The sequence below is a fragment of the Haloprofundus sp. MHR1 genome (assembly GCF_005155585.1).
GTDB lineage: Archaea > Halobacteriota > Halobacteria > Halobacteriales > Haloferacaceae > Haloprofundus > Haloprofundus halophilus.
Genome location: NZ_CP039833.1, coordinates 2,168,862 through 2,278,193, shown reverse-complemented (window position 1 = coordinate 2,278,193; position 109,332 = coordinate 2,168,862). Strand labels below are relative to the sequence as shown.

Below are 109,332 nucleotides of genomic sequence, written 5' to 3'. Positions count from 1 at the left end.
GACCGGACCGTCGGTCTCTCGCGATTAAATATCGCTCTATAGCTCTACCCACAAAAGTGGTTTATCCGTCGGCGGCTTGCTCTCGACGATGACGCTCTCTGAGTACACCGGCCGCCACCCGCGCGACGCGAGCGGCGGAGTTCGAATCGGTCGAGCGGTCCGACACCACCACTGGCAACCGAACGGAACCCGCTCGGAACCCTGCGCAAACTGCGAGTCGACGCTGTCGCTGCACGAACGTCACGTGCTCGTCACGCTCGTCGAAGACGACTTCGGCGACGCCGTTCGGCGGTATCTCTGCGACGAGCGTTGCCTTCGCGAGTGGGTCGAAGAGACGTAGCGGGGGGACGAACTCGTCGGCCGCCGCGCTACGACGTCTCTCTGGCGGCCTCGAGCGACCAGAAGAAGCCGTAGTAGGCGAGCACGCCGCAGACCATGGCGAGGTAGTACGCCCACTGCGGGGCCTGCAGGAAGTCGAACAGAAGCGTGACGACCGTCACCCACGCCATGGCGAAGACGAGGTCGACGAACATGCCGCGACGGTGCTGTTGGACGTGTTCGCCGATGGCTTCGAGCCGGCTCATCGACGCGGCACCTCCGGACCCGTCGGCGACGCGGCGGGGGAACGGTCGACCTCCACGGCTCACTCCGCACCCTGTCTGTCGACGACGAGCACGGGCACGTGCGTCGACCGGAGCACTCGTTCGGTGACGCTGCCGAGCAGCGCGCGGCTGACGCCAGCGCGTCCGTGGCTTCCCATCACGACGAGGTCGACGTCCTCCTTCTCGGCGTAGTTGGCGATGACCTTGTGCGGCCGACCGACGCGAATCTCTTCGACGACGTCGATGCCGCGGTCACCGGCGGCGGCCGCGACGACGCCGGTCGACTCCGTCGCTCTGGACTCGAGTTCCCCCATCTCGCTGAAGTGTCCTTGCCGAATGCGGTCGACCTGCTCGGTGCCGAGTCCGAGGTTCACCGCGTCGATGTCGACGACGTACAGCGCGTGGAGTTCGGCACCGTAGCGCTCGGCGAGGTCGACAGCGTGGCTCACCGCCAGTTCCGCGACGGCGCTTCCGTCCGTCGGGACGAGGATGCGTTCGTACACGCTCAGTCCTCCGAGACGGGTTCGCCGCCGTCGGTCGCAGCGACGTCCTCGGCGGACTGCATCCGCGACATCGGTTCGGGGCTGTGGCACTGCCGGACCATCCGCTTGGTCGCCAGGTCGGGTTCGTCCGTCGCCAGCGAGACGCCGATGGTGACGGCGAACACGATGGGGACGGCGACGAGCGCCGACCCGATGGCGGGCACCGTCGCCGCCAGCGTCGCCGAGTACGGCTCGCCGTTGCCGATGTACGTCGGCAGCACCTCGTTTATCATCGGAATCAGCCAGATGACGAGGCCGGTCGTCATCCCGGCGAGCGCGCCCTGTCGGTTCGTGTTCTCCCACCAGAGTCCGAGGAAGAACATCGGGAACAACACCGCACCCGCCAGCGAGAACGCGTACGAGACCAGCGCGGCGATGGGTGCCGCCGGGTCCAGCGCCGCGAGCGTCGTGATGACGCCGAGCGCGACGATGCTCAGTCGACCGACGAGCACCTGCTGGCGCTGACTCGCGTCCTCGTTGATGATGTTCGCGTAGATGTCGTGGGAGATGGCCGACGAGCCGGCGATGAACAGGCCGGCCGTAGTCGCGATTGCGGCGGCGATACCGCCCGCGGCGACGAAGCCGACGAACCACTGCGGGAACTCGGCCAACTGCGCCGCCAACACGACGATGACGTCGCCCGCGGCGCTCGTCATCCCGGGGTCGCCGTACACCGGGCCGATGTTGTTCGCGTAGATGTCGGTGCCGAACGCCGCGAACGCCGGAGCCGACAGGTACAGCAGGCAGATGAAGAACAGCCCCCACACCGTCGACCAGCGGGCGGTTCGCTCGTTTTCGACCGTGTAAAACCTGACGAGGACGTGCGGGAGTCCGCAGGTCCCGACGACGAGCGAAAAGGCCGTCGCGATCCACAGGTAGTAGCTCTCGTTGACGAACGGTTCGCTGAACTCCGAACTCAGTTCGCTTATCATCGTCCCGTACTCTATCTGCGGGAGCACCGTCGAGTAGCCCTGCGAGAAGCCGACGGCGTACAGCCCCGCGAGGAACGCGACGATGAGGATGACGTACTGGACGGCCATGTTCTTCGTCGCGCCGAGCATCCCCGAGAGCGTCAGATAGCCCACGGTTATCGCCATCATCAGGACGACCATCGACTGATAGCCGCTCAGTCCGGGGAGGCCGATGTCACCGAAGATGTACAGCCCGACCAGCCCCATCCCGCGGGCCTGTCCGATAGCGTAGACGAACCCGATGAGGAACGTCGTCACCGCCGCGATAGCGCGGGCGGTGTCGGAGTTGAAGCGGTCGCCGACGAAGTCGGGAGCGGTGTACTTCCCGAACCGGCGCATCTGCGCGGCCAGGAAGATGAGGAGGATGAAGTAGCCGGTCGACCAGCCGACGACGAACGCGAGGCCGTAGAACCCGGACAGCGCGATGAGCGCCGCCATCCCGAGGTACGACGCCGCGGACATCCAGTTCGCACCGATAGCCATCCCGTTTTCGACGTTCCCGATAGACCGGCCGGCGACCCACATCTCCTCGGTGTCGGCGACGCGGAACGCGTAGCCGATTCCCAGAAACAGCGCCAGCATCGCGGCGACGAGAACCGCCGGCGCGAATTTGAACGAGACGTTCAGCCCCTCCGGGAGCAGACCGCTCTGGAGTACGACCCCCGAAATCATTCGTCCGTCCCTCCGTCGGCGGCGACGGTCGCATCGCCGTCGTCGGTCTCCGCTACGGAGTGGTCGATGCCGTACTTCGCGTCGAGCGCGTCACGCTTTCGCGCGTACCAAAACGACAGCAGCAACGCACCCGTCGGCGCGCCGATCGCGACGAGGAAGTAGTGCAGCGGGAAGCCGAGCACCGGCATCTGCGTGGTCATGACGCCGGGTGCGACGTACGTCAGCGTCACCGGCCCGAAGACGATGAGCGCCCACAGGACGAAGCCGGTCCAGACGACGCGCAGGTGTTCGCGCATGAACGGCGTACTCGGCCTCAAGAGATTCACTTCTCTGTCGAGATAGTTCGTCTCTCGGTGGCTCCGCGCGGCCTGTCTGACCGCCCCACCGTCGGTCTCGACGGACGAATCTTGCGTGTTTCTCTCTACCATCGGATGCTCTGTCGTTATCATTCGTTATAGTTGCTTTGTCTCACGAAGTCGTTGCCACTACTATCTGATTCGAGAGAATTAACACATAACTAAAGTGGACGGATTGAACTGAAGTTCGGCGGTCGGATCGCCGACCGGTCCGCTCAGTCGTCGCTGACCTTGGCCTCGATGTCGCCGACGATTTCGGGGTTACGCAGCGTCGACGTGTCCCCGAGTTCGTCTCCGTTGGCGATGTTCTCCAGCAGGCGGCGCATTATCTTGCCCGAACGCGTCTTCGGCAGCTCCGGCGTGAAGACGACCTGCTCGGGTCGCGCGATGGGGCCGATGGCGTCCTCGACGCCCTCGATGATTCGGCTTCGGAGCTCGTCGTTCTCCTCGTAGCCGTCCTCGGTGATGACGTAGGCGTAGACGGCCTCGCCCTTCACGTCGTGGCTCCCGCCGACGACGGCGGACTCTGCGACGCCCTCGACGCCGACGATGGCCGACTCGATCTCCATCGTCCCGAGCCGGTGCCCCGAGACGTTGATGACGTCGTCGACGCGGCCGAGCACGGTGATGTAATCGTCCTCGTCTATCTTCGCGCCGTCTTCGGGGAAGTACACCCAGTGGTCCTCGTCGGGGTCGGAGTACGCCTCCCAGTACTCGCTGACGAACCGGTCGTCGTTGTTGTACAGCGTCCGGAGCATCCCCGGCCACGGCTTCTGGACCGTGAGGTAACCCGCGTTCCCGGCGTCGACTTGGTCGCCCTCGGCGTCGACGATGCGCACGTCGACGCCCGGCAGCGCCGGTCCCGCGGAACCGGGTTTCATCTTCTTGACGCCGGGCAGCGTCGTCACCATCATCCCGCCGGTCTCGGTCTGCCACCACGTGTCGACGACGGGGCACTCCTCGCCGCCGATGTGTTTGTAGTACCACTTCCACGCGCGCGGGTTGATGGGTTCGCCCACCGTCCCGAGGAGTCGCAGCGAGGAGAGGTCGTGCTCCTCGGGGTACTGGCTACCCCACTTCATGAACGCGCGAATCGCCGTCGGCGCGGTGTACAGTTGGTCGCACTCGTACTCCTCGATTATCTCCCAGAGGCGGTCGCGGTCGGGGTAGTCGGGCGTCCCCTCGTACATCACGGAGGTGGTCCCGAGCGTGAGCGGCCCGTAGACGATGTAGGAGTGGCCGGTAATCCAGCCGATGTCCGCAGAGCAGAAGTAGGTGTCCTCGGGCTTGATGTCGAGCACCGCCTGCGAGGTCCACGCCGACCACGCGAGGTAGCCGCCCGTGGTGTGTTTGACGCCCTTCGGCTGTCCCGTCGTGCCGGAGGTGTACATCAGGAACAGCATGTCCTCGGCGTCGCGCCGGACGGGGTCGACCTCTGCGCCCTCTTGCTCGCTCACGAGGTCGGCGTAGGCGTGCTGGTCCTCGTCGAGGTCGTGGCCGAAGCCGTCGCCGTCGCGGAGGCGTTCGACGACGACGGTCGTGGTGTCGTGGTCGACGCCCGAGAGACCCTCGTTGGCCTTGTCGAGGTGGTCGAGGGGGTCGCCGCGGCGGTAGTAGCCGTCGCAGGTGACGAGATACTCGGATTCGGCGGCGTTCATCCGCGTCGCCAGCGCGTCCGCGGAGAAGCCGGCGAAGACGACCGAGTGCGGCGCGCCGATGCGGGCACACGCCAGCATGGCGATGGGTGCCTCCGGAATCATCGGCATGTAGATAGTGACGACGTCGTCCTCACCGACGCCCTCCTCGCGCAGCGCCGCGGCGAACTCGTTAACCTCTTTCTGGAGTTCCGCGTAGGTGTAGGTCCGGTTCTCCTCGTCGGTGGGTTCGCCGATCCATTCGAGGGCGGCCTCGTCGCCGCGGCCGTCCTCGACGTGGCGGTCCACGCAGTTGTAGGAGGCGTTCAGTTTCCCGTCGGTGAACCACTTGTAGAACGGTTCGTTCGAGTCGTCGAGCACCTGGTCGTACTGTTCGTACCACTCGACGAGGTCGGCGGCGCCCTCCCAGCACTCCGGCCAGTTCTCCTCGAACTCCTCGTAGATTCCCGGGTCGGAGACGTTCGCCTGCTCGACGAACGACTCCGGCGGCTCGAACTCCTCCTGCTCGGCGAGACGCGCTTCGAGTTCTACATTGTCTTCTGTCATAGTCCACTGTCACCATCCCACAGCATCGGCATAAGAGTTACCACCGAACGCAGTCTGTGAGGTCACCGACTGCTGTCGGTTTCGCTCGTTTCGAGCGGGACGTGACAACGTAAAAAGAATCCGCGACGGCGCGAAGACGAGCGCGTTCGACCATCCCTCGGGAACCGGTTCCGCCGTCGGTTCGTAGTCGGGCGTCACGCCGTCGGTTCGTGGTCGAACGTCACGTCGTCTCCTGTCGGCTCGTCACGCCAGTCCGATTTTCTCCTGATAGCTGCCGTACTTCGACTCGAACAGCTGCATGATCTCGCCCATCGTCGCGTACGCCTTCACGGCGTCGACGAGGACGGGCATGACGTTCTCGCCGTCGTCGACGGCGCGTTCGAGTTCCGCCAGCGCCGCTTCGACGGCGTCGTCGTCGCGTTCGGCTTTCACTTCTTCGAGTCGACTGAGCTGTCGCTCCTGCACCTCGTCGGAGACGTGCAGCAGTTCGAGCGTCGTGTCCTCGTCCATCTCGTACTTGTTGACGCCGACGACGACCTCCTCCTCCTCCTCGACGCGCGACTGGTACTCGTAGGAGGCGTCCTGAATCTCGCGGTGGAAGTAGCCCTCGTCGATGCCGCGGAGCACGCCGTCGCGGACGGAGCCGTCGCCCATCTCGCGAATCTCCTCGATGTACGCCATCGCCTTCTCCTCGACTTCGTCGGTGAGCGACTCGACCATGAAACTCCCCGCGAGCGGGTCGATGCTGTCGGCCGCGCCCGACTCCTCGGCGATTATCTGCTGGGTGCGCAGCGCGACCCTGACCGCCTCCTCGGAAGGCAGCGCCAGCGCCTCGTCGAAGCTGTTGGTGTGGAGGCTCTGCGTCCCGCCCATCACGCCCGCGAGCGCCTGAATCGTCACGCGGACGATGTTGTTCAGCGGCTGTTGGGCGGTCAGCGACTGCCCGGCCGTCTGCGTGTGGAACTTCAGCTGTTTGGATTTCTCGTCTTCGGCGTCGTACCACTCCTCCATCACGCGGGCGTAGATGCGGCGCGCGGCGCGGAACTTCGCGACTTCCTCGAAGATGGAGTTGTGCGAGTTGAAGAAGAACGACAGTTGGGGGGCGAACTCGTCGACGTCGAGGCCGCGCTCGACCGCCGCTTCGACGTAGGCGAAGCCGTCGGCGAGCGTGAACGCGAGTTCCTGCACGGCTGTCGACCCGGCCTCACGGATGTGGTAGCCCGAGATGGAGATGGGTCGGATGCGGGGCGTCTCCTCGGCGGCGAACTCGACGGTGTCGGTGACGAGGTCCAGGGAGGGCTCCGGGGGGATGACCCACTCCTTCTGCGCGATGAACTCCTTGAGCATATCGTTCTGGAACGTCCCCCCGATCTGGTCGCGGGGGACGCCGCGTTCGTCCGCGAGCGCGACGTACATCGCGTAGACGACGGGCGCGGAGGGGTTGATGGTGAACGACGTGGTGACCTCGCCGATGTCGATACCGTCGAACAGCACCTCCATGTCGCGCAGCGTGTCGACGGCGACGCCCTCCTTTCCGACCTCGCCGTCCGACAGCGGGTCGTCGGAGTCCTTGCCCATCAACGAGGGCATGTCGAACGCCGTCGACAGGCCGGTCTGACCGTTCTCGATGAGGTAGTGGAAGCGCTCGTTCGTCTCCTCGGCGGTGCCGAAACCGGCGAACTGCCGCATCGTCCACGTCCGACCGCGGTACATCGTCGGGTAGACGCCGCGGGTGTAGGGCTTCTCGCCCGGGAACCCGAGGTCCTCGGTGTAGTCGAGGTCCGCGACGTCCTCGGGCGTGTAGATGTCGTCGATTTCGAGGTTCGAGACGGTCGCGAACCGGTCTTTGCGCTCGCCGAAGCGGTCGACCACGGGGTCGCGGGTCTCTTCGGCCCACTCCTCGTGCGCCTCCCGTATCTCGGCGAGGTCGTCGTCGTCGTACATGGCGTAAAATTTGCCGGACTGTTCATTAAGGATTCGGGTCTCGGAGGACCGAATCGAGAAGACCTATAACGGACAGCGGCCCCTCGCCGGACGACGATGCAACTCGCCACGTTGGACGTCTCACTCGGCCTCACGCTCCTCTGTCTGGGAGCGGTCGCCACCGTCGCACCGACTCGTATCGCCTCGCTCCGCGCGCTCCTGTTTCCCGCCCGGCACCGAAATCCCGACTCCCCGCCGCTCTCGTCGGACGCGGCGCTCGTGAAAGCGCTCGGCGTCACCGTTGCCAGCGTCGGCGGCGCGTTCGCGCTGCTGGCGCTCACCGTCGGACAGTAGTTTTCGGCCGCCTCCTCGTCACCGCAGACGGCTCTCACGGTTCGGGCGGTTCTCAGAATCGGCAGTCGTACGGCTTCGATTTTACTCGGCGAATCCGGCGGATACGAGCGCGTAGCTCGCCTCGTCCGTCCCGTAAGTCGGCGTGACCTCCTTGCGCGAGGGGTTGTACTCGAGGAACTCTCGGGCTGCGAGCTTCGGGAGGTGGAGGTGGTGCAGCGAGATGGCGATCTGGTCGGGGTGCGTCGTCTCTCCCGCCTCGGCTTCGCGTCGGTGAATCTCCTCGGCCAGTTCCCCGACCGCGACCGGACCCGGTTGCGCCGAGAGCGCGTGAATCAGGTGCCGGCGACGAGGACTCGTCAGCGCGTCGAGCAACGCTCCGGTCTCTTCGGTTTCGGGCGTTGCGGCGTCTGCTACGACGTCTTGTGAGCTCATGGCCTATACCGACGAGAGGGATATATAAAGTACGACTACCCAAATAATCAGGTAGTACTGCCAACCGTAATTTTGTCGAACAGTTTGGAGACGAGTTTCATCTCTCCCGCGCGGATGTGTTGGTGAAACGTCGCCGACGAGATTCCGAGCGAGGTCGCCACGTCCTTGCCCGAACTCTCCCGCGGTTGGTCGAAGTAGCCGGCGAGGTACGCCGCCTTCAGGACGTTGCGCTGTCGGTCCGTCAGATCCGATTCGACGGCGGTGACGAAGTCCTCGTCGGTCAGCGGTCGGCGCTCGACCTGCCGCCGCGAGCGGAGCTGCACGTCGTCGTAGCGTTCGCGGAGCCCGCGCATGCACGACCCCACGTCGCCGTCCCGCGGTAGCAGTGCGACGGCGGTCGCGCCGCGTTCGTCGACGACGAGCGTGTCGACGGTCGTCCCGAGGTCCGTCAGCGCCTCGGCGACGGACTCCGTCTCGAACGCCAACTGAACCAGCGTTCCGTCGTCGCCCTCTCGGACGATCCGCTGTCGGACGACCGCCGACGAGTCGGCCGCGCGTTCGACGACGTCGTCCCCGTCGCCGTCGAGGACCGTGAAGTACTCGACGGACGGGTCGCTCCCGGTGACCCCCTCCAGTCGCAGTTCGGCGTCGGCTGCCGCGGCCAGTCCGAGCAGTGCATCGTCGGCGTCGGCGATTCGGAGTTCGATCTCCGTCGCTCCGTTCGTCAGCAGTAGGCGTTTGCTCTCGACGGCGTTGATGGTGTGACCGATCGTCTGTCCGAGTTCGTCGAGCACCGACTGTTCTTCCTCGTCGAAGGCGTCGGTCTCGCGGGTGTACACCTCCAACACGCCGTACACCGTGTCGCGATACCTGATCGGCACGCAAGCGAAACCGCGGACGCTGCCGCTGTCGGCCCACTCTCGCCACGCCGCGGCGGTCTCGTCGTCGAACTCCGTGCCGTCTCCGGGATTCAGTCCGGTCGAGAGCGTCTTCCGGTCGGTGAACGAGCGCCACGCGGCGGTCGCCTGCGACCGGTCGCCGTTCGTCGTCGGCTGCGGGTCCGGCGGGTCGACGAGGTTGCCGACTTTCGTGCTGACGGTGAGCGCGTCGCGCGTCGCACGCGGCTCACAGATGCGGACGTAACAGTACGGCCCGGCGTTCGAGAGCCGCGTGCAGACGCGCTCTTCGACCTCGTCGCGACTCTTCGCGCCGACCAGCGCGGCGTTGGCCTCCCGGATGACGGAGTTGACGTGGTTGAGCCGGTCGAGACGCTCTCGCTGTTCCCCCAGCGAGGCGGACTGCCGTCGCACGCGTAGCAGCGACTGCAAGCGGCCGCGCAGTTCCGCTTTCGACACCGGCGTCCGAATCAGGTCGTCGACGCCGGGCGGAAACTGTGCGGTGATCTGTCGCCACACGTCGCCGCCGTTCAGATTCCGCTCGGGGACGACGAGCAGAAACGGCAGGTGCAGCGGTCCGGCCCGGTCTTTCAACGCGCCGAGCGCCTCGCCGTCTCTCGCCAGCGCCTGCGGGTCGAGGATACAGAGGTCGACCTCCTCGGGCGACACGTCCTCGGGCCGAGCGTCGACGATTTCGTGGTCCGAGTCGAGCGTCTTGGCGAGCAGTGACCGGTTCTCGTCGCGACTGACCGCGAGCAGAATCCGCGCCCCCTGCTGTCGGGTCGCACCGCTCGCGGACCGTCCGACGAGAAGTCGGTCGGTCATGACCTACTCCGCCCCGCGCGTCTCCGGTTTCGTTTCCGTCTCATGGTTCGGGACCGTCGTTCGGCGTCTCCGGACGGCCGCTGAGGATGCCGCTGAGGCCGGTCAGCGGTTCGCCGATTTTCACGCCGTACTCGGTGATGCGGAACTCCCGAAGCTGGCGTTCGAAGTCGCTCGTCCGCTTCTTCAGCACACCGACCGCCTTCCGCATCTCTCCGTTCAGTTCGAGATGCTGGAGGAACAAAATATTATCCGCCAGATAGCTTAAGCCACCCTCGTCGGTCACCTGGAAGTCGCCGGTGATATCCTGCACCTCGTTGATGAGGATGACCGAGATACCGCGGTTCTGGAGGTACTTACAGAGCGTGTGGAGGTTGTGCGTGAGCTCGTCGTTCTCCCCGAGGAGCGCGAACTTGTAGCCGACGATGCCGTCTATCATCACGATCTCCGCGCCCTTCTCTTCGACCTCCTCGCGCACTCGCTGGTTGAACTCGTCGACGCTCAGCGACAGCGACTCCGTCTCGTTTATCGAGAGCACGTCCCGGTCGAGCATCTGCTCGATGGGAATGTTGACCGCGTTGCTGCGCTCTCTGAGCGTCCGTTCGTTCTCCTCGAACAGGTAGACGACGGACCGCTCGCCGCGTCCGGCGGCCTCTTTCATGAACTGGATGCCCGTCGTCGTCTTCCCGACGCCGGTCGGCCCGGTGATTATCGTCACCGTCCCCCGCTCGATGCCGCCGTTGAGCAACTGGTCGAGTTCGGGCACGCCCGACGAGATGGTCTCGGACTCGAACTCGCACTCCGACGCCTGCGGGAGTCGGTTGGAGAACACCTCGATGCCGCCCCGGTCGATGGTGAGCGTGTGCGGACCGCTCTGGAAGTCCGACCCGCGGAACTTCGTCACCGTCACCGCGCGCCGTTCGTCGGTCCGTTCGAGGTTGAGCGTCCCGTCGCAGATGAACTGCAGGTCGTCGTCCGGGCGGGACTCGGTCGCCTGCGCGGTGAACAACACGGTCGACCCCTGAACGTTGAAAAACCGCATCAGCGAGAGGATCTGCTTGCGGAACTGGTAGTCGTCGGGCGCGAGATACCGGAGTTGCGTCAGCGGGTCGATGAACAGACGGTCGGGGTTCAGTTCTTCGACGCGCGAGGTTATCTCCTCTGTCACCGACCCGCCCTCGACTTCGTCGGGGCTGAAGATGTCGTAGGAGAGGTTCTGCGCGAAGTACTCCGAGTCGGGACTCAGGTCGAGGAAGTCGACACCGTCCAACTCCACTCCGAGCGACGCCGCGTTCTGCTTGACGTTCTTGGTCGATTCCTCGAGATTGATGTACAGGACGGACTCGCCCGCGTCGAGCCCCGCACGCAGAAAGTGCATACCGAGAATACTCTTGCCGGCGCCGGGTTCGCCCCGAACCATGTAGGTTCGGTTCGGAACGAAGCCGCCGCCCAGTACCTTGTCGAGCCCGTCGACGCCCGTCGAGACGCGACCTTCCGCGGACGCGTCCCGCGCGGCGGACTCGTGATTGGCCTCTTCCATCGTCCGCAATAGTACGCTGTGGTATTTTTTCGTTGCGGGACGTCGAACTGTCGTCGAATCTGTCCCGACAGTCGCGACGAAATCCGGCTATCCGAAGTTCTCGACCTTCGCGTCCGCGGGGTCGCCGCCGGCAGCCTCGACGGCGTCGCTGGCCTCCTGGACGAAGTCGGCGAAGCCGTAGACGAACACCTGCGCATCGCCGTCGTGGACGTCTGCGACGTGGTCGCCGAGCTCGCCGTCGGTGACGACGACCGTCGCGCCGCGCTCGCGGAGGTCCGCGAGTCGTTCCTCGTGCGCGGGCGCATCGTCCTTGTAGACGAGTGCGACCGACCCGCCGTCGCGGAGTGCGCGCTCGCCGAGGCCGACGGCCGCGCCGACGCCCGGTCCGCCGGCGAGGACGACGACGGCCGACTCGTCCTCGTAGTACTCGTTCCCGAACGGTCCGGAGATGTCGAGTTCGTCGCCCGACTCCAACTCCAGGAGGTGGCGGCTGAACGGTCCGGCCTCCTCGGGGTCGACGCCGACGGTTATCTCGAACGTGTCGTGGGCGTCGGGCGACGAGAGCGTGTAGAAGCGCGCGTACTCCTCGCCGTCGACGGTGGCCGAGAGTTTGACGAACTGCCCCGGGCGTGCGTCGAACCCGTCTGGCGATTCGAGAACGATAGCGACCGTGTTTGGGCCGACCGAGCTGACGTCGGTGACGGCGACGGTTGCGTCCATGTGCGGCCGTTTCGGAGGCCATCGCAAAGTCGCTTCCCACTCCCGTCAGCGCGTGCGAGGCCGAGGTGAGGCCGAGTGAGATAAGACGGTTTACAGTTCGAGCGGGGTCGATTGCAAACCCGTCACAGAGTCACATCGAAAGTAGGGCTTTTGGAGGGCTCAGGAGCGAAAAAACGCCCGAATGCGAGAGGGAGACACCCCGCTCCTTTCAGAAGGCTTTTGATTCGTCCGAGGGAACCACCGGTTAGCATGCCTGCGGACTTCAACTGGGCCATCGGCGGAGAGGCTGGCGATGGCATCGACTCCACGGGGAAGATTTTCGCCCAGGCGCTCTCACGGGCTGGCCGGCACGTGTTCACCTCGAAGGACTTCGCTTCGCGTATCCGCGGCGGATACACGGCGTACAAGGTCCGGACTTCGGTCGACCAAGTGCAGAGTGTCGTGGACCGACTCGACGTACTCATCGCGCTCACACCGCGAACCATCGAAGAGAACCTCGACGAACTGCACGAGGGGAGCGTCATCGTCTACGACGGCGAGCGCACCACGATGCAGGGCGTCGAGATTCCGGAGGGAATGGTCGGGCTGGACGTTCCCCTCCAGAGCATCGCCGAGGAGAAAGGTGGCGCTATCATGCGCAACGTCGTCGCGCTCGGCGCGGCGTGCGCCGTCGCCGACTTCCCCATCGAACACCTCGACAGTTCGCTGGAGAAGCGCTTCGGCGGCAAGGGACAGGCCATCGTCGACAACAACCGCGAGGCCGCCCGCGCCGGACGCGACTACGTCCACGAGAACTTCGACCACGAGTTCGACTACGACCTCGAGACCACCGACAACGACTACGTTCTCCTCAACGGCGACGAGGCCATCGGTATGGGTGCCATCGCCGCCGGTTGCCGCTTCTACGCCGGCTACCCCATCACGCCCGCGACCGACGTGATGGAGTATCTGACGGGTCGCATCGAGCAGTACGGCGGTCACGTCGTCCAAGCGGAGGACGAACTCGCCGCTATCAACCTCGCGCTCGGCGGCGCACGCGCCGGCGCCCGCGCGATGACCGCGACGTCCGGTCCGGGTATCGACCTGATGACCGAGACGTTCGGCCTCATCGCGACGAGCGAGACGCCGCTGGTCATCGTCGACGTGATGCGCTCGGGTCCCTCGACGGGGATGCCGACCAAACAGGAGCAGGGCGACCTGAACCAGATGGTGTACGGCGGTCACGGCGAGATTCCGCGCTTCACGCTCGCGCCGACCACCGTCGCCGAGTGTTTCCACAAGACCGTCGAGGCGTTCAACCTCGCCGAGAAGTACCAAACTCCGGTGTACCTCGCCGCCGACCTCGCGATGGCGGTCACCGAGCAGACGTTCGCGCCCGAGGAGTTCGACATGGACGCCGTCGAGATCGACCGCGGCAAGGTCGTCGACGACGACACCATCGGCGAGTGGCAGAACGAGAAGGGGCAGTTCAGACCCCACGCGCTCACCGAGGACGGCGTCAGTCCGCGCTCGTTCCCCGGGACGACCGGCGGCGCGCACATGTCGACGGGCCTCGAACACGACGAACTCGGTCGCCGGACCGAGGACACCGACATGCGCGTCGAGCAGGTCGACAAGCGCAACCGGAAGGTCGAGACGGCACAGGAACGCGAACCGTGGGAGTACCGCGAGTTCGGCGACGCCGATTCTGGAAACCTCGTCATCTCGTGGGGTTCCAACGAGGGCGCGATGGTCGAAGCCATCGAGTTCCTCGAAGAGGACGGCGTCGACGTCCACTTCATCTCGGTGCCGTACATCTTCCCGCGTCCGGACCTCTCGGAGGTCATAGCGGACGCCGACGACGTCATCGTCGTCGAGTGTAACAACACCGGGCAGTTCGCGGACATCCTCGAACACGACGCGCTTACCCGCGTCAAGCGCGTGAACAAGTACAACGGCGTCCGCTTCAAAGCCGACGAACTGGCCGAAGACATCAAAGAGACGCTCTCACAGGAGATTACCGCATGAGCTCAGACGTTCGATTCACCGACTTCAAGTCCGACAAACAGCCGACGTGGTGCCCCGGGTGCGGCGACTTCGGCACGATGAACGGCATGATGAAGGCGCTGGCGAACACGGGTAACGACCCCGACAACACGTTCGTCGTCGCCGGCATCGGCTGTTCCGGTAAGATAGGCACCTACATGCACAGCTACGCGATGCACGGCGTCCACGGCCGCGCGCTCCCGGTCGGCGCGGGCGTGAAGATGGCCAACCCCGACCTCGAAGTGATGGTCGCGGGCGGCGACGGCGACGGCTACTCCATCGGCGCGGGCCACTTCGTCCACGCCGTCCGCCGCAACGTCGACATGACGTACGTCGTCATGGACAACCGCATCTACGGCCTCACCAAAGGGCAGGCCTCGCCGACCTCGCGCGAGGACTTCGAGACGTCCACGACGCCGGAAGGCCCGAAACAGCCGCCGGTCAACCCGATGGCGCTGGCGCTGGCGGCGGGCGCGACGTTCATCGCGCAGTCCTTCTCCTCGGACGCGATGCGACACGCCGAAATCGTCCAGGAGGCCATCGAGCACGACGGCTTCGGCTTCGTCAACGTGTTCAGCCCGTGCGTGACGTTCAACGACGTCGACACGTACGACTACTTCCGCGACAACCTCGTGGACCTCGGCGACGAGGACGACCACGACCGCCACGACTACGACGCGGCCAAGGACAGGATTCTCGACGCCTCCAAGGAGTACCAGGGCGTCATCTACCAGAACGAGAACTCGGTGCCGTACGAGGAGCAGCACGGCCTCACCGAGAACATGGCCGACATCCCGGACGGCGCGCCCGACGACGCGATGGACCTGGTGCGAGAGTTCTACTAACCCACCTTTTTCCGCCTCGGGGTCGCGCTTTGCGCGACCACTTGGCGCAAAAATCTGTACCAAAAAGGCCGCGAGCGAGGCGGGTGCCTCGCTCGCGGTGCAACTGCTTGTCCGTCAACCGCACCGCGCAGCGACCGTTACTGCTTCAGTAGCCGCTACTACTTCAGCGACCGCGCCGCGACGAGGGTTTATCAGCGAAGGCGGGACCAGACCACCCGTGTATTGACGAGTCGTCGCGGGGTCGGTCGAGGCGGGTGTACGGCGCGCCGCTCCGCGAGTGAGAGAATCGCTGTGCCGTCTGTTCGCTACAAATCTTCGACACAGCCGTGCGTCCACGCGTCGAAGTCGCTACTTCGTTCGCCAAATCCGTCGTCCCGTCCGGAACAGCAGCAGAGCACCAGCTAACGACATGGCGGCCGCAGGGAGGTACACCCACTGAACACCACAGCCGAACCCACCGTAACCGAGCGGGTCGTCGAAGGCCCCTGTCAGAAGTAGCCCGAAGAGGAACGCTGCGAGCCCCAGTAGCGACGTGACAGCGGACAGTACGAGCGAAAGAGACGGTTGCCCAAGCCACGGACCGCCTCGGTTTGCGAGTCCCCAGACGAGAGCGAAACCGAGCAAGAGAACGCCGAACAGCGTCTGCGGGATGCCGCTGCCCGGCGTACAGAGTACAGTCTCGGAGATGAAAACGGAGACCATGAGTCCCGCACACTGCGGGAACGTGTAGTCCTTCCGTCGTGTCTTAGCCTTCGTGTTCGATGCGCTCGAACAGCGACAGCACCGTCTCCCGTTCGTCGAGGTCGGCGGGGTGCATCGCCAGCGCGACTACGACGTCGTCGCCGTGGCTGACGGTTGCGACGTGGAACCGAATCGACACCGACTCGTTTACCTGCGCAGTCGACTCCTCGACCGAAACGTTCTCGGCACTCACGTTACCCTCGTAGGTGACGACGGTCGCCCGTTCGCCGAGAACCGTTCGTTCGGTCTCGCCGACGCGGCGGAGGTCACCGACCGAGTCGCCGGTGACTTCGTTCGAGAGGCCGAGCAGTCGTTCGACGAGTTCGTCGTTCGGCTCTCCGGCGAGCGGGTTGACGGAGACGCCCGCGACGTCGGGGTTCGGCGTCGAGAGCAAGACGACGGATGCGCCACCGTCGGAGCGTGCGTACGACGAGAGCCAGCCGACGAGCGTGACGTTCGTTCCGCCCCCGGCGACGTCGACTCGGCGGTCGACGACGACAGACCGACTCTCGCCGGGTTCGTAACTCGCGTCCGCCAGCGTCGAGTTCGGTATCGACGCCGGGTTCGACTCCAGCGTCAGCGCGCTCCCGCCGACGCAACCCGAGAGCGCCACGAGGAGCGCGACCGCCGGCACGAGAAACGATGCGCGTTTCATACTCCCCGGAGAGCGTGTGCGACCAAATCTCTTACCCCGCTCGAACACCCTCGGTCGTCCCAGACCCGTTACCGTGCGTGAACGGATGCACGCGTTTTTTATGAACTGGCAGGGAACTACCTACTTATGCCAGCGGATACGTACGACATCGTCGTAGTGGGGGGAGGCACCGCCGGAGCCTTCGCCGCCGCGACGACGGCCTCTGCGGGACTCGACACAGTCATCATCGAGCGGAAATCACCGGAGGAGGCGGGTCACATCGCCTGCGGCGACGCCATCAAAGGGAAGAGCTCGTTTCCCGACGTCATCGACCTCGACTACCTGAAAGAGGAGTCGTTCACCAACCGGAACATCCGGCGCGCGGTGTTCGAGAGTCCGGCGGGCGAGACGCTCGATATCCCGCTATCGGAACCGGGCGCGGTGCTCGACCGCAAACGCTACGGCGAGATAATCCTCGAAGAGGCCGAGCGAACCGGCGCAGAGATCCATTACGACACGGTCGTCCAGGACGTGACGCAGGCCGACGACGGGACCGTCACCGGTGTTCGCGCCAAGCGAAGAGGCGAGGCTATCGACTACGAAGCCGAGGTGACCATCGACGCGGCGGGGGCGCTCTCGCTGCTGCAGGACAAAACCGACTTCTCGGGAACGACGTTCGACACGAACGTCAACTACTCGCAGTTCTGCTCGGCGTACCGCGAGGTCGTCGACGTGAGAGAGCCCGTCGAGTGGGACGACGCCATCGTCTTCAAACCGACCGAGGAACTGGGATATCTCTGGTACTTCCCGCGCACGTCGACCGAGATCAACGTCGGGCTCGGGTTCCAGATGAACAAAGAACCGATGAAACTCGTCGAGGCGCTCAAGGAGGACCTCCGCGGCCGCGCCGAGTTCGCGGGCGCGACGGTCAAAGACAAACTCGGCGCGGCGCTGCCGACCCGCCGACCGTACGATTCGGCGGTCGCCGACGGCTTCGTCGCCGTCGGCGACGCCGCGGGTCACGTCAACCCGACCACCGGCGGCGGTATCCCCGGCGCGGCAAAGTCCGCCCATCGCGCGGCCAACCGCGCCATCGCAGCTATCGGCGACGGCGACGTGAGCGAGGAGGCGCTGTGGATGTACAACCACGACGTGATGACCGATTTCGGCAAGCGCTTCGCGGCTATCGACCTCTACAACATCTGGGGCAGCGTCCACGACGTGGACGAACTCGTCGGCATCGTCACCTCCGTCCCCGGTCAGCAACTGGCCGACGCCGTCGGCCGCGGGGGCACCGACTCGATGCATCTCGGCCTGAAACTGAAGACGCTCGTGCGGACGTTCGGCCACTGGGACACGCTGTTCGAGTTGGCTCGCGTCCGTAGCAAAGCGAACGAGTTGAAGGCGCACTACGACCGGTATCCGGCGCGTCCCGGCGGTTTCGAGACCTGGCGCGAGGTGCGCGACGACATCATGGACGACGTGTACGCTATCACCGGCGCGGACCCGAAGTACTGAAACCGACCTTTTTACTGCGGGGAGTGCGCTTCGCGCACCCCACTTGCAAAAACGTCGATGGAAAAGAGCCGCTCGCTCGGCCTCTCGGCCTCGCTCGCGGTACGAGAACTCGATTCTCCGCACCGCACAGTATTCACTGCTCACTCTTTGTTCTCGGCCAGCCACCTGTACGCCGGGTCGTCCGCAGCGAGTCGCCGCCGAATCGCGTCCGTGTCGCCCGGTGTGATACCGTCGAAGAACTCGCGGTCCTCCTCGTGGAGGCGGCGAATCTCCGACTCGGTGAAATCGTCGTACTCCGGTTCGGGGTCGACGGCCCGACTGGTCTCTATCTCGTAGGCGTCGCCGAAACACCGCTCGAAGATGTACCTCGCTCGCCGGAGGTGCATCCGCGAACTGACGACGGACACCGTCTCCGTATCGGGCGCGTGCTCGTCGACCAACAGTCGAGCGAAGTAGCCGTTCCCGCGGGTGTCGTAAGCGTGGTCTTCGAGTAGAACGCGCTCGGGGGCGACCCCTCGAGAGACGGCGTAGTCGGCCATGACCTCACACTCCGCGCGCGGCACATCCGGGTTCGTCGCCGCGCCGGTGACGAGCAGATACCGCCCGCCGGTCGCTTCCAATGCGTCGATGCCCGCGTCGACCCGTTTCCGGAGGTGTGGATGAATAGCGTTCGATCGAAGCCGGTCGCCGAGGACGACGATGACCATGACACCCGTTTCTGCGCAGAAGACAAATACAACTGTGTCGGCTCCGTCGCCCGGCCCCGCTCCCCGGCCGGAAAGGGACCGCTCTCCAGCCGGAAAGGGACCGCTCTCTGACCGGTGACCCTGAACGCACCGCGAAACAGTCGGCAGCATGTACGACGGCCGCAACCGCTTTTGGCTTCTGGACCTTTCGTTTCGATACATGTCTAACGGACAGGAACTCACGAGCGAGGACGTGCCACTCGCGAACGGAATGCCGATGCTCGGTCTCGGCACCTGGGAGAACACAGACCCCGACGACTGTCGAAACGCCGTCCAGACGGCGCTGGAGATGGGCTATCGCCACATCGACACCGCTCAGGCGTACGGCAACGAGTCCGAGGTCGGCGACGGAATCGCCGCCGCCGACGTTCCGCGAGAGGATATCTTCCTCGCGACGAAGGTGTGGATAGACAACCTCGCCTACGACGACGTCGTCGAGACGACGAAACAGAGCCTCGACGACCTCGGCGTCGACTACGTCGACCTGCTGTACATCCACTGGCCCGCCCGCGAGTACGACCCCGAGGAGACGTTCGAGGCGTTCAACGAACTGTACGACGAAGGCCTCGTAAAGCGTATCGGCGTGAGCAACTTCGAACCGGAGCACGTCGACGAGGCCATCGAGCACTCCGACGCGCCCATCTTCGCCAACCAGGTCGAACTCCACCCGCTGCTCCCGCAGGAGGAGCTCCGCGAGCACTGCGCCGAACGCGATATCGAACTCGTCGCGTACTCGCCGCTGGCGCGCGGGGCGATCGCCGACGACGAAACTATCTCCGCCATCGCCGACAAACACGACGCGAGTCCGTTCCAGGTGAGCCTCGCCTGGATTCGAGAGAAGGGCGTCACCGCCATCCCGAAGGCGACGAGCGAGGAACACATCCGCGACAACTGGGAGTCGTTGGCGGTCGACCTCGACGACGAGGATATCGACGATATCGACGCCATCGACCGCACCGACCGGCGCGTCGACCCGAGCTTCGCCCCCTGGTAGCGAGCCGAAATCGGTATCCGACGGCGAGGCGTTCTTTTTCGACGACCGTGCTCCGCGAGCGACGTCACCGGCGGGGCGTCGTCGGCGCGATGTCACCGGCGGGTCGTCGTCGGCGCGACGTCACCGGCGGGGCGGTCGTTTCACCGCGAGTGTCGACCCACAAAATTCACATCACCCGGTACGACACTCTCTTGCGATGAAGGCAACCTCGCAACCGGGATTGGTCGGCGCGATACGCATCGACCTCGCCCGGTTACACGAGACGTGGATGGAGCTCGTCTTTCCGCGGCAGTTGAACGTCGGCAACTCGGTCATCGGCAAGTGGAAACCGCAGACCGGCCCCCAACGTGCGACGTACTCGGCGTGGGGTGCCCTCGGCGTCCCCCTCGTGGCACTGACGTATCCGTTGCTGTTGCTCGGCTTCGCGACGCGCTTCTACGCGAAGCGACTCGACAGCGCGGGAACGCGACTCGGTCTCGTCGGCGTCGTGCTTCTCTCGGTGGTCGGCTGGGGTGCGCTGTCGGCGTTCGCTCGCTATCAGTTCTCGGCGGACGGTTTCTTCGCCGTCGTCGCCGCGAGTCTCGTCGCGACGGTTTCGGCGGCCCTGGCCGTCGTCTTCTCGCGCGTCGGCGGGCGCGGAACGAGCGTTCTCCTCGCGTACCCCGCCGGGATGACGGCGTTGTTTCTGCCGCCGGTCGTCGCCGCCCTGTACTCGCCGACGCTCTCGGCGGTCGTCTTCCCGAACAGCCAGTCGGTCGCCGTCTGGCTTCTGGACAACGTGCTCGCGGTCGGCGGTCTCGACGAGTTCCTCCGCGAGCAGTTCACGCTCGAAGGGTTCGCGTACGTGCTGATGTGGTTCGGCGTCGCGGTGCCGCTCGGGTGGTTGCTCGGCATCGTCGTCGTCCTCGCGGATATCGTTCGACCCCGCCGACGCTGACCGCTCGGCGTCGGACGCTCTCCCGGAGAAACCCTTAATCGCGCCCCGTCCAACGTTCTCCCATGCAGTTCGACCTCACAACGACAGTCGCGTTGTTCGTCGTCCCGCTGCTCGTGATTATCGGCGGAACCGTGACGAGCCCGATGCCGGCGACCATCAGCGTCGGCGTCAGCGTCGGAATCGCACTGTTCGGCGTGCTGGCGCTCGTCGTCGGCATCAAGCACGGCGAGTACCGCTCGACGCGTTGAGCCCGTTTTCTCTCCGCGCTACCGCACGTCGAGCGTCTCGTCGGTCACGTTCGAGGCGACGGCGACCCCGACGATGCTGACGACCAGTCCCGCGACGATGAACGCCGCGAGCCGGTACGTCGCCGGCAGTTCACCGGTCAGTCCCGGAACGGAGGCGTGCGGAAGGATCCCCTCGCGTTCGAGATACCACCCGGTGAACCCTCGAACGACGAGACCGAGCGCGACGACCCCGAACGGGAGGTTCCAGTACGGCGAGTGCACATCGTCGGTCCGGATGAGTTCGTCGACGAGTCGGCCGGTGCTCGCGGTCAGCGCCGCCAACGCCAGCCACGGGACGCTGCTGTAGATGAACTGAATCGCCGGCACGACGACGGCGTCGCCCGTCGAGAGCGCCGAGGCCTCTAACCCGCCGAGGAAGACGCCGACGAGCGTCAGACCCGCGGCGACGACGTAGGTGACGACCGACACCTGCCCCGAGTAGAACGTGTCGCGCACTCGCTCGGGGACGTTAGCGAGGCGCTCGTCGATAGCCAGCCCCTTGTACAGAAGCACCGCGCCGAGAAGCGACGCGATGAACGCCCCCGCGAGCGCCGGGGAGCCGAACCGCAGCAACAGAAGCGGCAGGAGGAGCAGTCCGATACCCATCGGGACGAGCACGGTCTGTCTGAGTTCCTCGTCGGCGAGAAACTGCTTGAGGAGGTAGTAGGTCGACTCGATGTCGCGGGCCTGCCGGACGACGATTCGGTCGACGGCGTCGACGCGGAGGCGACTCTCGACGACGGGGACCAGACGTTCGTCCTCGGCGCTGTCGACGACGACGACGACGCTCTCGGGGTCGTACCGTTCGACGAGTTCGTCGAGCTGCGCGGCCACCGACCGGTCGGCTCCGACGAGCGAGTCGCTCGCCCCGGAGACGACGGCGACGACGGCCTCCTCGCGCTCGTCGCGGAGGTCGCGGGCGACGCGGAGCGCTTCGAGCAGACAGTTGACACTCGTGTCCTCGGGGTCGGCGAGTCCGACGTCGACGACGAGCGACTGCACCGCCTCCCACCCGGAGACGGGCGTCCGCAAGCCGGTCTTGCGTCCGATGTCGTTCGTCCGGTCGACACAGAGGACCAGCGTAGTCACACGTCAGCGAAATACCCGATAGGGTAAAAACCCTCCCGGTCGCCGGGACGCTGTCGTCCGCGTCGGCTCAGAACTTGAACTCGACGCCTTCACCGTCGAAGTGACGCGACAGTCCCGCTCCGAGGGCGTAGGCGACACTCTCGGCCCCTCGACGGAGCCGGACGGCGAGTCCCTGCTGTGGTTCGAACTCCCGGATCACTGCGTCCGTATCGAGCAGTTCCGAGAGCCTGTCCTCCACGTCGTCGCGGGTGCCGAGTTCGTCGACGAGTCCCAGTTCGTGGGCGTCGGTGCCGATGTAGACGCGGGCCTCCGTCTCTCGAATCGTCTCGGGGTCCATCTCCCGCCCTTCGGCGACGCGCTCGACGAAGTGGTCGTAGAGTCTGTCGACGATGCCCTGGAGGTAGGCTCGCTCGTCGTCCGAGAGCTCCTTCAGCGCTACGCCCGCGTCCTTGTACTTCCCGGCGGCGAAGCGCTCGTAGGAGACGCCCAACTGCTCGGCGAGTTCGTGGACGTTCACCGACGAGCCGATGACGCCGATGCTGCCGACGATGCTCGCCTCGCGCGCCCAGAGTTCGTCGCAGCCGCTGGCGATCCAGTAACCGCCGCTGGCGCAGGTGTCGGTGGCGTAGGCGACGGTGGGGCCGTCGAAGTCGACGGCGGCGTTTCGGATGTCGTCGCTCGGAACGACTTCGCCGCCCGGCGTGTTCAGCCGCAAGAGAAGCGCGTCGGCGTCTCCCTCGCCGGCGCGTTCTATCTGGTCGACGACGTCGTCGGCGGGAGTCCCGGCGTTCCCGGTCGGGAGCGGACCGCGGCCGCCCCGCGAGATGGGCCCTTCGACGGCGACTTCGGCGACGTTGTACGCCGAGACGCGCGAGGCGGCGATTCGGGCGGCGAACCGCGCGCCGACGGCGGCGGTCGCGAGCACGAGAACGACGCCGAGGAGGTCTTCGAGCGAGTCGGGAACGTCGTAGAACAGCCACCAACCGACGAGCGCGGCGGCGATCGCACCGACGGCGACGACGAGGAGGCGTTCGACGGTCGCTATCCGTGTGTTCACGGCTGGACACCTGTCATAGCCGTAGCTGTGGGCGCTATCGGCTTAAAACTGCGAAGAGAAAGTGACGCGCTTAGAGAAGACCGGCGCGCTGCAGTTTCATCAGGTCCTCGGTATCGAGGGTCTCGCCGTCCTGGAACGCCTGGTAGATTTCCTCGGCTTCCTGTTTGGCAGCCTCGCGTTCCTCGGCACGGGAGTCCTTGCGCTGACGCTCCTCCTTCTTGTCGAGTTCGCGCAGGCGCTTCTGGACGCGGACGAAGTCCTCGTGGTGGCGGTCAGCCGCTTCCTGGGCCTCGACGAACAGCTCGTGCATCTCGTCTGCACGGTCGCGGATGTCGTCGGCCTCGCGGTAGGCCTCGATCATCTGGTTGTGGTGTTCCTGGGCCTCGTCGGCGAGCTCGGTCACCTTCTGGTGGTGCTTCGACGCCTCGGAGCGAACCTCCTCGGCCTCCTCGATGAGCTCTTCGAGTTCGCCGCTGTCCTCGACCTTCTCCTTGCGGTTCTGGTACTCCTCGCGCTTCTTCTCGATCTTCTCGATGAGTTCGCGCTCGTCCTCGGTGGAGAGTACCTCGGTCTGCTGACGGAACTCGAGCTGTTTGATCTCCTCTTCGAGCTCCTCGAGGTCCTTGCCGTCGTCGAGTTCGAGGTCGCTCTTCATCTCCTCGACTTTGTCGAAGAGCTCGTTCGCCTCGGCGTTCAGCTCGTTGCGCGACTTCTTGTGCTCCTGAACCTGCTCGTTGAGCGAGTCGCGCTGCTCGCGGTGTTCCTGGGCCTCGTCGACCTTCTCACGCGTCTTCGCGTTGAGGTCGTCGCGCTTGGAAGCGCGCTCGGAGGCCATCTGGTTGAGGTCGTTTCGTCGGTCGCGGAGCTGGCCGGCGAGTTTGATGAGTTGGCCTTTCGAGCCACTCTCCAGTTTCTCGTCGGTCAGTTCTACGTTGTTCGATTCGTCCAATGCTTTGATTCCGTATTGTTCCGCTGCCATACTTGATCAATCCTCGATACCATCACCGCTCCGGACGGATGGCGGTCGCTCTAACGATGTGCGTCTGACCGTGGATAAGAGATTCCTGATCATTCCCCGTGCGATTCCGCCAGATGCCGGAGGCGTTCTGGTACCATCAAGTACTGGCGTCGGGCATATAAACACTTCGGTGAATTCGTGAGTGAAAACGGCTACCATACGTGGTACTGTGCCACGATTCGACCCCGAACGTACCAAGCGTCGTCATCGGTCGTCGTACTTAAACGACCGACACGTCGTTCGACGCGGACGGTTCACGGACCGAGTGACTCTCCGCGCGGTTCCGTTCGGCGAGTCGGTGCAGGGTGATTCCGTTCGGCGAGTCGGTGCAGGGTGATTCCGTTCGGCGAGTCGGTGCGGGGTGGTTCCGTGCTTCGTCCGAAGACGGTGCCTTCCGTGCTTCGTCCTCGCTTCGCTCGGACGAAACACCACAGATTTCTGTCCGCCGCCCCGCTCTCCGATATGATTGAAGAAGTCGTTCGCGCACGCGGGCACGAGAACGTCTCCGCGCGCCACGCGAGCACGTTCGAGGTGACGACCGACGACTGGCTCACTCCGGCGGGTGACTGTATCCTCGCCGTCGAAGCCGACCGGACGCCCGCCGATTTCGACCCGGCGTTCGTCGACGCCTGTCGAAACGAGGACGCACGCATCGTCGCCACGTTCGAGGCCGACGGTCACACCGAACGCGTCGAGGGTCACGGCCACCCCGACCTGACGTTCGAGGGCGACCGGAGCGTGGTCGGCCGGACGAGCGAGCACACCGACGACCGGACCGTCATGCTCGGTGCCGAGTTCGCCGCCGAGGGGTTCGACCGCGAGTTTGTCGACGCCCTCGCCGACGGCGCGGAACTGACGCTCACGCTCGGTGTCGACGCGGGCGACTGACCGCGGGTCGGCGAAGGGACACGCCTCGGTCCCATCGCTTTTGTCGAATCGTGCCCTCCTTCCGGTATGGCAGAGGAACCGACGGAGAACATCAGCGGCGGCGTCGCCGGCGGTGGCGTCGAGGCGACGTTCGACCCCAGCGAGGCGGAGACCCGCGCCGAAGCCGTCGTCGACGAGCTCGGCGAACTGTACTGGCGGAAAGCCTACGGCGGCCAGGACGCCTTCGAGTGTCTCGTCCGCACAGTTCTGAGCCAGAACACCAGCGACGTGGCGAGTCAACCGGCGCACGACAGCCTGATGGCCCGCTACGGGTCGGCGGACGACGACGGAGGAGACCTCGCCCGGAGGCTCGCCGACGCCGAGCAGTCGGAACTCGCCGAGACCATCCAGTCGGCGGGGTTGTACAACCAGAAGTCGGAGGTGATGATAGAGGCCGCCGCCGAGATCGTCGACGAGTTCGGAAGCGAGAACGCCTTCGACGAGTACGTCCGCGAGGCGGACCCCGAGACGGTCAGAGGTCGGCTCATGGAGATTCGCGGCGTCGGTCCGAAAACCGCCGACTGCGTCCTCCTCTTCTCGGGCGGCCGCGGCGGCGTCTTCCCCGTCGACACCCACGTCCACCGAATCAGCCGCCGGATGGGACTCGCACCGCCGGACGCCGACCACGAGAAAGTCCGCGAACACCTCGAACGCGACGTCCCCGCCGAGAAATGTGGGTTCGGACACACGGCGATGCTGCAGTTCGGCCGCGAGTACTGCAAAGCGCGGAAACCGGCGTGTCTGGACGGCCCCGAGGCGTGTCCGCTGTACGACTACTGCGACAGAGTCGGCGTCGACGAGGTCGAGGAGTCCGTCGTCGACCCCGCGGAGGTCGTGGCCGACGACTAGTGTACGGAGAGTACTCCGCGCGGGTGTCGGAGCTACTCGTAGTCCTCGAATCCGTCGCCCTCCCGCTCCCGAACGAGTTCGTCCAACACGGCGTCGGCGCTGGCGAGGTTCGTCGCCAGCGGGATGTCGTGGACGTCGCAGATGCGCAGCAGCGCCGTGATATCGGGTTCGTGCGGCTGTGCGGTCAGCGGGTCGCGCAGGAAGATGACGCCGTCGCAGGTTTCGTCGGCGATTTCGGCGCCGATCTGCATGTCGCCGCCGAGCGGTCCAGACTGCTTTCGTTCGACGTCGAGGCCCGTCTCCTCGATGAGTCGCTGCCCCGTGGTCCCCGTGGCCATCAGTTCCATCCCCTCTAAGTCGTCGCTTCGACCGGTCGCGAACTCGATGAGGTCGGGTTTCTTCTCGTCGTGGGCGATGAGCGCGAGGCGCATACCTCAACTCGCGGCGTCGGCCTATTGAATCCTCCTGCGAACGCGCTCTCCCGATACGTCGTCTCGCTGACAGCGACCCCGAGACTCAATACCGTCGATGTGGCACGTCCCGTGTATGTCGATGGAGACCTACACGCTGCGAGTCGAAGAGACCGAGACGCGCGACGGCATCTCCGCCGACGTGTACGACGAGGACGACGTCATCGCGGCGTCGACGCGCGTCGCTTACGACGACTACGGCCTCGCGGCGACCGGGGACGACAGAAGTCCGGAGGCGGCGACCGAGACGGTCACCGCCGACACGCTCTCGCTCGACGTGCAGGTCGAACGAATCGACGGCCGGTTCGAGTTCCGCCTGCTCGGCGACGGCGAGGAACTGGCTCGCGAGTCGGTGACCGACGACGAGTGGGAGCTCGAAGCCGCGGAGTAGAGCGACGAGAGGACGAGACGACGGGGGAGCGAGAGGACGCGAGAATCCGAGAACGACCCGACGCCGTCGCTCGGTTCGCTACTTGAACCGGAACGTTTCGAGATTCTTCGGGGCGAACGTCCGCATGTTGAACTCGTGGTACAGCGCCGACGAGAGGTCCTGCACGGAGCGCTCGTCGCCGTGGACGCAGAGCACCTTCTCGGGGCGGGGGTTCATCGTGCGGACGAAGTTCATCAGACCGTTGCGGTCGGCGTGGCCGGAGAAGCCGTCGACCGTCTCGACGCCCATCTTCAGCGTGAGCGTGCTCGACCGCCCGGAGTTTCGGCTGTCGCGGTCGTTGACGGGTATCTCGTCCCAGCCGTTCTGGATGCGGCGACCCAGCGTTCCCTGCGCCTGGTAGCCGACGAAGACGAGGTTCGAGTCCGGGTCGGGGCCGAGGTGGCGGAGCCACGACATGATGGGACCGCCGGTGACCATCCCGGAGGTCGAGAGGATGATGCAGGGGCCGTCGTCGGCGACCTCCTGGCGCTCTTCCTCGCCGCCGTCGATGTGGTTGAACTGCGGCGAGAGGAACGGGTTCTCGTCCTCGTGGAAGATGCGGTCGCGGAGTTCGTCGCGGAGATACTCGGGGTAGGTGGTGTGGATGGCCGTCGCCTCCCAGATCATCCCGTCGAGGTGGACGGGCATCTCCGGAATCTTGCCCGAGCGCATCGCCTGTTCGAGGACGAGCATGATCTCCTGTGACCGACCGACGGCGAAGGCGGGGATGAGGACTTTACCGCCCTGGTCGGCCGTCTCGTTGATGACCTCGACGAGTTTCTCCTCCGAATCTTCCTGGTCGGTCTGGTAGTCGTTGCGCCCGCCGTAGGTCGACTCCAACACGAGCGTCTCCACGCGCGGGAAGTCGTTGACCGCGCCGTTGAACAGGCGGGTGTCCTTGTAGTGGATGTCGCCGGAGAACGCGACGTTGTAGAGGCCGTCGCCGATGTGGAAGTGCGTCACCGCCGACCCGAGGATGTGACCCGCGTTGTGGAACGTGAGTTTCACGTCGGGGGCGATATCGGTTACGTCGCCGTACTCGAGCGGGATGCAGTGTTTGATGGCTTCACGGACCATCTCGGACTCGTACGGCGGCGTCCGTCCCTCCTTGACCGCCACGTCGAGGTAGTCGAGCGTGAGCAGCCCCATCAGGTCGCGCGTCGGTTCGGTACAGTAAATCGGGCCGTCGTAGCCGTATTTGAACAGGAGGGGGAGCAACGCCGAGTGGTCGAGGTGGGCGTGCGTGAGCACGACGGCGTCGATGGAGTTCGCGCCCGAGCCGAGCGCCTCGGGCACCTGGAGGTACGGCACTTCGCCCTCCGCACCGGGTTTGTCGCCGCAGTCGATGAGAATTCGGGTGTCGGCCGTCGAGAGGATGAACGACGCGCGACCGACCTCGCGGCAGCAGCCGAGCGTCGAGATGCGAACCCACTGTTCGCGGCTGAGCTGCTCGCGGTGGATCTGGCGGCCGACCTTCTCCAAGATGTCGCGGCGCTCCTCGCGCTCCTGTTTCAGGAAGTTGCGAACGTTGGAGACGGTAGAGGATTCGATAGGCGGCGTGCGGACGACTTCGGGCGTCCACCCGACCTGTTGGGTTATCTCGCGCAGCGTCGAGCCGTGGCGGCCGATGACCATGCCGGGTTTGGCCGCCTCGATGACGACTTCGCCGGTGTCGGCGTGGAAGTCGAGGTCGGTGACGTCCGCCTCCTCCGGAATCACGTCGAGGACCTGCTCGCGCGCTTTCTCCGGGTCGGTGAGCACGTCGGGGTCCGGTCGAACGGTGATTCGCTTTCGGAGTTTGCTGGCGAGTTTGCGGATGAGGTCGCCGTTCTGCGCGAACTCCTTGGGGTTGCGCGTGTAGACGACGAGTTCCGGTCCCTCGTACTTCACGTCCGAGACCACGATGTCGCTCGGAAGTTCGCTGTCGATCTCTGCTTTCAGTTCCTCAAGTTGCTTGTCTACTGAACTCATATGTATGCTGCCCGTCGGTCCACTCCGGTCGGGCCTCGTACTGCCGTCTCGGGTCCCGTCGGTTCGTCGAACGCGCGTGAAATTCGAACGCACGTCGTGACCGTCGGTTCCGGAGAGACATACTCAACGGAGTAACTCTGTATGCTACGTGCGGGAAGAGGCAGTGAAAACCCGCTTGTCCGGCAGTATTACCTTCTCGTTATAAAAGCCTTCGCAAAAGGAAAGCCACCGGCGGTTCTCGGTTCCGCTATGGAACTCACGCCCGACGCCGTCGCCGCCGAACGCGAGAGGCTGAAATCGCGCGCTCCAGACACTGTCGCGCTCATCAACGAGGTTCGGGAGGCGCTCGGCGAGCGTTTCGGCACCGACGTCGCACCCGTGACCGAGGCGCAGTACCGCGCCGAGGTGGACACCGTCTTCGCCGACGGCGACGTGGCGGTCAACGTCGCGGGCTACGCGCGGATTCTGCGGGAACTCGACGTCGAGGGCGACTATCCGGGCTTCGTCGTCGACGAGGTGCTCGGCCGAGAGTTGGCGTCGACTATCGCGGGCGGGCAACCGCTCGCGCTGCTCGCGCAGGCGACGTTCCACGTCGCGGATACGATGACCCACACCGAGGGCGTCGCCGGCGCGGACGACCTGGACGCGGCGCTGGCGGCGGGGTTTCAGACGCGGTTGCCCGGGTGGGAGTGGACCGAGACGGAGAGCCCGTTCGGGGTCGACGCGGTCTGAGGGAACCTATCGAGACACGTCCGAACGTCCGACCGAGAGACCGTCGCACGCATCCAGAAGTCATATCCCACCGTACTGCGACCGTTTCGACAATGACCGACAACCAGGACCTCGGCATCACCGAGTCCAAGGAGTACAACACCGGCGAGTGGTACGCCGAAGTCGTCCAGAAGGCCGGACTGGCCAACTACGCCCCCGAGGGGATGAGCGGCTTCATCGTCACCCGCCCCCGCGGCTACGCCCTCTGGGAGGCCGTCCAGAGCTACCTCGACGAGAAGTTCAAAGCGACCGAGGTGCAGAACGCTTACTTCCCCCTCTTCATCCCCGAGAGCTACCTCGAACGCGAGAAGGACATCGTCGAAGGGTTCGACCCCGAGGTCGCGTGGGTCACCCACGGTGGCCACGAGGAACTCGAAGAGCGCCTCGCCGTCCGCCCCACCAGCGAGAGCATCATCGCCCCCTACATGAGCCAGTGGGTCCGCAGCCACCGCGACCTCCCCCTGCGCGTCAACCAGTGGGCCTCCGTCGTCCGCTGGGAGGCGACGGACACGAAGCCGTTCTTCCGCACGAAGGAGTTCCTCTGGCAGGAGGGCCACACCGCCCACGCCAGCCACGAAGACGCCTGGGAGGAGACGCTGCTCCGTCTCGACCAGTACGAGTCGGCCTACGAGGACCTGCTGGCCATCCCCGTGCTCCGCGGGCGGAAACCCGACCACGACAAGTTCCCCGGCGCGGACACGACCACGACGGTGGAAGCGCTGATGCCCGACGGCAAGTCGGTGCAGGGCGCGACGAGTCACCACCTCGGCACGAGCTTCGCCGAGGCGTTCGACATCACCTACTCCGACGAGGACGAGGAGGACAGAAACGCTCACACGACCTCGTGGGGCTTCTCGTGGCGCTCTATCGGCGCGCTCATCATGACCCACTCCGACGACCAGGGGCTCGTGCTTCCCCCCACGGTCGCGCCCACCCAGGTCGTCGTCGTCCCCATCTGGCAGGAGGAGAACCAGGAGGACGTGCTCGACTACGCCGGACGCGTCGCCGACGACCTCGAAGAAGCGGGCATCCGCGTCGAACTCGACGACCGCGACGAGCGCAACCCCGGCTTCAAGTTCAACGAGCACGAACTCAACGGCGTCCCCGTCCGCCTCGAAATCGGCCCCAACGAGGTCGACGACGACGAAATCACGGTCGTCCACCGCCCCGACGGCGAGTCGACGGTCGAGGCCCGCGAGGGAATCGCCGAGACGGTCGAGAGTCACTTCGACGAGGTGTACGCGAAACTGTACGCCGCCGCCGAGGAGAACGTCGAAGAGAACGTCCGCGACGCCTTCGCCCGAAGCGAGATTCTCGGTACTATCGGCCAGCACGGCGGCTACGTCCGCGCGCCGTGGTGCGGCGAGGAAGCGTGTGAGACGGAGATCAAAGACCAGATCTCCGCGGAGATCGTGATGGTTCCCTTCCCCGACGACGAGGAGAAGCAGTTGGACCTCGACGAGCACGACGAGTGTGCCATCTGCGGCGAGACGTCCGAGGAGACGGCGTACTTCGCCAAGTCGTACTGAGCGTACGACTCCGTCTTCGCGCTCGTAGCGAGACTCTCCGACGAACTGCAGACGACCCGACTGTACGGCGACGAGTAGTCCACGGTCCCTCCCTCCTCGCTCGTCCGTATCGAATACGCCCGACTGTACGGGATGTGGAGGTAACTCCCGTCTCCGACTTTGACTCGAACGCCGGCGACTTTCCCGGAGTCGGAGATGTTTTCGGCCGGGACTCCGCCCTCGACCACGCAGATAAATAGTCGCCGCGAGCGCTCGGGTGGAGCCTCAGCAGCCGCGAACCGTCCCGAATCCGTCACGGTCGTTCGGCCTATAAAGTCTATCCTAATAACCTTATATGCCATAAAAACACCCTTATCCTTTCAGGGGTACGCTAATAAGTACCAGCGCCAAGGCAGTCGTATGACCAAGCCACACAGAGACACCCGCAGGGTCGGCCTCGCGGACCCGACCGACGAGCGGTCGAACTGCGGCGTCGGCGTCGTCATGGACCTCGACGGCGGCGCGTCCCACGACGTACTCGCAGACGGGCTGGAACTGCTCGTAAACCTCGAACACCGCGGCACCACCGGCGCGGAGGAGAACACGGGCGACGGCGCGGGCGTGATGATTCAACGGCCCGACGACTTCTTCGCCGACGAACTCGACTCCGACCTCCCCGAACTGTGGGCGGTCGGTTCCGTCTTCTTCCCGCAGGACGACGACCAGCGCGAACGGGTCGTCGCCGTCGTCGAGGAGGCGCTCACCGACCACGGCCTCGACGCGTTCCACTGGCGCGACGTCCCCACGGACAACTCCGACCTCGGCGCGACGGCCGTAGAGTCCGAACCGGACGTCCGGCAGCTGTTCGTCCGCCCGTCCGACGAATCGGCCGAGGCCGAGGCGTTCGACCGCGCGCTGTACGTCGGCCGCCGCGCCGCCGAGAACGCCGTCGACGACTCGGGCATCGAGGGGAGCGGTCGGTTCTACGTCTGCTCGCTCTCGCGGCGGACGCTCGTCTACAAGGGACTGCTGAAAGCCGAGCAGCTGCCGACGTACTATCCGGACCTCCGCGACGAGCGGATGAAGTCGGCGCTGGCGATGGTTCACGCCCGATTCTCGACGAACACGCTCGGCGCGTGGCACCTCGCGCACCCGTACCGCAACGTCGTCCACAACGGCGAGATAAACACCATCCGCGGCAACGTCAACTGGATGCGCGCCCGCGAGACGGAGCTCGAACACCCCGAGTTCGGCAGCGATATCGAGACGATAAAGCCGGTGACGAACGCCGACCAGAGCGACACCGCCAGCGTCGACAACGTCGTCGAGCTGCTGCTGCAGGGCGGCCGCGACCTGCCGCACGTCCTCCGGATGCTGATTCCGGAGGCGTACCGCAACGACCCCGCGATGGACGAAGCGCGCCGGAACTGGTACGACTTCCACGCGAGCCTCGTCGAACCGTGGGACGGCCCGGCGCTCGTCGCCGCCACCGACGGCGAGCGAGTCGCGGCGGTGCTCGACCGCAACGGCCTGCGCCCGTGTCGCTACGACGTGACGACCGACAACCGCCTCGTGATGGCGAGCGAGGTCGGCGCGCTCGACCACGACCCGGCCGAAATCGAGGAGCGGGGGCGTCTCCAACCCGGTCAGCTGTTCGTAGCCGACCCCGCGGAGGGCCGCGTCGTCCCTGACGAGGAGGTGTTCGACTCGCTCGTCGACGAGACGTACGGCGAGTGGGTCCGCGACGAGCAGCGTCACCTCTCGGCGTACGCCGACCCCGAGGCGTTCGGCACGCGCGGTACCGTCGAGTCGTTGCGCGCCCAACAGGTGGCGTTCGGCTACACGCAGGACCAACTGAACCACCTCATCGAACCGATGGCCAGACAGGGGAAAGACCCCGTCGGCTCGATGGGCGACGACACGCCGCTGTCGGTGCTCTCGGAGTTCAACCGGCCGCTGTTCACCTACTTCAAACAGCTGTTCGCGCAGGTGTCGAACCCGCCCATCGACTACATCCGCGAGAAGCTGGTGACGAGCCTCGAATCCCGCCTCGGCAACCAGCGGAACATGCTCGTGGAGTCCCCCGAACACGCCCGCCAACTCGTGCTCGACTCGCCCGTCGTCACCGACGAAGAGACGGCGGGAATCAAGAACCTCGACGGGAGCGACGGCCTGCGCAGCGAGACGCTCGACGCGACGTACGACCCCGACGACGAGGAACTGGAGGCGGCCGTCGAGCGCCTCCGCGAGGACGCCCGCGAGGCCATCGAGGGCGGCGCGGACATCGTCGTGCTCTCGGACCGCGCGGCCGGCCCCGACAGGGTACCGATTCCGAGTCTACTGGCGACCGGCGCGGTTCACCACAGCCTCGTCCGCAACGGCCTGCGGAACCGCGCCGGCCTGGTCGTCGAGTCCGGTGACCCCCGCGAAGTCCACCACCTCGCGACGCTCGTCGGCTACGGCGCGGGCGCGGTGAACCCCTACCTCGCCTACCAGACCATCGAGGACATCGTCGCCGGCCCCGACGGGGCGGACCCCGAGGAGGCCATCGCGGCGTACGTGAAGGCGCTCGAGGACGGCCTGCTGAAGACGATGGCGAAGATGGGTATCTCGACGGTCGAGAGCTACCGCGGCGCGCAGATATTCGAGGCCGTCGGTCTCTCCTCGTCGTTCGTCCGCGAGTACTTCGAGGGCACCGAGATCCGCACCGAGGGCATCGGCATACCCCAGATAGAGGCGGACCTGCTCGCGCGCCACGCCGTCGCCTACGGCGAGGACCCGAAGCTCGAAGTACAGGGCGAGTACGAGAACCGCTCGTCGGGTCTCCACCACCAGTGGAACCCGAAGACGGTCGGCGCGCTCCAGCGCGCGGTCCGCTCCGGTAGCTACGAGACGTACCAGGAGTTCGCCGAACTCGTCAACGACCAGAGCGAGGAACTGCAGACTCTCCGGGGGCTGCTGGAGTTCGACTCCGACCGCGACCCCGTCCCAATCGAGGAGGTCGAACCCGTCGAGGAGATCGTCGAGCGGTTCTCGACGGCGGCGATGAGCCTCGGGTCGCTCTCTCCGGAGGCCCACGAGAACAACTCCATCGCGATGAACCGCATCGGCGGGAAGTCGAACTCGGGTGAAGGCGGCGAACCCCCCGAGCGCTTCGGCACCGAGAAGGAGTGCAACGTCAAGCAGGTGGCCTCCGGTCGCTTCGGCGTCACGAGCCACTACCTCTCGTCGGCCGACGAGTTACAGATAAAGATGGCCCAAGGGAGCAAACCCGGCGAGGGCGGCCACCTCCCCGGCAAGAAGGTCAACGAGATGATTGCGCACGTCCGCTACTCGACGCCGGGCGTCGGCCTCATCTCGCCGCCGCCGCTGCACGACATCTACTCCATCGAGGACCTCAAGCAGCTCATCCACGACCTGAAGGTCGCAAACGAGGACGCCGACATCAACGTGAAACTCGTCTCCGAGGCGGGTATCGGCACCATCGCGGCGGGCGTGGCGAAGGCCAACGCCGACGTCGTCCACATCTCCGGCGACTCCGGCGGCACCGGCGCGTCGCCGAAGACGAGCATCAAGAACGCGGGGTTGCCGTGGGAGCTCGGCCTCGCGGAAGCGAACCAGATGCTCTGCGCGACGGGCCTGCGCGACCGCATCCGCGTCTCCACCGACGGCGGGATGAAGACGGGCCGCGACGTCGCCATCGCGGCGCTGCTCGGCGCGGAGGAGTACATCTTCGGGACGGCGTCGCTCGTCACCGCGGGCTGCGTGATGGCGAGGCAGTGCCACGAGAACACCTGCCCGGTCGGCGTCGCCACGCAGAACGAGGACCTGCGGAACCGCTTCCCCGGCCAACCCGACCACGTCATCAACTACATGACGTTCATCGCGCAGGAACTGCGCGAGATCATGGCCGAGCTCGGCTTCGAGACGGTCGACGAGATGATCGGGCGTCCGGGATATCTCCAGCAGGTCGACACCGACCACGAGAAGGCCAAGCACCTGGACCTCTCGGCGGTACTCGCGGAGCCGGCGGGCGACCAGCGCCGGAAGACGCAGGAGCAGTCGCACTCGGACCTCGACACGCAACTGGACCGCCAGCTCGTCGAGGAGGCCGCCGCGGCGCTCGAAGACGGCGACCCCGTCCACCTCAGTCACGAGCTCTCGAACGTCGACCGCGCGGTCGGCGCGATGCTCTCGAACCGTATCTCGGACGCCTACGGCGGGGACGGACTCCCCGACGACACCATCACCTGCGAGTTCGACGGCGTCGCCGGCCAGAGCTTCGGCGCGTTCCTCGCCTCGGGCGTGACGATGCGTCTCACCGGCGCGGCGAACGACTACGTCGGCAAGGGGCTCTCCGGCGGCAAGGTCGTCGTCGAGACGCCCGCCGAGGCGAGCTACGAACCCGACGAGAACGTCCTCGTCGGCAACGTCGCGCTGTACGGGGCGACGCAGGGCGAACTGTACGTCAACGGCGTCGCGGGCGAGCGCTTCGCCGTCCGCAACTCGGGCGTGAAAGCCGTCGTCGAGGGCGTCGGCGACCACGGCTGCGAGTACATGACCGGCGGCGTCGTCGCCGTACTCGGCGGGACGGGCCGGAACTTCGCCGCGGGGATGTCCGGGGGCGTCGCCTACGTCTACGACCCCGACGAGGAGTTGGCGGCGAAGGCGAACACCGAGATGGTGTCGCTCTCGCGGGAACTCGACGACAGCGACGAGACGATGCTGCGCCGCCTCGTGGAGAACCACGCCGACTACGCCGACAGCGAGCGCGCCCGGTCGCTGCTGGCGGAGTGGCCCGCCGAAGTCCAGAACTTCACGAAGGTGATGCCGGACGCGTACGCGAAAGTCATCTCCGAGGAGGGCCGCGCCGACGTCCGCGAGGAACTCCCGGCGCCCGCCGGTTCGGTCGAAGACGCTCGCCTCGGCCGCGAAGTCGCACAGAGCGACGACTGAGTCGAGAGCCGAGTCGCCCGCTCTCCGTCTCCAGACCCCTCGTTCGGCCCATCCGAACGGTCCCGTGAGTGACCGGACGCCGCCTGATTCCGTCCGTTAGACATCTTCACTGACTCTCTCGCGCTGAGTAGCGACAGTGCTACGAGAAGTTATCGTATCTCTGAATTGAATTTATACTATGTCGTACTGTCGGAAATCGTAGCGATGGAGAGAAACGACAACTCTGACGAGTCGATCGGACGCACAGTCGGACGCCGCGACGCGCTCAAGACGCTCGGAGTCGCTTCGGGGCTCTCGCTTGGTGCCGTCCCGGCGTTCGGCAGTTCGACGGCGGCGGCGCAGCAGCAGCGACAGCAGGTCGTCGTCGAGGAGTTCGAGTACGGCAACCAGCGACTGACCGAGCGGTATCAGTTCGCTAACGGGCGGCCCGGAATCTCGACGGTGCAGAACGTCTCTCGCTCCGGCGAACGGTCGTTGCGAATCGCCGGCGTCGACGGCCTCCTGTTCGCGTCGTCGCTGCCGCGGAGTCCGACGCCCGGGGACACGTTCTCGTACTGGGTGCGCGCGACCGGCGGCGCGGACACGGTCAACTTCGGATACGCGGTCACCGACCCGAACAACATGTACTACGTGAAACTGCAGTTCCCCTCCAGCAACGTGTTCCTCTACCGGGAGGTCGGCGGGGCCAAGGAACTCATCGGCGCCTCGAACTCGGGGTTCTCGCTCCGACAGAACCGCTGGTATCGCGTCGTCGTCCGGTGGGGGCAGGCGGGGTCGCACACGGTGGGGCTGTTCGGCGCGAACGGTGAGCGGCTCACGCAGTTTTCCGGAACCGATTCGCAGTATCGGGGCGGCGGTATCGGCTTCTTCGCGTACCTCGCATCGGGCGGAGCCGCCTTCTACGACGGCGTGACGAAGCTCTCGCCGACGGGAGGCGGACGGAACGGCTCAGGCGGACAGAGCGGTTCGGGCGGACAGAACGGCTCGGGCGGACAAAGTGGTTCGGGCGGGCAGAGCGGTTCGAGCAGACGGAACGGTTCGGATGAGTCGAACAACTCAACGGCGGAGGGTCGATAGCGGTTCGCCGACGCACCGACCGACCGCGGGAAACGACTGTTAAGCCGGCGGCCGTAAGGTACCGTATGACGTCGAGACCCAGTGACGACTTCGCCGACAGCATCGTCTACCTCGTGCGGACTGCGCTCGGCGATGCACTCCGCAGTGTCATCTACTTCACGCCCGACGAGTTCGAGGTGCTGTACCTCCGCTCGGGGCTCTACGCGGACGACCCTTCGCGCGTCCGCTCGGTGAAGGAACCGCTCGTCGAGAACGAACGCCTCGGCTTCTCCTCGCGGGAGACGTATCAGGACCTGTTCGGCGACGAGACGACCGAACCCGACATCGGCGAGTACGAGTACACTATCCGCGTCTTCTCGAAGGGGTTCGTCTGTCGCGTACTCGTCGACGACCACGGCGTTATCGTCACGACCGACGAGTTAGACATCGCCGAGTTCGAGGCGCAGGCGGTGAGCCTTCGGTCGCTGCTCGCAACAGAGAACCGGACCTAAAGCTACCGGGGGCGTGTAGCCGCCACACCTAACCGAGCCGTGGTTTTCACGGTGGCGTCCATCTCGCGAGATATGCCAGACGTAGGCGACGACGCACCCGACTTCGAGTTGCAGAGCACCGCCGGCGAATCGGTTTCGCTCTCGGAGACGCTCGACTCCGGTCCGACTGTCGTGCTCGTGAATCGCGGCCACTGGTGCAGTTTCTGCGCCGAACAGCTCCAGACGTTCAGCGAGGTCTCGTACGACCTCTGGTTCAACGAGGGCGTCGACGTGCTCCCGGTAGTCACCGACTCCGTCGGGCCGGTCACCGAGATGCGCGACCGCTACGACCTCGACGTGCAACTGCTCGCGGACCCCGACGGCGAGGCAGCCGAGAAGTACAGCGGCACCGAGCAGACCAGCCACGGGCTGACCGGCATCGCCGCAACGTACGTCGTCGACGAGGACGGCGTCGTCCGGTACGAGCAGGTCGCAGACCACCCCGCCGACCGAACGTACGGCAACTGGGTCCGCTACTTCATCCGCAACGACTACGAGGACCCGTTCGAGGGTTAGACCGGAGCGCCGGCGCTCACGGACGGTGAGCGTCGAAGATTCGAATCGGCGTCTGCGACGTAGTCCAGTGAGCTCTCCCGCTTCTCTTACTGCACGCGCCCGTTCCGCTCGACGCACGCCTTTCGCGCTCCGCCGCGAGAGCAGAACATATGAAAACCGCTCTCCGTCTCGGCGGGACGCGCTTCGCCGGCCGCAACACCGTCGAGGAACTGCTCGGCCGCCACCACGACGCGACGACGTTCACTCGCGGCGCTCGCGGCGACCCCTTCGCGAACCGCGCGGGCGTCTCGCACGTCCCCGGCGACCGAACACGTCGAAAGGGGGCGCGGCGGGGCGGAGAACGGCCCTGAGAGGGTAGACGAGGGGAGGGTGTTGGAGGCTGCGGCGGCCGCGGAGTGAACGGACAACGCGTAATCACGGCCAATCGGACCGGCACTCGTACACTTTTCACCCCGCACCACCGACCGGGAACCGACATGAGCGACACGAGCGACTCGGATTCAGCACTCGTCGTCGGCGGGACGCGCTTCATCGGCCGGCACGTCGTCGACGACCTCCTGGAGAACGGTTACGAGGTCACCATCTTCAACCGCGGCAACCACGAGAACCCCTTCGCCGACGACGACCGGGTCGGTCGCGTCGAGGGCGACCGAACCAACCGAGCGGACCTCGAACGCGCCCGCGACGAGGCGGAGCCGAACATCGTCGTCGACTGCGTCGCGTACAAACCCGAGGACGTGGAAGCGGCGGTCGACGTGTTCGCCGACGTCGACGGCTACGTCTACATCTCCAGCGGGAGCGCCTACGGCAGCGAGGAGATTCCCAAACGCGAGGGCGTCACCGAACTCTGCAACTGCACGCCCGAGCAAGCCGAGGACGACTCCGCCGAGAGCTACGGCCCCCGGAAAGCCGAGGGTGACCGCGTAATCTTCGAGGCCGCGGAGCGCGGCGTCAACGCCACCTCGGTCCGTCCGTGCATCGTCTACGGACCGCACGACTACACAGAGCGACTCGACTACTGGCTGGACCGCGTCGACAACTACGACCGCGTCGTCGTACCGGGCGACGGCACGAACATCTGGCACCGCGCGTACGTCGAGGACGTGGCGAGCGCGCTCCGCATCGTCGCCGAGTCGGGCGAACCCGGCGAAGCGTACAACGTCGGCGACCGGCGACTCGTCACGCTCGAAGAGATGGTGGAGGTCGTCGCCGACGCCGCGGACACCGAGATAGAGGTCGTCCACGCGGGCGAGCGCGAACTCGCCGCCGCGGACCTCGAACCGACCGATTTCGTCCTCTACCGACCGTACCCGCACGTCCTCGACACGAACAAGCTCGCCTCACTGGGTTGGGAGTCGACGCCGGTCGACGAGGCGATGCGTCGAACCGTGAAGGAACACCGCGAGAGCGACCGCGACGGCTCCGAACACGACCCCGGCCGCGACGCCGAAGAGCGGGTGCTGGGCGTGTTGGACACGATATAAAACGAATCGTCAGTCGCCGGTCGTCGATTCGCCGACTCAGAGCCGACTCAGAACCCGAACCGCTCGTGGTTCATCTCGGGCACTTCCTCCTCGAGCCACTCGCGGAACCACTTGACGCGCTTCAGGCGGCGGTGGGCGACGCTCTCTGCGGTGTCGCTCTCGATGCGACGGGAGGCGTCGACGCCGCGCTGGAGGACGCGCTCGACCATCTCGGCGGCGTCCATGTGCGTTCGGGCCTCGTAGCCCATCCGGAGCAGCATGAGCGCCGTGCCGTTCGCGCCGACTTTGTCGAGGATGTCGGCCTCCATCAGACACTGCGTCTCCAGCGACACGTCCGAGAGCGGTCCCTGATACGAGTGGTCCTCGATGGCCTGGCAGACCTCGTCGATGAACGACTGCGGGAACTCGCCGTGCGAGGAGAGGTACTCGCGGGCGACGCGCGCGCCTTCTTCGGCGTGGACGTCCTGGTCGGCGTCGAGTTTCGCGATGTCGTGAAACAGCGACGCGACGGCGACGACGTCGACGTCGGCGTTCTCGCGCTCGGCGATGTGGGTCGCGAGCGCGACGACGTTGATGATGTGGTTGAAGCGGTAGTCGGCGCTGTGCCACGGGTACCACCGCATCCGTCCGCCGTCGTCCTCGTTCTCGACGCTGGCGGCGAGGTAGTCGTAGACGAACTGCTTCATCTCCTCGAACTGTTCCTCTGTAACCTCCGTCTCTTTTATCTCGACCCCCACGGAGTCCACCTCCGATGGGAAGGGCTTTCGGTCATTGTTGCTCGAAGAGAGGGTCGTTTCGCTCTTAGGCGTTACGACAGGGCCGACGACTCGGAAAATCCGGACTCGGTGAACCCCTTCCTCGCTGCGCCTCTCGCGGTTTCGGGCGCACGAATCCGCCGCAACGCGAACCAGTAAGTGGGTTCGATGGCTCCCAACGTTTATGACCGAGTTGCTGTATCTCGACGACACCGACGCCCGCGAGTTCGAGGCGACAGTCGAACGCGTCCTCGACGACCGAGTCGTCCTCGACCGCACCGCGTTCTACCCGACCGGCGGCGGTCAACCGAACGACACCGGGACGCTCACCCTCGCCGGCGACGAACCGGGCGAGGGGGCGCGGACGTGGACCGTCACCGACGTCTCGAAGAAAGACACGGTGTACCACACGCTGTCGGAGGAGCCACCCGAGGTAGGGGCGACGGTCACCGGCCGACTGGACTGGGAGCGCCGGTACTCGCACATGAAGTATCACACGGCCCAACACCTCCTCTCTGCGCTCCTGCTCTCGGAGTACGACGCCGAAACGACCGGCAATCAACTGTACGCCGACCGCGCGTACCTCGACTGCGCCTACGAGCGTTTCGACGAGGCGGACCTCGCCGACATCGAGGCGCGGATGAACGATCTCGTCGACGACGCGATGGCCGTCCGCTGGTACGTCATGGACCGCGAGGAGGCCGAAGCGACGCTCGACCCCGAGCGGACCCGCCTCCACCTCCTGCCGGACTCCATCACCGAGATTCGGCTGGTCGAAATCGGCCCCGAGGACGACCCGTACGACCGGACCGCCTGCGCGGGCACCCACGTCGAGAACACCGACGAGCTCGGCACCGTCGAAGTCACGGGCCGGGAGACGAAAGGCGGCGAGAAAGAGCGCGTGAAGTTCCGGCTGGTTTAGTCGGTCGTCTCCGCTGCTTCGCCCGCGGTCGGAACGCAGAGCCACGCCCCGGGCCGCGCTCGAATCCGGTAGCCGAGCGACCGCAGCAGCGACGCGACTTCGTCGGTTCGGTCCTCGCCGCCTTCCCTGTGCGGTTCGAAGTAGACGGTCGGCCGCACCGAGCGAAGCGTCTCGCGCGCGCCCCGGAGCACCTCCAACCCGTACCCCTCGACGTCGATTTTGAGGTGGTCCGGCGGCGGGAGTTCACCGTCTTCGTCTCCGTCTTTATCGCCCACTCCGACCCCTTCGACGATGTCGTCCAGGGCGACGACGTGAACGTCGACCTCGTCGCGGACGCTCGCCTCCCACGCCCCGGCGTTTCGGGCGTCGAACGACCCGAGTTCGTCGTACGTGGAGCGGTGGAACCGGCGGATTTCGGTCCGGTCGCCCACACCCTCCTCGCGGACGGTGATGCGGTCTCCGAACCCGTTGCGGGCGACATTCGCCCGGAGTTGCGCGGCGACGTCCGGATTCGGTTCGAAAGCGACGACGCGGGCGGTGGGTTCGTTGGCGGCGACGGCCAGCGAGTAGACACCGGTGTTCGCGCCCACGTCGTAGACGACGTCGCCGGGTTCGCAGGCGCGGAGGAGTCGGCGTAGCAACGCGTCGTCGCCGTGTTTGTTGACGAGTTCGTAACTCCGAAAGCTCGCGGACCCGACGCGTTTCTTCGGTGCGTACCATCCGTGCCGGTGGTTGCGACGGACGGCTGCGTAGTACGCCGAGAAGACGACGTATCGGAGGCTGTACTGCGCCCGTCGAAGCCCACCGTCGATGCGCCCGCTCATAGCACGGAGTTCGGACGGCGGCGACAGAAGGGTTCGGGTTCGACGTGTGACCCCTCTCGGGTCCGGTCCTAGCCCCGACGGTCGGTGTCTCGCTATCGAGCGGCCGTCTGAGCGTCGGGCTGACTCCTCGTCGACGGTTGCTTACAAGAACAAGGCTAGCGCTTTCGGAACTGCTTGTCGTCAGTTTGCGTGGGTCGTCTGAACGACCGTCGGCGCGCGAGGTTCACCGTGCCGACGTGCGTTCGCCACGCTGCTCGACGGCCCGTGGTGAATCTATGACCGACGAGAGTGACAACACTACGGACGAACGCGAATCGACTCGACGAACCGTGCTGAAAACCGGCGCGCTGTCCGCTGGAGGTCTCGCGCTCGGCCTGTCGGCGACTGGCGGCGCGGCCGCCCAGACGGACGGGAACCAACCCCGGTACAAGGCGCTGTTCCAGTCGAACAACTTCAACCCCGGTGCGAGACTTCGCATCGTCTCCGGGGTGGTGAACTACACGCCGCAGCAGACCGGCTTCACCGCGTGGAGCGACTACAACACGCGTGTCGCCACGTACCTCAACACCAACGAGCGATTCCTCGTCTATCCCGCCGACGACGCGAACATCCAGCAAGGACAGGTGTACCGCGTCCGCCCGAACTACTCGTTCCTTCCCGAGGACGACCAGGGGTTCGTCGACTCGCAGTTGATTCCGGTGCAGGGCGACGACGGTGGCGGAAACGAGAGCAACTAGCCGGTGTGGCACAGCGTCGACAACGCCTGCCTCGCCGTCTTTTCGGCGGGTTCGCCCCGCGGACGCTCACTGCGCCCGCTCCCCGTTTCGAATCCGCCCTCGGTGCGAATCTAGGTACGTCTACAACTCGCCGCAGAAGGGCGGATTCGAACCGCGAAGACTCGAATCCTCTCGTCTTCTGGGCTGCGAATTCGCGTGGACTATCCGCTCGTCACGTCCGTTCCTCGCAGGATAGTCCCGGGCGGATTCGAACCGCCGTCAATGGCTCCAAAGGCCATTATGATTGGCCACTACACCACGGGACTCGACCGAGTCGGTCGGTTCCGACTACGTGAAATCGGTCGTCCTCCGGCTATTAGTGATTTCCGCTCTGAGTCGGTAGGCCGTCACTCGGGCCGTCTCTCTACCGCGTAACTGCCACAGTTGGGGCAGACGTGATACTGTACGTCGTAACCCGTCTCGCACGACAGGCAGACGTACGGAAGCTCCTCCTCGGAGGTGAGCCCTGCCAACCGCTTGAGTCTGCTCAGCGCGCTATCGGTCCCGCTCATGAATCGGGCCTCTCACTGAACGCGCTTAGTTGTATGTTCGTTCACGTCCGGAGACAGGACGGTTCAGTCTGCGAGATTCTCCGACTCAACCTCGAGATACCGACAGGCGTCGGTCTCGGGGTCGAAGCAGTCGGGACACTCGCTGTTGCGGTCGATGATGGTGTCGAGTCGCTCGGCGACGGTGTCGTCGATGACGCTCTCCAACTCGCGGGCCTCCCCTCGGAAGTCCTCGACTTCGAGAACGTTCGTGAGAAACCGCTCGATGATGCAGTACGTCTGAAGCGCGTCGCGGGCGCGGACGATTCCCTCGTCGGAGAGCCGGACGCCTTTGTACTTCTCGTGCTCGGCGAGGCCGCGGTCTTCGAGTTTGCCGATCATCTCGTTGGCGCTGGCGGGACTGACGTCGAGCATCTTCGCGAGTGCGCCAGTCGCCGCCGGGCCGTCCTCCATCTCCTGGATGAGGTAGATCGCTTTCAGATACTGGTCTGCCGTGTTCATCGGTTGGTTCCCATCATTCTCGTGTCTCCATGATTTTCGTCACCTCTTCGACGCCCTCGGCTTCTTCGGCGCGGATGTCGCGGAGGACCGAGAGCAGACGCTCTCGTTCGATAGAGAACGACGCGTCGCTGGCTTCGATTCCCTCGATGAGGTCGTCGTAGAACTTGTAGGCGGTCTCTTCGTTACAGAGCTGATCGTAGAGGACGCCGTCGAAGTCGTCGGGTTTCGTCTTCCCGTAGCGCGCTTCGACGAGCGTCTCGATGTCCTCGAACGGGATGCTCTCGGCGTCGAGCTCGTCGATGATCGCTTCCAGTCGCTGGCGGTGGTCGGCGGACTCCTCGGCGGCGTGCTCCAGCAACTGCTCTATCTCCGCGTCGAGTTCGCGCTCGTCGGCGGACAGGGACTGGTAGTGGTGGTACGCGCGCGCTTCGACCACCTCTTCGAGCACGATTCCGATCTGTAGCAGGCGTGCGAGTTGGTGGTCCGAGCCTACGCGGTGGCCGACGCTCACGGGGTCGGCCCTCCGCTCGCGTTCGATACCCTGTCGGTCATACCCGTTGGTCGGGGGGTAACGAACTTAAGCGGTTCCCCTCGCGTCTCTCCGGAACCCGCCGAAAAATCGAACGTAGGGCGACGCGGGCCGCGACTCGCCTCAGTCGAGGCGCTGAACGATGAGGTCGTCGAGGTCGTCGCGGAACTCGTCGACTTCGATCTCTTCGAGGACAGGAACGAAGAAGCCCTCCACGAGCATGTTTCGCGCCGTCTCCGGGTCGATGGAGCGCGACGTCATGTAGAACAGCTCCTCTCGGTCCACCTGTCCGACCGTCGCCGAGTGGCTGGCTTCGGTGTCGTGGTTGTGGATGATGAGCTTCGGCGAGGCGTCGGCCTCGGACTCGTCGGAGAGCATCAGCGTGTTCTCGCGCTGGTAGGAACTCGTGTCCCACGCGTCCTCGCCGACGTCCTGGACGCCCTCGTACACCGAGCGCGCCTCGTCGTCGAGCACGCCGCGGGTGACGAGGTCGGCGGTCGTGTGCTCGGCCTCGTGCCAGACGCGGGCGTTCACGTCGAAGTGCTGGTCGTTGTGACCGAAGAACGCGCCGACGATCTTCGTCTCCGAGGAGTCGCCGACGAGGTTCGTCTCCACGTCCGAGCGAGTCAGTCGGGAGCCGAGGTTACCCTCGATCCAGTTGATAGTCGCGTACGTGCCGGCGTGACCGCGCTTCAGCGTGAAGTGGTACGTCTCCTCGTCGAGGTTCTGCAGCGAGCCGTACTGGACGTAGCTGTTCTCGCCGGCGGCGACTTCGACGAGGTTGCTGAAGTAGCGCTCGCCCTCGATCTCCTCGCTTCCGGTCCCCGTCTCGGTGCCCTCCAGAATCGTCGTCGACGCCGACTCCTCGGTGACGACGAGCGTCTGGCTGAACAGCGAGCGGGAGTTCATCTCCGCGCGGATCTTCACGTCGCCCGCGTCGACGTCCTCGGGGACGTAGACGAACGTGCCTGTGGTGAACAGCGCCGCGGAGAGCGCCGTGAGGTAGTTCGTCTCGGGGTCGAGCACCGTGCCGAAGTGCTCGCGGACGAGTTCCTCGTGCTCGTCGAGCGCCTCCGTGAACGAAAGCACGACCGCGTCGCCCTCGGCGGTGCGCTCGGTCTCGTCGGACTGGTTCAGCGGGTCGACGAGAGTCTCGAAGTCGAGCGCTTCGAGGTTCGTCCAGCGGCGGCCGGGCGTCTGGATGACGTCCGGCAGCGGGAGTTCGTCGAGCGCCTCGAACGCGTCGAGGCGTCGCTGGAGCAGCCACTCCGGTTCGTCTCGCTCCTCGGAGATCTCGCGGATGGTGTCCTCCGAGAGGCTGGATGGCAGTTGCACGCTCATCTATCCGAGGCTCCCCTCCATCTCGAGTTCGACGAGGCGGTTGAGTTCGACCGCGTACTCGATGGGCAGTTCCTCCGTGATGGGTTCGATGAACCCGGAGACGATCATCTGCTTGGCGTCGTCGTCGTCGAGACCGCGCGACTGGAGGTAGAAGATGTCCTCGTCGCCGATCTTGCCGACGGTCGCCTCGTGGGCGACGTCGACGCGCGACTCGTTGATCTCCATGTACGGCATCGTGTCCGAGGTGGACTCGTTGTCGAACATCAGCGCGTCGCACTCGACGGCCGTCGAGGAGTCGTACGCGCCGTCGGCGATGTGGACGAGGCCGCGGTAGTTGGTGCGGCCGCCGTCCTTACTGATACTTTTGGACTCGATGGTCGACTTCGTCTCGGGGGCGTTGTGGTACACCTTCGCGCCGGTGTCGATGTTCTGCCCCTCGCCCGCGAACGCGATGGTGATGTGGTTGTCCGAGGCGCCGCGGCCCTTCAGGATGGAGGCCGGGTAGAGCATCGTCGCTTTCGAGCCCATCGAGCCCGAAATCCACTCCATGCGGCCGCCCTTCTCGACGATGGCGCGCTTGGTGTTGAGGTTGTACGTGTTCTTCGACCAGTTCTGCACCGTCGAGTACTGGACGTGGGCGTCCTCGCCGACGAACACCTCGACGCCGCCGGAGTGCAGGTTGAACGCCGAGTACTTCGGCGCGCTGCAGCCCTCGATGTAGTGGACTTCCGAGCCCTCCTCGGCGACGATGAGCGTGTGCTCGAACTGGCCCATCCCCTCGGAGTTCATGCGGAAGTACGCCTGCACCGGCATGTCGACCGTCGTGTCCTCGGGGACGTAGACGAACGACCCGCCGGACCAGATGGCGCCGTGGAGCGCGGCGAACTTGTTGTCGCTCGGGGGGACGCACTTCGTCATGAAGTACTCCTTGACGATGTCTTCGTGCTCCTGGACCGCCTGGTCCATGTTCATGAAGACGACGCCCTTCTCCTCCCAGCGCTCCTGCATGTTCTGGTAGACGACCTCGGACTCGTACTGCGCGCCGACGCCCGAGAGCGCGTTCTTCTCGGCTTCCGGGATGCCGAGTTTGTCGAACGTGTCCTTGATCTCCTCGGGGAGGTCCGTCCAGTCGTCGACGCTGCCGCGCGTCTCGACGTCCGGTCGGATGTACGGGATAATCTCGTTCACGTCGACTTCCGAGAGGTCCGGCTGGCCGGGCCAGTCGGTCGGCATCGGCATCTTCTGGAACTGCTTCAGCGCGCGGAGGCGTCGCTGGAGCATCCACTCGGGTTCGTCTTTGTCCTCGGAGATGACCCGGATGGTCTCCTCCGTGAGGCCCTTGTCGGCTTGGAAGGAGGATTTCTGCTCCTTCTTGAACTCGAAGCGGGCCTCGGTGTCTGTCTCTTTTAGGTGGTCTTGTTCTGAACTCATGGTTAGTTAGGTTGGTGTAGCTGGTGCAGCCTTATCAGGCTGTCTCGTAGGTCTGCTCGCGGACCCAGTCGTAGCCTTTGTCCTCGAGTTTGACGGCGAGTTCGGGGCCGCCCTCCATGACGACCTCGCCGTCGAGCATGATGTGGACGACGTCGGGTTCGACGTAGTCGAGGATGCGCTGGTAGTGCGTGATCTGCAGGATACCCGTCCCCTGCTCGTCGCGGAGCGCGTTGATGCCCTCGGAGACGTCCTGCAGGCGGTCGATGTCGAGACCGGAGTCGATCTCGTCGAGCACGGCGAGCGAGGGTTCGAGAATCGCCGCCTGAAGCACCTCGTTCTGCTTCTTCTCGCCGCCGGAGAAGCCCGCGTTGAGATAGCGCTGGGCGAACTTCTCGTCCATGTCGAGCAGCTCCATCTTCTCCTTCAGGAGCTGTTGGAACTCGGCAACACCGACTTCGCCCTCGTCCGCGGGGCCCTCCATCGGGGAGGTGTCGTAGCCCGACTCCTCTTCTTCCTCGGCGTCGTCGCCGTCGTCCTCCTCGAACAGCTCTTCGCGCTCTTCGAGTTTGGCGTTCAGCGCCTGGCGGAGGAAGTTCGTCATCGTGACGCCTTCGATCTCGGCGGGGTACTGGAAACCGAGGAAGATACCGAGCGCCGCGCGCTCGTTCGGTTCCAGTTCGAGCAGATTCCACGTGCGCTTGTCCTCGGGAATCTCGAACTCGTCGCCGAACTCGTTCTCGTCGAGGTGGAGCAGAATCTCACCGTCTGTGACCTCGTAGGCGGGGTGCCCGGCGATGATCTTCGCCGTGGTCGACTTCCCGGAGCCGTTCGGGCCCATCAGGGCGTGAATTTCGCCCGACTTGACTTCCAGGTCGACGCCTCGGAGAATCTTCTCTCCGTCCTCGACTGCGACCTCCGCATGGAGGTTCTTGATTTCGAGTGTTGCCATAGTGTGTTCCTCGTGTTCGACGGTGGGGGCTTGCGCCCATTAATGCTTACGCATTTACCCCCTACGGTTTCCGCTGCGAGGAAATTTGTTTTCGGTATCGAAAACACAGGGTCGACAGAACCCGTCGACTGCGGGGCGTTTGGTCGCCGCTCGACGAACGAAGGAGGAACTCGTTCTCAGCCGAACTGGCCGAGTCCGGTCTGCTGTTGGCCGCTTTTGACCTCGTCCCACGAGAGGCCGAGCGCCTCGATGATTCGGGCGATGGGCCCTTCGAGCGTCTTTTCGAGCATCTTGTCCCAGTCCACCTCGAACTCCTCGGGGACCTGGTCGGCGTACTCGAAGCAGATAACGTCGGGGTTTCGTTTGAACTCGCCGTACAGCGGGTCCGTCCGCGCGTCGAAGCCGCGCTCCTCCTCCATCCGGCGGAAGAACGCCGGATGAACCTTCTTCAGGTAGAGGCGCTTGGGCTTCGACCCGCGCTGGAAGTTCGTCCCCAACAGGAGGTTCGCGTACTTCGCACCCCGTACTTGGGCCGTGTCGGTGTCGTAACTCTCCAGCCGCTTGCCGATGCCGCTCGGGATGCCGATCTCCTCGAGGTTCGCGTCCTCGTCCTGGAAGTCCCGAATCACGTCGCGGACGTACTCTTTGATGTCGTCGGTGTCGCTCCCGGTGACGATCATCTCGATGACCTGCTTCTGCACCCGCTTCGTGATCGGCGCGATGTCGGAGCGCTTGTACTCGAAGCCGGTGATGTCGATGTCGTCGACGTCCTTGCCCTCCTTCCAGACGATGTGTCCGGCGTAGCGTTTCTTGCGACCCGCCTGGAAGAACCGGCGGTAGAGCTTCTCGAACTCGATCTGGAACCGGTGTTCGTCGGCGTCGAGTTCCTCGCGCGCGAAGTCGTCGTACCGCTCGTTGATATGTTCCTCTATCTCGAACGACTGCTCGATGGCTTCGTCCTTCGACACGTCGGGACCGAGGCTTATCATCACGCTGTCGGTGTCGCCGTAGGCGACCTCGTAGTCGATCTCGTTCGCGGCGGTCTGCGTGAAGTCGATGACCTCCCGACCCGTCGCGGTGATGGCCGCGGCGTTCTCCTTGTCGTAGAGGCGGAACCGGTCCCACCCCGAGACGCCGTAGAGGGAGTTCATGATGACCTTCACCGCCGCCTGCTGGCGGTCGTACTGCTCGTACGCCGGAGAGCCGGGTTTGTAGTCGTTCCGGAGCGCCTTCTTCTCCTCGCGCTCGGTCAGCAGGTCGTCGATCATCTCGCGCATCATCCCGTCGGGTTCGCGGCGGAAGCGCGTCCCGTTCGGTGCGCGGTACGTTTCGCCCTCGTAGTCGGGGCCGACTTTCGTCTCCGGCGAGGCGTTGATGGTCACCATGCACATCGGGTACAGCGACTTCAGGTCGAGCACCGTGACGTTCTCCTTGACGCCCGTGATGGGGTCGAACACCGCGCCGCCCTCGAAGTCCTCGGACTCCTGTTGGCCCTTGGTCGGCAGGACGAACTCGCCGTGGGCTTTGTGCAGCACGTAGACGTCCACCGCGTCGCCCGCCGTCGGGGCGTCTTCGAGCAGACAGCCGACGAACGTCCGCACCTCGTCCCAGAAGGGGATGACCTCCTGCTTGCGGTCGATTTCGACGCAAAGCTCCACGTCGCGGACGTTGTACTCCAGGAGCCGAGTGGGGTCCTGCTCCCAGAGGTCGCCGATGCTGCCCGCGTAGCGTTCCTTGCCCACGTCGAGTTCGAGTTCGCCGACGGCGTCGAGGCGATAGGACTCCAGTTCGCTGAACTGCGTCTTCTTGTACGCGTACAGCAGGTCGAACACCACGCGGCCCTTGACGTTCGGTCCGCCCCACCCGCTGCGCCACACTTCGTTCACCCGCGAGAGGCGGTCGATACGGAGGTCGTAGTCGGTGAACGCGTCGAGTTTCTCCAGTCGGTCGAGGAAGTACGGCGCGTCGAAATCCTCGAAGTTCCAGCCGGTGAGCACGTCGGGGTCGGTCTCTTCGACGTATGTGACGAACGCGTCGAGCATCGCCTCCTCCTCGTCGAAGATACGCACGTCGACGTCGGTGTCGTCGCGGTACGGGGCGTACTCGTCCAGCGCGCTCGGACTCTCACCGTCGCCGTCGGGAGCCTCGTACAGCCACGCGACGTACTCGTCGCGGTAGCTGTCGTGGCTCGTCAGGCAGATGATGGGCTCCTCGCCCTCTTCGGGGAAGCCGTTTCTGTCGTCGACTTCGATGTCGAACGTGTTCACGCGGAGGTCGGCGTCCACGTCGGCGGCGACGACCTCGTCGTGCGCGACCTGGACGACGTTGTCGTCGAGGCGGCGGTCCGGGACGCGGATTCCGCCGTTGATGTCCTTGTCGATGAGAAAGCGGTTCGGGAAGAGGATGTCCGCCTCGAAGTGGTCGAACTCGTCGCGCATCTGCCCCACGTCGCGGGGGGTGCGGCCGACGATCTTCGTCAGTTCCTCGCCGCGGATGCTCTCGTAGCCGGCTTCGGTTCGGAGGATGGTGTCGCGGGCGAGCAGTTCGTCGGTGAGCGTCTCCGTCGGCGCGTAGAAGTACGGTTCGAAGCCGAGCACGCGGACGTGCATCGGGTCGTTGTCGGGCGTTCGCCCGAACACGTGGACGACCGGATACTCGTCGCGGCCCTGTCCCTCGACGGTGTAGTTCACCTGCGACACCATCAGTTCCAGCGTCCCCTCGGCGTCGGGGTATCTGAGTTCGTGTCGGTCGACGATCTCGTTCACCCGCTGGCTCACGTCGCCCGCGACGGCGGCCGCCTCGGTCGTCGGTCGGTCGCCGTCGTCGCCCGCGTCGCCGTCTCCACCCCCACTACCGTAGTCGGAGAGCCCAGCCTGAGTCATGGCAACCGCTTGGTCACACCCGGGTAAAAAGCTCGGCTTTTCGCCCGGTACCCGCGAATTTCGGGCGCGCCGGGACGGCGTCTGCAAATCCGGTCAGGACGGAAAGACCTATACCGTGCCATGTTATACCATGGACGTAGCAATGTCCGACCGGATAGAAGACGAGTGGTGGGACAGCGCAGATACTACGCAGCAGTCGCTGCAGGCGCCCGACGGCGTCGAGAACGTCGAGACGTATCGGGACGACGACGCCGTCGTCTTCTACGACGCGCAGAACCCCCTCGCGTGGATGCAGACGACGCGAGCCGTCACGTTGCGGGAGCAGGCGTAGCCCGAACACCGAACGCTTATTCTCGACGCCCGCTTCGGCTGTTCTGTGCCTTTCGACCTCCGGTCCGACGATTCCGAGGGCGACGAGCCCGACCCCGAGGACCGCTGGGGCGACCCCGAAGCGGAACTGAACCGGTGGGACGACCCGGAGGAGAAGTGGAACCGGTGGGGCGACCCCGAACGCGACCTTCCGAACGTCCCCGAAGCGCCGAAACCGTCGACACCCGAGGGCGAGGTGGACTCCGAACTCGCCACGGCGTTCTGGGTGAGCGTCGTCCTCGTGAACGTCGGCGTCGGCGCGCTCTCGCTCGGCGCGATGTTTCTCTACTTCCGCGGGCAGTGGCGACTCGGCGGGGGGCTCTTCGTCGTCGGCCTGTTCCTGCTCCTCCGAACCTACCAGCGGTACAGACAGTTCCGCGAGGGACGGACGACGGACGACGGGGTTCCTCCGATGGAGACGGCAGGGACCGAGACAGACGACGAGGGCGACGGAATCGGCGGGAACGACGGACGCGACGGAAGCGAGACAGACGACGAGGGCGACGGAAGCGATGGAAGCGAGACAGACGGCGGGAACAACAAAAGCGGCAGAACGGCGAAAGCGACGGGAGCGCAGAGCTCCTCTGAAAGCCCCGAGAACACCGACTCGTAGGCCGCACGTCCGCCGACTCGTCGAGTATCGGACCACCGTGCCGCGGTCGGAATCGCTAACCCGCTCGACGCCGACTATCGACGCATGCAGACCGTCCGCGACGAAGACGGACGACGGTATCTTCTGTTGAAACGGTCGAGCGAATCGAGTCGGGTCCGCGACCCCGAGACCGGCGAGGAGCGGCACCTCTCCAACGACGCGTTCGAGGTCGTCGACGGCGAACCGCCGCTGGTCGCCGCCGCGTCGGGCGTCCCCGAGTCGGTCCGTCGCGTGCTCTCGGCCACCCACAACGACCGCTCGCTCGGGCTGCTCGTCGAACTCGCCGACCGCGGGCCCCTGTCGGTGCTCGAACTGCTGGACTCCTACGACCTCTGCGAGAGCGACCTCCTCGGGCTGCTCACCGAGTTCCGAGCGGCGGGCCTCGTCGACGAGGCCGACAGCTACGGCGAACGCGGCTACGACGCGACAGAACTGGCCCGCGAGGGCGTCGCACGTATTCGAGACGACTGAGTCGCCGAGTCGCGCTCAGTCGTCGGCGACCGACTCGACGGCCGAGAGCCCGGCCGCCTCCTCGTGACGAACCGTCGACCGGTTGCTCGTCGGGTTCTTCTCGACCGTCACGAGGTCGTCCGCCGCGCCGACGAGTTCGTCGTCGTGGCTCACGATGATTATCTGGCGGACGCCGAAGCCGCGCATCTCCTGGACCAGATCGACGAGGCGGCCGACGTGGCCCGAGTCGAGGAAGACGGTCGGTTCGTCGAGGATGAGCGGCGGCGTCGGAGCCGCGCCCTCGATTCCCTCCGCCAGCAGACGGTAGATGGCGCAGCGAAGCGAGAGGTTGAACAGCGCGCGTTCGCCGCCGGATAGCTGCTCGGGGTCGAGCGCCTGCCCGTCCTTTTGGTACACTGTCAACGCGTACTCGCCGTCGAGACGGATGCGCGCGTAGGCGTCGTTGGCGTAGACGAGGTCGAACGTCTCGTTGAGCATCCGTTCGAGCGTCTCCACGTTCCGCTGGCGGAGTTCCGCGCGCAGGTCGCCGTACATCGCCTCCAGCTCCTCGGTCTCCTCGTGGAGCGATTCGAGCGCGTCGACGCGTTCTTCGACGTGGTCGCGCTTCTCCTGCAGTTCTTCGAGGCGCTCGATATCGGTCTTCGCGCCGCCGATGTCGTTGTCGAGCTTCGTTCGTTTTTCGGCGAGCGACTCCAGTTCGGGTTCGACCTGCTTGAGGTACTGTTCGGCGTTCGACCGCTGCTCTTTGGCCTGTCGAATCTGGGACTCGTCGACGTCTTCGCGGAGTTCGCGGCGGCGGCGCTGTTTTTCGGCCAGTCGCTCCCGCCGTTCGTCGTTGAGTTCGTCGAGGTCCGAACGCCGTTCCGAGAGACGGTCGAGTTTCGATTCGGCATCCGAAATCTCGTCGCGGAGCGACTGGATTCGTTCGAGGCGTTCCTCGCTCGATTTTACCCCCTCCCGTTCTTCTTCGAGTTCCGCGATTCGGTCGCGGGTCTCCTCTGCACGCGACGCCGTCTGTTCGGCGGCCTCGCGGAGTTCCTCGGCTTTCCCCTCGTGCTCTTCCGCCGCGGTTCGGGCCGCCTCGGCCTGCTCGGCTTTCTCGGCGAGCGTGCGCTCGCGCTGGTCGACGAGGGTGGTGACGCTGTCGCGGCGTTCGCGCAGCCGTTCGAGTTCGTTCTCGGCGTCGACGAGTTCTGCTGCGGTGTCGATATCGTCGTCGAGCGACGCGACCTCCGCTTCGAGCTCCTCGCGTTCGTCGTCGAGGTCGTCGACGCGGGCGCGGTCCTCGTCGAGGGTGTCGACGTGCGGCGACTCGTCGACGGGCTGTCCGCACTCGGGGCACTTCCCCTCGTCCAGCAGCCGCCGAGCCTCTTCGACGCGCTGACGGGTCGACCGGAGTTTCGTCCGGACCGTCTCGAGTTCGTCGCGCAGCGACGACTTCTGTTCGCGGAGGTCGGCGAGGTGTTCCGAGGCGTCGCCGCGGTCGACGGGGGCATCCTCGAACGTCGCGTCGAGGTCGTCTATCCGCGCGTCGAGGTCGTCGAGCGCCTCCCGACGGTCGTCGAGTTCGGCTTCGGCCGTCTCGCGTTCGGCTTCCAGTTCGTCGGCCCGCGTTCGCTTCTGTTCGGCGCGCGATTCGAGGTCCGTCGCTTTCTCCCCGAGGTTCGAAGACTGGTTCTCGAACCCCTGCGCCTTCTCGCGCAGCTCCTGTATCGACTCGGTGAGTTCCTCGTGACGCGTCGACAGTTCGGTCAGTCGTGCGGAGACGGCGTCGCCGTCGTCGGCATCTAACTCGCTCCCGGCGACCGCGTCGGCGACGGCCGACTCCAGTTCGTCGATTCGCTCTCGAACCTCTCGGGCGTTCTCGCGGAGCGTCTCCCGTTTCTCCTCCGTCTCGGCGATGGCCGACTTCAGCGACTCGATGTCGTCGTCGAGGTCGCCGAGTTCGGTCCGTTTCTCCTCGTAGTCGTCGAGCGTCTCGATTGCCTCGTCTCGACTCTTCTCGGCCCTCTCGCGCTGTGTCTCGTACCGCTCGATAGCCGCCTTGACTTCGCTCAGCTCCGTCCGTAGCGCGCTCAACCGCTCGTAGGGGTTCGCCGCCTCCTTCGCTTCGACCTGGGAGTCGAGTTCGTCGAGTCGGCCCCGCTTGTTTTCGAGCACGTCCTCGACGCCGAGTCGGGCGTTCCGCGCCCGTTCGCGGTACTCCTCCAGTTTGCCCAACTGGAGCAGGTCGTCGATCATGTCCTGTCGCTCTCCCGGCGTCGCGTTGATGAGTTTGTTCACCTCGCCCTGGCGGACGTACGCGCAGTTGACGAACGCGTCCGCGTCCATCCGGAGCAGGTCGACGACGAACTTTCGGACGTCGCGTGCGCCGTCGACGCTGCCGTCGGGGACCGCCGACCCTTCGAGCACGCACTTCGCCGTCGTCGCCCGCTCACCCGAGAGCCGAATCCGTCGCTCGATGCGGTACTTCTCGCCCGCGTGGGTGAACCAGAGCTCTATCTCGGACTCCTCCTCGCCGTTCGTCACCACGTCTTCGAGCGTGCCGTCGAGCGCCTTCGCCCCGTAGAGCGCGAAGAAACACGCCTCCAGGAGCGACGACTTCCCGCTGCCGTTGAGGCCGTGGATGACGGTGACGCCCTCGCCGAGTTCGAGGTCGGTGTCGGCGTACGGCTTGAAGTTCTTCAGCCGGATGCGGTCGAATCTCACGAGTAGTCCTCCATAGAGAGTTGGCCGTCGGTCGACGTCTCCTCCGCGGCCGCCGTTTCAGCCGCCTCCGCGGTGTCGGCGATCTCTTCGGTTTCCGCCGATTCGTCGTTCTCGGTCGACTCGGCGGACTCGGTCGATTCGTCGCTCCCGGTCGATTCGTCGGACTCGGAGGCGGACGCGGAGGAGGGTTCGACCGCGTCGGCGCTCACTCTCTCACCGTTCGTCGTCGGCTGCGACGCGTCGACACCGACGTCGGTTCTACCGGCAGCCCCGCCGATATCCGGGTTCGACTCGGGGACTCGCTCCGCCTCACTCGCGTCGGTCTGTTCCGCTTCGCTCTCGGCCTGTTCTGCTTCGCTCTCCCCGTCTTCGCGCGCCTCCGCGCGCGAGAAGTTGTCGAGTCCGTCGTCGACGAGCGTCGCGACGCGTTGTTTCACCTCCTCGCGGACGTTCGAGTCAGCCGTTTTGCTGGCGCGCACCGTCTCGTCGACGTCGATTGCGGCGGCCGAGAGACCGAGGTCGGCGATGCGCTCTCGCACCGCGTCGTCGGGGTCGGCGAAGCTCACAGAGAGGTCGGATTCGACCTCGACCTCCCGGCGGTCGGTGACGCGGGCGACCAGCGCGCCGCGCTCGGCGGCGAACTCCTCGACGCTCGCGGGTGTGACCGGCTCGCCGTCGCCGGTCACCTCGACGACGACGACGGCGTCTTCGAGGTCGTGTTGGCGGACCTGCTCGCGGACCCGCGCCTCACCCTCGCCTTCGTTCAGTTCCACGGAGACGAAGACGAACGAGCGCGTGTCGAGCGCCCGTTGGCGGATGTCCACCCCGCCGTCGTCGTCGAACTCGACGATGTTGTAGCCGCGACCCTCGCGTTCGCTCGTGCTCGCGCGCTCGGTCGACCCGCAGTAGGTGACGGGCGTCTCCCGCACCTCGGCGGTGCCGGCCTCGTGGTTGTCGCCGAGCAGTACGACGTCGAAGTCGACGTTGGAGCCGTCGAGCACCGCTTCGGTCTCCCAGTCGGCGTGAGCGAAGGGGGTAAAGAGACCGTGACTGACGAGCGCCGAGTGGGCGGCGTCGTGCGGTTCGAACTGGTAGTCGAGGTCGTCGCGGCGCGACTTCGGGACGTGGTCGAGGCCGTAGAACGCCGTGTCGCCGACGATACGCGGTTCGGCTCCGAGACGCGTCGCGAGGCCGAGTCGCTCGAAGAGGTCGAGCCACTGCCCGCCTCGGGTCGACTCGTGGTTACCGACGACCGCCAGAAACGGGACGCCGGCGTCTTGGAGGGTCCGAAGCGCCGAGAGCGTTCCGAGGAGGTCCCGCAGTTCGGGGCGGCGGTCGTGAAACAGGTCGCCGGCGTGGACGACCGCGTCCACGTCGTCGTCGACGGCGTCCGCGAGCACCTGCTCGAACGCCGCCAAAAAGTCCCGTCGTCGCGCCGGCGAGTGGTACTGCTGATACCCGATGTGGGTGTCGCCGGTGTGTATCACCCGTGTCATCTGTCCGCCCGTTGGCTGTCCCCTCCTAAATGCGTACCGACGCGTGACGTTTCGGCGTCCCCGCTCCGCTCGGCGCAGAGTTCTCCGTCCTGTCTGAACTGCGAGACGGTCTCGGAGTTCGAGTCGACGCCGGCCGCGCGACGGTAGCGTTCGACGAGAGCCAGCACTCGTTCTCCCTCGCGGCGAACTGCCAGGTCACCCGCGCGCGACGAGACACCGACGGCATCGCGCAGCCGTTCGACGCCCCCGTCGGCGAAAAACGTCGCCGCGGACTCGACGTCGTCCGACGCTTCGACGGCCTCCCGTATCGTCTCGCGCGCTTCGGCTACCGCTTCGCCGGCGCGAGGCAGACGGCCGTCGTCGCGTCGCTCCCCGGTCGCAAGCGTCCGAAGCGCACGCCTGACCTCGTTCGGTGTTGCCACGCGGCGCAACTGGTTCCGTCCTCGGTGAAAAAGATTCGCGGAGAGCGACGGAGCGGAGAGACGAAGAGCAGGCGATGGTCTCGGCCGCGGCTTCGAACGACGGCGTCGTCGGTGTCGTTCAGACCGTCATCGCGTCGTTCAGGTCGGCGGCGTGTACTTCAGACCGTCGTCGCCGGGTTTAGACCGTCAGCGTGTACAGCCGTTTCCGCGCGTCCGAGAACGAAAAGCGCGAGTCGACGACGTCCTGTTCCTCGAGTCTCGTCAGCGCGTACCGAACCGTCCGCGGCGGCAACAGCGTCTCCTCGGCGAGTTGGCTCTGCGTCATCGTCTCGTTGTAGTCGAGAACTTTCGCGACGAGTTTCGCGCTCGGGGGGAGGTCACGAATCGACTCCCACCGGTCGGTCGAATCGGTGGCGGTTACCTCGGTGCAACTCATGGATAGCTACTGCTCTGGCATACAGCCAGATAATATTTGCTATGTTTAGATATTACTGTCAGAAATCTGCGGCGGCGAGTCGCCCCGCGACCCGAAGCCTCTTATGAACTTGTGACCTAATCCGTCCGATGACCGATACTGTGGACGACGTCGACTTACCCTACGACGAGGAGGCGGCGTCACAGCAGGAGAAAATCGAGGCGTTGGAAGAACGCCTCGAGGTCCTCGAAGCGCAAAACGAGGAGATGCGTGACAAGCTCCTCGACGCGAACGCCGAGAACAACAAGTACCAGCAGAAGTTGGAGCGACTGACCCACGAGAACAAGAAGCTCAAGCAGTCGCCGCTGTTCGTCGCCACCGTCCAGGAGATAAACGAGGACGGCGTCGTGATCAAACAGCACGGCAACAACCAAGAGGCCCTCACCGAAGTGACCGACGAGATGCGGGACGACCTGGAACCCGACGCCCGCGTCGCCGTCAACAACTCTCTCTCCATAGTCAAGAAACTCGAAAAGGAGACCGACGTGCGCGCACGCGTAATGCAGGTCGAACACAGCCCCGACGTCACCTACGAGGACATCGGCGGCCTCGAAGAGCAGATGAACGAGGTGCGCGAGACGGTCGAGATGCCGCTCGACCGCCCGGAGATGTTCACCGACGTCGGTATCGACCCGCCGTCCGGCGTGCTCCTCTACGGGCCGCCGGGCACCGGTAAGACGATGCTCGCCAAAGCCGTCGCCAACCAGACCGACGCCACCTTCATCAAGATGGCCGGCTCCGAGTTGGTCCACAAGTTCATCGGCGAGGGCGCGAAACTCGTCCGCGACCTCTTCGAGGTCGCGCGCGAGAACGAACCCGCCGTCCTCTTCATCGACGAGATAGACGCCATCGCCTCCAAGCGAACCGACTCGAAGACCTCCGGCGACGCCGAGGTCCAGCGGACGATGATGCAGCTGCTCAGCGAGATGGACGGCTTCGCCGACCGCGGCGAGATTCGCATCATCGCGGCGACGAACCGCTTCGACATGCTCGACCCCGCCATCCTCCGACCGGGGCGGTTCGACCGCCTCATCGAGGTGCCGAAACCGAACGACGACGGCCGTGAGATCATCTTCCAGATCCACACGCGCAACATGAACGTCTCCGACGACGTGGACTTCGCGGAGCTCGCCGAGATGGCCGACGACGCCTCCGGTGCCGACATCAAAGCCGTCTGCACCGAGGCGGGGATGTTCGCCATCCGCGACGACCGCACCGAGATATACATGCAGGACTTCGTCGACGCGTGGGAGAAGATTCAGGCCGAAGACGCCGACGTCGACGCCGACGTGTCGCGCGCGTTCGCCTGAGCCGACCCCTCCTTCCGACGTTCTCGTCGGCTTCGACCGACGACGCTCTCTTTCGACCCTCTCCGTCGCAGAGCGACCCGGCTATCGATGAGTCGAGCGAGTCGAAGAACGGACACGGACCGGTCGCAGGAGAGACCGCAACCGCCGGGCGGACCGCAACCGCCGGGTGGACGGCTCACCGACGAGCGGTTCGGGCAGCAGCTACGGCGACGTCACGGCGAGATGAACGTGCCGAACGCGGCGAGCGGGACGAGAAACAGGAGGACGAACATCACCAGGAGAATCGCGCCGTAGCCCGCGCCGACGCCCGCGACGGTCAGCCACGCCGGGTGGTCGAACTGGTCGAGATCGAGGCTCATACCCCCACTCCGGACGGCGGCGACATAAACGTGGTCGTCGGAATTACGGCGAGTCGGGGAGGCGACCGTCGGACCCCGCTCGGCGACGAGCGCCGACGCCGAACCACAGTACTCAATTTCGCCCGCCCGCAGGGGTGGATATGGGAGAGCCACTGCCGTCGCGCGAGGAGCAGGCGTTGGAAGTCCTCGACCGCCTGTACGACGAGTACCCCGACACCACGATTTCGCTGAACTTCTCGAACCGCCTCGAACTGCTCATCGCCGTGATGCTGTCGGCGCAGTGCACCGACGAGCGCGTCAACAAGGTGACCGCCGACCTCTTCGAGACGTACCGCACGCCCGAGGAGTACGCGAACGCGCCGCAGGAGGAGATGGCCGAGGCCATCTCGTCTATCACCTACTACAACAACAAGGCGAAGTACATCCGCTCGGCGGCCGCCGACATCGTCGAGAAACACGGCGGCGAGGTGCCCGACACGATGGACGAACTCACGGAGTTGGCGGGCGTCGGTCGGAAAACGGCGAACGTCGTGCTCCAGCACGGCCACGACGTCGTCGAGGGTATCGTCGTCGACACGCACGTCCAGCGCATCAGCCGCCGACTCGGCCTCACCGAGGAGGAGTATCCCGAGCGAATCGAGGAGGACCTGATGCCCGTCGTCCCCGAGGAGGACTGGCAGCAGTACACCCACCTGCTCATCAGCCACGGCCGAGCGGTCTGTACGGCCCGCAACCCGACGTGTTCGGACTGCGTGCTCGAAGACGTCTGCCCCTCCTCGAAACTCGACCACGAGGTCGACCTCGCCAGCGGCGACGCGTGGTGACACCGCGACCCCGCAACCAAGACCCCGCAACCAAGACCCCGCAACCGAGACTGAGCGTACTGTTTGCGTGACGTATCAACGCTCGTGACGTCCAACACCACTATTTGACTGTCGGGCGTACGCGGAGACATGGCCAAAGACGAACACGGCATCGACCTCGAGGAGGACACCGAACTCGACGTTCAGAGCGACGACGAGGACGAGGAAGAGGCCGAAGCGGAGGCCGAACAACGGGAGGCGCAGGAGGCCGCCGAGGAAGCCGACCGAGAGCAGGACGTCGAACAGCAGTCCACCGACCGCGAGACCGACGCCCAAGAGCAGGAGAACGTCGACAACCACCGCGACGAAGAGCCGTTCAACAGCTAACTCGGTCGTCCGGTTCCGGGTCGGCGGTCGGCCCCGCCGTGATTTCTCTCAGAAGTACATCGTCACGTAACGTGCGATACCGACCAGATACGCCGCGATCCAGAACAGCACGTACCCGAGGACGCCGAGGCGGAGTCGGCCGCGCCACGCGCCCATGTTCTCGTGGAGGTCGTTCAGGTCGAGCTCCTGGTCGGGGTTCCGGTACAGGTCGGCGTTGCGCTTGGCCTGAAAGATACGAGCGATGCCCGTGAGCGCGAAGATCAACATCGCGTACGCCTGTAGACCGAGGATGGCGTGTAGCGCGGACAGACCGCCGAGTTGGTCGAGCAGCCGCGGAACCATCCAGACGACGACCGGAATCGTGTTCAGCGCGAGGCCGGCGAAGATGAACTTCAGGTGGTAGACGAGCACGTCCCACGTCACAGTCTCGGTGTCGATCATGATCCACGCGCCGTAGAGGTAGAACGGGAAACTCGCGGTCACCATCGACGCGGCGAGCGTCGCGATGGCGGTATCGCTTACCATCGTCTCGACTAAGTCGGGTGTCGTCCTAAATGACCCGACTTCCGCCCGCGACGGCTGGCGGGGGTGGAGACGGCGACGCGGGCGACGACGGCGAGCGACGGGCGTCGGTCGGTGTCGGAAAGCTAAAACCGTTGTATCGACTACTGTGAGTGATGTCCGACCCGTCATCCGCGTCGGCGGACGGTCCCGACGACGAGCCGAGCGACCGGCGGCCCGAGGCCGGGACCGACGCCGACGAGTTGGACGCGCTTCGCCGCGAAGTCGAGTCCAAGTACGACTTCGACAACTTCGGTCCCAGAGAGATGGCGGAGATGTCGCTCGAAGAGTGGGAGGTCGCCTTCGACAGCGACTCGTGGATAACGGGCCGGGAACTGCTCGACAGAGTCGAGAAGGAGCTTCGCTCGCGCGTCGCCAGCCGCGAGGTGTTCGCCGTCGTCGAGCGCGTCCGCGAAGACGGCGAAGACCGGGTCGTCGCCTACTCCGACGAAGGGTTCGCCGTCGTCTACGACGACGGCAGCGTCGAGGGCCGCGGCACGGTGCTCAGAGACGTGAAACCGACGGTCGCGCTCTGCTCGATGGACGATTACGAAGTCGAGGAGCCGCCGCTCGACGCCTCGCTGCCGAACCCCGAGGACGTGTCCGAGGGGACGGGCCAACTCGGCAACAACATGCTGCAGGTCGTCGCGGGCGTCCAGATTATCGCCGCGCTCGGCCTGCTCGTCCTCTGGTCGCCGCTGACCTCGCTCATCCCGTTCTCGTCCGCCGGTCAGTTGAACTTCGCCCCGCCGGTAGTGGCGTTCTTCTTCCTGCTCGTCGGGCTGTTCCTGTTCATGACCGTCGCCAACGCGCGGCTCTCGGACCGGTTCCGCGCCGAGGAGTACCGAAACCGACTGCGGGCGCTCGACCCCGAGCAGGTCGAACGCCCGGAGTTCCTCCCGGGTAGCGGCGAGTCGGAGTCGACTCCCTCGGAAGTCGGCGGCGGGAGGCGGAACGAACGTCCCGATAACTCCACCGGAAACGAGTAGAGATACCGCCGCGTATCGCGGTACGACGGCCAGTCGGAGGCTTTAAGCGCGTCCCTTCCTGACTCCCACGTGTATGAAAAGGCGGGACTTTCTGAGAGCGGCCGGTGGCTCGGCTGCCGCCGCAGCCGCCGCATCCGGCACCGCCGCCGCGCAGGAAGAAGGCGGACAACAACCCGATTTCGGGAGTTGGCTCTCCGGCGTCGACGGTGGCTATCAGGACATGCGGGGACAGAGCGAGGTGACCGTGCAGGTCGGTGCAGACGGCAACGGCGGGGCGTACGCCTTCCAACCCGCCGGCATCTGGGTCGACTCGGGTACGACGGTTATCTGGGAGTGGACCGGCGAAGGCGGCGGCCACAACGTCGCCAATACGGGCGGTCCCGGCGACTACACCTCCGAGACGACCGAAGAGGCGGGCTTCACGTTCGAGTACACCTTCGAGGAGAGCGGCATCAGCGAGTACCAGTGTGAACCGCACGCCGGCCTCGGGATGAAAGGCGCCGTCGCCGTCGGCGAGGACGTTCCGACGACCTCCGCGGGCGGCGGCGAAAAGGAACTTCACGAACTCGGCGTGCCGGTGCAGGCGCACTGGGTCGGCTCGGCGACCCTCCTCGGCATCGTCGTCACTATCATCTACTCGTTCTACATCCTGAAGTACGGCGAGTCCGCGAACACCGGGAGGGGTCGATAGATGTCCTCCTCCGGCAGTACCTACGGCGACATCCACCGGTACGAACCGGCGCGCGAGAGCACCGCCGCGGCCATCGCCATCGTCCTCCTGACGATATTCGAGGTGTTGTTCGTGTTCCTGTTCACGTACGGGCTCGTCTCCGGTTGGGGACTGACCGACACCGGGAACATGTTCCTCGGCGGCGTTCTCACGGTCATCTTCGTCGATTTGGCGTTCATCCTCGCGCTGTACCGCAAGGAGTTCTTGCCCGACGTGATGATCGTAAAGAAGCGCCGTCGCAAGTGGGAGGACCTCTACGTCCGCGAAGAACAGGCAGACGGCGAAACCATCGGGACCGACGCGTGGGACACGCTCAAACGCGCGGTCTACCCCTACTACAAGAGGTAACGAATGAGCTTAGAACGAAAAGACGACTACGACCACGACGCGTGGCTGAAGGAGAAAGACCTCTCGCCCGTCGAGACGACGTTCCTCACCGCGCTCATCTGGATGGACAAGCGACTCCGCATCGTCGACTATCTGGAGATTCTGGAGACGCTCTACTACCGGGTCAACCTCCAGATGCCGAAGAGTCACACCGAACAGTACAACCTCGACAACAAGTTCTGGTACTGGTACCCGCTGTACACGCTGGGACTGTTCTCGACGCTCGCGTACATCGTCGCCGCGGTGAGCGGGGCCTTACTGGGCTTCTACTACTCTCCCGCGACCAGCGGCGACCCGACGACGGCGTACACCCAGATCGAGTTCATCATGACCGAACTCCAGTTCGGGTTCTTCCTCCGCAGCCTCCACCGCTGGTCCGCGCAGGTGATGGTCGCGGCGGTGTTCCTCCACATGCTCCGGGTGTACTTCACCGGCGCGTACAAGGAACCGCGCGAACTCAACTGGATACTCGGTATCATCCTGATCAGCCTGACCATGGGGTTCGGCTACACCGGCTACCTGCTGCCGTGGGACCAGCTCGCCTTCTGGGCGGGCCAGATCGGCGTCGAGATGGCGCTGTCGGTCCCGCTCATCGGCGAGTGGGCGGCCCAGTTGGTGTTCGGCGGGTTCACGCTGAGTCAGGCGACGCTGCAACGCATGTACATCATCCACGTGTTCCTGCTCCCGTTCATCGTGACGACGCTCATCGCCATCCACATCGGCATCGTCTGGGTGCAGGGCATCGCGGAACCGCACTAATCGAGGTAACACAATGACAAACAACGACAACACGACCGCGGAAACCGACGGCGGTACGGGCATCGTCGCCCCCGACGACGAGACGCCGACGTGGAGCGAGCGCAAGGCTCGCAAGACCGGCCTCTCTCGGCTCACGTACGAGTATTTCGAGCGCTCGCGCCGCGAAGACCAAGACCTCCGAACGGAGTCCGACTACGTCGAACGCGACGTGCTCGGCTTCCCGACCTGGCCGCACGAGACGGTGCGCAACCTCTCTATCGCCAGTTTCTTCGTCGGGATGATTTTCTTCCTCTCGGCGACGCTGCCGCCGCACATCGGCTCGCCCGCGAACCCGAGTTCGACGCCCGCCATCATCCTACCCGACTGGTATCTGTACTGGTCGTTCGGCCTGCTGAAACTCAGTCCGGTCAACCCCGAACTGTCCATCCTCGGCGGGCAGAAACTGATGGCCGACCGGACGTACGGTGTGCTGGCGAACGTCGTCGTCGTCGGCTTCATCGCGATGGTGCCGTTCCTCAACAAGGGGAGCGCCCGGCGTCCCGTCGAACAGCCGTTCTGGGCGGCCGTCGGCGTCGGCGGCGTCGTCTTCGCGTTCACCATCAGCGTCCTCGCGGTGCAGAACCTGATGCCGATGAACATCGACCTGCTGTTCGACCTCACGTTCCTCCTGCCCATCGTCGCGGGTATCGTCACCTACGCGGTGCTCAAGACGATGCGCGAGGGGTACATGTACGACCTCAACCGCCGGTACTACCGGCTTCGACCGCCGCGGTAGCGGCGTACCGCCGTCTTTCCTCTATGAGTTCAGATACGAACAGTGATACCTCCGACGGGCGCACGACCTCCGACAGCGACGCGACCACCGGCAGCGACGCGGCCGACGACCCCGACGCGAACGATGGCCAAGAGACGACCGGAGGCGGGCCGCGCAGGTCCGACTCGGGCCGACGCGACGTCGTCGTCCCGATGCGACTGTACAAGACGATAACCGTGTTCTCGACGCTCATCGCCGTCGTCTCCGTCGTGATCGGCTTCGTTCTCATCGACGCGGCGACCATCCAGTTCAGTTTCCTTCGACGGGCCATCACCGGCGCGCTGGCGGCGGTCGGTCTCGGCGTCGCGCCGGGGGTTCTCAGCGCAGTGCTCGCGCTCGTCGGTATCACGATCATCGGCCTCGGCGCGGGCGTCTACGTTCTCGGGACCCGATTCCGCGCCCGCGGAATGGGAAACTCTCAAGAGGACTCCGACGAACTCTCGGATAATGGCTGACGAGTTCATCAAGGGGTTGACTATCGCCACCGCCGCCGGACTCGGTTGGATGGTGCTGGCGGGCTGGTACCGCACGAGCAGTTTCGAGAGCGCCGCGCAGTTAGTCGAACCCGTGACGGTCGAGGGACCCGACCTGTTCAACGGCATCGCCATCGCGCTGATGGACGTGCTGCTCTGGTTCGCGATTCTCGGCGCGCTCACGTTCTGGGTGCTCATCCCGGTCGGCCGCGAACTCCGCGCGTCCTACAGCGAGCGCCGCTCGCAGTAATCGCCTCGGCCGACTCTCTCGGGCATCCGTTTCTGTCTTCTCTGCGACCGCCGCGAGCCGTCGGTCTCTCGGTCGCGCGTCTGTCGCTCACTCGTCTGTCGCTCACTCGTCTGTCGCTCACTCGTCTGTCGCTCACTCGTCTGTCGCTCACCCGCCGGGTCCGCCGCACCCGTTCACACGACGTTTTACCTCCAGCAGTCGGCAGAGAAGAAGCGCCGGTCGGTTCGTACTGACACCCGCTTCGGTCGTGAGCGTTCGCTGTCTCGTCAGCGAGTACGGGCGAGCGCTGAGCGAGCGCTGCCCCGGGACGCTCTCGGTTCCCGAGTGTCGACGACCGAGACGCCACCGTCGCCGCGTCGAGGACCGTGAGAGCCCTCGCAGGCTACAGCGGCCGCCTCAGATGATCTGCGTCCAGACGTCGGCGATGAGGAAGAAGAGACTCTGGAACGCCGCGTACAGCAGCACCAGCACGGACGCCGCGAGGCCGCCCTTCGGCCGCTCGACGTTCATCCCGTTCCGCGCTTCGACCTGACGAGCCTCGAACTCGAAGAAGTCGGTGACGAACATCCCGAGCACGAGGACGGACATGACCATCCCGCCGTGCGGGGCGACGACGAGGTACAGGAGCGACGCGACGACGAGCGCACCGCTCGTGAGCGTGTGCGGCGTGTATCGGGTGATCTCCTCGTCCTCGCGGGCTTGGCGGGCGTGCGCGCGGTGGCCGAGGAAGCGCGTCGCCATGTTTGCCAGCACGAACACCAGGATAACGGCCGGCAGCGCCGGGGCGATAGCCTCGAGGACGTCGAGGGGCACGATGAACTGCAGCGGTTGCATACCCGAACATCGGAAGGTGACTCATTAGAGTTTTTCCAATCCCGCGCGCTATCTCGCCGGACCGGTACATCGACCGACCGGCGCGACTGGCAATCGACCAATCGGCACGACTGGCAATCGACCAATCGGCGCGCCCGGCAATCGACCAATCGGCGCGCCCGGTGCAACGATCAGACCGGGCGTGTCGGCTGACTCGCTCCGACGCCGACGAGTTCACTCCGGCGTCGGCGGCCGAAGCAGCGTCGCTTCGGCGCTGGGTTCGATTCGGACGGGCACGTGGGGGTCGACGGTCGTCGCCCGGTCGCCGTCGACGACGAGCGAGACGGCACCCTCGTCGCGTTCGACCGATAGCGAGACGGCGCCGTCGACGACCCACGAGTCCCAGCGCGTCGAAAACGGCGAGACGGGCACGACGCCGAGGCCGGTGCCGGGGGTGAGTACCGGACCGCCCGCCGCCCGCGCGTATCCGGAACTGCCGAGCGGCGTCGCGACGACGACACCGTCGGCCCGAAACGCGTCGAGCGGGTCGTCGCCGCTCCGGACGGCGTACTCGGAGATGCGCGCCGGTTCGTTCGTGACGAGCATCGCGTCGAAGACGGCGTCGGCCACGCGCTCGTCGCCGACGGTGACCGACAGCAGCGGGTGGTCGACGGTCCGGCGGTCGGTTTCGGCGAGCGCGGCGAACGCGTCGTCGAGTGCCGACGGCGACACCGAGTGTCGTCCGCCGACGCCGACGGGGAGAATCGGACCGTTCGGTCGCTCGCGGACGGCGTCGACGAGGGCGCGTTCGCCGACGGCGACGACGAACGAGGCCTCCTCCGGGTCGGAGAACGCGAACTCGGCGGCGCGGAGCGCGCGCTCGACTCGGCCGTCGTCGTCGCCGCGAAGCGAAACCGCCGTCGCCGTGTCGTCGCGCGCGCCACTCATTGTCCAATCGTTACTCGCCGGCCGCTAAAAGTCTGCGCGGTTCGGCGACGGAGAGACGTGGCCGTCCCCCGCTGGACCTCCGCTCGCCTTGGGGGCGCGAGTTCTCTGCTCGCCCCGGAGGCGCGAGTGTTCTGCTCGCCCCGGAGGCGCGAGTGTTCTGCTCGCCCCGGAAGTGCGAGTGCTCTGCTCAGTACGGCCAGTCGCCGGTTATCTTCATCCCGGGGGCGTGGTCCTCGGCTTCGAGGCGCTCGGCTATCTCCTCGGGCGCTTTGTGCTCGACGACGGTGTCGGCGTCGGCGAGGTCGACGACCAGCTCGGCGAGCAGCACCGCCTGCTCGCGGAACGTCCGCACTTCGAGTTTGTCGAGCGTGTCGGCGTAGGTGTGTCCCCACCCGCGGCCGCGGCCCTGCGTCTCGCTGCCGACCATGTAGCCGGGGACGCCCCACTGGACGAACGGCCAGTGGTCCGAGTGCGGTAGCTGCTCGGGGACGACGCTCACGGGGTGACCGAAGCGCTCGCCGACGCCTTCGGCGGCGGCCTCCAGTTCGTCGAAGTCGTGGGTGTGGAACCGCAGCGTCCGCCCGTTGGCGACGCCGTCGAAGTTCACGACGGCCTCGATGGACTCGAAGTCGGCCCGCTCGGCCTCGTGTGCGGAGCCGACGAGTCCGACCTCCTCCGCCCCGAAGGGGACGAACCGGACGCGAGTGTCGAGTTCGTCCTCCCGGTCGGCGAGGATGCGCGCGAGTTCGACGACCATCGCCGTCCCCGTCCCGTTGTCGGCGGGAGACAGCCCTCGACGTGGTTTCTGAACACGAACGCGGCCGCGCCGGCCTCGACGGCGTAGTAGTACTTCTCGCGGCGGTGGATGAACCGGTCGTAGTGGTCCGGCACCGTCGACGAGACCACGACGACTTTCCCGTCGAGGTCGGCGTCGAAATCCTCGGGGAGGCCGTAGCCGAGGTCGACGAGTTCGCCGCTCGCGGCGTCTGCCGGGCTTCGCGGCAGCGCGATGCAGTCCTGCGTCGTGTCGCCCGCCTCGACGGCGCTGTCGCCGCGTACCCAGCCTTGGATGTCGAACTCGTCGATACGGGCGTCGCGCGCGCCGACGTCGCTCAGCGCGTCCCGGGTTCGCTCCATCGCCGCTCGTTCGCCCGGACTGCCCGCCATCCGGTCGCCGATGTCGACGAGCGTTTCGAGGTGGTTCCACCCGGTGTCGCTCGTGAACGTCTCGCCGATCCAGTCGGTGTCTTCCATGGTCTCGGCTGACGCGGTGTCGCGGTAACCGTTGCGGTCCCCGTGGTCGCTCTCCGGTTCGTCGCCGTCGCCGTTTTCGCCGTTTTCCCCCGGTTTCTGTCGGCTCGGTGTTCACTACTTTCGTACGCAAAACCGAACGCAGACGCCGGATTCGGCAGGTCTTTACCGGAACATCATCTACGTTCGTGCATGACTTCCGTACGAGTCGCCGGTGTCGGTCTCACGCAGTTCGGCCGCCACCCCGACCGAACCGGTCGGGACCTGTTCGCGGAGGCCGCATTCGCCGCCCGAGCGGACGCGGGCGTTCCCCGTCAGGACATCGAAGCCCTCCACTACGGAAACTTCATGGGGGCGCTCGCGGAGCACCAGGCCCACCAGGGACCGCTCGTCGCCGAGGCGGCGGGGCTCTCCTGTCCGGCGACCCGCTACGAGCAGGCGTGCGCCTCGGCGGGCGTCGCCGCCCGGCAGGCGATAAAAGACGTCCGAAACGGCGAGAGCGACGTCGTCCTCGTCGGCGGCATGGAGCGGATGACGAACCTCGAAACCGCGGAAGTGACCGAGTCGCTCGCTATCGCCGCGGACGAACTGTACGAGGTTCGCGCGGGCATCACCTTCCCCGGCGCGTACGCGCTGATGGCGCAGGCGTACTTCTCGAAGTTCGGCGGCGAACGCGAGGACCTCGCGCACATCGCCGCGAAGAACCACCGCAACGCCGTGAACAACGAGTTCGCCCAGTACCAGCGCGAGGTGTCGGTCGAGGAGGCGCTCGACAGCCCGCCGGTCGCCGAACCGCTGCACCTGTTCGACGCCTGCCCCATCACGGACGGGGCGAGCGCGCTCGTCCTCGTCAGCGACGAGTACGCCGAGGAACACGACGTCGACGCGCCCGTCGAAATCACCGGCACCGGACAGGGCGGCGACAAGATGGCGCTGCAGGACCGCGAACACCTCGCGCAGACCCCCGCCGCGACGAAAGCCGCCGAGGAGGCGTACGCCGACTCCGGTCGGCGCCCCGAGGATATCGAGGTCGCGGAGGTCCACGACTGCTTCACCATCGCCGAGGTGCTCGCGCTCGAATCGCTCGGCTTCTACGACCCCGGCGAGGCCATCGGCGCGGCCCGCCGCGGCGAGACCACCCGAGACGGCGACAGACCCGTCAACCTCTCCGGCGGGCTGAAGGCGAAAGGCCACCCGGTCGGCGCGACGGGCGGCAGCCAACTCGTCGAGATGACGCGACTGCTCCGCGGCGACCACCCCAACAGCGACGTCGTCGCCGACGCCGAGGTCGGTCTGACGCACAACGCGGGCGGCACCGTCGCCAGCGCCGTCGTCCACGTGCTGGAGGTGGTGAACTGATGGCCGACTCCGGCTACGACGAGTGGATAGCCGCCGTCGAAGCGGGCGAGGGGTACTACCTCGAGTGTCCGGAGGGTCACGGGTCGCTGCCGCCGCGGCGCACCTGTCCGCACTGCGGCGCGCTGGAGTTGGGAGAGGAACCGCTCCCCGAATCGGGGACCGTCGAGACGTACAGCGTCGTCCACGTCGCCGCGCCGTCGTTTCAGGGCGACACCCCGTACGCGACGGCCGTCGTCGACTTCGGTCCGGTGCGACTCACGGGCGTCGTCCGCGGCGTCGAGTTCGACGACCTGGAGGTCGGGACGGCCGTCGGCGTCACCGTCGAAGAACACGAGACGACCGGCGACCCCGTCGTCGTGTTCCGACGGCGGTAGGTCGCCAGCGGCCGGCCCGTCGACGCTGTCTCCCCGCGACTCGTTCTCTCGCGCCTACGACACAGTCTCTCGCGCCTACGACACAGCACCGACATCCGGTGTAGCGGTGCGTTCGGCCCGGCGACGCCGATACCCCGACGTGAACGCGAGCAGCAGCGCGCCGAGGCCGACGAGTCCGACCGCGAGATTCACCACCCACCCGAGGAACGGAATCTGGACGACGAGCGCGACGGCGACGATGCCGACGACGAGTGCCGCCCACTCGCCCTCCCTGTCGGTGTAGGCGAGAATCACGGCACCGACGGCGAACCGGCCGTACACGCCGCCGACCCAGACGAGCAGTCCGAACAGCACTGATCCGATCAGTGCAAGGGGGATGCCGACGAGCGTCACGACGAGCAGCAGCAACACGAGCGGCACGACGACGAGCGAGAGGACGCCGACACCGCCCGACAGACCGGGGCTCCGCGCGGCCTCCAGAACCACGCGCTGGGAGAACGACGGGAAGACGAACAGCAGAACCGCCCCCAACAGCAGGTTCATCAAGAGGCCGTAGACGACTGACGCCCAACCGGGCACGAGCGGCCCGTCGGTTCCCGCCGGTGCGGCGGTCACGAGGTCGTCGTCGCGCTCGACTGTCCCGCCGACGACGGCCCCGTCGGCGCGCTGGAGCGTCCCGTCGTACGTGAGGTCCCCTTCGATGACGGCCGACGGTCCGAGGCGAATTTCGTCCGCGCCGATTTCGGCGTCGCCCTCGACGGTTCCGTCGATACTGGCTGTCTGCGCTCCTGCGCTGAGGTCGCCGCCGACTGTCGCGCCCTCGGCGACGGTGAGGCTTCCGGTCCCCGCGGCGACGTCGCCGCCGACGGTCGAGCCCTCTTCGAGTGTGAGACTGCCCGAGGCACCGGCGACGTCGCCGTCGACGACCCCGGCGATACGAACGCTCCCCGCCGCGCCGGCGACGTTGCCGCCGACGCGACCCGTCTCGGCGACGTACACGTCACCGGCGAATGCGGACACGTCCCCGTTTACCGTCCCGTGTACGACGACCGACCCGCCGAACGCGTCGAGTTCGTCGACTGTCTCGTCCTCGGCGACGACGACCGTATCGCCCGAGCGGGTCACCGCCGTGGCGACGCCGGGCAGGACCCCCAGAACTACGGCGGCCACGAGGACCACTACTACCACTGACCGAGCGTCTCGTCTCATCGAGGAGAATAATGAATGCTACGCTACAAGTAACTGCGGTCAGTTTCCGGTGTATCGGACGGTAGGCGGACTGTGAAGGTCACGTAGCGCGTCTCGTATGTGAGCCGTCGCCCCGCGTCGCTCTCCGACAGATGAAAACGAGAGGTAGTCGACGTGATTCGACTCGAAGCGAGTCGAACGACCCGAGACGCTTCGGTCTGGCTCGGTTCAGTCCGGCTCGGTTTGGTTTAGTCCGGCTCGGTTCGGTTTAGCACAGTCTGCTTCGCGTTCTCTCCGCTCGACGTTCCCTCCGCGAGTTACGCCGCCTCCGCGAGTTCTTCTCGAACGGTCCGGAGGAACGACTCGGGGTGTTCGACGTGCGGCAACAGCATCGCGTCGTCGAAGACGACCAGGCGCGCGTCGGCCTCGTCGGCCAGCGCCCGGCCGTCCGACAGCGGCGTCACGTCCGCTTCGCGACCCCAGACGAGTGTCACGGGCACGTCGAACTCCGAAAGCGTCCCGCCGAGGTCGATGTCGGAGTTGAGGTAGCCGCTGACGAACGAGGCGGGCGCGAAGCGGGCGTTCTTCTGGTGGGTCGTCCGCCACTGGTAGTCGACCCACTCGTCGGAGAGGTTCGAGGTGTCGTAGTAGCCGTGGTCGGCGCTGAAGTAGCGCAACGCGCGACGCGAGGTGATGGTGTTGTACGCCGCCGTGCCGAGAAGCGGCGCGCGGAACAGTTCGCGAAGCGCCTGCTTCGGTTCGGGGCCGGCTTTCGTCGTCGGACAGACGAGAATCAACTGCGACACGTCGGCGTCGCGGGCCGCGGCGGCGGCGTACGACGCCGTCAGCGACGACGCGAGTACGGCGGGTTCGTCGAACTCCGCGAGGAACTCCGCGACGAAGTCCTCGTACAGCGCCGCCGAGTAGCGAAGCGGCGGGCGGTCCGACCGGCCGAATCCGGGGAGGTCGGGCGCGACGACGTGGTACTCCGAGGCGAGTTCGGTGAAAATCTCGCGGAACTCGCCGCTCGACCCGGCGGCGTTGATGCCGTGTAAGAGCACGAGGTCCGGGTCGTCGGGGTCGCCCGCCTCGGTGTAAGCGACGTTCATCCCGCGCCAGCGATACGTCCGCTGCTCGCCGATGAGCGCCGGTTCGAGTTCGCCCGCGCCCTGCGTGAGCATCCGGTTCGCGGCCGCGACCGCGCCGATACCGAGCGCAGCGCCGCCGACGGCTCGTCGGAGTTTCATACGGGAGCGACGGGGGCGAGAGACTTGATAGCTACGCCCGACTCACGTGGAGAGTTCCGGGGCGAGTCGAACTCAGCCGTCGCGTTCGAGACACTCTCGCAGCGGTTCGACCAACTCGTCGGCGACGGTGTAGGGGTCTGTCTCGCGGGCGACGACGGCGTCGACGAACGACTCCATGCCGCCGCGGCGGTCGATCTCGTCTTCCAACAGTTCGCCGGTGTCCTCGCGGAGGAGCGTCCGAATCTCCTCGGCGTAGCGCGTCCGCGCTTTCTCGGTGAGACGCCCCGAGCGTTCGAGGTACGCGCGGTGCTCCGAGAGCGTCTCGATGAGCTCGTCGACGCCGTCGCCGGAGGTGGCGACGGTCTCGACCACGTCCGCGGTCCACCCCTCCTCGCCGTCGCCTCCCTCGCCGTTCTTCTCGCTCTCGTCGGGACTGTCGGCGACCTCGGGTTTCTCGAACCCGCCGCCAGCGCCGTGGTGGCCCAGGTCGAGGTTGGAGGTCGGGTCGCCCTGGAGGTGGATCATCTCTTCGAGGTCGGCGACCGTCTTGGAGGCCCCGCTCATGTCGGCTTTGTTGACGACGAACACGTCGCCGATCTCCAGAATTCCGGCTTTGAGCATCTGTACGTCGTCGCCGCTGCCCGGTTGGACGAGGACGACGACGGTGTCGGCGGTCCGGACGACGTCGATTTCGTTCTGCCCCGCCCCCACGGTTTCGATGATGATCTTGTCCTTGCCGAACGCGTCGAGGGCTTTGACGGCGTCACCCGTCGCGGTCGAGAGGCCGCCGAGGGTGCCGCGGGCGCTCATCGACCGGAAGAACACGTCCATGTCGCCGACGTTCGACGCCATCCGGATTCGGTCGCCGAGGACTGAGCCGCCGGTGTACGGCGAGGAGGGGTCGACGGCGATGACGCCGACGGTCTCGCCGCGGTCGCGGTAGCTCTTGGCGAGTTTGTCGACGAGCGTCGATTTTCCGGCACCGGGACTACCGGTGACGCCGACGACCTCGGCGTCGCCGGTGTGTTCGTGCAGCGCCGAAACGAGTTCTCTGTAGCCCGACGAGCGGTTCTCTATCTTCGTGATGGTCCGCGCGAGCGCGCGGTGGTCGCCGCCGAGCAGGCGCTCGACGAGGTCGACTTCTTCCGCTCGACTCATGCGCGGTCGGGCGCGTGCTGTCTGACGAACTCGATGGTGTCGGCCATCGGCGTCCCCGGGCCGAACACCTCGGCGACGCCCATCTCCTTCAACTCGGCTTTGTCGTCGTCGGGGACGATGCCGCCGACGAGGATGAGCGTGTCCTCGAACGCGCCGTACTCCTTCAGCCCCTCGATGACTTTCGGGACGAGCGTGTTGTGCGCCCCCGAGAGGATGGAGATGCCGAGGACGTCGACGTCCTCCTGCACCGCGGCCTGGACGATCTCGTCCGGCGCGCGGTGGAGTCCCGAGTAGATGACCTCGAATCCGGCGTCGCGGAAGGCGCGGGCGATGACGTGGGCCCCGCGGTCGTGACCGTCGAGTCCGACCTTCGCCACGAGACACCGAACCGCTCTCTGGTCTGCGTCTGCGCTCATGGGGCGAAATTCGCCATCCGTCGCTTTGACTCTAACGGATAATCCGGACAAACTACGCCGCTTTCTCCGGTGACGACACCACCACACTTATATAAACTATGAATACAGTCTTGTTCACAGATGAAAAGACCGATAGCACAACTCGGAACGCAGAAGAAAACGTTCGGACCACGGCTGGAGGCGTTCGTCATCGACGTCGTTCTGCTGGCGGTCATCGCCGGTGCGTTCGCCGGCGTCGGCGCGGCGATCAGTATGGACATCCTCGTACTCGTGATGGTCGGCGCGTTGCTCCTCCCACCGTTCTACTTCGTTTACATGGAAGCCGCCTACGGGCAGACGTACGGGAAGAAGTACTCGAACATCGTCGTCGTCAACAAAGACGGCAGCGACGTCGGCTTCGTCGGTTCGTTCGTCAGAAATCTGCTCCGGGTCGTCGACGGCCTCCCGTTCTTCTACCTGCTGGGCATCGCGCTCATCTACTTCACCGACGACGCCCAGCGCGTCGGCGACATGCTCGCGAAGACGGTCGTCGTGGAGACGGAGTGACGAGGCGGAACCGCCGATAGTCGTTTTTCGACGTTTCGTAGCAGTTCGCATCACCGGACGTTCGCATCTCTGGCGTTCGTATCACGGACGTTCGTATCACGGACGTTCGCATCTCTGGCGTTTGCATCTCCGGACGTTCGTGCCCGCACGCCGACTCACCCGAGCGTCACGTCCAGATACAGCATCACCACCACGCCGAGCATCGTTCCGAGCGTCGCTATTCGCTCGTGTCCGCGGGCGTGGGTCTCCGGGACGATCTCGTCGCTGATGACGAACAGCATCCCACCCGCGGCGAAGCCCATCGCGTACGGGAGAATCGGCTCCGCGATGCCGACCGCCCACGCGCCGAAGACGGCGAGCGGAATCTCGACCAAGCCGGCGCGGACGCCCGCCAGCGCCGCGTAGAAGTACCGGCCGAGGCCGGCGTTCAGCGCGGCGACGGAGACGGCCAACCCTTCGGGGATGTTCTGTAATCCGATGGCGAGCGTCAGCGCGAGCGCGTTGCCGAGATTCTCGGAGCCGAACGAGACGCCCACGGCGAGGCCCTCCGGCATGTTGTGCAGCGTGATGGCGACGATGAACAGCAGGACGGAGGCCGTCCGCGGGTTCCCGCGGCCGGGGTCCTCGCGGACGCGGCCGGTGATGACGACGTGGACGTGCGGCACCCAGTCGTCGGCCCTATCGAGGACGGCGACGCCGGCGAGGATGCCGACGACGACCGGCAGGATCCCGCCGATGGCGATGCCGGGGAGGATGAGACTCGTGAAGCTCGCCGAGAGCATCACGCCCGCGGCGAAGCCGAGCGCGCCGTCGAGCGCGCGCTCGCTCGGGTTGCGCCAGACGAGCACGACGAGCGCCCCCAGCGTGTTGAGCACGGCGATGACGACGCCGCCGGCGAACCCCTGTACGACGGGGTTCGTCCCGACGAGGCGGACGAACAGTTCCTCGGCTGCGACCATCTCGAATCGTCTCGTGTGAGAGAACGACGGGGTGGAGGATAAGTTCGAGGCCGATTCGGGGCGCTCAGGTCGACTCGTTTGGCTTCCCTGGCTCACCTGGCTTGCCGACGTGTTCGTCGAGGAACTCCACGATGGACGCGTACGCGGTCTTTCGGTTTTCGAGCTTCGAGAAGCCGTGGCCCTCGTCGTCGAAGACGAGTTCGCGCACCGGGACGCCCCGCTCGCGCGCCCGTTCGACTATCTGGTGGGCTTCGCCGACGGGCACCCGCGGGTCGTTCTCGCCGTGGAGGACGAACAGCGGACACTGGATTCGGTCGATGCTGTGGATGGGCGAGATGGATTCGAGGAACTCCCTGTCCTCTTCGAGGCTGCCGTACTCGGCCTCGCGGAGTTCGCGCCGCCACTCGCCGGTGTTCTCGAGGAACGTGACGAAGTTGGCGATACCCACGATGTCGACGGCGGCGGCCCACAGTTGGGGGTACTCGGTCACCGACGACAGCACCATGAACCCGCCGTAGGAGCCGCCCATGGCGACGATTCGGTCGGGGTCGACGGAGGGGTGGTCGTGGAGCCACTCGACGGCCGCTTTGATATCCTTCACCGAGTCCATCCGCTTCTCCACGTCGTCGAGGTGGCCGTACGCTTTCCCGTAGCCCGCCGACCCGCGGACGTTCGGCTCGAAGACGGCGTAGCCGTGGTTGAGCAGGAACTGTTTGACGCCGTTGAACGAGGGGCGGCGCTGCGCTTCGGGGCCGCCGTGGATGTCGACGACGACGGGCGTCTTCGACTCGTCGCCGGCGCGTTCGGGCAGCGAGAAGAACGCCGGGATGTCGCGGCCGTCGAACGTCGGGTAGTGGACGAGTTCGGGTTCGACGAACGTGTCGCGGGGGATGCCCGCCGTCGACGCGCGGGTCCACCGCTCGGTCTCTCCGGTCTCCACGTCGACGACGTGGACGTTCGTGTTGTCGGTGCTCCGCGTCGCCGTGATGGCGAACCGCTCGGCGTCGGGGCCGAAACTCACGCCGCCGGCGACGCCCTTCGGCAGGTCCGGGTCCGGCAGCGGGTCGATGCTATCCGGGCCGTCCAAGGTGCCGACCGACAGCTCGGTGTAGCCGTCGACGTTGCGCGAGTAGACGATTCGTCCCGTCTCGTCGTCGATAGCGACGCCGTCGATGTTCCACTCCTCGTCGCGTTCGACAGTGGTGAACTCGCGGGTTTCGAGGTCCAACCGGGCCAGGTCGAGCGTGTCGCTGTCGCGGTCGGTGACGAGGTAGAGGCTCTCTCCGTCCGGCGACCACTCGACGCTCTGGTAGCGGACGTTCCCCTCGTGCGGCGTCACGTGTTCGAGGTCGCCGGTCTCGAGGTCCAACACGGAGACGTCCATGTCGAAGTTCGAGTACGCCTCGTGGACGACGAGTCGGTCGTCGTCGGGCGACCACCCGCCGACGTTGAGCCAGCCGCTACCCTCGTGGACGAGCGTCGCGTCGTCGCCGGTCTCCTCGCGGCCCTGGACGTAGACGTCGAAGACGGACTCGTCGCGGCGGTTCGAGGTGAATGCGAACCGCTCGCCGTCGTGGCTCCACCCGCCCCAGCGGTGTTTGGCTTCGGGGGTCGCGGTGAGGTCCGTGATACGACCGCTGGCGACGTCGAGCAGGTGGAGCTGTTGGCGCTCGTTGCCGCCCTCGTCCATCCCGAAGACGAGTTCGGGGCGCTCGGGTGACCACGAGACGAACGTGACGCGTTCGTCGTAGAACGTGTGCTGTTCGGGCCACTCGCCGGGTGCGCCGACGCTCCACACCTGGGGGGTTCCGGTCGTGTCCACGAGGAAGGCGATGCGCGCTTCGTGCTCGTCGAAAACCCCGCCGGGACCGAACGACGCGCCCCCGGCGCTACGGACGTTGAGATACCGCTCGATGTCGTACGTTTCCATATCTCGGTGTGTCTCGCCCGTACCAAAACGATTCGCCTCGCGGAACCGTAACGGAAAATTTCCGGGCGAGCGCCGATAATCCGACGGGGTCCGCCAGTCTAACGCGGCTCCGTACGCGAGTCTCTCGCGGCGCCGAACGTCGCCGCCTCGAAACTCTCGGGACTGCTATCGGGACTATGCCGCGGTTTCCTGTGTGTTGTTAACGAATAACAATCTCCCGGATTATCGTCCACCACCTATGCTCACATCCCGACAACGGCGGGCGTCGAGGTACGTCGTCGGTGCGGTCGTCCTCGCACTCCTCGCCGGGACGGTTTTCGCGGGCGTCGGCCCCCTCGCCGCGCTCGGGGCACAACCGGACGAAGCGGCGGTCGAGACGACACAGGCACAGACACAGCAGACGGACGACCCGTTCGGCGGAACCGTCGAGGGCGACCGGAATCTCTCGGCGGCGAACACCAGCATCGTCGGACAGAACGCCACCGACCGCGCCGGGTGGCGCGTCGTGCCCGCGGGCGACGTGAACGGCGACGGCGAAGGAGACGTACTCGTCAGCGCGCCGCGCGCCGACCGAGGGAACGCGACGAATGGGACGCCGAACGTCGGCCCCGACGCCGGCGCGGTGTACCTCTTCTACGGCCCCGTCGACGCCGAGCGACTGAACGTCTCGGAGGCGAACGCCACCTTCGTCGGGAGCGAAGGCGGCGACCTCGCCGGGTCGAGCGTTACCGCGGGCGACGTGAACGGCGACGGGCTGAGCGACGTGGTCGTCGGCGCACCGGGCGTCGACGGCGGTACCGGGGCGGTCTACGTCCTGTTCGGCTCCGAGGACCGCTCAGGCGTCGTCTCGCTGGCCGACGCGAACAGCACCGTCACGGGTCCGGCGACCGGCGACGAGTTCGGTCGCTCGCTCGCGGTCCTCGGCAACGGGAGCGACGAGTTCGCCGACGCGACGAACGCGACGACCCTGCTCGTCGGCGCGCCGTACAACGACAGTACCGGGACCGACGCGGGTGCAGCGTACGCGTTCGACGCCACCGCGCTCGCGGCGGACGCGTTCGAGAACGCCACGAACGCGAACGCCACCTACGTCGGCGAGGGGACGAACGACCGCGCCGGCTGGTCGCTCTCGTCGGCGGGCGACTTCGACAACGACAGCCGAGTCGATTTCCTCGTCGGCGCTCGCGGCAACAACAGCAGCGACGGCGCTGTCGACGCCGGCGCGGCGTACGTCGTCACCGACGCCGCCGACGCACTCGACGCCGACGCGGGCGAGCGCTCACTCTCGAACGCGACGCTGAAACTCGGCGGCGTGGGCGAAGGCGACAACGCCGGCTTCGCCGTCTCCGACGCGGGCGACGTGAACGCCGACGGGTACGACGACGTGCTGGTCGGCGCGCCCGGCAACGACACGAACGGGTCGAACGCCGGCGCCGCGTACCTCGTCTACGGGGGAGGCGACGACGACGACGGTGACGACAGTGACAGTGCAGAACCGGGGACGCGCTCGCTGAGCGACGCGAACGCGACGCTGTACGGCGTCGGCGCCGGCGACCAGGCCGGATGGTCCGTCTCGGGCGCCGGTTCCGGCGACGTGAACTGCGACGAGTTCGACGACGTGCTCGTCGGCGCGCCGCGCAACGGCACCGACGGTTCGAACGCCGGCGCCGCGTATCTCGTCTACGGCGGCGACGCGCTCGCCGGCCCGCAGAGTCTCGCCGACTCGAACGCCACGTTCCGCGGCGCGAGTCCGAACGACCGGGCGGGCTTCTCGGTCTCGGACGCGGGCGACCTCAGCGGCGACGACAGGGAGGATATCCTCGTCGGCGCGCCGTACGCCGATAGCGACGAACCGGGTGCGGGCGCGGCGTACCTGATTCAGGGCCGCTGCGATGTCGAGCAGCCACCGGAGCCCTCCGACGGCGACGGGGCCGACCGACCCGGTGGTCCGAGCGACGGCGACGGAGACGGCCCGCGCGACACGCCGACCGAGCGGCCGGAGCCGACGGCGCAGCCGGTGTCCGCGGAGTCGCTCGACTGCGAACAGCTCAGATTCGCCAACCCGAACGAGTTCGCGGTGAACCTGAGCTACACCGTCGTCTACGACACCGAGGGCATTCCGGACGCGGAGACGGAGTACGTCGTCCTCGAACCGGGAGAGACGCGCCTCGTCAACGACTCGGCTATCGGTGCGGACTCCTTCAACCAGTCGACGATACGCGTCAGCGCCGAACGCGAGGGCGGCGACGCCGAGCAGGTGCCGGTGAACGACGGTCCCAGCGCGAGCCTCGACGGCATCCGCTGCGGCGGTGACCCGAACATCAACGCGACGGCGGCCGACTGCGGGGAGTTCGTCCTCGAAAACTCGAAGCCGTACGCGGTGAACGTGACCTACGACGTCGTCGTCGAGAACGAGTCGGTGGCGACTCGGAACGTCACGCTCGCGCCGGACGAGACGCGCGTCGTCAACGACAGCGAACTTTCGCCGTCGAATCCGGACCTGAACGTCTCGGTCGAACTGACGGCCGAACGGGTCGACAACGGGGCGGTCGTCTTCGTCAACGGACAGCAGTTCGAGACGCTGCAGATAACGCCGTGCCCGCCCGACCCGTCCGAGATTCAGTCGATAAACGTCACGTCCGAGGAGTGCGAGAACATCACCATCTCGAACCCCAACGAGTTCGCAGTCAACGTCTCGGTCGTCCCGAACCTCGACGGGCCGCCGAACCAGTTCGTCGAGCTCGGACCGAACGAGTCGGTCACGGTGGAGAGCGCCGAACCGACGGACACGCGGTTCGCGGCGTACTCGGACGAGATCGACGCGCGCGTCCCGGTCAACGGCGTCGAGCAGGCGGACGTCGAAATCGCGCCGTGTCCGGAACCGCAGGATATCGAGGTGACGTCGGCCGACTGCGAGGCTGTGACCGTGACCAACCCCAACGAGTTGAACGCGACCGTCAGCTACCGACTCTCCAACTCCGAGGTGGTTCGCTCCGTCGAACTCGCACCGGGCGAGACGCGAGTCGTCGAAGACGAGACGTTCGGCGGCGAGACGGTGGTGTTCTCGGCGGTCCGTGGCGACGGTTACCGACTGCAGGTCGACGGCGCGGACACCGCCGAGATAGCGGTAGCGGAGTGTCCGGCGACCGAGACGCCGACTGAGACGCCAACCACGACACCGACCGAAACGCCAACCGCGACGCCGACCGAAACGCCAACCGCGACGCCGACGGAGACACCGACCGAAACGCCGACCGAAACACCGACCGAGACGGAAACGGACACTCTGACAGAGACAGCCACGGAAGAGGAGACCGAGACGCCGACCGAGACGGAAACGGAGGCGCCGACGGAGACCGACACGACCACAGTCGAACTGCTCGCCGGTTCGGTGACCACGTCCGCGAACGCCTTCCCGCTGATGGCGGCGCTCGCGCTTTCGCTGCTGGCGCTGCGGCGCTACTACCGCCGCTGAGGGCGGTTCCAGCCGTCTCCGCCGCGGCGTATCAATCGAATGGCATGGATTTTTATCACCGCCCGACATTCCGCTTCGTATGCGTGTCGCGTTCGTCTCGATGCTCACGACGCATCACGAGGAGACGCCGGTAACTCGGCGAACGCGACGAATCGTACGATATCTGTCGGAGCGCGGCCACGAGGTGGTCGTGCTCTGCGCGAAGTGGTGGGGCGGCGACGTCCACGAGTTCGAACACGAGGGAATCACCTACCGACGGGTGACCGACGAACCCGCTGCGCGCGGGTTCGCCTCGAAACTGCCGTTCGCGCTCCGGAAGGTGGGCGCCGACGTGATTCACGCGACGAACACGCCGCCCGGACAGGTCGCCGCCGCGAAGACGGCCGGGCGTTTCCTCCGGACGCCCGTCGTCGTCGACTGGTGGGACGACGTCGACTACGCCCCCTCGGGGTACCGCCGCGCCGCCAAGCGCGCCGATCTGGTCGTCGCACCGTCGCAGACGGTGAAGACGCGGGTCAGAGAGCACGGCGCGTCCGAGAGCGACATCGAAGTCGTCCCCGAGTGCATCGACACGTCGCTCGTCCGCGACGCCGACAGCGACGAGCGAGCGCAGTTGGTTTACGCGCGACACCTCGACGAGCACGCCAACGTCGAGTCGTTTCTGCTCTCGCTGGCGGAGCTCCGGGACAGGGACTGGTCGGCCGCCGTCGTCGGCGACGGCCCCGAGCGAGAACGCGCCGAGCGAACGGCGCGAGACCTCCGCATCGACGACCGGGTGACGTTTCTCGGCGCGCTCTCGGACGCCGAACTCGTCTCCGTGCTCAAAGGCGCGCACGTGTTCGTCCAGACCGCGGAGCGCGAACCGTTCGCGCGGAACCTCCTGTGGGCGCTCGCCTGCGGCTGTGTCAGCGTCGTGGAGTATCAGGTCGGGTCGAGCGCGCACGAACTCGTCGAAGGCCGCGAGCGGGGGTCGCTGGCGACCAGCCCCCAGGAGATAGCCGAGCGCATCGCCGCCGCCGGCGCGTTCGACCACTGGACGGACGACGAGGCGTACCGCGAGTACGACTGCCAGAACGTGCTCGACCGGTACGTCGACTGCTACGAACGCGTCGTCGCAAACTACGGGCTGTTCTGAGTCCGAGTACCGAAACCCGCGAAGCCCGGGAAGCCGGGGAAGCCGGGTTTCGCCGCGGTACGTCGACTACTCCTCGTAGTCGCCGCCGTACTTGATGAAGAAGTAGCCGAGACCGAGCGTCGCGACCATCGAGAACGTCGTCGCGACGCCGATGGACATCGCGCTCTCGGGGACCTGGGGAACGCTCGAACCACCGCCGCCACCGCCGCCGCCGCTACCCGCGTCCTCGGAGACTTCGATGGTGCCGACCATCCCGGCGCTCTCGTGGGGTTCGCAGACGTACTCGTACGTCGCTTCCTCCTCGAACGTGTACTCGTACGTGTGGCCCTCGTCGTAAATTTCGGTCTCTCCCCAGTCGCCCTCGTTCGGGACGACGTTGTGGCCGTCGGAGGCCCACTCGAAGACGACCGTCGTTCCGGGGGGAATCGAGAGCTCCTCGGGGTCGAATGCGAGCCCGTCGCTTCCGGCACCGACCGTGACGGTCTCGGTGCCGCCGCCACCGCCGCCCGACCCGCCCGCGGACTCGTTGCCCGACGACTCGTTTCCGGCGGACTCGTTGCCTGCGGTTTCGTTGGCGGCCGTCTCGTTGCCTGCGGTTTCGTTGCCCGAGGACTCGTTTCCGGCCGTACCGTTGCCCTCTTGGGCGGCCGCGGTCGTCGCCCCCGCCACTGTCGCGGTCGCACCGGCCGTCGCCCGGAGGAACGTGCGCCGCGAGATAGCGTCCTTACTCATGGTGGCGAGTTAGAAACGGTCGGTAGTGAATACTTTGGTTCGTACCCGCCCGACGTGCGGAAGTTCATATACGGTGAGGGGACCATCGCGGCCGTGCGCTGAGAACCGCCGCGGTTCGGCACAGCGGGTGTGCGGCCGACCGACCGCGGAGACGACGCTGCGGCCGCCTGTACGCCAACGACCGGTACCCATCGGGTCGTCCGTCGAGGCGGCTATTCGTCGAGGTGGTCGTCCGTCGAGGTGGCTATCCGTAGAGAACGACCGTCTGCCGAGCGGCCCCGTTCAGAGCGTGTAGTCGTGTTCGCCCGTCTCGGTCTCCAAGAACGCCGTCAGGAGGTCGATGGTCGCCGACACGTCGTCGACGTGGGCGCTCTCGGTCACCGTGTGGAGGTAGCGCGTCGGGACCGAGAGCGCGCCGACCGGCTTCGCGCCGCGGGTGTTCTGGAAGCCCGCGGTGTCCGTCCCGCCCGCGGGTAGAATCTCCAACTGGTACGGAATCTCCTCGTCCTCGGCCACCGACCGGAGTCGACGGTGGACCTTCGGGTTCGTGATGACGCTCGAATCCTTGAGTTTGATCGCCGTTCCGTCGCCGAGTTCGGTGACGTAGTCGGCGTCGTCGAACTCCGGCACGTCGTTCGCGACGGTGACGTCGAGCGCGACGGCCAGGTCGGGGTCGAGGTCGCCGCCGAGAGCCGTCGCGCCGCGGAGGCCGACCTCCTCTTGGACCGTCGCCGCGAAGTGAATCGTCACCTCGGGGTTCTCGATGCGGCGGGCCGCCTCCAGCATCGCGAACACGCAGATTCGGTCGTCGAGCGCCTTCCCCGTCACGTGGTCGCCGAGTTCGACCGTGGTCTGGTCCATCGTCACGAGGTCGCCGCGGGAGACGCGCTCGCGGACGTCGTCGCCGGAGCGACCGAGGTCGACGTGGACGTCCTCGACTCTGTCCTTCTCCTCGCGCTGCTCCTCCGAGAGCGTGTGGGGAGGGACGGACCCGATGACGCCCGGGAGGTCACCGTCTTCGGTGTGGACGGTGACGCGCTGGGCACGGAGTACGCGGGCGTCGAACCCGCCGAGGGGGTCGAGCTGAAGGAACCCCTCGTCGGTGATGTGTCGGACCATGAAGCCGATCTCGTCCATGTGCGCCGCGACGGCGACGCTGTAGTCGCTCTCGCCCTCGATAGTGCCGACGACGTTCCCCATGGCGTCGGAGGTGACGCGGTCGGTGCTCGCTTCGAGTTCGCGGCGGACGAGTTCTCGGATTCGGTCCTCGTACCCGGGGACGCCGCTCGTCTCCGTGAGTTCCTGTAGAAGTTCGAAGTCGAAATCCATGCTGAGTGGTGGCCGACCCGGGGGAAAAACGCACGGGTCCCGGCGGTCGGTACCGGAAAACAACTCACAACTCGTTCTTCATGGTTCCGGAACGTTTTTGCGCCGGATACGTCCATGGATAGCTATGGCAGACGAATCTACCGAAGCGGAACTCCGTGCACAGCTACAGGAAGCTTTCGAGGGCGCAGACTACCCGGTCAGCAACCAGATGGACCTCGTTCCCGCGCTCCCGAACGGGCCAGGCACGCGCTTCGAGGCGGGCGACGTGAGCTTCACCGCGATGGAGATGGCGGCGAAACTCGGTAGCCACCAGGACTTCCCGTACGAAGACGCCGACACCCTCGTCGACGACGTGATGGAAGGCCTGCGCGCCGAAGGGATGCTCTAAGTTCCGAGAGTTTCTTCCGACTCTCTCCCCCGCGACCAGCGGCGCGTGACGCGTTCAGTCGCCGCGTCGCTCCCGGCCGTGTTCGTCGCAGAGCACCGCTCCCGCCTCGGAGTCGAGATAGAACGGCTCACCGGCCTCGACAGCGCGGCCGCAGACCGCACAGCCGTCTCCGTGCCGGAGAAAGTACTTCCCTTCCGCGCGACCGGTCTCCAGTCGGTCGGCCTCGACGGCGGGACGCGTGAGTCCCTCGCCGATTTGGGTTCGCTCCGAGTCGTCCGCGGCCTCGAATCGGATGATCGGCACGGTGTCGTTACGACTGCGGCCGACAAAGCTTCCGGGGCGAGCGATTCTTAATCGTCCGCGTCCAACCACGACTGTGCTTTCGGAGTGGCTCGCCCTGTTTCCCCCGTGGCTGCTCGTCGGTCTCTTCTTCGGAGCGATGGCGTCGGTGTTCGCCGCCGGGGTGTTCGTCGTCGGGGGCCGACTGTTCCCGACGGCCCCTGTCGACGAGAGCGAGAGAGTCGACGGAACGACTCGACGACGCGCCGAGATTCGAGAGTATCTCGCCGCCATCGGCGAACCGTTCGCCGAGGACCACCCGGTCCACGGGCAGACGGTCGCGTTCTACCTCCCGTCGCGGGACGTCGCCATCACGTTCGACGCGCAGGCGTACTTCCGTATCGAACGCGCCGGAACCTACGCCGTGCTCTGCGAACACGAGATGCCCGGCGCGCAACTCGGTCGGCGACTCCCGTTCGAGGTACCGGAACTCGAACCCGAACTGGCCGACCTCGACGACCCCATCGCCGAGGCGTTCGAGCGTCTCGGTCTCCCGGCGACGGCCAGTGCCGACGACGTGAAGGCGGCGTATCGCGCGCAGGTCAAGCGCGCCCACCCCGACCACGGCGGCGACGAGGTGGCGTTCAAACGCGTCCGCGAGGCGTACACGACGGCGAAAGACCACGCCGAAGCGTGAACGCGGTGAAGAGCTCAGCGGCTGGCGAGTTCGGTGACCTCGTGAGAGATGTCCTCGTCCCGGAGCGCGTCGGTGACGCGGCCGACGGCGTCCATCGTGGCGACGACGAGAACGGACTGTCCGCGCGCTGCAGCGCCGGCAGCGACTTCGCCCGCGGCGACGGTGACCGCGGGTTCGACGCCCGCCGAACGGAGCGCGACGGTCGCTTCGACGCCCGCGGCGACGACGATGTCGGCGCCGGCGCAGCGGTCGGCGAGCGCGTCCGCGTCGACGACGCGACTGCCGCCCGTCCGAACCGCCGGGACCTGGACGACGGTGACGCTCCCGGTGTCCATCTCGATGACGCCCTCGAACCCGGTGACGCCCACGTCGGTCCCCGCCTCGGCGTCGGTCGTCGCGACGCCCGTCGCCGGCCCCTCGTCGCCCGGCGTCGCGTGCAGTAGCCCCCCGCGGATGGACAGCGAGACGGGGTCGCCGGCTTCGACGTCGGCGGTGGCGATGGCGGCGTCTTCCTGGACGCTCTCGAGGACGTCCTCGGTCACGTGTTCGGCGTAGCGTCGCAGCGATTTCGCCTCCCGAAAGAGCCAGTCGACGCCCTCCTTCGTCACGCGGTAGCGCGACCGACCCTCCTTGTCGACGAGTCCCTCGTCGACGAGTTCGCGGATGTACTCGGAGACGGCTTGGCTGGTGACGCCGACCGCCGAGGCGATCTCGCCCTGGCTCACCGCCGGTTGCCGGTCCGCGATCTCGGCGAGGATTCGAAATCGCGTGGCCGTGCGTTTGTCCCGCAGGGCGTCGCTCATGTCGCCAGGGTAGACCGGCGGCGTGAAAAAGTCACCGTCGCGGCGGCGCCGTCGAGCGGAGAACAGCACCGATTTGGCGACCGGGGTCCTCCCCGCTCACGTGTCCGAGTTCGTCGTCGGCGACCGCGCCGTCTTCCTCCCGGCGAGCGGGACGCTCGTCGTCGCCGACCTCCACGTCGGGCGCGACGAGGCCTCCGACGTGGAGGTCCCGCTGGGCGAGCGCGCGGACCTCCGAGACAGACTCGCCGCGTCGCTCGACCGGTTCTCCCCCGCGGAAGTCGTCTTCGCGGGCGACGTGCTCCACTCGTTCGGTCGCGCGTCGGCGGCGACCGAAACGAGCCTGAACGGACTGACCGCCGCCTGCCGCGACCGCGGCGCTCGGCCCGTCCTCGTCGCCGGGAACCACGATACGATGCTGTCGTCGGTGTGGGACGGGCCGGTTCACGACGAGTATCGACTCGTCGGAAAGCCGGGAGACGACAGCGGCGGCGGTGGCGAGGAGAGCGAAGTGCTCGTCTGCCACGGCCACGAGGACCCCGACGGGGTCGCCGACTGCTACGTCGTCGGCCACGACCACCCGACCATCACCATCGAGGGGCGACGCCGACCCTGTGTCCTCTACGGACCCGGAACCTACCGCAGCGGCGACGTGCTGATGCTCCCGGCGTTCAACCGTCTCGCGCCGGGCGTCGAGGTAAACGGGATGCGGACCCGCGATTTCCAATCGCCGCTGGTCACGGACGCCGACGCGCTCCGACCGCTCGTCTACGACGACGCGGCGGACGAGGCGCTGCGGTTCCCACCGCTCGGGAAGCTTCGGCGGCTGCTCTGAGCCGAACCCACTTCCGAATCGGAACGTCGTTTCGCGCGGAGCGAACTGGTTTACGACGTTCCGTTGGCCCCTCACTCATGGCACGAGTGTTCAAATCCCCGGCCAGCTACGTACAGGGAGCGGGCGTCGCCGACCAACTCGGCGAGCACACCGCAGCGTTCGGCGAGTCGGCGCTGTTGCTCGCCGACGAAATCGTCCTCGACATCGTCGAAGAGACGGTCCGGTCGAGCCTCGAATCGGCCGATATCGAGCTGTCGACCGTCACCTTCGAGGGCGAAGCCTCCGACGCGGAGATCGAGCGCGTCACCGACGAAGCCGAAGAGCAGGGAGTCGACTTCATCGTCGGCGCGGGCGGTGGAAAGACGCTTGACACCGCGAAGGCCGTCAAGGAGGACGCGACCATCCCCGTCGTCTCGATGCCGACCGTCGCCTCGACGGACGCGCCGACGAGCAGCCTCTCGGTCATCTACAGCGAACACGGCGAGTTCGAGCGCTACCGCTTCTACTCGTCGCACCCCGAACTCGTGCTCGTCGACACCGCGCTCGTCGCGTCGGCCCCGACTCGGTTCTTCACCTCCGGCGTCGGCGACGCGCTCGCGACGTGGTTCGAAGCCGACGCGACCTACCGGTCGACGGGGACGACTATCTTCGGTGAGCGGCCGACGCGCAGCGGTCACGCGCTCGCGGAACTCTGTTACGAGACGCTCCGCGAGCACGCGCTCTCGGCGGTGCAGGCCGTCGAGCGCGACGCGGTCACGGAGAGCGTCGAAGCCGTCACGGAGGCGAACACGCTCCTGAGCGGGTTGGGCTTCGAGAGCGGCGGCCTCGCGGCGGCGCACTCGGTGCACAACGGCCTGACGCAGTTGGAGGCGACCCACGACGCGACCCACGGCGAGAAGGTGAACGTCGGGACGCTGACGCAACTGGTGTTGGAGGGCAAGGACGACGCGTTCGTTCGCGACATCTTCGAGTTCTCGGAGGCGGTCGGCCTCCCGGTGACGCTCGCGGACATCGGCCTCGAAGACCCGAGCCGCGACGACCTCGACCGCGTGGCCGAGGCCGCCTGCGTCGAAGACGAGACAATCCACAACGAACCGTTCCCGGTCGACCCTGCGATGGTCCGCGACGCGTTGCTGACCGCCGACGCGCTGGGACGACAGGTTCGCGAGCGGTAACGGCAAACGAGAGCCGCGTCAGTGCGTCAGTCCGCGCCTTCCGCCTCGCGCGCACGCTGACGTTTTCGGGACTCGTGTAGTTGCGCGCAGACGCCGCCCTGTCCGCGCATGTTCACCGACGCCAAGCGACCGCGGCGGCGGACGAGGTCGAACTGGTCGACCGAAATCGGGTCTCCTTCCGGCGTGCGGAACAGCGGACCCGACTCGAAATCGACGCCGACCGACTCGGCTTTTTCGACGTAGTCGACGAGCGAGTCGCGCGGGACGCAGAGCCGTATCGCGCCGTCGGCGACCGAGACAATGGCTCGCTCGCTTTCGGGGCCGAGAGGGTCGAACGTCACGTCGGCGGCCGAAAGCGAAACGAGTTGTTCCGGGGTCGCCCCCGCGTCGAGCAGCGCGTCGAGGGCACGGTGCTGACGGACGATTCGCGCCTTCTCGTCGAGCTCTCGGCGCACTGCGTCGAGGTCGCCGTCGGCGTCGTCGAACGCCTCGGCGAACGGGCGGTCGTCGTTTATCCCGTCGGTGAGTTCCGTCTCGTGGACGTGGTCTTCGAGGACGACCCGAGTTCGGGCGACGCCGGGGAGCGACTCGACGGCCGCGCGTGCATCGCTCATCATGAGCCACGCGAACGCGGGCGAACACCACGCCGTCGGCAGCGAGAGGCGGACCGTCACCGACTTGCCGCGGCGGTCGCCGTCGGCGGCGACGCTGCCGCCCTCGTCGTCAAGGTCGATGTCGGTGACGTAGTCGAGGTCGACGATGGAGCGGTCGAGCTCCGGGTCGGTGACGCCGTCGAGCGCGTTCAGAATCGCACTGCGACGTGGTGTGACCGCACTCGTCGGGGGGTCGCTCCGCAGACGTTTACCCGCCATCAGTCTGCGGCCGCGTCCGCGGCGTAATGGTCGCCCAGTCCGAACTGCTCGGATATCTCGTCGGACTGGAGTTCCTTCTTCTTCTCCTCGATGTCGATGTCGTAGAGGCGGGCGGCGTTCTCGCCCATCACCTTCTTCATCACCTCGGTCGAGAGTTCGACGCCGTACTCGTCGCGCTGCTCGGGGGTGAGCTCGGCTTCCATCACCAGTTCGACGAGCCAGTCGGGGTTCCACAGCGCGTAGTCGCTGCCGAACAGCAGGCGGTCCTCTCCGAGCCAGTAGAGCAGTTCACCCATTATCTCGCCGAACTTCCGTGGTCGGTTCTGCACCATCGGTGCGGCGACGGCGAGGCCGCCGTAGACGTTCGGTTCCTGTGCGGCGATCCAGCAGAAGTCGTCGAGTCGAGGGAGACCCACGTGTTCGACAACGAAGTTGAGTTCGGGGAAGGAGGTGGCCGCGTCGTCGACGTCGGCCACGTCGAAAGCGTCGCGGTTCAGCGGTCGAATCGTCGGCCCCTTGTGCGGGTGGACGTTCTCGATGCCCAGTTCGCTGCACTTCTCGAGGAACTCGAACGTCTCGGGGTCGTCGAGTCGCCACCCCTTCGAGTCACCTTTCCACTCGGCGGTGTAGAGCTTCACGCCGTCGACGTCGTACTCCTCCTTCTGTCGCTCCAGTTCCTGCTTACCCGCCTCGCCGTCGCGCGGGTCGAAGCGGCCGTTGACGATGAACCGTTCGGGGTACCGGTCGACGAGTTCGGCGTTGTCGTCGACGGTGTTGAACCCCTCCTCGTAGAACTCGTGCAGGTGCGTCGGCTGGAAGATGGCCATGTCGACCGCACCGTTGCCGAACAGGTCCTCGACCATCCGGTCGGCGCTGTACGTTCGGTACTCGTCGAGCGTCCACTGTCGGTCCTCGGGGGTGAAGCCGGTGTGGTAGTCGTAGAAACAGCGGATGAACTGCTCGCCGCCGTCGTGCTTAATGTTCTCCTCGCTGGCGTCCCAGTGGTGGACGTGCGCGTCGACGACGAACACGTCCTCACCGCGTTGACGGTACATGTCGGGCTGATGTTTGGGAACATACTACATTATCTTTCGTTATGTTGTCGGCGGGAGAAACACTGTGTCGGAGGAGAGTCTCTCGCGATACTGTAAATCCGAGAACAGTTATACAGTCGCAAGTGACAGTAGCTACCACGATGCAAGCTGCGAGATTACACGAGTACACCGACGACATGGAGCACGCGCTGTCGATAGACGAAGTCGACCGACCGGAGCCGGGGCACGGCGAAGTCGTCGTCGAGGTCGAAGGCGCGGGCTGGTGTCAGACGGACAACCACATCATCGAGGGGATGTGGACCGACTACGTCGAACAGGAGCTTCCGATGACGCTCGGCCACGAGAACGCCGGTACCGTCGTCGAGACGGGGGACGGCGTCGAGACGGTCTCGGAGGGCGACTCCGTCATCTGTCACCCGGTGATGACCTGCGGCGTCTGTCGCGCCTGCCGGATGGGCGAGGACATGTACTGCGAGAACCTCAAGTTCCCCGGCCTCACGACCGACGGCGGCTTCGCCGAGTATCTGCTCACCTCACAGCGGTCGGTGATTCCGCTGCCCGAGGGGACCGATACGACGGACATCGCCCCGCACGCCGACGCCGGAATCACGGCGTACCACGCCGTCAAGAAGGCCGTCAGAGAGCTGAACCCCGGCGACCACGCCGTCGTCATCGGCGTCGGCGGCCTCGGTCACATCGGCCTGCAGTGTCTGAACGCGATGAGCGCGACGAACATCGTCGCCGTCGACCTGAAAGACGAGGCGCTGGACCTCGCGACCGAACTCGGCGCGCACGAGACGGTGAACCCGACGAACGTCGACGTCGCCGACGCCGTCGACGACATCACCGACGGTGCGGGCGCGCGACAGGTACTCGATTTCGTCGGGGCCGACCAGACCACGGAACTCGCCCCCGACATCGTCTCCGCCGGCGGCGACCACCACATCATCGGCTACGGCGGCCACATCCACGAACCGTCGCAGGCGCTCGTCGACGGCGAGTTCAGCTTCGTCGGCAACATCGTCGGCAAGTACACCGAACTGCAGGAACTCGTCTCGCTCGTGGACCGCGGCGACGTCGAACTGCGCACCTCGCGGTACGGACTGGACGACGTGAACACCGTCGCAGAGAAGCTCGAACACGGCGAGATAGAGGGTCGCGCGGTCATCACGCCGTAGGTCGGTTCGACACCACCTACTGCAGGTCTTCGGCGACCGCCCGCGCCGCCTTCCGTCCGCTCTCCATCGCGCCCTGAATCGACGACCACTCGGTGTAGTCGCCCGCGAGGTACACCCAGCCGTCGGGGTCGTCCACGTCCGGGAGCGTCTCGTGGATGCCCGGCGGTTGGACGAACTGCGCGAACGGGACGCGCGTCGTCTTCAGCAGCCGAAGGCCGTCGAACGTCCGGTCGGGGTACCACGCCGACAGCTCCTCGCGCGTCCGCTCGAACAGCGTCTCCTCGTCGGCGTTCTGCGCGTTCCTGCCGAGGAACGTCGCGTTGAGGAACACCGTGTTCTCCGGCGCGTACTCGGGGGCGACCTCCGAGAGCGGGACGACCGTGTTGGGCGTGGCGTCGCCCGCGTTGAGCAGGAGTTTGCGGTCGGTGCCGAGCGACGCGCCGCCGCGAATCGCGTAGTACTGGGTGACGCAGCCGGTCCCCTCCGTCGGAATCGACTCGACGCCCGTGAGGTCGCGCGCCGCCTTCGGGTCCGCGGCGACGACGACGGCCTCCGAGTCGATCTCCTCGCCGTCGACGGTGACCGTGGCGCTCTCGTCCTCGTCGGCGCCTTCGACGGCCTCGACCGTCTCGCCCAGTCTGATCTCCGCGCCCGCCTCGCGCGCCTTCGCCGCCAACTGCTCGGGGACGGCCTGCATTCCGGCGGCGGGGACGCCGATTCTCCCCCGCGAGAGCGCTCGGAACGTGTACTCGAAGACGGATTTCGAGGTGCCGAGCGACCGGTCGAGCGTGATGCCGCCGTAGAAGGGGGCGACGAAGTTCTCGACGTACCCGTCGGAGAAGCCCCAGTCTTCGAGGTACTCGCGAATCGACGGCTCCTCGCCGGCGAAAAACTCCGACTCCCGGCGACTGGTGACGTGCTGGCGGAGCGCGAGCGTCCGCGCTTTGTCCCAGAGCGTCACCTCGTCGTTGCGGAGCGACTCGGTGAGCGAGCCGGGGTCCCGGAGCGGGTCCGACAGCACCGAGCGCTTGCCGGGTCGCGCGATGACCGCCCCGGGCGAGAACGTCCGCAGGTTCAGCGCGTCGAGGTCGAGTTCGCGCTGGACCGCCGGATACGCGGTGAACAGCACCTGGAACCCGCGGTCGAACGTGTACCCGTCCTCGCGTTCCGTCCGGACGCGGCCGCCGACTTCCTCGCGCTCCTCGTACACTGTGACGTCGAACCCCGCGCCGGCGAGGTGGCGGGCGGCGACGAGGCCCGCGAGACCCGCGCCGACCACGGAAACGGCTGTATCGTCTGGCATACACCACCGTTGGGTGGCGCGATACAAAGCATCACCTGACGGTCGGGTCGGGAATCGGCCCTCCCGCCTCGCTCCGGGCGACTCCGACCAACGGGAAGCGATTAGTCGCTTCCCTCGCAACGGCCGGTATGCAGAGCAACGAGGCGTTCTCCGGACTCGCGTGCGTCGACTGCGGGACGGTCCACGGCGCGGACGTTCCCGGTCGGTGCCCCGACTGCGGCGGCTTTCTCGACGCGCAGTACGATTACGACGCGGTCGACCCCGACTGGGAGTCGTTCGCGGGTGAGAAACGGGGGCTGTGGTCGTTCGAGTCGCTCCTCCCGTTTTCGGCGAGCGACGCCGCCAGCGCCGCCGAGGGGCGGACGCCGCTCGTGGACGCGCCCCGACTCGCCGAGGAACTCGGCGTCGGCCGCGTCGTCGTGAAAGACGAGGGTCGCAACCCGACCGGGACGTTCCTCGACCGAGGGATGAGCCTCGCGCTGACCGCCGCGAGCCAGCACGCCGAGAGCGACGACGTCGAACCGCTCGCGCTGGCGACGCCGGGCAACGCCGGCCAGTCGGCGGCGGCGTACGCCGGGCGCGTCGGTCTCCGCTCGTACTCGTTCGTCCCCTCGCGGTCGGCCTTCTCGAACAAGGCGATGATAAACGTCCACGGCGGCGAGATGCGCGTCGTCGGCGGGCGCTACCCGCAGGCGAAAGACGCCGTCGACGAGCAGCTGGCGACCGACTACTACTCGCTGCAGGAGTTCACCACGCCGTATCGCCACGAGGGCGCGAAGACGCTCGCCTTCGAGGTGGTCGCGGACCTCGACGGCGAGATTCCGGACGCCGTCGTCGTCCCCGCCTCGACGGGCGAACTCGTCGTCGGCCTCGAAAAAGGATTCCGCGAACTCCGCGAAATCGGGCTCGTCGACGACGTGCCGCCGTTGTACGCGGTTCAACCCGAGAACTGCGCACCCATCGTCGCCGCCGTCGAACGCGGTGCGGACACCATCGAACCGTGGGAGGTGCCCGACACCATCGTCGGCGAACTCGAAGTACCCGACCCCGAGGGTGGCGAACTCGCGCTCGCCGCGCTCGACGAGGCCGGCGGCGACGCCGTCGCCGTCTCCGACGACGACATTCTCGCGTCCGCCGTCGCCGCCGCGCAGCACGAGGCCATCGAGGTCGGTGTCGCCGGCGGTGCGGCACCGGCAGGCGCGTGGAGCCTCGCGGAGGAAGGTCGGTTCGACGACGACGACACCGTCGTTCTCGTCAACACGGAATCGGGACTGAAAACGCCCGACGTGCTCCGCAGTCACCTGATGGGACAGGGCATCTGAGTGGCGGACGACCGAGCGCGCATTCGCCCACCCCGCGCTTATCTGACCGACAGTCGTAGTCTCGTCCGCACGGAAAACCGAGGTCAGGAGACCAGATGACTGCGAACACGACTCCCGAATCAGAGGGAACACAGCGACTCACCCCCGACGTGGTCGTCGTCGGGGCCGGCCCCGCCGGCTGTGTCCTGAGCTACCTGCTCGCCCGGAGCGGCGTCGAGACACTCCTCTTGGAACGCAACGCGACGCTCGACCGGGAGTTCCGCGGTTTCGGCTTCCAACCGTACGTGGCGTGGGCGTTCGACCAACTCGGACTCCTCGACGACGTGCTCGACCTGCCGCACGAACGAGTGCGGAAGGCGCACGCCTCGGTGTACGGACGGCGGTACCGGCTCCTCGACTTCACGGACGTCTCGCCGCGGGAGGACTACCTCCTGCTGATGGACCAACCGCCGCTCCTGGCGCTGCTCGTCGAGCGGGCGAACGAGTTCGAGACGTTCTCGTTTCGGCCGGCGACGGCGGTGACGGACGTCCGGAGAGAGGACGGACGGGTCGTCGGCGTCGAGGCGCGCGACCGAGGGGCCGGCGTCGGCCTCGAAGTCGAGAGCCGCCTCGTCGTCGGCGCGGACGGTCGCTACTCGACGGTTCGAGAGGCGGCGGGAATCGACGCGGGGCTGTTGGAGTCGGAACTCGAAATCGTCTGGTTCAAACTCGAAGACGCCAGCATCGACGTGACGACGCAACTGCGCGTCGGCGAGTCCGGTATCCTCGTGTACGCGCCGCTCAGCGACTCGGTCGCGCAGTGCGGGTGGCCCATCGAGAAGGGGAGCTACAGCGACCTCCGAGAGCGGGGCATCGAGGCGTTCCGCCGCGACCTCGCCTCCGTCGACCCCGACCTCCGGGGGACGGTCGAGACCCAGCTCGGGGGCTTCGAGGACTGCTCGCTGCTGCACGTCGAGCCGGGGCTCTGCGACCGCTGGGTCGACGACGGCGTGCTCCTCCTCGGCGACGCCGCGCACGTCGCCTCACCGTTCGGCGGACAGGGAAACAGTCTCGCCGTGCAGGACGCGGTCGTCGCCCACGAGGTGATTGCGACGGCGCTCTCCGACGCGAAGCGAAGCGACGGCGCGCTTCCCGCCGAGCGACTCGGACGATTCGAGGAGCGGCGGTATCCGGCCGTCGAGCGGGTGCTTCGACTGCAACGCCGGACCGAGTCGTTCGTGACGGGGCTGCTCCTGTACGGCTCCCGCGTTCCGCGGCGGCTGCGGGCTCCCGCGTTGCGCGCGACGTTCGGCGCGCTCTCGCTCGTCGGGTCGTCGCCGCTCGCCCGCCGTCAGCGACGGTTGCTCGCGTACGGGCCCGACCCGCCGCGAGTCGACACGAGTCTCTTCGTTGCCGACGAGTCGGCGACGAATACGGACTAACCAGTCGCTTCGCCACGCCAGATATAATAGTTCGCCGCGTCTAATTCGGCGCATGTTGAGCGACGTGATGGAGGACTACCTGAAGGCCATCTACACCCTCCAGACCGAACACGGACCGCCGGTTTCGACCTCCGCCGTCGCGGAGTATCTCGACAAGACCGCGCCGACGGTGACGAGCATGCTCGGGAAACTCGAAGACCGCGGCCTCGTCGACCGCGAGAAGTACAAGGGCGTCGAGTTGACCGACGAGGGGGAGACGGTCGCACTGGAGGTGCTCCGCCACCACCGACTGCTGGAGGCGTACCTGACGGAGCATCTCGACTACTCGTGGAGCGAGGTCCACGACGAGGCCGACGCGCTCGAACACCACATCAGCGAGGCGTTCGAACGGCGCGTCGCCGAGGCGCTCGGCAACCCGGAGTTCGACCCCCACGGCGACCCGATTCCGAACGTCGACCTCGACCCCGTCGAGGACGAGACGACCCGGCTGAGCGAGTACGGCGAGGGTGACCGCGTCGTCGTCGCGCGCGTCTCCGACCGCGACGAGGAGGAACTGAAGTACCTCGCCGAGGCCGGACTCACCCCCGGTACCGAGGTCGAGATAGTCGACGTCGCGCCGTTCGGGATGGTGACCGTCCTCGTCGGCGGTCACGAACAGAGCCTCCCCGAGTCGGTCGCGCACTCGATCCGCGTCGAACCGGTCGGCGAACCCGAATCCGCCCCCGCAGGGGTGGGTGGTGCGTGAACTGGTCGGAGCTACTCGTCGTCGCGTTCGTCACCCAACTGGCCGTCCTCCCCGGCGAAAAAGTACAGTTCATCATCGCGGGCCTCTCGACGCGCTACCGACCGCTGGTGGTCGTCGGAGCCGCCAGCGCAGCGTTCGCCGGGTGGACCGCGCTGGAGATTCTGTTCGGGAGCGCGCTGCAGGCGGCGCTGCCGGGCGTCGCCCTCGACGCGTTCACCGCCGTCCTGTTTCTCGCCTTCGCCGTCCTGCTGTTCCGGTCGGCACCCGAGGCCGACGCCGGGGACCCGACGCGGGCGGCGCGAAGTGACGGCGGCGAGTCGAACGGAGTGAGCCGAACCTCGTCACGAGCGAAGCGAAGTGACGGCGGCGAGTCGAGCGTCTCCTCGCTCGCGCCGGAGCTCGACACGAAACTGTTCGGCTACGACGTCGGCGGTCGGTTCGGCGGCTTCCTGCCCATCTTCGCCATGATGGTCGCCGGCGAGTTCGGCGACAAGACCCAGCTCGTCACCATCGGCCTCGCCGCCCAGTACGGGGCGAGTAGCGCCATCTGGTTCGGCGAGATGCTCGCAATCGTCCCCGTGAGCCTCGCGAACGCCTACTTCTTCCACAAGTTCGCGCACGCGGTCGACATGCGAAAGGCGCACTTCGCCGGGGCGGCGCTGTTCCTCCTGTTCGGCCTCGACGTCCTCCTCTCGGTCGCCACCGGCTTCTCGGCGTGGGACGTACTCGTCGCCGCCGTCGCCGACGCGGTGACGGGACTCGCCTGAGGCGGCGGAGTGCGAACCGAACCTCCGACGACGGAACCGCGGCGTTTTTCGGGGCCTGTCGCCCATCTCTCGACGTGTTCGATGCGTTGACCACCGGACTCGCGGGCGTCGTCTTCGGACTGGCGCTGGCCGCACCGCCGGGACCGATGAACGCCGTCATCGCCGAGGAGAGCGTCGTCCACGGCTGGAAATCGGGATTTCGCGCGGGGCTCGGCGCGTTCTCGGCCGATTTCGTCTTCTTCGTGCTCGCACTGCTCGGCGTCGTCGGCTTCGTCGAACGCTTCCCGACGGTTCGGGCTGCGATGGTCGGCGTCGGCGGCCTGCTGATGCTCTACTTCGCCTACGGCGCGGTCCGCTCGGTCTCCGACTCGTTCCGCGGCGGGACGCTCCCCGACGACAGCGCGGGCTTCAGAAAGGCGTTCGTGCTCGCGCTGACGAACCCGTACCAGGTACTGTTCTGGCTCACCATCGGCGTCGGCCTCCTCGAAGCCGGCACCGTCGACGTGCTCTCGCAGACGCCGTACGTCGGCGGGGAACTCGCCGGACGGCTCGTCGTCGAGACCGGGAGCCCGGCGCTCGTCGCGGGGTTCTTCGGCGGCATCTTGCTCTGGGTCTCGGGGTTTCCGGCCGCCCTCGTCACCGCCGAGCGCCGCGTCGAGTCGCTCGCGCCCGTCGTCGCCGGGGTGAGCGCCGTCGTCCTCGGCGGGTTCGGCGTCGCGTTTCTGTACGAGGCGGCGACGCAGTTGCTGTGACCGGTGGAGACGCGCCCCGTTCTGCGGCACACGGCCGCCGTATGGCACAAACGGTTTCTACGCGGAGGGTGATTTCCGCGTATGTTCGACAAAACGACGTGGATAAAGCTCCCGCGCAACGTCCTCGTCGGGCACGGCGTCGTCGACCAGTTGGCCGACGCGGTGGCGGAACTACCCTTCTCGGGCAGTCCGCTCATCGTCACGAGTCCGACACCGAAGCGACTCGTCGGCGACCGCGTCTGCGCGCAGTTCGACGACCCGGCGACGGTCACCGTCTCGGAGGCGAGCTTCGCGGCCGTCGAGCGCGTCATCGACGCCGCCCGCGAGACTGAAGCGGGCTTTCTCGTCGGTCTCGGCGGCGGCAAACCCGTCGACATCGCCAAGATGGCCAGCGACCACCTCGGCCGAGGGTTCGTCTCGGTGCCGACGGCGGCGAGCCACGACGGCATCGTCTCCGGTCGGGGCTCGGTGCCCGAGGGCGACACCCGCCACAGCGTCGCCGCCGACCCGCCGCTGGCCGTCGTCGCCGACACCGAACTGCTGGCGGAAGCGCCGTGGGAGCTGACGACGGCGGGGTGTGCGGACATCATCTCGAACTACACCGCGGTGCAGGACTGGCAGCTCGCGAACCGCCTCAAGAACGTCGAGTACTCCGAGTACGCGGGTGCGCTCTCGCAGATGACCGCCGAGATGCTCGTCGACAGCGCCGACTCAATCAAGCCCGGACTGGAGGAGTCCTGCTGGATAGTCGTGAAGGCGCTGGTCTCCTCCGGCGTGGCGATGTCCATCGCGGGCTCCTCGCGGCCCGCGTCGGGGGCAGAACACCTCTTCTCGCACCAGCTCGACCGTATCGCGCCCGGGCGGGCGCTCCACGGCCACCAGGTCGGCGTCGGCTCCATCATCACCGCCTACCTCCACAGCGGCCCGAAGGGGCAGTGGCGCAACATCCGCGACGCACTGGAGAGCATCGACGCGCCGACGACGGCCTCCGACCTCGGTCTCACCGCCGACGAGGTGCTCGAAGCGCTCACGACCGCCCACGAGATCCGCGACCGGTACACGATTCTCGGCGACGGCGTCGACGAGCGAGCGGCCGAGGAGGTCGCCAGCGTCACCGGTGTCATCTGATTCTCGGGGGGTTGACCGACCGGCCGAGTCGCTGCGAGGTTTGACGAGCGAACCCGAACGCAAATAGTCGGGCCGCGCTAACCGTCGGCTATGGCAACTGCCAGCGCCAGCGGGGTCGCAAAGCAACACCCCGCGGCCATCACCGCGGTTCTCAGCGTCGTCGGCTACGCCGTCGTCATCGGGACGTTTCTCGGTGTCGTCCCGGCGCGGGTGTTCCCGGAACTCACCCTCCAACAGGTCAACCGACTCGCCGACGCCATCGCGCTCGTCAACACCGTCAACACCGGCGTGCTCGTCGCCGGTTGGTACTGGATTCGCAACGACGAGGTGAAGAAGCACGCGACGGCGATGGTTTCCTCCTTCGCGCTCATCCTGTTCTTCCTCGTGCTCTACCTGACGAAGATCGGCGGCGGCGGGACCAAGGGGTTTGTCGGCCCGGAACTGGTGTACTACGCGTATCTGGCGATGCTGGCGATTCACATCATCCTCTCCATCGTCTCGGTGCCGGTGGTGCTGTACGCGCTGGTGTTGGGGTTGACCCACACCCCGAGCGAACTCCGGACGGAGACGCCGCACAAGCGCGTCGGGCGCATCGCCGCGGGGTCGTGGATTCTCTCGCTCTCGCTCGGCGTCGTGACGTACCTGCTGTTGAACCACGTCTACGACTGGGAGTTCGTCGCCGCCTTCGTCGGCGTGCCGCTGTGGTGACCGGGTGAGTCGGATGTCGGAGCCTCTCGACGCGCTACTCGACGACCTGCACGCCGAACTCGAAGCGACGGCCGAACTCCCGATTGCGCCGCGCGCGAACGCGTGGCTCGGCGAGGCGGAAGCCGTCGCCGCCGACCTCGCGGAAGGTGACGTCGACGACGACGTGGTCTCCCGCCGCATCGCACACGTCGAACGACTGCTCGACAGCGTCGGCGAGACGGAGAACGCCGACGCCGACGCGCGCGTCGCTACCGCTCGCGCGCTCGTCGAACGTATCGAAAAACGGGTCGAAAGCTCCGGTTCCTGAACGCCTCAGAGTCGCGGAGTCGAGACGGACCGACCGCAGTCGTAACAGGCGTCCGGGAGCCACGGCTTGTTCTCGACGACGCGACACGTCTCGTCGCAGCGAGGGCAGTATGCCGTTTGTTGGTAATGTGTCGCCATACCAGATGGGCAACGCGCAGCGTTATAGTATCCACTATGTGTGATATATCGTGAACAATCCAGTTCGGACGCTGGACGGGTGACCGCCGTTTCGGGGCGTTCGGTCGGGGTTCGGTCGGAGCGTTCGGCCGGAGCGCGGCGAGCACAGCCTCGCCCCCGTCGGTCTCAACCGATGTAGCGCAGGTCGTCGTCGGTCGGGAGGCTCTGTTGCTGTTGCATCTCCTGAATCTTGCCGACGACCTCCTCCATCTCCTCGGCGCGCTCTTCGAGCGAGGCGAAGTCCACCTCGAAATCGAGAACGCGTTGGAGCACTTCGATGACCGCTCGCGCGCTCTTGGGGTCGACGAGGTAGCCGCTCGTCTCGCCCATCAGACACGCGGCGTCGAGACCGCGGCGCTTGCCGAGACCCAAGATGAGCCCGGAGACGCCGACGATGCCGCCCGCGGGTTCGTCGGGGCGGAACTCGACGCCGGCGTCTTCGAGTTCCTCCTTCCCGTCGGCCCCGCTCACCGCGCCGAGGACGGTGTACTCCTCGACGAGTTCGCCGGTCGGCACGCCGCCGAGTGCGAACGCGCGGGAGACGCCGAACTCCTCGGCGATGTCGAGAAACGCGTCGGTGAGGCGGTAGTGGCCCGCGTTGCTCTGCGCCTGGTGGTCTCCCGTCAGAATGAGAAGATCCGTCCCGTCTACGGTGACGGCGTGCAGTTCCGCGCACGTGAGGTCGGCGACGCCCTCGTCGTCGACGCTCACCTGCGGCGGGAAGTCCGAGGAGTAGACGCGACGCACCAGTTCGCCGTCGAACTCGTCGCGGAGGTGTTCGGCGGCGAGTTTCCCGACGTGACCGACGCCCGGCAGCCCTTCGACGAGAACCGGGTCGTCGAGTTCGGGGTCGGCGACCGCCTCGATGTCGATGTCGTCCATGGCTTTATTGCCGACTGCGCCGCTTAAGAGCGCGTCGGTACTCGCCGTAGGGGTCCTCGGGGTTGAACGGGGCCGGCGCGCTGTTCTCGGCTGCGGCTCCGCACTCGGGACACGTCTCGGAGAGGGTGTACACCGGGCGGGAGTGGCGCTCGCGCCACGCCGAGCAGACCCGGATGTCGGACTTCATTCGGTTTCTTCGTCGCGCTCGCGGTGGTACACCGCGGTACCGCCGGCGGCCTCGATGGACTGACGGGCGCGGCCTGCGCTCGCCTCCAGTTCGGCTTCGGCGGTCTTGTAGTCGGGCGCGCGCACCTTGATGCGGTACTCGGGCGACCCGACGTAGGAGACCGACAGTTCGATTTCGTCGCGGACGTCGCCGTTTCCTTCGGCGGCGCGGAGCGCCTCCTTGATGTCGTCGACTCCGTCGCCGGTCGGACACCGGATGTCGACGTAGCCGGTGACGTTGACGTACGGCACCGAGACGTTCTCTCGGGCCGTCTCCACGATAGCCGAGGTCTCATCGTCGGAGAGGTCGACGTCTTCGAGCGCCTCCGCGCCGTGAATCGCCGCCTGCTCGAAACCGTCGTAGAGGCTTCCGAACTCGCTGTAGAGGGCGTTGGCGACGGTCTCGTACTGCTCGTCGTCGACGTCCTCGCCGAAGGCCAGCGACATCCACTTGTCGGCCTTCTGCTCGTTCTTCCACTCCTGTATCTTCTCCTTGCGCTGGTGCTCGTTGACGTCCTTCAGCGAGAGGTCGATCTGCTGGGAGGACTGATTGACGTCGAGCACCTTCGCGACGACCGTCTGTCCCTCCCGGACGTGGTCGCGGACGTTCTTGATCCACCCGCTGGCGACCTCGCTGATGTGGACGAGACCGCGTCTATCCTCGTACTCTTCGAGGTCGACGAACACGCCGAAGTTGGCGATTTCGTCCACCTTGCCGACGACGAGTTCGCCGTTGTCTGGCCAGCCGCGAAATTTCATGGGAAGAGTGAGGCGTTTACCGCGCCTCGACGGTTTCGGTCACTTCGCCCTCGAAAGCCGCTTTGCCGCCCGTCGGTCGGGCGAGCGTGCTGCCGCAGACGACGCAGTTGACGGGCGTCGCGGCGCGGTCGAAGACGACCTGTTCGTTCTCGCAGTCCGGGCAGACGACGCGGTAGAAACTTCCCGCCATCGTCTACTCCTGGAACTCCAGTCGACCGGCGCGCCAGCCCTCGCGCATGTGCGCTTTCCCGCAGCTCGAACAGCGGTACTTGAGGTTCGTCTTCTTCGTGGGCTTGTCACCGCCGGGCACCTTCGAGAACTTGCCGGCGTTGCCGATGTGCGACGTCTGGCGTCGGCGCTGTCGGTGCTGGACCTTCTTCATCCCGGTGCTGCGTCCGCTGCGTACCTTCTCGACCTCCACTTCGTGGTGGCCGTTGCAGTGCGGACAGTACGTGTTGAAACGGCGTGGCATCTGCATAGCTATCTACCTTGCTGACTCTTTGCCGTCGCCCGTTAAAACGCGTTTGGTTCCGACTCGCCGAACGCCCCTCGATGCGGCGGCGACTGCTCGGTTACCGAAGTCGTTAAGCCCGAACCTTCCAAACGCACGACTATGCAACAGCTCATCGTCCACGGAGACCCCGGCATCCGCAAGGACGCGGTCATCAACTACGACGGGAAAGAGCAGATCTGCTTCTCGATTCAGCGCCAAGGTGACTGGCACGGCCCCGACGAGGTGCAGCTGTGGTGTACCATCGGCACCGCCGAAGAGCGCGAAGCGTACGAGAAGCGCGAGTACGTCCCCCACTGGCTCACCGTCGAGTCCATCGACGCCGAGGCGCTCGACGTCGTGAAAGCGCGCAGCGAGCTCTCGGTCTGAGTTCTCTTCTTCCGCCGATTACGACCCGTCGCTACCCGGCAGTTCGTCACGGTCGACCTCGTAGATTGTCACCGTCTCGGTCCGATACGCTACGGAGACGCCGGACACGTCGCCGACGGACGTCTCGCCGTAGCGCTCCCGCTCCGCAGGCCCGACCCAGACGTACCGGACGTCGTACTCGCGGAGCACGTCCACGAGCGCCGCGTCGTCGGTGAACGCGGCGTCGACCTGTTCGACGCGGTGGATGTAGGTGTCGAATCCGCGATAGCCGATCTCGTGGCCCCAGCCGGCGACGGTCGGGATGCCGGTCAGCGTCGACGCCGGGTTCGAGTTCCAGCCGTAGCGACCCGGCGGGTACGGGTACGACCCCGACTCGGCGTTCGGGTAGTGGTACGTCCCCGGTGCGGACAGCAACGTCGGACGACCGGGCTTCTCGTCGAGCCACGCGATAGCTTTCGCCTCCTCCGGATGGTCCGTCTCGGCGAACTGCGTCGCGTCCAGCGTCGGCTCGCCGGCCCCCTCGAAGTGGTTACCGAGCGCGAGCGGCGCGTAGAAACCCGTCGAGACGACGAGACAGAGCGTGAGACCGAGCGCGAGCGTCCGCGCCGTCGCCGTCGCCGCCTCCGACGCTCGGGCGGGAGACGACTTCGTCTCCGCGTTAGCCCCGGTGCCGCCGTCGGCCCCGGCGCGGTCGCCGGTCTCGGTGCCGCCGTCGGTCTCGGTGCCGCCGTCGGTCGCAGAGACGGCCCGCCGGATGCGCGTCGGCAGCGGGCGGGCGAGCAGGAGCGTCAGCGCCGGGCCGAGCGCCGTCGCCCACAGCACCCACACCTGGATGTACGTCTTGAACACGGTGTTCATCCGGAGCGGTCCCGCCTGCTCGTTGACGTAGAGGAACTCGACGAGCAACACGAGTCCGGCCCCGGCGACGACGAGCACCGTCTCGAACCCGACGTCGCGGTCGAACGCGAGCGCGACCCAGCCGAAGACCAGAAGCGGGAGGATCAGCGCGACGGCCGCCATCCCCTGTGTGACCGCGACGACGACGACGCCGACGACGGACGCGGCGAGCAGCCACGTGTCGCCCTCGGCCAACCGCGAGAGGAGGTAGGCGGCGAAGCCGGCGACGAACGCGCCGTGGACGAGCAACAGCGCGCCGAGGCCGCTCCGATTCGCTGGGGCGAGGAGCGCCACTTCGCGGCCGGACGCACCCGTGAGCAGGAACGGAGCCCCGAGCGCCGCGCCGACTACCCCCGCGACGGCGACGAGGCCGACGGCGACGACGAGACGCCCGGCCTGCGCCGGCAACAGGTCGTCGTCGTCGCTGTACCGCACCGCCGAAGCGACGCGGTCGGGAAGTAGGGTTTCGGGTCGCGCGGGCGCGAACACGAGTGCGAGCGCCGCGACGCCGAACAAGGAGGGGAAACTCCACGTGTCGAGAACGAGCTGGAGACCGCCGAGCGCCGGCAGCGCGACGAACAACAGCGTTCGACGAAGCGGCCGCTCCGACTGCGGCGTCTCGAAGTACGCGAACGCGAGCGCCGCTCCGAGGAGCAGAAACGGCGTTCCCATCATGTGGCCGTGCAGGTCGCCGTTGAGCCACGCGAAGAACGGGAACTCGTTTATCGTCCCCTCGATGACGCGGCTCGCGGTCCAGTAGCTGAACGAATCGGTGCCGGCCAGCAGTTCGTCCGGCGAGTACTGCGTCGTCTCGGCGGCGACGAGTCCGGCGAGCGGGCGCCGCACCGGTTCGGGGAGTACCGTCAACACGACGCGACCCCCGGTGACGAGGTTGCTGGCGAGACCGACGAAGAACGCGGACAACAGCCCGGCGGGCCGACGCGCGCCGCCGCGACTCGACGCGACCGACCCCGCGAGGTCGAACGTCGCAGTGACGAGCATCGCGTAGAAGCCCGCGAGCGAGAGGTTGTAGGCGAATCTCGCGGGCGTGTCGGTGAGCATCGCCAGAAGCACCGTCAGCAGGTGCCCGCCGTAGTAGTACTGGACGGGCTCGCCCGCGAACCAGAAGTCCTCCGGCGGGAGCGCGTCGGCGCGGAGCAGCGCCTTCAGCAGGCCGAAGTCGAGGAACTTCTCGCCGCCGGCGGCGTGGACCGCGGGGTCGACGGCGCGAATCGAAAGCAGGAACGCGAACGCGACGACGAAGACGACCGCGGTGTCTGCGACCGCGCGCCTGTCGACGTCGAATCCGGACGCGAGAACGAGACGGCGTTCTCGGAGCGCCGCGAGGTCGAACGCCGTCGCCGCCGAGAGCGAGAGCAGGACGGCGACGGCGACGACGACGGTTCCGAGGCCGAACGAGAACTGGCCGACCCAGTGGGCGACGAGCGTCGAGACGAGAAGCGACAGCGGGAGCGCGAAGCCGGGCCCGCGGCCGGGGACGTGTCGAAAGAGCCGCGCCGCGAGCGGGAGCCCGAGGACCGCCAGCACGGCGTAGAGGACGAGCCAGACGGCGACGTACAGATACTCCATCTACCGGTGGAACGCGAGCGCGCCAATAAACCGTTTCTGGTTGCCGGGGCGGGCATTCTGGTTGCCGGGGCGGGCGCTCTGGTTGCCGGAGCGGGCGCGTTCCCCGGGCCCGCCGACCCGGCCGCGCCCGGCGGCTCGGGTTCGAGTCAAATACTTTTTTATCGCTTGAAAGAAATCGCGGCCCATGTCACGTTCCGTCGGTGTCGTCGTCCCCGCGTATCGGCCGGACGTCGACCGGCTCGCGGCCTACCTCGAGGCGCTGACGGAGCGGCTGGACCCGGAGGCGGTCCGCGTCGAACTCGACGCACCGACGCCGGAGTCGGTCGACGAGCTCTCGTCGCTCCCGGCGACGGTGAACGTGTCGCCGGTCCGTCGCGGGAAGGGGGCGGCGATAACCGCCGGCTTCGAGGCGCTATCGACGGACGTGCTCGCGTTCGTCGACGCCGACGGTAGCACGCCGACCGACTCGTTCGCAGAGGTTCTCGCGCCGGTGCTCGCCGGCGAGGCCGACCTGAGCGTCGGGTCGCGTCGACACCCCGACGCGACGGTGACCGCCCACCAGACGCTCGCCCGCCGCCGCCTCGGCGACGGCTTCGCGTGGCTCGCAAAGCGACTACTCGACACGGAGCTGTACGACTACCAGTGCGGCGCGAAGGCGATGACCGCCGAGGCGTGGGCCGACGCTCGGAGCCACCTCTACGAACCGGGATTCGCGTGGGACGTCGAACTCGTCGCCGTCGCCGCCGCGTTGGACCACGCGGTCGTAGAGGTGCCCGTCGAGTGGGAGGACAGACCGGGGTCGACCGTCTCGCCGATTCGGACGAGTCTCGACCTCGGGCTGAGTCTGCTGTCGGCGCGCCACCGCGCGAAGCTCATCCGCGAAGACCGACTGCACGCGATGCTCGACGCCCGCCGGTCGACGACGCCGTCGCTCGTCGAACGCCTCGGGCCGGACCCGATAGAGGAATGAGGCTGAATCGCACGGCGACCGAACTGCTGTCGGGTAAGCGATTCGGCCAGTTCGTCTCCGTCGGCGCGCTCGGCGCGGTCTTCGACCTGACCGTCAGCGCCGTGTTGACCGTCTGGTTCGGCGTGCTCGCGGAGGTGGCGAAACTGGTCGGCGCGGAAGTCGCCATCGTGGTCATGTTTCTGATCAACGACCGCTGGACGTTCGCCGACGAGGGCGCGTCGGGAGCGTTCCCGGCGGTGCGGCGACTGCTGAAGTCGAACCTCGTCCGCAGCGGCGGTCTCGCGCTGCAGTTCGTCGTCGTCCGCGTGCTCCGCCAACAGGACGTGAGCGTCGTCGTCGCCGGCTTCGACTTCTGGCAGGTGATTCCGCTCCCGGTGGCGATTCTCGCGTCGATGCTGCTCAACTACGTCGCGGAGAGTTTACTGACGTGGCGCGTGGCCAGCGAGTGAGCGGCGGCGAACGATACCACGGCGGAAACTGACATACGGCGTCGGAATCACAACCCTTAACCGAGGGCATCCTGTTGTCAGAAGTAGCGGGATGGGATAGCCAGGAGATTCCGCCGGGCTCATAACCCGGAGATCGGTAGTTCAAATCTACCTCCCGCTACTTTTCGAGCGAACTACGACGCGGAGTCTCGTCTCCGCGTCTCTACGGAGCGAGAAAGTAGCAGGCGTAGATTTGAACGAGAGGACGAGCGAACGACGTGAGCGAGTCCGCGTAGTTCAAGTCTACCTTCCGCCACTCCTTACCGACGGACCGCTCACTGCTGCTCTGGTGGCTCTGCTCCGTCGGAGAGGAAGATACTGTCCTGCGTCGGGTCGAAGTACACTTCCAGCGCACGCAACGTCCCGGCGTACGCCGCGGTCATGACGAAGGTGAAGCCGATGAGGGCGGGGAGGAGGAGGAGTTCGACGACCATCGTCCGAACGTCGTTTTCGGCCGACATAACGTATCCGGTAAGTGCGTCGGCCCTGGCTCTCACGTCCCCGTGAAGTCGATTCGACTGCCCGACGAGAGGTCGTGCTCGCCGGAGGGGCCGAGATGCTCGAACCGAAGCGAGTCGTCGGCGAGATACGCCGCGTCGCCCTCGACGGCGACGTCGACTTCGTCGAGCGTCGCGCCCTCGCAGGGGCCGAAGTCGCAGTAGCCGGTCGCCTGCCCGAACGTCGCGCCGTGTTTCTGACAGACGATGTCGCCGTTTCTGACGAGCGCGCCCGACCCCTTGTCAAGGCGCACGTCGGTCCAGTGCTGACAGTAGTTCCGGAAGGCGACGACGGTTCCGTCGTCGAGTTTCGTCAGAATCGCCTCGCCGCGCTCGGTCCCCTCCCGGAACGTGAACAGCAGCGTGCCGTCCGTCGGGACCTCCGAGAGTGCGGCGATTCGCTGGTCGTCGTCCATACCGTCTCTCGTCGCGCCGCCTTTGAACGTCTTTCCGTCCGCAGTTTCCGCACTCCGACTCGTGCAACTCTACGACTCGTACAACTCCTCGACTCGCGTCTCGTACAACCGAGAGAGCAGCCGCGTCACCGGCCCCGTCTCGACGTCGATACCGTCGACGGTGCCGACGGGGCGAATCTCGCGGGTCGAACTCGTGACGAACACCTCGTCGGCACCCCGGACGTCGTCGGGCGTGAAGAAGCCCTCCCGAACCGGGATGCCCTCCGACTCGACGAGTTCCAGGACGACGTCGCGGGTGACGCCCGGGAGCACCGGACCGTCGAGACTCGGCGTGCAGAGGCGCTTGCCGTCTACGAAGAACACGTTGCTCGTCGCGCCCTCGGCGACGTAGCCCTCGTCGTCGAGAACGAGCGCCTCGTCGGCGCCCGTGACGCGAAGTTCGAGGAGCGCCAAGATGCCGTTGAGGTAGTTGTGCGTCTTCGCTTTCGACGGGAGCGCCCGATTCGAGGGTCGGCGCGTCTTCACCGTCTGCAACGTCGCCGGGCCGTCCCACGGTTTCTCGCCGCCGACGCCGCCGCGACCCAGCGGCGAGAGGGTGACGACGACGGTGGGGTCGACCTCCGGCGAGGGGGTGAGTTTCCCGGGTTGGACGCCGCGACTGATGGAGAGTTTCACCGAGGCGTCTCCGAGTTCGTTCGCCGCGAGCGTCTCCTCGATTCGCCCGCGGAGCGACTCGTCGGAGAGGCCGTGGTCCAACTGGAGAATCTCGCACGACTCCGCGAGTCGGTCGGCGTGGGCGTCCCACTCGAACAGGTGGCCGCCGTAGACGCGGAGCGTCTCGAAGGCGGCGTCGCCGTACATGAACCCCCTGTCGCGGACGTTCACCGTCGCCTCCGAAGCGGGAACGAGTTCGCCGTTCACGTGGTAGACGAGTTCCGCGTCGCTCGCGGAACTCGCTCCGCCGGTTCCGCCATCGTCGGGAGAGTCGCGTTCACTCATCGTCGACGTACTCCCGAAGGAAGTTCGCTACCATCTGTTTACCGCTCTCGGTGAGGATGCTCTCGGGGTGGAACTGGACGCCGACGTGCGGGCGCGTGCGGTGCCGAACCGCCATCACGACCCGCCGCTCGTCGTCGGTCCACGCCGTCTCGACCAGTTCGTCCGGAAGGTCGTCGCGCTCGACCGCCAGCGAGTGGTACCGCCCGACCGAGAGCCGTTCGGGAAGGTTCGAGAAGATGCCTTCGCCGTCGTGAACGACGGTCGAGGGTTTCCCGTGGACTACGTCCGGTGCGTGGCCGACCGGCGCGCCCGCGGCCGCACAGAGCGCCTGATGACCGAGGCAGACGCCGAGCGTCGGGTAGTCGAGGTCGCGGAACACCGCCATCGAGATGCCGGCGTCCTCGGGCGTGCCGGGGCCGGGCGAGACGACGATGGCGTCGGGGTCGAGTTCCCGAATCTCCTCGACCGTGACGGCGTCGTTCCGGCGGACGACGACGTCCGCGAGTTCGCCGACGTACTGGACGAGGTTGTAGACGAACGAGTCGTAGTTGTCGACGACGAGCACCGTGGGGAGGGTTTCCGCACTCATCTCTCGGTCCTCGAATCGCCGGACTCGCCCGCGTCGTCGACGCCGAGCGTCGTCCCGTCGAGCGCCTCGCCCATCGCTTCGACGAGCGCCTGGGCCTTCGCCAACGTCTCGTCGTACTCGCGTTCG

The 109,332-nt window shown here is 66.5% G+C and carries 114 protein-coding genes, 2 tRNA genes and 1 pseudogene (1 of these 117 cut by a window edge); 57 read left to right on the top strand and 60 right to left on the bottom strand.

The window, feature by feature from the left end; genetic code table 11:
- Positions 1-88: 88 nt before the first annotated feature.
- Positions 89-340, top strand: coding sequence for a hypothetical protein (locus FCF25_RS11505; protein ID WP_137048813.1), 252 nt, complete (start codon positions 89-91; stop codon positions 338-340).
- Between the two features lie 28 nt (positions 341-368).
- On the opposite strand, the gene FCF25_RS11500 is transcribed toward FCF25_RS11505, so the two are convergent.
- The 6 genes from FCF25_RS11500 to FCF25_RS11475 all read right to left on the bottom strand — a co-directional run bounded on the left by FCF25_RS11500 (position 369) and on the right by FCF25_RS11475 (position 7,288).
- Positions 369-584: a hypothetical protein gene (locus tag FCF25_RS11500; protein WP_137048812.1), complete on the bottom strand. Its 216-nt coding sequence runs from the start codon at positions 582-584 to the stop codon at positions 369-371.
- A gap of 59 nt (positions 585-643) precedes the next feature.
- Positions 644-1,105 (bottom strand): universal stress protein, encoded by a 462-nt coding sequence (locus FCF25_RS11495; protein WP_117591989.1) that lies wholly within the window; start codon positions 1,103-1,105, stop codon positions 644-646.
- Between the two features lie 2 nt (positions 1,106-1,107).
- Complete coding sequence (locus FCF25_RS11490) at positions 1,108-2,787, bottom strand: VC_2705 family sodium/solute symporter (protein ID WP_174786378.1); 1,680 nt, start codon at positions 2,785-2,787, stop codon at positions 1,108-1,110.
- Entirely contained in the window at positions 2,784-3,215 is a 432-nt protein-coding gene (locus FCF25_RS11485) for a DUF4212 domain-containing protein (protein ID WP_137048811.1), read from the bottom strand. The genes FCF25_RS11490 and FCF25_RS11485 overlap by 4 nt, the downstream gene beginning before the upstream one ends.
- Positions 3,216-3,358: 143 nt before the next feature.
- Positions 3,359-5,344 (bottom strand): acetate--CoA ligase, encoded by a 1,986-nt coding sequence (acs, locus tag FCF25_RS11480; RefSeq protein ID WP_137048810.1) that lies wholly within the window; start codon positions 5,342-5,344, stop codon positions 3,359-3,361.
- A gap of 243 nt (positions 5,345-5,587) precedes the next feature.
- Positions 5,588-7,288: a methylmalonyl-CoA mutase gene (locus tag FCF25_RS11475; protein WP_137048809.1), complete on the bottom strand. Its 1,701-nt coding sequence runs from the start codon at positions 7,286-7,288 to the stop codon at positions 5,588-5,590.
- Positions 7,289-7,384: 96 nt separating this feature from the next.
- Here FCF25_RS11475 and FCF25_RS11470 point away from each other — a divergent pair, with 96 nt between their 5' ends.
- A complete protein-coding gene (locus FCF25_RS11470; protein ID WP_117591995.1) occupies positions 7,385-7,621 on the top strand; it encodes a hypothetical protein in 237 nt (78 codons plus the stop codon).
- Positions 7,622-7,702: 81 nt separating this feature from the next.
- Here the strand turns inward: FCF25_RS11470 and FCF25_RS11465 are convergent, their stop codons facing one another.
- From FCF25_RS11465 to FCF25_RS11450, 4 genes are all read right to left on the bottom strand, one after another.
- Complete coding sequence (locus tag FCF25_RS11465) at positions 7,703-8,053, bottom strand: hypothetical protein (RefSeq protein WP_117591997.1); 351 nt, start codon at positions 8,051-8,053, stop codon at positions 7,703-7,705.
- A 47-nt stretch (positions 8,054-8,100) separates the two neighbouring features.
- Positions 8,101-9,774 (bottom strand): bacterio-opsin activator domain-containing protein, encoded by a 1,674-nt coding sequence (locus FCF25_RS11460; protein WP_137048808.1) that lies wholly within the window; start codon positions 9,772-9,774, stop codon positions 8,101-8,103.
- Between the two features lie 40 nt (positions 9,775-9,814).
- Positions 9,815-11,311, bottom strand: a complete 1,497-nt coding sequence (locus tag FCF25_RS11455; RefSeq protein ID WP_137048807.1) for an ATPase domain-containing protein — start codon at positions 11,309-11,311, stop codon at positions 9,815-9,817.
- 87 nt (positions 11,312-11,398) lie between these two features.
- Entirely contained in the window at positions 11,399-12,031 is a 633-nt protein-coding gene (locus FCF25_RS11450) for an FAD-dependent oxidoreductase (protein ID WP_137048806.1), read from the bottom strand.
- Positions 12,032-12,280: 249 nt separating this feature from the next.
- Between FCF25_RS11450 and FCF25_RS11445 the strand changes: the two genes are divergently transcribed.
- Together FCF25_RS11445 and FCF25_RS11440 are read left to right on the top strand one after the other, a co-directional pair.
- Positions 12,281-14,038, top strand: a complete 1,758-nt coding sequence (locus FCF25_RS11445; protein ID WP_137048805.1) for a 2-oxoacid:acceptor oxidoreductase subunit alpha — start codon at positions 12,281-12,283, stop codon at positions 14,036-14,038.
- On the top strand, positions 14,035-14,901 hold the full coding sequence (locus FCF25_RS11440) for a 2-oxoacid:ferredoxin oxidoreductase subunit beta (protein WP_117592006.1): 867 nt from the start codon (positions 14,035-14,037) through the stop codon (positions 14,899-14,901). Before FCF25_RS11445 ends, FCF25_RS11440 begins: the two co-directional genes overlap by 4 nt.
- Positions 14,902-15,249: 348 nt before the next feature.
- Here FCF25_RS11440 and FCF25_RS11435 read toward each other — a convergent pair whose 3' ends face one another.
- Both FCF25_RS11435 and FCF25_RS11430 read right to left on the bottom strand, forming a co-directional pair.
- Complete coding sequence (locus FCF25_RS11435; RefSeq protein WP_137048804.1) at positions 15,250-15,603, bottom strand: hypothetical protein; 354 nt, start codon at positions 15,601-15,603, stop codon at positions 15,250-15,252.
- Between the two features lie 43 nt (positions 15,604-15,646).
- Positions 15,647-16,297 carry a DUF6517 family protein gene (locus tag FCF25_RS11430; protein WP_117592009.1) on the bottom strand — a complete coding sequence of 217 codons (651 nt, stop codon included), beginning with the start codon at positions 16,295-16,297 and terminating at the stop codon, positions 15,647-15,649.
- A gap of 126 nt (positions 16,298-16,423) precedes the next feature.
- Between FCF25_RS11430 and FCF25_RS11425 the strand changes: the two genes are divergently transcribed.
- Complete coding sequence (locus tag FCF25_RS11425; protein ID WP_137048803.1) at positions 16,424-17,794, top strand: geranylgeranyl reductase family protein; 1,371 nt, start codon at positions 16,424-16,426, stop codon at positions 17,792-17,794.
- A 140-nt stretch (positions 17,795-17,934) separates the two neighbouring features.
- Here FCF25_RS11425 and FCF25_RS11420 read toward each other — a convergent pair whose 3' ends face one another.
- A complete protein-coding gene (locus tag FCF25_RS11420) occupies positions 17,935-18,501 on the bottom strand; it encodes a YdcF family protein (RefSeq protein WP_168191243.1) in 567 nt (188 codons plus the stop codon).
- Positions 18,502-18,751: 250 nt separating this feature from the next.
- Between FCF25_RS11420 and FCF25_RS11415 the strand changes: the two genes are divergently transcribed.
- From FCF25_RS11415 to FCF25_RS11405, 3 genes are all read left to right on the top strand, one after another.
- Positions 18,752-19,534 (top strand): aldo/keto reductase, encoded by a 783-nt coding sequence (locus tag FCF25_RS11415; RefSeq protein ID WP_137049400.1) that lies wholly within the window; start codon positions 18,752-18,754, stop codon positions 19,532-19,534.
- 196 nt (positions 19,535-19,730) lie between these two features.
- Positions 19,731-20,471 carry a hypothetical protein gene (locus FCF25_RS11410; RefSeq protein ID WP_117592014.1) on the top strand — a complete coding sequence of 247 codons (741 nt, stop codon included), beginning with the start codon at positions 19,731-19,733 and terminating at the stop codon, positions 20,469-20,471.
- A gap of 62 nt (positions 20,472-20,533) precedes the next feature.
- Positions 20,534-20,719, top strand: a complete 186-nt coding sequence (locus tag FCF25_RS11405) for a hypothetical protein (protein ID WP_117592015.1) — start codon at positions 20,534-20,536, stop codon at positions 20,717-20,719.
- A gap of 18 nt (positions 20,720-20,737) precedes the next feature.
- Here FCF25_RS11405 and FCF25_RS11400 read toward each other — a convergent pair whose 3' ends face one another.
- The 3 genes from FCF25_RS11400 to FCF25_RS11390 all read right to left on the bottom strand — a co-directional run bounded on the left by FCF25_RS11400 (position 20,738) and on the right by FCF25_RS11390 (position 23,883).
- A complete protein-coding gene (locus tag FCF25_RS11400; RefSeq protein WP_117592017.1) occupies positions 20,738-21,847 on the bottom strand; it encodes a DUF373 family protein in 1,110 nt (369 codons plus the stop codon).
- A gap of 67 nt (positions 21,848-21,914) precedes the next feature.
- Positions 21,915-22,904 carry a signal peptide peptidase SppA gene (gene sppA / locus FCF25_RS11395; RefSeq protein WP_117592019.1) on the bottom strand — a complete coding sequence of 330 codons (990 nt, stop codon included), beginning with the start codon at positions 22,902-22,904 and terminating at the stop codon, positions 21,915-21,917.
- 70 nt (positions 22,905-22,974) lie between these two features.
- On the bottom strand, positions 22,975-23,883 hold the full coding sequence (locus tag FCF25_RS11390) for a coiled-coil protein (RefSeq protein WP_117592021.1): 909 nt from the start codon (positions 23,881-23,883) through the stop codon (positions 22,975-22,977).
- A gap of 504 nt (positions 23,884-24,387) precedes the next feature.
- Here FCF25_RS11390 and FCF25_RS11385 point away from each other — a divergent pair.
- Both FCF25_RS11385 and nth (FCF25_RS11380) read left to right on the top strand, forming a co-directional pair.
- Complete coding sequence (locus tag FCF25_RS11385) at positions 24,388-24,810, top strand: DUF371 domain-containing protein (RefSeq protein ID WP_137049399.1); 423 nt, start codon at positions 24,388-24,390, stop codon at positions 24,808-24,810.
- Between the two features lie 66 nt (positions 24,811-24,876).
- Positions 24,877-25,698, top strand: coding sequence for an endonuclease III (nth, locus tag FCF25_RS11380; RefSeq protein ID WP_137048801.1), 822 nt, complete (start codon positions 24,877-24,879; stop codon positions 25,696-25,698).
- A 32-nt stretch (positions 25,699-25,730) separates the two neighbouring features.
- Here the strand turns inward: nth (FCF25_RS11380) and FCF25_RS11375 are convergent, their stop codons facing one another.
- A complete protein-coding gene (locus FCF25_RS11375; protein ID WP_117592024.1) occupies positions 25,731-26,129 on the bottom strand; it encodes a methylglyoxal synthase in 399 nt (132 codons plus the stop codon).
- Positions 26,130-26,244: 115 nt separating this feature from the next.
- Here FCF25_RS11375 and FCF25_RS11370 point away from each other — a divergent pair, with 115 nt between their 5' ends.
- Positions 26,245-26,559 (top strand): hypothetical protein, encoded by a 315-nt coding sequence (locus tag FCF25_RS11370; protein WP_117594102.1) that lies wholly within the window; start codon positions 26,245-26,247, stop codon positions 26,557-26,559.
- 78 nt (positions 26,560-26,637) lie between these two features.
- Here the strand turns inward: FCF25_RS11370 and FCF25_RS11365 are convergent, their stop codons facing one another.
- Complete coding sequence (locus FCF25_RS11365) at positions 26,638-28,569, bottom strand: beta-CASP ribonuclease aCPSF1 (RefSeq protein ID WP_117592026.1); 1,932 nt, start codon at positions 28,567-28,569, stop codon at positions 26,638-26,640.
- A gap of 249 nt (positions 28,570-28,818) precedes the next feature.
- On the opposite strand from FCF25_RS11365, the gene FCF25_RS11360 reads away from it, so the two are divergent.
- The 8 genes from FCF25_RS11360 to FCF25_RS11330 all read left to right on the top strand — a co-directional run bounded on the left by FCF25_RS11360 (position 28,819) and on the right by FCF25_RS11330 (position 39,411).
- Positions 28,819-29,301: a hypothetical protein gene (locus FCF25_RS11360; RefSeq protein ID WP_117592027.1), complete on the top strand. Its 483-nt coding sequence runs from the start codon at positions 28,819-28,821 to the stop codon at positions 29,299-29,301.
- A 92-nt stretch (positions 29,302-29,393) separates the two neighbouring features.
- Positions 29,394-30,869 (top strand): proline--tRNA ligase, encoded by a 1,476-nt coding sequence (gene proS, locus FCF25_RS11355; RefSeq protein WP_137048800.1) that lies wholly within the window; start codon positions 29,394-29,396, stop codon positions 30,867-30,869.
- A 399-nt stretch (positions 30,870-31,268) separates the two neighbouring features.
- Complete coding sequence (gene gltB, locus FCF25_RS11350) at positions 31,269-35,804, top strand: glutamate synthase large subunit (RefSeq protein WP_137048799.1); 4,536 nt, start codon at positions 31,269-31,271, stop codon at positions 35,802-35,804.
- A 204-nt stretch (positions 35,805-36,008) separates the two neighbouring features.
- On the top strand, positions 36,009-36,881 hold the full coding sequence (locus FCF25_RS15665) for a hypothetical protein (RefSeq protein ID WP_168191242.1): 873 nt from the start codon (positions 36,009-36,011) through the stop codon (positions 36,879-36,881).
- Positions 36,882-36,946: 65 nt separating this feature from the next.
- Positions 36,947-37,372, top strand: a complete 426-nt coding sequence (locus FCF25_RS11345; RefSeq protein WP_137048798.1) for a hypothetical protein — start codon at positions 36,947-36,949, stop codon at positions 37,370-37,372.
- 72 nt (positions 37,373-37,444) lie between these two features.
- On the top strand, positions 37,445-37,927 hold the full coding sequence (locus FCF25_RS11340; protein WP_137048797.1) for a peroxiredoxin: 483 nt from the start codon (positions 37,445-37,447) through the stop codon (positions 37,925-37,927).
- Positions 37,928-38,076: 149 nt separating this feature from the next.
- Positions 38,077-38,277: a hypothetical protein gene (locus tag FCF25_RS11335; RefSeq protein ID WP_137048796.1), complete on the top strand. Its 201-nt coding sequence runs from the start codon at positions 38,077-38,079 to the stop codon at positions 38,275-38,277.
- Between the two features lie 126 nt (positions 38,278-38,403).
- Positions 38,404-39,411: an NAD-dependent epimerase/dehydratase family protein gene (locus FCF25_RS11330; protein ID WP_137048795.1), complete on the top strand. Its 1,008-nt coding sequence runs from the start codon at positions 38,404-38,406 to the stop codon at positions 39,409-39,411.
- Between the two features lie 47 nt (positions 39,412-39,458).
- Here the strand turns inward: FCF25_RS11330 and FCF25_RS11325 are convergent, their stop codons facing one another.
- Entirely contained in the window at positions 39,459-40,148 is a 690-nt protein-coding gene (locus FCF25_RS11325; protein ID WP_117594105.1) for an HD domain-containing protein, read from the bottom strand.
- A 202-nt stretch (positions 40,149-40,350) separates the two neighbouring features.
- Between FCF25_RS11325 and FCF25_RS11320 the strand changes: the two genes are divergently transcribed.
- Complete coding sequence (locus FCF25_RS11320) at positions 40,351-41,088, top strand: alanyl-tRNA editing protein (RefSeq protein ID WP_137048794.1); 738 nt, start codon at positions 40,351-40,353, stop codon at positions 41,086-41,088.
- Here the strand turns inward: FCF25_RS11320 and FCF25_RS11315 are convergent.
- On the bottom strand, positions 41,085-41,912 hold the full coding sequence (locus FCF25_RS11315) for an FkbM family methyltransferase (RefSeq protein WP_137048793.1): 828 nt from the start codon (positions 41,910-41,912) through the stop codon (positions 41,085-41,087). The two genes, FCF25_RS11320 and FCF25_RS11315, sit on opposite strands and share 4 nt — an antisense overlap.
- Positions 41,913-42,187: 275 nt before the next feature.
- Between FCF25_RS11315 and FCF25_RS11310 the strand changes: the two genes are divergently transcribed.
- The gene (locus FCF25_RS11310; RefSeq protein ID WP_117592045.1) at positions 42,188-42,649 is read left to right on the top strand and encodes a hypothetical protein; all 462 of its coding nucleotides are present in this window, start codon (positions 42,188-42,190) and stop codon (positions 42,647-42,649) included.
- A 232-nt stretch (positions 42,650-42,881) separates the two neighbouring features.
- On the opposite strand, the gene FCF25_RS11305 is transcribed toward FCF25_RS11310, so the two are convergent.
- The 7 genes from FCF25_RS11305 to FCF25_RS11270 form a co-directional block, all read right to left on the bottom strand.
- Positions 42,882-42,954 (bottom strand) — tRNA-Gln (locus tag FCF25_RS11305).
- A gap of 309 nt (positions 42,955-43,263) precedes the next feature.
- The gene (locus FCF25_RS11295) at positions 43,264-43,698 is read right to left on the bottom strand and encodes a metal-dependent transcriptional regulator (protein WP_117592046.1); all 435 of its coding nucleotides are present in this window, start codon (positions 43,696-43,698) and stop codon (positions 43,264-43,266) included.
- Positions 43,699-43,711: 13 nt separating this feature from the next.
- On the bottom strand, positions 43,712-44,209 hold the full coding sequence (locus tag FCF25_RS11290; protein WP_117592048.1) for a ferritin-like domain-containing protein: 498 nt from the start codon (positions 44,207-44,209) through the stop codon (positions 43,712-43,714).
- A 141-nt stretch (positions 44,210-44,350) separates the two neighbouring features.
- Positions 44,351-45,568 (bottom strand): Fe-S cluster assembly protein SufD, encoded by a 1,218-nt coding sequence (sufD, locus tag FCF25_RS11285; RefSeq protein ID WP_137048791.1) that lies wholly within the window; start codon positions 45,566-45,568, stop codon positions 44,351-44,353.
- Positions 45,569-46,999 carry a Fe-S cluster assembly protein SufB gene (gene sufB / locus FCF25_RS11280; protein WP_117592052.1) on the bottom strand — a complete coding sequence of 477 codons (1,431 nt, stop codon included), beginning with the start codon at positions 46,997-46,999 and terminating at the stop codon, positions 45,569-45,571. It lies immediately after the preceding gene.
- A 34-nt stretch (positions 47,000-47,033) separates the two neighbouring features.
- Entirely contained in the window at positions 47,034-47,948 is a 915-nt protein-coding gene (locus tag FCF25_RS11275) for an ABC transporter ATP-binding protein (RefSeq protein ID WP_117592053.1), read from the bottom strand.
- A gap of 176 nt (positions 47,949-48,124) precedes the next feature.
- The gene (locus tag FCF25_RS11270) at positions 48,125-50,830 is read right to left on the bottom strand and encodes a DNA-directed DNA polymerase (protein ID WP_117592055.1); all 2,706 of its coding nucleotides are present in this window, start codon (positions 50,828-50,830) and stop codon (positions 48,125-48,127) included.
- A gap of 142 nt (positions 50,831-50,972) precedes the next feature.
- Between FCF25_RS11270 and FCF25_RS11265 the strand changes: the two genes are divergently transcribed.
- The 3 genes from FCF25_RS11265 to FCF25_RS11255 all read left to right on the top strand — a co-directional run bounded on the left by FCF25_RS11265 (position 50,973) and on the right by FCF25_RS11255 (position 52,322).
- Positions 50,973-51,161: a hypothetical protein gene (locus tag FCF25_RS11265; RefSeq protein ID WP_117592057.1), complete on the top strand. Its 189-nt coding sequence runs from the start codon at positions 50,973-50,975 to the stop codon at positions 51,159-51,161.
- A gap of 45 nt (positions 51,162-51,206) precedes the next feature.
- The gene (locus tag FCF25_RS11260; RefSeq protein ID WP_137048790.1) at positions 51,207-51,812 is read left to right on the top strand and encodes a hypothetical protein; all 606 of its coding nucleotides are present in this window, start codon (positions 51,207-51,209) and stop codon (positions 51,810-51,812) included.
- Between the two features lie 84 nt (positions 51,813-51,896).
- On the top strand, positions 51,897-52,322 hold the full coding sequence (locus tag FCF25_RS11255) for a hypothetical protein (RefSeq protein ID WP_137048789.1): 426 nt from the start codon (positions 51,897-51,899) through the stop codon (positions 52,320-52,322).
- Positions 52,323-52,337: 15 nt separating this feature from the next.
- Here FCF25_RS11255 and rad50 read toward each other — a convergent pair whose 3' ends face one another.
- From rad50 to FCF25_RS11235, 4 genes are all read right to left on the bottom strand, one after another.
- Positions 52,338-55,031: a DNA double-strand break repair ATPase Rad50 gene (rad50, locus tag FCF25_RS11250; protein ID WP_137048788.1), complete on the bottom strand. Its 2,694-nt coding sequence runs from the start codon at positions 55,029-55,031 to the stop codon at positions 52,338-52,340.
- Complete coding sequence (mre11, locus tag FCF25_RS11245; protein ID WP_137048787.1) at positions 55,028-56,527, bottom strand: DNA double-strand break repair protein Mre11; 1,500 nt, start codon at positions 56,525-56,527, stop codon at positions 55,028-55,030. Before mre11 ends, rad50 begins: the two co-directional genes overlap by 4 nt.
- Positions 56,524-56,949 (bottom strand): hypothetical protein, encoded by a 426-nt coding sequence (locus tag FCF25_RS11240; protein WP_137048786.1) that lies wholly within the window; start codon positions 56,947-56,949, stop codon positions 56,524-56,526. Before FCF25_RS11240 ends, mre11 begins: the two co-directional genes overlap by 4 nt.
- A 178-nt stretch (positions 56,950-57,127) precedes the next feature.
- On the bottom strand, positions 57,128-57,385 hold the full coding sequence (locus tag FCF25_RS11235; RefSeq protein WP_117592067.1) for a helix-turn-helix domain-containing protein: 258 nt from the start codon (positions 57,383-57,385) through the stop codon (positions 57,128-57,130).
- A gap of 128 nt (positions 57,386-57,513) precedes the next feature.
- Between FCF25_RS11235 and FCF25_RS11230 the strand changes: the two genes are divergently transcribed.
- Positions 57,514-58,734, top strand: coding sequence for a proteasome-activating nucleotidase (locus tag FCF25_RS11230; RefSeq protein WP_117592069.1), 1,221 nt, complete (start codon positions 57,514-57,516; stop codon positions 58,732-58,734).
- Positions 58,735-58,946: 212 nt separating this feature from the next.
- Here the strand turns inward: FCF25_RS11230 and FCF25_RS15660 are convergent, their stop codons facing one another.
- Positions 58,947-59,093 carry a hypothetical protein gene (locus FCF25_RS15660; protein WP_168191241.1) on the bottom strand — a complete coding sequence of 49 codons (147 nt, stop codon included), beginning with the start codon at positions 59,091-59,093 and terminating at the stop codon, positions 58,947-58,949.
- A 140-nt stretch (positions 59,094-59,233) separates the two neighbouring features.
- Here FCF25_RS15660 and nth (FCF25_RS11225) point away from each other — a divergent pair, with 140 nt between their 5' ends.
- Complete coding sequence (nth, locus tag FCF25_RS11225; RefSeq protein ID WP_117592070.1) at positions 59,234-59,917, top strand: endonuclease III; 684 nt, start codon at positions 59,234-59,236, stop codon at positions 59,915-59,917.
- 129 nt (positions 59,918-60,046) lie between these two features.
- On the top strand, positions 60,047-60,283 hold the full coding sequence (locus FCF25_RS11220) for a hypothetical protein (RefSeq protein WP_117592072.1): 237 nt from the start codon (positions 60,047-60,049) through the stop codon (positions 60,281-60,283).
- A 48-nt stretch (positions 60,284-60,331) separates the two neighbouring features.
- On the opposite strand, the gene FCF25_RS11215 is transcribed toward FCF25_RS11220, so the two are convergent.
- Positions 60,332-60,808 carry a hypothetical protein gene (locus FCF25_RS11215; protein WP_117592074.1) on the bottom strand — a complete coding sequence of 159 codons (477 nt, stop codon included), beginning with the start codon at positions 60,806-60,808 and terminating at the stop codon, positions 60,332-60,334.
- 152 nt (positions 60,809-60,960) lie between these two features.
- Here FCF25_RS11215 and FCF25_RS11210 point away from each other — a divergent pair, with 152 nt between their 5' ends.
- From FCF25_RS11210 to FCF25_RS11180, 7 genes are all read left to right on the top strand, one after another.
- Positions 60,961-61,833: a hypothetical protein gene (locus FCF25_RS11210; protein ID WP_137048785.1), complete on the top strand. Its 873-nt coding sequence runs from the start codon at positions 60,961-60,963 to the stop codon at positions 61,831-61,833.
- A gap of 73 nt (positions 61,834-61,906) precedes the next feature.
- Positions 61,907-62,524 (top strand): halocyanin domain-containing protein, encoded by a 618-nt coding sequence (locus FCF25_RS11205; protein ID WP_117592078.1) that lies wholly within the window; start codon positions 61,907-61,909, stop codon positions 62,522-62,524.
- Entirely contained in the window at positions 62,525-62,911 is a 387-nt protein-coding gene (locus FCF25_RS11200) for a hypothetical protein (protein ID WP_117592079.1), read from the top strand. It begins immediately after the preceding gene.
- A gap of 3 nt (positions 62,912-62,914) precedes the next feature.
- Complete coding sequence (locus tag FCF25_RS11195) at positions 62,915-63,709, top strand: cytochrome bc complex cytochrome b subunit (protein WP_117592081.1); 795 nt, start codon at positions 62,915-62,917, stop codon at positions 63,707-63,709.
- A 13-nt stretch (positions 63,710-63,722) separates the two neighbouring features.
- Complete coding sequence (locus FCF25_RS11190; RefSeq protein WP_117592082.1) at positions 63,723-64,484, top strand: cytochrome bc complex cytochrome b subunit; 762 nt, start codon at positions 63,723-63,725, stop codon at positions 64,482-64,484.
- A gap of 23 nt (positions 64,485-64,507) precedes the next feature.
- Positions 64,508-64,978 (top strand): hypothetical protein, encoded by a 471-nt coding sequence (locus FCF25_RS15985; protein ID WP_343192888.1) that lies wholly within the window; start codon positions 64,508-64,510, stop codon positions 64,976-64,978.
- A complete protein-coding gene (locus FCF25_RS11180; protein ID WP_117592084.1) occupies positions 64,971-65,246 on the top strand; it encodes a hypothetical protein in 276 nt (91 codons plus the stop codon). Before FCF25_RS15985 ends, FCF25_RS11180 begins: the two co-directional genes overlap by 8 nt.
- A gap of 396 nt (positions 65,247-65,642) precedes the next feature.
- Here the strand turns inward: FCF25_RS11180 and FCF25_RS11175 are convergent, their stop codons facing one another.
- From FCF25_RS11175 to FCF25_RS11165, 3 genes and pseudogenes are all read right to left on the bottom strand, one after another.
- Positions 65,643-66,080 carry a hypothetical protein gene (locus tag FCF25_RS11175; RefSeq protein WP_137048784.1) on the bottom strand — a complete coding sequence of 146 codons (438 nt, stop codon included), beginning with the start codon at positions 66,078-66,080 and terminating at the stop codon, positions 65,643-65,645.
- Positions 66,081-66,293: 213 nt separating this feature from the next.
- Positions 66,294-67,007, bottom strand: a complete 714-nt coding sequence (locus FCF25_RS11170) for an NAD(+)/NADH kinase (RefSeq protein ID WP_137048783.1) — start codon at positions 67,005-67,007, stop codon at positions 66,294-66,296.
- A 187-nt stretch (positions 67,008-67,194) separates the two neighbouring features.
- Positions 67,195-68,261, bottom strand: a pseudogene (locus FCF25_RS11165) (M28 family peptidase).
- A gap of 189 nt (positions 68,262-68,450) precedes the next feature.
- Here FCF25_RS11165 and FCF25_RS11160 point away from each other — a divergent pair.
- Both FCF25_RS11160 and FCF25_RS11155 read left to right on the top strand, forming a co-directional pair.
- Positions 68,451-69,617, top strand: coding sequence for a thiolase domain-containing protein (locus FCF25_RS11160; protein WP_137048782.1), 1,167 nt, complete (start codon positions 68,451-68,453; stop codon positions 69,615-69,617).
- Positions 69,617-69,991, top strand: a complete 375-nt coding sequence (locus tag FCF25_RS11155) for a Zn-ribbon domain-containing OB-fold protein (RefSeq protein WP_117592092.1) — start codon at positions 69,617-69,619, stop codon at positions 69,989-69,991. The genes FCF25_RS11160 and FCF25_RS11155 overlap by 1 nt, the downstream gene beginning before the upstream one ends.
- A 75-nt stretch (positions 69,992-70,066) precedes the next feature.
- Here the strand turns inward: FCF25_RS11155 and FCF25_RS11150 are convergent, their stop codons facing one another.
- Positions 70,067-71,011 (bottom strand): polymer-forming cytoskeletal protein, encoded by a 945-nt coding sequence (locus tag FCF25_RS11150; protein ID WP_198665647.1) that lies wholly within the window; start codon positions 71,009-71,011, stop codon positions 70,067-70,069.
- Positions 71,012-71,029: 18 nt separating this feature from the next.
- Here FCF25_RS11150 and FCF25_RS15810 point away from each other — a divergent pair, with 18 nt between their 5' ends.
- On the top strand, positions 71,030-71,182 hold the full coding sequence (locus tag FCF25_RS15810; RefSeq protein ID WP_198665648.1) for a hypothetical protein: 153 nt from the start codon (positions 71,030-71,032) through the stop codon (positions 71,180-71,182).
- Positions 71,183-71,496: 314 nt separating this feature from the next.
- Here the strand turns inward: FCF25_RS15810 and FCF25_RS11145 are convergent, their stop codons facing one another.
- From FCF25_RS11145 to FCF25_RS11135, 3 genes are all read right to left on the bottom strand, one after another.
- Positions 71,497-72,426: an alpha/beta fold hydrolase gene (locus tag FCF25_RS11145; RefSeq protein WP_137048781.1), complete on the bottom strand. Its 930-nt coding sequence runs from the start codon at positions 72,424-72,426 to the stop codon at positions 71,497-71,499.
- 72 nt (positions 72,427-72,498) lie between these two features.
- Complete coding sequence (gene meaB / locus FCF25_RS11140; RefSeq protein ID WP_137048780.1) at positions 72,499-73,584, bottom strand: methylmalonyl Co-A mutase-associated GTPase MeaB; 1,086 nt, start codon at positions 73,582-73,584, stop codon at positions 72,499-72,501.
- Positions 73,581-74,000: a cobalamin B12-binding domain-containing protein gene (locus FCF25_RS11135; protein WP_137048779.1), complete on the bottom strand. Its 420-nt coding sequence runs from the start codon at positions 73,998-74,000 to the stop codon at positions 73,581-73,583. The genes meaB and FCF25_RS11135 overlap by 4 nt, the downstream gene beginning before the upstream one ends.
- A 120-nt stretch (positions 74,001-74,120) precedes the next feature.
- On the opposite strand from FCF25_RS11135, the gene FCF25_RS11130 reads away from it, so the two are divergent.
- Positions 74,121-74,546 carry an RDD family protein gene (locus tag FCF25_RS11130; RefSeq protein ID WP_137048778.1) on the top strand — a complete coding sequence of 142 codons (426 nt, stop codon included), beginning with the start codon at positions 74,121-74,123 and terminating at the stop codon, positions 74,544-74,546.
- Between the two features lie 155 nt (positions 74,547-74,701).
- Here FCF25_RS11130 and FCF25_RS11125 read toward each other — a convergent pair whose 3' ends face one another.
- Complete coding sequence (locus FCF25_RS11125; RefSeq protein ID WP_117592102.1) at positions 74,702-75,505, bottom strand: ZIP family metal transporter; 804 nt, start codon at positions 75,503-75,505, stop codon at positions 74,702-74,704.
- Between the two features lie 64 nt (positions 75,506-75,569).
- Entirely contained in the window at positions 75,570-77,435 is a 1,866-nt protein-coding gene (locus tag FCF25_RS11120) for a S9 family peptidase (protein ID WP_137048777.1), read from the bottom strand.
- A 238-nt stretch (positions 77,436-77,673) separates the two neighbouring features.
- Here FCF25_RS11120 and FCF25_RS11115 point away from each other — a divergent pair, with 238 nt between their 5' ends.
- Complete coding sequence (locus tag FCF25_RS11115; RefSeq protein ID WP_137048776.1) at positions 77,674-80,910, top strand: FG-GAP repeat protein; 3,237 nt, start codon at positions 77,674-77,676, stop codon at positions 80,908-80,910.
- A gap of 79 nt (positions 80,911-80,989) precedes the next feature.
- Positions 80,990-82,045, top strand: coding sequence for a glycosyltransferase (locus FCF25_RS11110; protein ID WP_137048775.1), 1,056 nt, complete (start codon positions 80,990-80,992; stop codon positions 82,043-82,045).
- Between the two features lie 66 nt (positions 82,046-82,111).
- On the opposite strand, the gene FCF25_RS11105 is transcribed toward FCF25_RS11110, so the two are convergent.
- Together FCF25_RS11105 and FCF25_RS11100 are read right to left on the bottom strand one after the other, a co-directional pair.
- The gene (locus tag FCF25_RS11105; RefSeq protein WP_137048774.1) at positions 82,112-82,777 is read right to left on the bottom strand and encodes a plastocyanin/azurin family copper-binding protein; all 666 of its coding nucleotides are present in this window, start codon (positions 82,775-82,777) and stop codon (positions 82,112-82,114) included.
- A 282-nt stretch (positions 82,778-83,059) separates the two neighbouring features.
- On the bottom strand, positions 83,060-84,106 hold the full coding sequence (locus FCF25_RS11100; protein ID WP_137048773.1) for a M42 family metallopeptidase: 1,047 nt from the start codon (positions 84,104-84,106) through the stop codon (positions 83,060-83,062).
- A 124-nt stretch (positions 84,107-84,230) separates the two neighbouring features.
- On the opposite strand from FCF25_RS11100, the gene FCF25_RS11095 reads away from it, so the two are divergent.
- On the top strand, positions 84,231-84,494 hold the full coding sequence (locus FCF25_RS11095; protein WP_117592113.1) for an MTH865 family protein: 264 nt from the start codon (positions 84,231-84,233) through the stop codon (positions 84,492-84,494).
- 54 nt (positions 84,495-84,548) lie between these two features.
- Here FCF25_RS11095 and FCF25_RS11090 read toward each other — a convergent pair whose 3' ends face one another.
- Complete coding sequence (locus FCF25_RS11090; RefSeq protein ID WP_137048772.1) at positions 84,549-84,797, bottom strand: hypothetical protein; 249 nt, start codon at positions 84,795-84,797, stop codon at positions 84,549-84,551.
- A gap of 73 nt (positions 84,798-84,870) precedes the next feature.
- Between FCF25_RS11090 and FCF25_RS11085 the strand changes: the two genes are divergently transcribed.
- On the top strand, positions 84,871-85,470 hold the full coding sequence (locus FCF25_RS11085; RefSeq protein WP_137048771.1) for a J domain-containing protein: 600 nt from the start codon (positions 84,871-84,873) through the stop codon (positions 85,468-85,470).
- A 14-nt stretch (positions 85,471-85,484) separates the two neighbouring features.
- On the opposite strand, the gene FCF25_RS11080 is transcribed toward FCF25_RS11085, so the two are convergent.
- Positions 85,485-86,273 carry a MarR family transcriptional regulator gene (locus tag FCF25_RS11080; RefSeq protein WP_137048770.1) on the bottom strand — a complete coding sequence of 263 codons (789 nt, stop codon included), beginning with the start codon at positions 86,271-86,273 and terminating at the stop codon, positions 85,485-85,487.
- 100 nt (positions 86,274-86,373) lie between these two features.
- On the opposite strand from FCF25_RS11080, the gene FCF25_RS11075 reads away from it, so the two are divergent.
- Both FCF25_RS11075 and FCF25_RS11070 read left to right on the top strand, forming a co-directional pair.
- Positions 86,374-87,105 (top strand): metallophosphoesterase, encoded by a 732-nt coding sequence (locus FCF25_RS11075; RefSeq protein WP_137048769.1) that lies wholly within the window; start codon positions 86,374-86,376, stop codon positions 87,103-87,105.
- Positions 87,106-87,182: 77 nt separating this feature from the next.
- The gene (locus FCF25_RS11070) at positions 87,183-88,280 is read left to right on the top strand and encodes a glycerol dehydrogenase (protein ID WP_117592121.1); all 1,098 of its coding nucleotides are present in this window, start codon (positions 87,183-87,185) and stop codon (positions 88,278-88,280) included.
- Positions 88,281-88,306: 26 nt separating this feature from the next.
- On the opposite strand, the gene FCF25_RS11065 is transcribed toward FCF25_RS11070, so the two are convergent.
- Complete coding sequence (locus FCF25_RS11065) at positions 88,307-89,152, bottom strand: iron-sulfur cluster assembly protein (protein WP_137048768.1); 846 nt, start codon at positions 89,150-89,152, stop codon at positions 88,307-88,309.
- Positions 89,152-90,207 (bottom strand): amidohydrolase family protein, encoded by a 1,056-nt coding sequence (locus tag FCF25_RS11060; RefSeq protein ID WP_117592125.1) that lies wholly within the window; start codon positions 90,205-90,207, stop codon positions 89,152-89,154. The genes FCF25_RS11065 and FCF25_RS11060 overlap by 1 nt, the downstream gene beginning before the upstream one ends.
- 140 nt (positions 90,208-90,347) lie before the next feature.
- Here FCF25_RS11060 and FCF25_RS11055 point away from each other — a divergent pair, with 140 nt between their 5' ends.
- On the top strand, positions 90,348-91,385 hold the full coding sequence (locus tag FCF25_RS11055; RefSeq protein ID WP_137048767.1) for an NAD(P)-dependent alcohol dehydrogenase: 1,038 nt from the start codon (positions 90,348-90,350) through the stop codon (positions 91,383-91,385).
- 16 nt (positions 91,386-91,401) lie between these two features.
- On the opposite strand, the gene FCF25_RS11050 is transcribed toward FCF25_RS11055, so the two are convergent.
- Complete coding sequence (locus tag FCF25_RS11050; protein ID WP_137048766.1) at positions 91,402-92,688, bottom strand: NAD(P)/FAD-dependent oxidoreductase; 1,287 nt, start codon at positions 92,686-92,688, stop codon at positions 91,402-91,404.
- A 128-nt stretch (positions 92,689-92,816) separates the two neighbouring features.
- On the opposite strand from FCF25_RS11050, the gene FCF25_RS11045 reads away from it, so the two are divergent.
- From FCF25_RS11045 to FCF25_RS11010, 8 genes are all read left to right on the top strand, one after another.
- Positions 92,817-94,010, top strand: a complete 1,194-nt coding sequence (locus FCF25_RS11045) for a pyridoxal-phosphate dependent enzyme (RefSeq protein ID WP_137048765.1) — start codon at positions 92,817-92,819, stop codon at positions 94,008-94,010.
- Between the two features lie 95 nt (positions 94,011-94,105).
- Positions 94,106-95,431 carry an FAD-dependent monooxygenase gene (locus FCF25_RS11040; RefSeq protein WP_137048764.1) on the top strand — a complete coding sequence of 442 codons (1,326 nt, stop codon included), beginning with the start codon at positions 94,106-94,108 and terminating at the stop codon, positions 95,429-95,431.
- A 52-nt stretch (positions 95,432-95,483) separates the two neighbouring features.
- A complete protein-coding gene (locus FCF25_RS11035; RefSeq protein ID WP_117592133.1) occupies positions 95,484-96,176 on the top strand; it encodes a metal-dependent transcriptional regulator in 693 nt (230 codons plus the stop codon).
- Complete coding sequence (locus FCF25_RS11030) at positions 96,173-96,943, top strand: TMEM165/GDT1 family protein (RefSeq protein ID WP_137048763.1); 771 nt, start codon at positions 96,173-96,175, stop codon at positions 96,941-96,943. The genes FCF25_RS11035 and FCF25_RS11030 overlap by 4 nt, the downstream gene beginning before the upstream one ends.
- Before the next feature lie 146 nt (positions 96,944-97,089).
- On the top strand, positions 97,090-97,695 hold the full coding sequence (locus FCF25_RS11025; protein WP_137049398.1) for a LysE family translocator: 606 nt from the start codon (positions 97,090-97,092) through the stop codon (positions 97,693-97,695).
- A gap of 81 nt (positions 97,696-97,776) precedes the next feature.
- Positions 97,777-98,823, top strand: coding sequence for an NAD(P)-dependent glycerol-1-phosphate dehydrogenase (locus tag FCF25_RS11020; RefSeq protein WP_117592137.1), 1,047 nt, complete (start codon positions 97,777-97,779; stop codon positions 98,821-98,823).
- 90 nt (positions 98,824-98,913) lie between these two features.
- Positions 98,914-99,531: a DUF420 domain-containing protein gene (locus tag FCF25_RS11015; RefSeq protein WP_137048762.1), complete on the top strand. Its 618-nt coding sequence runs from the start codon at positions 98,914-98,916 to the stop codon at positions 99,529-99,531.
- Positions 99,532-99,544: 13 nt separating this feature from the next.
- Positions 99,545-99,838 carry a hypothetical protein gene (locus FCF25_RS11010; RefSeq protein ID WP_137048760.1) on the top strand — a complete coding sequence of 98 codons (294 nt, stop codon included), beginning with the start codon at positions 99,545-99,547 and terminating at the stop codon, positions 99,836-99,838.
- Positions 99,839-100,140: 302 nt separating this feature from the next.
- Here FCF25_RS11010 and FCF25_RS11005 read toward each other — a convergent pair whose 3' ends face one another.
- The 5 genes from FCF25_RS11005 to FCF25_RS10985 are packed head-to-tail and all read right to left on the bottom strand — an operon-like array spanning position 100,141 to position 102,358.
- A complete protein-coding gene (locus tag FCF25_RS11005) occupies positions 100,141-100,896 on the bottom strand; it encodes a proteasome assembly chaperone family protein (protein WP_137048758.1) in 756 nt (251 codons plus the stop codon).
- A gap of 4 nt (positions 100,897-100,900) precedes the next feature.
- A complete protein-coding gene (locus FCF25_RS11000; protein WP_137048756.1) occupies positions 100,901-101,083 on the bottom strand; it encodes an RNA-protein complex protein Nop10 in 183 nt (60 codons plus the stop codon).
- A complete protein-coding gene (locus tag FCF25_RS10995; protein ID WP_137048754.1) occupies positions 101,080-101,880 on the bottom strand; it encodes a translation initiation factor IF-2 subunit alpha in 801 nt (266 codons plus the stop codon). Before FCF25_RS10995 ends, FCF25_RS11000 begins: the two co-directional genes overlap by 4 nt.
- A 16-nt stretch (positions 101,881-101,896) precedes the next feature.
- A complete protein-coding gene (locus tag FCF25_RS10990; protein WP_117592147.1) occupies positions 101,897-102,070 on the bottom strand; it encodes a 30S ribosomal protein S27e in 174 nt (57 codons plus the stop codon).
- Between the two features lie 3 nt (positions 102,071-102,073).
- Entirely contained in the window at positions 102,074-102,358 is a 285-nt protein-coding gene (locus tag FCF25_RS10985) for a 50S ribosomal protein L44e (protein ID WP_117592149.1), read from the bottom strand.
- Between the two features lie 135 nt (positions 102,359-102,493).
- Here FCF25_RS10985 and FCF25_RS10980 point away from each other — a divergent pair, with 135 nt between their 5' ends.
- The gene (locus FCF25_RS10980; protein WP_117592150.1) at positions 102,494-102,760 is read left to right on the top strand and encodes an HAH_0734 family protein; all 267 of its coding nucleotides are present in this window, start codon (positions 102,494-102,496) and stop codon (positions 102,758-102,760) included.
- An 18-nt stretch (positions 102,761-102,778) separates the two neighbouring features.
- Here the strand turns inward: FCF25_RS10980 and FCF25_RS10975 are convergent, their stop codons facing one another.
- Positions 102,779-105,247 carry a DUF2298 domain-containing protein gene (locus tag FCF25_RS10975; protein ID WP_137048752.1) on the bottom strand — a complete coding sequence of 823 codons (2,469 nt, stop codon included), beginning with the start codon at positions 105,245-105,247 and terminating at the stop codon, positions 102,779-102,781.
- Positions 105,248-105,431: 184 nt separating this feature from the next.
- Here FCF25_RS10975 and FCF25_RS10970 point away from each other — a divergent pair, with 184 nt between their 5' ends.
- From FCF25_RS10970 to FCF25_RS10960, 3 genes are all read left to right on the top strand, one after another.
- Positions 105,432-106,217, top strand: a complete 786-nt coding sequence (locus FCF25_RS10970; RefSeq protein WP_117592154.1) for a glycosyltransferase — start codon at positions 105,432-105,434, stop codon at positions 106,215-106,217.
- Positions 106,214-106,666: a GtrA family protein gene (locus tag FCF25_RS10965; RefSeq protein WP_137048750.1), complete on the top strand. Its 453-nt coding sequence runs from the start codon at positions 106,214-106,216 to the stop codon at positions 106,664-106,666. Before FCF25_RS10970 ends, FCF25_RS10965 begins: the two co-directional genes overlap by 4 nt.
- Before the next feature lie 85 nt (positions 106,667-106,751).
- Positions 106,752-106,826 (top strand) — tRNA-Met (locus tag FCF25_RS10960).
- Between the two features lie 154 nt (positions 106,827-106,980).
- Here the strand turns inward: FCF25_RS10960 and FCF25_RS15655 are convergent.
- The 5 genes from FCF25_RS15655 to FCF25_RS10940 all read right to left on the bottom strand — a co-directional run.
- The gene (locus FCF25_RS15655; RefSeq protein WP_168191240.1) at positions 106,981-107,139 is read right to left on the bottom strand and encodes a hypothetical protein; all 159 of its coding nucleotides are present in this window, start codon (positions 107,137-107,139) and stop codon (positions 106,981-106,983) included.
- A 59-nt stretch (positions 107,140-107,198) separates the two neighbouring features.
- Entirely contained in the window at positions 107,199-107,618 is a 420-nt protein-coding gene (locus FCF25_RS10955) for a Rieske (2Fe-2S) protein (RefSeq protein ID WP_117592158.1), read from the bottom strand.
- A 69-nt stretch (positions 107,619-107,687) separates the two neighbouring features.
- A complete protein-coding gene (locus FCF25_RS10950; protein WP_137048748.1) occupies positions 107,688-108,617 on the bottom strand; it encodes an aminotransferase class IV in 930 nt (309 codons plus the stop codon).
- The gene (locus tag FCF25_RS10945) at positions 108,610-109,206 is read right to left on the bottom strand and encodes an aminodeoxychorismate/anthranilate synthase component II (RefSeq protein WP_137048746.1); all 597 of its coding nucleotides are present in this window, start codon (positions 109,204-109,206) and stop codon (positions 108,610-108,612) included. The genes FCF25_RS10950 and FCF25_RS10945 overlap by 8 nt, the downstream gene beginning before the upstream one ends.
- A protein-coding gene (locus FCF25_RS10940) for an anthranilate synthase component I family protein (protein ID WP_137048745.1) crosses the window boundary here: on the bottom strand, positions 109,203-109,332 show its 3' end. Its footprint extends 1,445 nt past the window's final position; the window shows 130 of its 1,575 coding nt (coding positions 1,446-1,575); its start codon lies beyond the right edge, outside the window; its stop codon occupies positions 109,203-109,205. Before FCF25_RS10940 ends, FCF25_RS10945 begins: the two co-directional genes overlap by 4 nt.

Excerpts from the sequence above, each read along its gene's own strand:
- FCF25_RS11040 (WP_137048764.1), top strand. The coding sequence starts at position 94,106 with ATGACTGCGAACACGACTCCCGAATCAGAGGGAACACAGCGACTCACC.
- FCF25_RS11375 (WP_117592024.1), bottom strand. The coding sequence starts at position 26,129 with ATGCGCCTCGCGCTCATCGCCCACGACGAGAAGAAACCCGACCTCATC.
- FCF25_RS11125 (WP_117592102.1), bottom strand. The coding sequence starts at position 75,505 with ATGGTCGCAGCCGAGGAACTGTTCGTCCGCCTCGTCGGGACGAACCCC.
- FCF25_RS11100 (WP_137048773.1), bottom strand. The coding sequence starts at position 84,106 with ATGGATTTCGACTTCGAACTTCTACAGGAACTCACGGAGACGAGCGGC.
- acs (WP_137048810.1), bottom strand. The coding sequence starts at position 5,344 with ATGACAGAAGACAATGTAGAACTCGAAGCGCGTCTCGCCGAGCAGGAG.
- FCF25_RS11410 (WP_117592014.1), top strand. The coding sequence starts at position 19,731 with ATGAAGGCAACCTCGCAACCGGGATTGGTCGGCGCGATACGCATCGAC.
- FCF25_RS11160 (WP_137048782.1), top strand. The coding sequence starts at position 68,451 with ATGACTTCCGTACGAGTCGCCGGTGTCGGTCTCACGCAGTTCGGCCGC.
- FCF25_RS11430 (WP_117592009.1), bottom strand. The coding sequence starts at position 16,297 with ATGAAACGCGCATCGTTTCTCGTGCCGGCGGTCGCGCTCCTCGTGGCG.
- FCF25_RS11035 (WP_117592133.1), top strand. The coding sequence starts at position 95,484 with ATGTTGAGCGACGTGATGGAGGACTACCTGAAGGCCATCTACACCCTC.
- FCF25_RS11135 (WP_137048779.1), bottom strand. The coding sequence starts at position 74,000 with ATGAGCGCAGACGCAGACCAGAGAGCGGTTCGGTGTCTCGTGGCGAAG.
- FCF25_RS11010 (WP_137048760.1), top strand. The coding sequence starts at position 99,545 with ATGTCGGAGCCTCTCGACGCGCTACTCGACGACCTGCACGCCGAACTC.
- FCF25_RS11270 (WP_117592055.1), bottom strand. The coding sequence starts at position 50,830 with ATGACTCAGGCTGGGCTCTCCGACTACGGTAGTGGGGGTGGAGACGGC.
- gltB (WP_137048799.1), top strand. The coding sequence starts at position 31,269 with ATGACCAAGCCACACAGAGACACCCGCAGGGTCGGCCTCGCGGACCCG.
- FCF25_RS11275 (WP_117592053.1), bottom strand. The coding sequence starts at position 47,948 with ATGGCAACACTCGAAATCAAGAACCTCCATGCGGAGGTCGCAGTCGAG.
- FCF25_RS11120 (WP_137048777.1), bottom strand. The coding sequence starts at position 77,435 with ATGGAAACGTACGACATCGAGCGGTATCTCAACGTCCGTAGCGCCGGG.
- FCF25_RS11345 (WP_137048798.1), top strand. The coding sequence starts at position 36,947 with ATGACGTCGAGACCCAGTGACGACTTCGCCGACAGCATCGTCTACCTC.
- FCF25_RS11315 (WP_137048793.1), bottom strand. The coding sequence starts at position 41,912 with ATGAGCGGGCGCATCGACGGTGGGCTTCGACGGGCGCAGTACAGCCTC.
- FCF25_RS11330 (WP_137048795.1), top strand. The coding sequence starts at position 38,404 with ATGAGCGACACGAGCGACTCGGATTCAGCACTCGTCGTCGGCGGGACG.
- FCF25_RS11470 (WP_117591995.1), top strand. The coding sequence starts at position 7,385 with ATGCAACTCGCCACGTTGGACGTCTCACTCGGCCTCACGCTCCTCTGT.
- FCF25_RS11360 (WP_117592027.1), top strand. The coding sequence starts at position 28,819 with ATGGAACTCACGCCCGACGCCGTCGCCGCCGAACGCGAGAGGCTGAAA.
- FCF25_RS11195 (WP_117592081.1), top strand. The coding sequence starts at position 62,915 with ATGAGCTTAGAACGAAAAGACGACTACGACCACGACGCGTGGCTGAAG.
- FCF25_RS11105 (WP_137048774.1), bottom strand. The coding sequence starts at position 82,777 with ATGAGTAAGGACGCTATCTCGCGGCGCACGTTCCTCCGGGCGACGGCC.
- FCF25_RS11025 (WP_137049398.1), top strand. The coding sequence starts at position 97,090 with ATGAACGCCGTCATCGCCGAGGAGAGCGTCGTCCACGGCTGGAAATCG.
- FCF25_RS11295 (WP_117592046.1), bottom strand. The coding sequence starts at position 43,698 with ATGAACACGGCAGACCAGTATCTGAAAGCGATCTACCTCATCCAGGAG.
- meaB (WP_137048780.1), bottom strand. The coding sequence starts at position 73,584 with ATGAGTCGAGCGGAAGAAGTCGACCTCGTCGAGCGCCTGCTCGGCGGC.
- FCF25_RS11320 (WP_137048794.1), top strand. The coding sequence starts at position 40,351 with ATGACCGAGTTGCTGTATCTCGACGACACCGACGCCCGCGAGTTCGAG.
- FCF25_RS11145 (WP_137048781.1), bottom strand. The coding sequence starts at position 72,426 with ATGAAACTCCGACGAGCCGTCGGCGGCGCTGCGCTCGGTATCGGCGCG.
- FCF25_RS10980 (WP_117592150.1), top strand. The coding sequence starts at position 102,494 with ATGCAACAGCTCATCGTCCACGGAGACCCCGGCATCCGCAAGGACGCG.
- FCF25_RS11435 (WP_137048804.1), bottom strand. The coding sequence starts at position 15,603 with ATGGTCTCCGTTTTCATCTCCGAGACTGTACTCTGTACGCCGGGCAGC.
- FCF25_RS11255 (WP_137048789.1), top strand. The coding sequence starts at position 51,897 with ATGCAGACCGTCCGCGACGAAGACGGACGACGGTATCTTCTGTTGAAA.
- FCF25_RS11155 (WP_117592092.1), top strand. The coding sequence starts at position 69,617 with ATGGCCGACTCCGGCTACGACGAGTGGATAGCCGCCGTCGAAGCGGGC.
- FCF25_RS10965 (WP_137048750.1), top strand. The coding sequence starts at position 106,214 with ATGAGGCTGAATCGCACGGCGACCGAACTGCTGTCGGGTAAGCGATTC.
- FCF25_RS11190 (WP_117592082.1), top strand. The coding sequence starts at position 63,723 with ATGACAAACAACGACAACACGACCGCGGAAACCGACGGCGGTACGGGC.
- FCF25_RS11130 (WP_137048778.1), top strand. The coding sequence starts at position 74,121 with ATGAAAAGACCGATAGCACAACTCGGAACGCAGAAGAAAACGTTCGGA.
- FCF25_RS11170 (WP_137048783.1), bottom strand. The coding sequence starts at position 67,007 with ATGAGTGGCGCGCGCGACGACACGGCGACGGCGGTTTCGCTTCGCGGC.
- FCF25_RS10985 (WP_117592149.1), bottom strand. The coding sequence starts at position 102,358 with ATGCAGATGCCACGCCGTTTCAACACGTACTGTCCGCACTGCAACGGC.
- FCF25_RS11420 (WP_168191243.1), bottom strand. The coding sequence starts at position 18,501 with ATGGTCATCGTCGTCCTCGGCGACCGGCTTCGATCGAACGCTATTCAT.
- FCF25_RS11265 (WP_117592057.1), top strand. The coding sequence starts at position 50,973 with ATGTCCGACCGGATAGAAGACGAGTGGTGGGACAGCGCAGATACTACG.
- FCF25_RS11465 (WP_117591997.1), bottom strand. The coding sequence starts at position 8,053 with ATGAGCTCACAAGACGTCGTAGCAGACGCCGCAACGCCCGAAACCGAA.
- FCF25_RS11070 (WP_117592121.1), top strand. The coding sequence starts at position 87,183 with ATGGCACGAGTGTTCAAATCCCCGGCCAGCTACGTACAGGGAGCGGGC.
- FCF25_RS11340 (WP_137048797.1), top strand. The coding sequence starts at position 37,445 with ATGCCAGACGTAGGCGACGACGCACCCGACTTCGAGTTGCAGAGCACC.
- FCF25_RS15660 (WP_168191241.1), bottom strand. The coding sequence starts at position 59,093 with ATGAGCCTCGATCTCGACCAGTTCGACCACCCGGCGTGGCTGACCGTC.
- FCF25_RS11460 (WP_137048808.1), bottom strand. The coding sequence starts at position 9,774 with ATGACCGACCGACTTCTCGTCGGACGGTCCGCGAGCGGTGCGACCCGA.
- FCF25_RS11115 (WP_137048776.1), top strand. The coding sequence starts at position 77,674 with ATGCTCACATCCCGACAACGGCGGGCGTCGAGGTACGTCGTCGGTGCG.
- FCF25_RS10970 (WP_117592154.1), top strand. The coding sequence starts at position 105,432 with ATGTCACGTTCCGTCGGTGTCGTCGTCCCCGCGTATCGGCCGGACGTC.
- FCF25_RS11205 (WP_117592078.1), top strand. The coding sequence starts at position 61,907 with ATGAAAAGGCGGGACTTTCTGAGAGCGGCCGGTGGCTCGGCTGCCGCC.
- FCF25_RS10975 (WP_137048752.1), bottom strand. The coding sequence starts at position 105,247 with ATGGAGTATCTGTACGTCGCCGTCTGGCTCGTCCTCTACGCCGTGCTG.
- FCF25_RS11005 (WP_137048758.1), bottom strand. The coding sequence starts at position 100,896 with ATGGACGACATCGACATCGAGGCGGTCGCCGACCCCGAACTCGACGAC.
- FCF25_RS11490 (WP_174786378.1), bottom strand. The coding sequence starts at position 2,787 with ATGATTTCGGGGGTCGTACTCCAGAGCGGTCTGCTCCCGGAGGGGCTG.
- FCF25_RS15665 (WP_168191242.1), top strand. The coding sequence starts at position 36,009 with ATGGAGAGAAACGACAACTCTGACGAGTCGATCGGACGCACAGTCGGA.
- FCF25_RS11175 (WP_137048784.1), bottom strand. The coding sequence starts at position 66,080 with ATGCAACCGCTGCAGTTCATCGTGCCCCTCGACGTCCTCGAGGCTATC.
- FCF25_RS11065 (WP_137048768.1), bottom strand. The coding sequence starts at position 89,152 with ATGGCGGGTAAACGTCTGCGGAGCGACCCCCCGACGAGTGCGGTCACA.
- FCF25_RS11425 (WP_137048803.1), top strand. The coding sequence starts at position 16,424 with ATGCCAGCGGATACGTACGACATCGTCGTAGTGGGGGGAGGCACCGCC.
- FCF25_RS11370 (WP_117594102.1), top strand. The coding sequence starts at position 26,245 with ATGTCGATGGAGACCTACACGCTGCGAGTCGAAGAGACCGAGACGCGC.
- FCF25_RS11210 (WP_137048785.1), top strand. The coding sequence starts at position 60,961 with ATGTCCGACCCGTCATCCGCGTCGGCGGACGGTCCCGACGACGAGCCG.
- FCF25_RS11050 (WP_137048766.1), bottom strand. The coding sequence starts at position 92,688 with ATGCCAGACGATACAGCCGTTTCCGTGGTCGGCGCGGGTCTCGCGGGC.
- FCF25_RS11220 (WP_117592072.1), top strand. The coding sequence starts at position 60,047 with ATGGCCAAAGACGAACACGGCATCGACCTCGAGGAGGACACCGAACTC.
- sufD (WP_137048791.1), bottom strand. The coding sequence starts at position 45,568 with ATGAGCGTGCAACTGCCATCCAGCCTCTCGGAGGACACCATCCGCGAG.
- FCF25_RS11080 (WP_137048770.1), bottom strand. The coding sequence starts at position 86,273 with ATGAGCGACGCCCTGCGGGACAAACGCACGGCCACGCGATTTCGAATC.
- FCF25_RS11415 (WP_137049400.1), top strand. The coding sequence starts at position 18,752 with ATGCCGATGCTCGGTCTCGGCACCTGGGAGAACACAGACCCCGACGAC.
- FCF25_RS11215 (WP_117592074.1), bottom strand. The coding sequence starts at position 60,808 with ATGGTAAGCGATACCGCCATCGCGACGCTCGCCGCGTCGATGGTGACC.
- FCF25_RS11505 (WP_137048813.1), top strand. The coding sequence starts at position 89 with ATGACGCTCTCTGAGTACACCGGCCGCCACCCGCGCGACGCGAGCGGC.
- FCF25_RS11450 (WP_137048806.1), bottom strand. The coding sequence starts at position 12,031 with ATGGACGCAACCGTCGCCGTCACCGACGTCAGCTCGGTCGGCCCAAAC.
- FCF25_RS11455 (WP_137048807.1), bottom strand. The coding sequence starts at position 11,311 with ATGGAAGAGGCCAATCACGAGTCCGCCGCGCGGGACGCGTCCGCGGAA.
- FCF25_RS11060 (WP_117592125.1), bottom strand. The coding sequence starts at position 90,207 with ATGTACCGTCAACGCGGTGAGGACGTGTTCGTCGTCGACGCGCACGTC.
- mre11 (WP_137048787.1), bottom strand. The coding sequence starts at position 56,527 with ATGACACGGGTGATACACACCGGCGACACCCACATCGGGTATCAGCAG.
- FCF25_RS11475 (WP_137048809.1), bottom strand. The coding sequence starts at position 7,288 with ATGTACGACGACGACGACCTCGCCGAGATACGGGAGGCGCACGAGGAG.
- FCF25_RS10945 (WP_137048746.1), bottom strand. The coding sequence starts at position 109,206 with ATGAGTGCGGAAACCCTCCCCACGGTGCTCGTCGTCGACAACTACGAC.
- FCF25_RS11020 (WP_117592137.1), top strand. The coding sequence starts at position 97,777 with ATGTTCGACAAAACGACGTGGATAAAGCTCCCGCGCAACGTCCTCGTC.
- FCF25_RS11180 (WP_117592084.1), top strand. The coding sequence starts at position 64,971 with ATGGCTGACGAGTTCATCAAGGGGTTGACTATCGCCACCGCCGCCGGA.
- FCF25_RS15655 (WP_168191240.1), bottom strand. The coding sequence starts at position 107,139 with ATGGTCGTCGAACTCCTCCTCCTCCCCGCCCTCATCGGCTTCACCTTC.
- FCF25_RS11055 (WP_137048767.1), top strand. The coding sequence starts at position 90,348 with ATGCAAGCTGCGAGATTACACGAGTACACCGACGACATGGAGCACGCG.
- FCF25_RS11485 (WP_137048811.1), bottom strand. The coding sequence starts at position 3,215 with ATGGTAGAGAGAAACACGCAAGATTCGTCCGTCGAGACCGACGGTGGG.
- FCF25_RS10950 (WP_137048748.1), bottom strand. The coding sequence starts at position 108,617 with ATGAGTGAACGCGACTCTCCCGACGATGGCGGAACCGGCGGAGCGAGT.
- FCF25_RS11335 (WP_137048796.1), top strand. The coding sequence starts at position 38,077 with ATGAAAACCGCTCTCCGTCTCGGCGGGACGCGCTTCGCCGGCCGCAAC.
- FCF25_RS11310 (WP_117592045.1), top strand. The coding sequence starts at position 42,188 with ATGACCGACGAGAGTGACAACACTACGGACGAACGCGAATCGACTCGA.
- FCF25_RS11405 (WP_117592015.1), top strand. The coding sequence starts at position 20,534 with ATGCAGTTCGACCTCACAACGACAGTCGCGTTGTTCGTCGTCCCGCTG.
- FCF25_RS11230 (WP_117592069.1), top strand. The coding sequence starts at position 57,514 with ATGACCGATACTGTGGACGACGTCGACTTACCCTACGACGAGGAGGCG.
- FCF25_RS11110 (WP_137048775.1), top strand. The coding sequence starts at position 80,990 with ATGCGTGTCGCGTTCGTCTCGATGCTCACGACGCATCACGAGGAGACG.
- FCF25_RS11390 (WP_117592021.1), bottom strand. The coding sequence starts at position 23,883 with ATGGCAGCGGAACAATACGGAATCAAAGCATTGGACGAATCGAACAAC.
- FCF25_RS10955 (WP_117592158.1), bottom strand. The coding sequence starts at position 107,618 with ATGGACGACGACCAGCGAATCGCCGCACTCTCGGAGGTCCCGACGGAC.
- nth (WP_117592070.1), top strand. The coding sequence starts at position 59,234 with ATGGGAGAGCCACTGCCGTCGCGCGAGGAGCAGGCGTTGGAAGTCCTC.
- FCF25_RS10995 (WP_137048754.1), bottom strand. The coding sequence starts at position 101,880 with ATGAAATTTCGCGGCTGGCCAGACAACGGCGAACTCGTCGTCGGCAAG.
- FCF25_RS11500 (WP_137048812.1), bottom strand. The coding sequence starts at position 584 with ATGAGCCGGCTCGAAGCCATCGGCGAACACGTCCAACAGCACCGTCGC.
- FCF25_RS11095 (WP_117592113.1), top strand. The coding sequence starts at position 84,231 with ATGGCAGACGAATCTACCGAAGCGGAACTCCGTGCACAGCTACAGGAA.
- proS (WP_137048800.1), top strand. The coding sequence starts at position 29,394 with ATGACCGACAACCAGGACCTCGGCATCACCGAGTCCAAGGAGTACAAC.
- FCF25_RS11235 (WP_117592067.1), bottom strand. The coding sequence starts at position 57,385 with ATGAGTTGCACCGAGGTAACCGCCACCGATTCGACCGACCGGTGGGAG.
- FCF25_RS11045 (WP_137048765.1), top strand. The coding sequence starts at position 92,817 with ATGCAGAGCAACGAGGCGTTCTCCGGACTCGCGTGCGTCGACTGCGGG.
- FCF25_RS11200 (WP_117592079.1), top strand. The coding sequence starts at position 62,525 with ATGTCCTCCTCCGGCAGTACCTACGGCGACATCCACCGGTACGAACCG.
- nth (WP_137048801.1), top strand. The coding sequence starts at position 24,877 with ATGGCAGAGGAACCGACGGAGAACATCAGCGGCGGCGTCGCCGGCGGT.
- FCF25_RS10990 (WP_117592147.1), bottom strand. The coding sequence starts at position 102,070 with ATGGCGGGAAGTTTCTACCGCGTCGTCTGCCCGGACTGCGAGAACGAA.
- FCF25_RS11445 (WP_137048805.1), top strand. The coding sequence starts at position 12,281 with ATGCCTGCGGACTTCAACTGGGCCATCGGCGGAGAGGCTGGCGATGGC.
- FCF25_RS11365 (WP_117592026.1), bottom strand. The coding sequence starts at position 28,569 with ATGAGTTCAGTAGACAAGCAACTTGAGGAACTGAAAGCAGAGATCGAC.
- FCF25_RS11015 (WP_137048762.1), top strand. The coding sequence starts at position 98,914 with ATGGCAACTGCCAGCGCCAGCGGGGTCGCAAAGCAACACCCCGCGGCC.
- sufB (WP_117592052.1), bottom strand. The coding sequence starts at position 46,999 with ATGAGTTCAGAACAAGACCACCTAAAAGAGACAGACACCGAGGCCCGC.
- FCF25_RS15985 (WP_343192888.1), top strand. The coding sequence starts at position 64,508 with ATGAGTTCAGATACGAACAGTGATACCTCCGACGGGCGCACGACCTCC.
- FCF25_RS11440 (WP_117592006.1), top strand. The coding sequence starts at position 14,035 with ATGAGCTCAGACGTTCGATTCACCGACTTCAAGTCCGACAAACAGCCG.
- FCF25_RS11000 (WP_137048756.1), bottom strand. The coding sequence starts at position 101,083 with ATGAAGTCCGACATCCGGGTCTGCTCGGCGTGGCGCGAGCGCCACTCC.